This window comes from Bacillus sp. B1-WWTP-T-0.5-Post-4 (assembly GCF_009183795.1).
Classification (GTDB): Bacteria; Bacillota; Bacilli; order Bacillales; family Bacillaceae_G; genus Bacillus_A; species Bacillus_A cereus.
On sequence record NZ_WEIJ01000001.1, the window covers coordinates 633210 to 748552 of the forward strand.

Below are 115343 nucleotides of genomic sequence, written 5' to 3' on the forward strand. Positions count from 1 at the left end.
GTGTTGAGAATGGCCATAACGCTGAACTGAACCATGTATCAAGTACATCGTTATCTTGATTCCAGTTTTCAATATCTGCTGGTGCTTCTGTACCTACGTATACTTCACCAGTTTCTTTATGGTACCAAGCTGGAATACGGTGTCCCCACCATAATTGACGAGAAATACACCAGTCATGAATATTTTCCATCCAACGTAAATATGTGTTTTCAAAACGCTCTGGTACGAACGTTACTTTTTCTTCTTCTTTTTGTTGAAGCGCTACTGCTTTTTCAGCAAGTGGAGCCATTTTTACGAACCACTGTGTTGATAAATAAGGCTCAACAACTGCACCGCTACGCTCACTATGACCTACTGAATGCATATGTGGCTCGATTTCTACTAATACGCCAGCTTCTTGTAAGTCTTTTACTAATTCTTTACGGCATTCGAAACGATCCATACCGTTATACTTACCAGCTTTTTCGTTCATTGTTCCATCTTCGTTCATTACTAAAATGCGTGGTAAGTCATGACGGTTACCTACTTCAAAGTCATTCGGGTCATGAGCTGGTGTAATTTTTACAACGCCCGTTCCGAAATCTTTTTCTACGTACTCATCAGCAATAATCGGAATCTCACGGCCTACGATTGGAAGTGTAACTGTTTTTCCGATTAAATGTTTGTAACGATCGTCTTCTGGATGAACTGCTACTGCTGTATCACCAAGCATCGTTTCTGGACGAGTTGTCGCAAGACGAATATGACCAGAACCATCTGTTAACGGATAGTTCATATGGTAGAATGCACCTTGAACTTCTTTATGAATTACTTCAATATCAGAAAGAGCTGTACGTGTTGCTGGATCCCAGTTGATGATATATTCACCACGGTAAATTAAGCCTTTTTCGTATAATTGAACGAATACTTTATTAACCGCATCTGATAAACCTTTGTCTAATGTGAAACGTTCACGAGAATAGTCTAGTCCTAAACCAACTTTCCCCCATTGTTGACGAATGTGAGAAGCGTACTCTTCTTTCCACTCCCAAGCTTTTTCAAGGAATTTTTCACGGCCAAGATCGTAACGTGAAATACCTTCTTCACGAAGTTTTCCTTCTACTTTCGCTTGTGTTGCGATACCAGCATGGTCCATTCCTGGAAGCCATAGTACATCGTATCCTTGCATACGCTTCGTACGAGTTAAAATATCTTGAAGAGTTGTATCCCAAGCATGACCTAAGTGTAACTTACCAGTTACGTTCGGAGGTGGAATTACAATTGTATACGGTTGTTTCTTCTCGTCTCCTGTTGCTTCAAAATATTTGCCTTCAAGCCACCATTGATAAAGGCCTTCTTCAACGGACATATGATCATATTTAGTTGGTAAATTCTTTTCCGTGTTTGACATTATTTTCCCTCCTTAAAATAAAAAATGTCCCTCATCCAAAAAGGACGAGGGACATCGCGGTACCACCTTTATTTACAAACAAATTCATAATTTGCTTATACTCTTAATTTGATAACGGACAAATCCGTCTTTTCCTAATAAGAACTATTCTGTTCAGAAAAGATGCTCCAGGGCTACCTTCTAACATAACTATCTAGAGAATCTCCCAGCTAATGATTCTCCTCTCTGAAGACGTTTCATGTTATACTCTTCCCCTTCAAGGCATTTATATGATTGTTAATTATTATATACAATAGTGTAAAAAACGAAACCTTATTCGTCAAGATAAATTTAAAACTACAGCTTTTCGTGCCAAAAAGAAGATAAGTAGAATCCTCTACTTATCTTCTTTACCACGCTATTTGTAGGCAGTAAGACCTCCACCTCAAAACTCAGCTGAAGCAAAGAAGTTAGATGGGAGCCCTGCTGCCCGTAAACGCCCAATTGGTGAAGGCTAATCATCAGCGGGGAATGTTTACTTTATCCGTTCCCTTGCTGGGCAGCTTGTAATTGTGACAGGAAATATTCTATATTGCTAACGAGCCAATGCGATTGTTGCAAACTCTTTACTCCGCGCAGTTCATTTTCCTCGTTACGATTATCTCTTCTTTTCTTATAAGACTGGATTTGCCGAATAAATTGTGATGGATACGTCATATACGCAAACATAAGTAGTTGCTCTTCTTTCGTAAAAGGGAAATTTTTTTGATACATTTGAAACCATTCAAACCGATCACTTCTTGCGATTGGATATGTGTTTAAAGACCGTGAATAAAAACCTACTATATCTTGCACAGGCGTTGCAAACTTCGATTTTTCTAAACTAATAAAATAGCCATTCCGCTCATAGTCAAATAAAAAATGATTAAGTGACACATTACCATGCACAAAAGTAATACGCGTTTTCTCTTTTTCTTTCATCGCATCGTTCCACTCATTTAATTGCTTCGTTGCAAATTCACGCGCTCTCATTACATGATGATAGTACGTACAATATTGCAATTCAAACGGGGACATATACCATTTTGATTCAGATTCTACGAGAAACTCTTCTAACATCTCACCATCATTTTCCCAACGATCGGATATACTTGTATAATGTTTTTCTAAATCTTCTTCCGTATACGTTTCTTCCTTCACAGTTTTTTGATGCAACGTTCCAAGTGTCTGAAACATTTTATGGTATTGATCATTGTCCTCACCGTTTCCTTCTGCACGTTCTAACCAAGGCATTAAATAATAATTATACGTCCCGTCACTTAAAATATAACTTCCATCCGTCGCATGATATATAGGTACATAATTTGAAAAACCTTTCTCCTTCAAATATTGAATATGATGCAGAAAGTTATTCCGCTCTAACTTTCTGCCTTCTATTTTCTTGAGTGCATATGGACCTTGATTCGTATAAATTTTCATTACATTTCCGTGCTCTTCCATATGCTGCGTATCCAATCTATATTGCCTCACAATAGGTTCATAGTGATTTCGCAACTCAATATCCATACGAATAACCCTTTCTATTCAAAACATAGCCTCTAAGAAAGGAAGTGAGTGAAAACACTCACTTCCTTATTTCGTCTTTACCCTTGAAACGGGAATATAAATAATTTGCCCCGTATTTAAAAATATATCTTCTGTTTGATTGACACGGTGTAAATTTTGTACAGACGTTTCATAACGGTCTGCAATAGATTCAATTGTATCCCCTTCTTGCACGAAATACATTCTTAACTTTGTAAATTCTTCTTCCGGTTCTTTCGTAAATAGTTTTGTTAAATAAAGCGCATTTTCATCTCGCTGTGAGTACTCTTCTTCTTGTTCTTCCTGCTTTTTCGCTTTTTCTTTCTTGAAATCTTTTCGTCCGAACAGTTCAAATTGTGGCGTTGTTTCTTGCTCCTCTTCACGTTCCACAAATTCATGTTCTTCTATTTTCTCTTCTTCTAATTCCTGCTCTTTTCTTTCCTCTAATTGGAACGGTTCAAATGCGTAATCTTCCCACTCATCTGATTCCTTATATGCTGGTTCTTCTACATGCGGCGCCGGTCTATTTTCATCCTCTTGCGCTGAATCTTCTTCTAACTCAGCATACACCGTTTCTTCCTCTTCCTCTTCCTCTTCAACTTCATCCTCGCTTCTCTCTTCATCACACAAACCGGTAATAGATATATCCGCTAATAATTGTAAGCAACCATTTTCCTTTAATTCATAATCAAATTCCTCGATTGATACATATAGCTCTTCAATTACTTTCACTCGATTTCTCGGAATTGATATTTCAAGTGGAAAGGAATGAACAAGTTCATTAACCCCATCTTCTCTTGTTTCTACATAATCAATTGACTTTGCTGGCGATAGTTCTCTTAATGAATACGCCGAATCATCTTTTCGTGCAACATACTCTCCCGTTAAATCTAATTGTCCTCTCACGATTACTTCATGATCAAGCTCTTCTATCTCAACGTCTGGATCTAACGAAATTGACAAAAGTTCTTCGACTTCCTGTCCTTTTTGGAACCACACAGATTCTTTTAATGAAAATCGTAATGAATGATCTGCAGCCACTTCTTTTCCCCCTCCCAAACTATATGTCATTACAGATTTATGTGCGGAAAGCTTACTTTATGAATAAAAAAAATCGCTCCCCTTACGGAGAGCGATTTTCTCTAATACATTACGCTTTTAATTTTGACATTGCAATTTCAGCTGCTGCAATCGTCGCTTCAATATCTGCATCACTATGTGCTGTCGATAAGAATAAACCTTCGAATTGAGATGGCGGTAAGAATACACCTTGTTCTACCATTTCACGATAGTAAGCCGCAAAGAATTCTAAGTTTGAAGATTTTGCTGCATCGTAATTAATAACGGGTTCATCTGTAAAGAAAATACCAATCATAGAGCCTGCACGGTTAATATGGTGAGGAATGCCATGTTTTTCAGCTGCTTTACGTAATCCAGCTTCTAACATTTCAGCTTTACGCTCAAATTCTACATATGATTCTGGCGTTAACTGTACTAACGTTTCATAACCTGCCGCCATTGCAAGTGGGTTACCTGATAAAGTACCAGCTTGGTAAATCGGTCCGCTTGGCGCAACTTGGCGCATAATTTCCGCTTTACCACCGTATGCTCCTACTGGTAAACCACCACCGATTACTTTACCTAAGCATGTTAAATCAGGCGTTACGCCATAATAACCTTGGCCACAATTATAAGCTACTCGGAACCCTGTCATTACTTCATCAAAAATAAGCAATGCACCGTTTTGTTCTGTTACTTCACGAAGACCTTCTAAAAATCCAGGCTGTGGAGGAACAACCCCCATATTTCCTGCTACTGGTTCTACAATTACACAAGCAATATCATCACCGAATTGTTCAAACGCGTATTTTACGCTTTCTAAATCGTTATAAGCTACTGTAATCGTATTTTTCGCTACACCTTCTGGTACACCAGGACTATCTGGTAAACCTAAAGTCGCCACACCAGAACCAGCTTTAATTAATAGCGAATCACCATGACCGTGGTAACAACCGATAAATTTCAAGATTTTATTACGACCTGTATAACCACGAGCTAAACGTAGTGCACTCATTGTTGCTTCCGTTCCAGAGTTAACCATACGCACAATCTCAATTGATGGCACGCGCTCAATAACAAGTTTTGCTAATTTATTTTCAATTTCTGTTGGTGCACCGAAGCTTGTACCTCTTTCAGCAACAGATTTTAACGCTTCTACAACACGATCATTTGCATGACCATGAATTAAAGGACCCCATGATAATACGTAGTCGATATATTCATTCCCATCGATATCATATACTTTAGAGCCTTTTCCACGCTCCATAAACAACGGATTCATCCCAACAGACTTAAAGGCACGAACCGGGCTATTTACGCCACCAGGCATTAAGTCTTGCGCCTCTTCAAACGCTGCAATTGACTTATCAAACTTTTTCATTATTTAGCGCCTCCTTCTTGTAACCATCTTGCTGCATCTTTTGCATGATACGTAATAATTAAATCTGCTCCTGCACGTTTCATACTAATTAATTTTTCAAGAACAACTTCTTTTTCATTAATCCAACCATTTTGCGCTGCCGCTTTAATCATCGAATATTCACCACTTACATTATAAGCGACAACTGGTAAATTAAAGTTATTTTTCACATCACGAACGATATCTAAGTAAGAAAGAGCTGGTTTTACGATTAAGAAATCTGCACCTTCCATTACATCCGATTCTGCTTCACGGAATGCTTCCATACGGTTTGCCGGATCCATTTGATATGTTTTACGGTCACCAAATTGCGGTGCACCGTGCGCAGCATCACGGAATGGTCCATAAAATGCTGATGAATATTTCACAGCGTACGACATAACTGGCACGTGTCCAAAACCATTTTCGTCTAATGCATGGCGAATTGCTGTTACGAAGCCATCCATCATGTTTGATGGCGCAATAATGTCCGCTCCTGCTTTCGCTTGACTTACAGCTGTTTTCGCAAGAACTGCAAGAGACTCGTCATTTAAAATAATACCATCTTCAATTACACCGCAATGACCATGGCTTGTAAATTGACATAAACATGTGTCTGCAACTACTACTAGCTCAGGGAAATCACCTTTAATTTGCTGAATAGCACGTTGTACAATTCCATGATCACAATATGCTGATGATCCAACTTCATCCTTTTCAGCAGGTAAACCAAATACAATAACAGAACGAATACCTAAATCAACAACTTCTTGCATTTCAGCTTGCAATAAATCTAAAGACATTTGATATACGCCTGGCATAGAAGGAACTTCATTACGAACATTTTCACCTTCTAATACAAAAATAGGGTAAATAAAATCTTCCGTATGTAAAAACGTTTCACGCACAAGCGCACGCATGCCCCCGCTTTGTCTTAAACGACGATGACGATTAAATTGTAAAGAGTTCATAGATTTCTATCCCCATTCTTTCATTTTATAGATTCACAAACACATTGTAGTAATGCTTCTACAGTGTACTCTTTCGGCACAATAACAGACGGAAAATAAAGACTTGCCTCTTTTTCCGTAATAGGTCCTATACAAGCAATTGTACATTTTTTTGTCCATTCTCTCCAGTTTGTACCCTCAAGTAAACGAACAAAACTAGTAACAGTTGAAGGGCTCGTAAATGTAATAATGTCTACTTTCCCTAACTTCAATGCCGCTATAAGCTCTTGCTTTTTTTCTATATTCACTTTCGTACCGTATACGGTTAGCTCATCTAGAGAAATACCAATTTCCCGAAGTGCAACCGGAATTACCTCTCTTGCTAAATTCCCTTTCGGAAATAAAATACGTTCATTTCCACTTAATTCTTTTAGAAACTCTTCTGCAAATGCTTCTGCAACAAATAAAGTCGGAACAAAATGAACTTGATAGCCCCTTTTTTCTAACTCTAATTTTGTTTTCACACCTACCGCAGCGATTTTAATGGTTAGTGGTAGTTTCTTTTTTAAACTATCCAGAAAAAAAGCTACACCATTTCTGCTCGTAAAAATAACCCAGTCGTATGAATGTAGCTGCTCTTCAATATATTGAATTTGCCTATGAGACATACCTTCCATACGCAAAAGCGGAATTTCCAATGGAATTCCGCTCTTTTCTTTCACTGCTACACTCATTTGTTTCGCTTGATGCTGGGCACGTGTAATCAATACCGTTTTTCCAGCGAGAGCGTTCATATTTATTGTTGCTCCTTATTTGCAGCAAGAATGAGTTCTTTGGCGCCTTGCTTAATTAAACGGTCCGCGGCCTCTAATCCTACTTCCTCAGGATTAGTACCCACTACTGTCTCTTTTAATAAAACAGAGCCATCCATAGAGCCGACAAGAGCTGTTAATTCGATTGCATCGTTTTCTGTAAGGGTTGCATATCCAGCAATTGGAACTTGGCATCCACCTTCAAGTTTATGAAGAAATACTCGCTCCGCTGCCACTGTTCTTTCTGTTATCGTATCATTAATATGCGCTAACAATTGCAATAAATCCTTATCATCCTCACGACACTCAATCGCTAATGCACCTTGTCCTACAGCAGGTACACATAACGCTTCATCTAAATGTTCTGTAATAACTTCATCATCCCAGCCCATTCTTTGTAATCCAGCTGTCGCTAAAATAATCGCATCGTAATCTTCTTCTTTTAATTTACGTAAACGTGTATCGATATTCCCGCGAATCCACTTAACTTGTAAATCTGGTCTCGCAGCGAGTAGCTGTGCACTACGTCTTAAACTACTCGTACCTAAAATAGCACCTTCCGCTAACTCTTTAAACGATGCTCCATTTTTTGAGATAAAAGCATCACGAGGGTCAACACGCTTTGGTGTACAGCCAATCATTAAACCTTCTGGAAGTACGGCTGGCATATCTTTCATACTATGTACAGCCATATCGATTTCTTTCGTAAGTAGCGCGTGTTCAATCTCTTTTACAAACAAGCCTTTGCCGCCTACTTTTGAAAGAGTAACATCTAAAATAACATCACCTTTTGTGACAATTTCTTTCACTTCAAATTCATATGGTAGACCTAGGGCTTTTAACTGATCAATAAACCAGTTTGTTTGCGTTAATGCTAGTTTACTCTTTCGTGATCCTACAATAATTTTGCGCATAATTCTCTCTCCTCATTATAAATACCAAAAGTGGAAATTGGATAAACTGCTTAATAGAAAAATGTTTACTAGCATTACGAGAAACGATCCGATATTCCACTGTACAATTTTCTTACCTTGCAACACATCTGCCGCTCGTAAATATAAACCTGTGCAATACACAAATAGAACGACAAAAGATCCGATTACTTTCGTATCATACCAATGGAAATTATCCAATTTTGTATATCCCCATATACATCCTAATAAAATTGCTAGTAAGAAAAATGGAACAGAAAATAAATTTAATCCGTAAGACATAGATTCTAGCTTCGGTAAATTCCCTAACCTTCTTAATCTCGCATTCCATTTTTTCTTTTTTAATAGGCGATATTGCAATAAATACATAATAGAAAAAATGAACGATACAGTAAACGTTGCGTAAGAAATAATTGCCATACCGACATGCACGTATACAAGTTCTGATACTAATTGTTCCGCAAGTACTGGCGACATCTTTCCGAGCGGTGTAAAAATAGAAAAAGCGCTTACGCCAAATGCTACAACATTTGTAAAAAAGACTAAAAAGTCAATTCTCATAAATCGATTAATAACTAACGACATCGTAATCAATAACCAAACATAAAAATAAATCCCTGATAATAAAGTTAAAATAGGATTCGTTTCTGAATCTGTAGCTCTAAGCAACATAAAAATAGACTGCAGGACCCATACAATCGCAAGTAACCAAAAAGCAAATCGGTTCGCCTTTCGGTTACTTTGGAAATAATCTATAAAATATAAACTAATGCTACAAGCATATAAAATAATTGCAATATGATAAATAATACTGTTATTTAAAAAACTCATCCGATCATCCTTCCAAATTATAAAGATGGAACGGATGGTGTCCACACTCTTTTATGTTCTACTTCTTCCGCACGACTCTCTACTTCTTCCGTTTCTAAATCAAAAATCTTTGCAAATAACGCTAATTTTTCGCTCGCTCCCTCTTCAGCAGCTATTTCTTTCGCTACTAAAATTGGGTCTTTTAATAATTGATTAATAATACTTTTCGTATGCTTACTAATAACTTTTTTCTCACGATCACTAAGGTTTGGTATTTTTCGCTCTAGGCTTACCATCGTTTCACTTTGGATTGCAAGTGCCTTATCACGAAGAGCTGATATTAATGGAACAACACCAAGTGTACTTAACCACGTTTTAAATAGAACAATTTCCTCTTCAATCATAAATTGAATTTTCTCTGCCTCTTTCAAACGCTCAGCACGGTTTGCCTCCACTACTCCTTGTAAATCATCAATATCATACAAGAAAGAACCTTCTAGCTCATCAATCGCTGGATCAATATCACGCGGCACTGCAATGTCAACCATAAATAATGGACGACCAGAGCGCATTTTCTCCACCTTTGTCATCATCTCTTTCGTAATGACATACTCAGATGCACCAGTTGAACTAATTAAAATATCTGCTTCTAATAATGCACATTGTAATTCGCTTAACGATTTTGCATGTCCCATATATTTCTCAGCCATTACTTCTGCTTTCGAAAGCGTCCTATTCATAACTGTTACTTTACGAGCACCACTTCCATATAAGTTTTGTAGTGCAAGTTCGCCCATTTTACCAGCACCAAGAATAAGCACATGACAATCTGTTAACTCGCCAAATATTTTCTTTCCAAGCTCAACAGCAGCATAACTAACAGACATTGCACTTTCCCCGATTGTTGTTTCTGAGTGGGCACGTTTTGCTAATGTAATGACTTGCTTAAACAATTCATTAAAAATTGTGCCTGTTGCTTTAACTTGTTGCGCTTCTAAAAAGCTATCTTTTATTTGACCTAAAATCTGCGTTTCTCCGACTACCATTGAATCTAAACCGCACGTTACGCGGAATAAATGATCTATTGCGCCATCTTGTTCAAAAATAGTTAAATATGGCGCGACTTCTTCTATTTCAAGCTGAAACCAATCAGCTAAAAACTTCTTAATATAATACCGTCCCGTGTGTAATTGATCGACAACAGCATAAATCTCAGTGCGATTACAAGTTGACACAATGACATTCTCTAACACGCTCTTTTGATTTTGTAATGTAGTCATCGCTCGCTCTAGTTCTGCTGCCTGAAATGTGAGTTTCTCACGAAATTCTACAGGGGCTGTTCGATAATTTACACTAACAACAAGAATATGCACGCAGCATGTCCCCCTTCACCCGTTTTATCACTTTATCTACTATCATAATACAACTTTCCTCTTATGAATCTGACAATCGTGTGAACAACCGATTATTTTTTAATTATTCTCCGTATGTAATAAAGGAGATTCAGTAACACTAATAAAAAAATTTCTACTTTATAATGATTATAAATTAATAACTCTATTTGTACGTTACCAAAAAAAGCCCTCATAATCAAGTGATGGAAACTATTCCATATAAATTATAACATCATCTTCCCTATCTTCTTTCATCATGAAGGAAAATATGTATGATTGTTCCAAAATGTAACAAAGACTTTCTCAATACAATGTATTTGACATTGCATTTCTTTTTCGTTATATTAGTTTTACAAAATTAAATTGTGCACAACTTAATTAGAAGGGAGTTATTTATGAAAGAAGACTCTTTGCATCTAGATAACCAACTTTGTTTTTCTATTTACGCCTGCTCTAGAGAGGTTACTCGTTTTTATCGACCTTATTTAGAAGAAATGGGTATTACGTATCCCCAGTACATTACTTTACTCGTACTATGGGAGCAAGATGGACTAACAGTAAAAGAAATTGGAGAACGTCTATTTTTAGATTCTGGTACGTTAACACCTATGTTAAAACGTATGGAATCATTAAAACTTGTAAAACGTGTTCGTTCCAAAGAAGACGAGCGAAAAGTTTGTATTGAATTAACAGAACAGGGCAAAGATTTAAAGGAAAAGGCTTGTTCATTACCGACAACGATGGCTACAAACTTAGGAATTACAGAGCAAGAATATCGCTCTTTATTAATTCAACTAAATAAACTGATTGACACAATGAAAACAATTAATGATGGAAAAGGGGAATAAATATGGATAAATTATATACTGCTTCAGTAACAGCAACAGGTGGAAGAAATGGGAAAGTAGTTTCAGATGATGGCATATTAAATCTTGATGTAAAAATGCCGAAAGCACTAGGTGGTGCAGGCGGAGAAGCAACAAATCCAGAACAACTATTTGCAGCTGGTTATGCAGCTTGTTTCGATAGTGCATTACAACTTGTCATTCGTACAAAACGTGTGAAAGTAGAAAGTACAGAAGTAACTGCTCACGTTTCTATCGGAAAAGATACAGATGGTGGTTTCGGCCTATCTGCTGTACTTGATGTACATGTGGCTGGCGTTTCACATAGCGAAGCACAAGAACTTGTGGAAGCGGCTCACGGTGTATGTCCTTACTCGAAAGCAACACGAGGAAATATTGAAGTTACATTAAACGTACGCTAAAAAATTTAGCAAAACAAAAACGCGCGACATTCGTCACGCGTTTTTTGTTTTTGTAAATTTATGAATTGCTTTCCACGCTTCTTCTTTTCCAAGTCCTGTTTCAGAAGAGAATAGAACAATTTCATCGCCAATTTCAACAGCAAGCGTTTCTTTTACAACTTTTAAATGCTTTTGCCATTTCCCTTTCGGAATTTTATCGGCTTTCGTCGCAATAATAATTGTTGGGATTTCATAATGCTTTAAGAAATCATACATCATCACGTCATCACTTGTTGGTTGGTGACGTAAATCAACTACTAATACAGCTGCGTCTAATTGTTCACGCGTTGTAAAGTACGTTTCAATCATTTTCCCCCATGCAGCGCGCTCCGATTTAGATACTTTCGCATATCCATAACCTGGAACGTCAACAAAGTGCATCATCTCATTGATTAAGAAAAAGTTCAGCGTTTGCGTTTTTCCTGGTTTAGAAGAAATACGTACTAACTTTTTACGATTTAAAATTTTATTAATAAAGGAAGACTTCCCCACATTTGAACGACCTGCTAATGCAATTTCTGGTAAATCACTGTCTGGATATTGTTCTGGTTTAACAGCACTAATTACAATATCTGCTTTTGTTACTTTCATTGTTTCACTCCTACTAATGCGTGCTCCAATACTTCATCTAAATGAGATGCAAGCACAAACGTAAGGTTTTCTTTTACGCTCTCTGGAATATCATCTAAATCTTTCTCGTTTTCTGCTGGCAAAATAATTTTTGTTAAGCCTGCGCGGTGAGCACTTAATGTTTTTTCTTTTAAACCACCAATTGGTAATACACGACCACGAAGTGTAATTTCACCTGTCATACCCACTTCTTTACTTACAGGAATACCTGTTAGCGCAGAAATAAGTGCCGTTGCCATCGTAATACCTGCTGACGGTCCGTCTTTTGGAACTGCTCCTTCTGGAACGTGAATATGAATATCATTTTTCTCATGGAAATTCGGATCGATCTGAAGCTCTTCTGCACGAGAACGTATATAACTAAACGCAGCTTGTGCTGATTCTTTCATAACATCCCCAAGTTTCCCTGTTAAAATTAGTTTCCCTTTTCCTGGCGCTACAGAAACTTCAATGGCAAGTGTATCGCCGCCTGCTGCTGTGTAAGCTAGACCTGTTGCCATACCAACTTGGTCTGTTTTTTCAGCTTGCCCATAACGGAATATGTGTTTACCAAGTAAATCAACAATCTTTTTCTCTGTCACAACGATACGTTTACGTTCTGCTGTAACGATAATCTTCGCTACTTTACGGCAAACTTTTGCAATTTGGCGCTCTAGCGTACGAACACCAGCCTCACGTGTATAATAACGAATAATCTCAAGCAGCGCTTCATCACGCACTTGTAAATTACCTTTTCGTAAGCCATGTTCTTTTAATTGTTTCGGCAATAAATGCTCACGAGCAATGTGTACTTTTTCAAGTTCTGTATAGCCAGCAATCGAAATGATTTCCATACGGTCAAGTAATGGACCTGGAATACTTGAAAGTGTATTAGCAGTTGCTACAAACATAACTTTTGATAGATCATATGGCTCTTCAATGTAATGATCACTGAAGTTATGGTTTTGTTCTGGATCTAATACTTCAAGTAATGCCGCTGATGGATCTCCACGGAAATCGTTAGACATTTTATCAATCTCATCTAATAAGAAGACTGGATTAACTGTTTTCGCCTTTTTCATACCTTGAATAATGCGTCCTGGCATTGCTCCAACATATGTACGGCGGTGACCACGAATTTCAGATTCATCACGCACACCACCAAGAGATACACGGACGAAGTTACGATTCAATGATGTTGCAATTGAACGCGCTAACGAAGTTTTGCCGACCCCAGGAGGGCCTACTAAACAAAGGATAGGTCCTTTTAATGAATTCGTTAACTTCTGTACAGCTAAATATTCAAGTACACGCTCTTTCACTTTTTCAAGACCGTAATGATCGTTATTTAAAATCTCTTCCGAATGAGCAAGATCAATTATATCTTCTGTTGCCTCTGTCCACGGAAGCGCTAATAACCAATCAATATAATTGCGAATAACACCACTCTCCGCAGAACTTGCTGGTAACTTTTCATAACGATCTAATTCTTTCAGCGCAGCCTTCATTGTTTCTTCCGGCATTCCTGACTGTTCAATTTTCTCACGAAGTTCTTCTACTTCTCCGCCCTTGCCTTCTTTGTCGCCAAGTTCAGTTTGAATCGCCTTCATTTGCTCACGTAAGAAATATTCTTTTTGCGTGCGCTCCATGGAACGTTTCACTTTTTGCCCAATTTTCTTTTCTAGGCTAAGTAACTCTTGTTCATCTTGAATAATTGAAATAAGTGTTTGTAATCGTTCTTTTACAGATACAATCTCTAGAATCTCTTGTTTCTGCTTCGTTTTAATCGGCAAGTGAGAAGCAATTAAATCAGCTAATCTCCCTGGTTCTTCCACATCAGCTACCGTTGCAAATGTTTCATTTGAAACTTTTTTCGAGACTTTAATATATTGTTCGAAATGCTCCAGTAACGTACGCATAAAAGCTTTCTCTTCTAAATCATCTTCTACTTCTTCAGTTACCGTTTTAATAGACACTTGTACTACATTTTCTTCTTCGATAAACTCTATTACTTCTGCTCTATGTAAACCTTCCACAAGGACACGAAGCGTACCGTTCGGCAATTTTAACATTTGCTTCACTTTCGCCACCGTACCTACACTATATATGTCATCTTCTTTCGGATCATCGATATTCATTTCTTTTTGCATTGCTAAAAAGATGATATTTTCATCCATTGCCGCCTGCTCTAGTGCTTGTATCGATTTATCACGTCCTACATCAAGATGCAAAACCATCGTTGGATATACGAGAACGCCTCTTAATGGTAGGAGGGGCACGATTCTTTCGTTCGTATTCATACTAGACATAGCACCTCCATAATAAATTAAACTCCTGTTCAACTATTTTATATTACAATACACCTAGATGCAATTGCTGAGATTCCGCGCAATTGTAAATAGCTTGTTTTTCTACCTCACGAAAAGAAAAAAGACTCCGATTAAGCATACAAACTTAAACGAAGTCTGGCAAATTTTATTATTGTTTATTTTTACATAGATTGTGCATCTGTTTCGTCTACGTGAGTATGTACATCTAGCTCTCTATGCATATTTTCTTGCATAAACGTTAACTCAAATACTTCTTTTAACTTACGGACAGGAATAATTTCAATTCCCTTGATCGTATACAAAAATGGTTGCATATTTTCAGCAGGAATAATGACTTTCTTAGCTCCCGCTTTTTTCGCAGCTTTTATTTTTGCGTACACGCCACCAATAGGTTTTACTTCTCCGTGTATACTTATTTCCCCTGTCATCGCTACTTCATTATTTACATACGTGCGGTGCACCGCAGAATATACACCTGTTGCCATAGCGATTCCTGCAGAAGGTCCATCAATTGGGATACCACCTGGAAAATTAATATGTATATCATATCCTTCTGGCAACACATCTAAAGAACGAAGTACTGTTAATACATTATCAACAGAGCCTTTCGCCATACTTTTACGACGAATCGATTTCGTTTGACTACCAATACTTTCTTCTTCCACAATTCCGGTAACATTTACCGATCCTTTATCTTTCGCCTTGATTGCTGTTACTTCAATTTCTAATAACGCACCTGTATTTGGTCCGTATACAGCAAGACCATTTACAAGACCAATCCTTGGAATCGGATAAATGTGCTTTTCATATTTCGGTGTAAGCTGACTTGAGTGAACAACCCACTCTATATCTTCATCCTTAATGAAAGAACGTTCTTCATTTATCGCCATACCAGCAGAGATTTGCACGAGATTAATCGCTTCTCGTCCATTCCTTGCATACATCCCGATCATTTCAATACCATTTTCACCTATTTGCATTTCCACTTTTTCCGCGGCATTTTTCGCTACTTTTTGAATTTCTTCCGTATCTAATTCACGGAAAAATACTTCTAAGCAACGTGACCGAATAGCAGGAGGAATTTCCTCTGGCGAACGTGTCGTTGCTCCAACTAAGCGAAAATCTGCCGGTAAGCCTTTTTGGAAAATATCATGTATATATGTTGGGATCATCGTATTTTCTTCACTATAGTACGCACTTTCTAAAAATACTTTTCGATCTTCTAACACCTTTAACATTTTATTCATTTGAATCGGATGGAGCTCGCCAATCTCATCAATAAACAAAATACCACCATGTGCATCTGTTACAGCACCTTTTTTCGGTTGCGGAATACCTGCTTGCCCCATCGCCCCAGCACCTTGATAAATCGGATCATGCACCGAACCTATTAAAGGGTCTGCGATACCACGTTCATCAAACCGAGCTGTTGTCGCATCAAGTTCAATAAATGTTGCATTCGTACGAAATGGAGATTTAGGATTTCGTTTCGCTTCTTCTAATACAAGACGTGCTGCCGCTGTTTTCCCAACACCTGGCGGGCCATATATGATTACATGTTGCGGATTCGGACCACAAAGAGCCGCTTTTAACGACTTAATTCCGTCCTCTTGCCCTACAATATCTAAAAAGGTTGTAGGACGCACCTTTTCTGCTAGCGGTTCTGTTAAAGAAATCTCACGCATTTTACGAAGCTGTTCTAATTCTTTTTTCGATTCTCGATCAATTGAAACTTTTTGTGTTCGTTGATTTCGAAGTAAATGCCAGAAATACAATCCGACAATTACACCAAAAACAAGTTGAACAACTAAAAATATATTTGTCCAGCTCATTATTTATTTCCTCCCGCAATATTTTATCTCTTAGTATTTCCGCGGAGGAACGTAGCTAAACATAAAGAAAAACAGCAATTATAAAAATTGCTGTTTCCCTTTCTCATTATGCAGATGTTTTTGTATCAAGTACAGTACCGTCTTGTAACACCAATTTTGGCGGCTCATTATCAGCTACTGTTTCTTTTGTAAGAATACACTTCTCGATATCTTTACGAGATGGAAGTTCGAACATTACATCAAGCATTAAGCCTTCAATAATAGAACGAAGTCCACGAGCACCCGTTTTACGTTCAATTGCTTTTTTCGCAATTTCGATTAGTGCACCTTCTTCAAACTCTAACTCAACATCGTCAAGCTCCAATAATTTTTGGAATTGCTTAACAAGTGCATTTTTCGGTTTCGTTAAAATATCAACAAGAGCATCTTCATCAAGTGGCTCTAGGTTCGCAATAACTGGAAGACGACCGATAAACTCTGGAATTAAACCAAATCTTAAAAGATCCTCTGGTAATACGTGAGATAAAACATGCTTCTCATTCACATCAGCATTTTTCTTCTCAGAACCAAATCCAATTACTTTTTCACCAAGGCGACGTTTAATAATCGGCTCAATGCCATCAAACGCTCCACCACAAATGAATAAGATGTTCGTTGTATCAATTTGAATAAACTCTTGGTGCGGATGCTTACGACCACCTTGAGGTGGAACGCTTGCTACAGTACCCTCTAAAATTTTCAGAAGTGCCTGCTGCACACCTTCACCAGATACATCACGTGTAATTGATGGATTTTCGGACTTACGTGCCACTTTATCAATCTCATCAATATAAATGATTCCTTTTTCCGCTTTCTCTACATCATAATCAGCTGCTTGAATTAATTTTAGTAAGATATTTTCTACATCTTCCCCAACATATCCAGCTTCTGTTAAAGATGTTGCGTCCGCGATTGCAAATGGAACATTTAAAATACGCGCTAAAGTTTGTGCCAGTAATGTTTTACCACTACCTGTTGGCCCGATAAGTGCGATATTACTCTTCGCTAATTCTACATCATCAATTTTGCTGTTAGAATTAATGCGTTTGTAATGGTTATATACCGCTACCGCTAGTGCTTTTTTCGCGCTATCTTGCCCGATGACATACTCATCTAAGATTTCACGAATTTCTACCGGTTTCGGTACATCTTTGAATTCTACTTCTTCGTCCTTCGCAAGCTCCTCTTGTACAATTTCAGTACAAAGTTCGATACACTCGTCACAAATGTAAACACCTGGACCTGCCACTAACTTTCGAACTTGCGTTTGTGTTTTACCACAGAAAGAACATTTTAATTGCCCTTTTTCATCATTAAATTTAAACATATTTTCACACCCCTTACAAAGTGCTAACCTCTTGCCTTCGTATGTACACGATAAATGTATCGTATGTAAATACATATTATGTCACTACGTGGCGAGAAATACAAATAATATGACTAGTTATGTACAAATAAAAAATTTTTAAAACTTTTGAAATATGTATATTCGACTTGTAAAGGAACTTTTCCTTCTCCATCGAAAAGTTTTATAAATATATTTCTATATTTATAAAACAAGGCACGATTTTAATCGTGCCTTGTTATTTTATTATGCAGCGTTTTCTACTAAGAAGTCTACAGCTTTACGCACTTTAAGATCTTCAGCTAAAGCGTCTACGCTTCCAAGAGCTTGCTTGATAGCGTCTACTGGCATACCGTACATTTCAGCCATTTTTTCAACTTCTGCAGTTACTTCTTCTTCAGTAACTTCGATGTTTTCAGCTTCAATGATAGCTTCAAGAACAAGATTGATTCTTACACGTTTTTGTGCATCTTCTTTCATTTGCTCTTTTAATTTGTCAGCATCAGTACCTGTGAATTGGTAGTAAAGCTCAAGGTTCATACCTTGTTGGCTTAAACGTTGCTCGAATTCACGAACCATACGATCTAACTCAGTGTTGATCATAGCTTCTGGAATTTCGATTTCAGCGTTAGCAGCAGCTAATTCTACTACTTCGTCACGTACTTTGTGCTCAGCTTCGTGCTTTTTGCCTTCTTCTAAGTTTGTGCGAAGTTTTGCTTTTAATTCATCAAGAGTTGCAACCGCTTCGTCTGCTTCTTTAGCGAACTCATCGTTTAACTCAGGAAGTTCTTTTGTTTTGATTTCGTGAATTGTTACTTTGAATGTTGCTGGTTTGCCAGCTAATTCAGCAGCATGGTACTCTTCTGGGAATGATACTTCAACGTCTTTAGACTCACCAGATTTAAGACCGATTACTTGCTCTTCGAAACCTGGGATGAATGTACCAGAACCGATTGCTAGAGAGTAGTTTTCGCCTTTTCCGCCTTCAAATGCTTCGCCATCAACGAAACCTTCGAAGTCGATTACAGCTGTATCACCGTTTTCAACAGTTCCTTCTTCTTTAACAACTAGTTCAGCTTGACGTTCTTGTAAAGATTTTAATTCGTTCTCTACATCTTCGTCAGTTACAGTTGTTTCAACTTTTTCTACTGCTAAACCTTTGTACTCACCTAATTTAACTTCAGGTTTCACTGTAACTTTTGCAGTGAAGATAAGGTTAGCATTTTTTTCGAACTTCTCGATGTCGATTTCAGGATGATCAACTGGGAAGATACCAGCTTCTTCAATCGCTTCACCGTATGCTTTTGGTAAAATGATATCTAAAGCATCTTGGTATAAAGATTCAATACCAAAGCGTTGTTCGAATAATGGACGAGGCATTTTTCCTTTACGGAAACCTGGTACGTTAATTGTTTTTACTACTTTTTTGAACGCAGCGTCGATAGAGTTGTTTACTTCTTTAGCATCAACTTCGATTGTTAAAACGCCAACGTTACCTTCTAATTTTTCCCATTTTGTAGACATTTATTCTTTCCCTCCAACTATAATAATGTATGCACATACCTCTATAGATTAAGATCTTCATTATCTCTTTTTTGAAATAACAAATACACAAATAATCCTCTAGCAAAAGCTTTCAGATATAATGTTCCAATCTACTAATTGCCCAGAAGACAACTACGGTATATTTTGTTCGAGAATAATATGAAACATATTAAGTAAGAGAATTACACTTCTCTTCTCTTACAAACAGGCAGTTTTCTGCCTTTTGCAACCCTTACATTATAACATAGAATATGCTCGTTTCAAGAACTGAACGATTCTTTTTCATAATTATACGGGCAAATATCCTTCTCTTTCAACACGTAATAACCATTGATAGGCAATATGAAACTCTTCCAATTCGATATTGTATGCTGCCATAAGCTCTTCTTCATCAATAGCCAATCCGAAACGCTTTCTTCCAATTCTCTCTAAAACAGCTGACCAAATCTCTTCTTTATCCATTAATAGAGCGAATGGGAAAATGCTAATTTGCAATTCTTTCCAATATGTAACCATCGCTTCAAATATATCGGGATAATTTTGCTCTAATCGACTTGATAATTTATGTATAATGTTATTGGATTGCTCCTCATTATGACCTGTAAATGCTGGAATTACCTTAATCGTATTCCCAAACTTTTCTACCTCTATTTCCTCTTCTACCTGACTTTCTATCATTTTATACAAAATAGAAGTTTTCAAATAGGGGTGTTGCTCTTCATCTATTAAAAATTTCTTTAAAATAGGTAATGCAAGATCTAAGTCTTTTAATGAAAGTCGCTGAATCGCTCTTAGCTTCTGTCCAAAGTTTTCTCCAAAAATTTCATTAGTAAACTCATTCAACTCAAAATTTGAATCCACTAGCGATGCGTCTCCCTCATTTAGCATACCTTCTGCAAATAAAGCAAGCTGCGCTAATTTTTCCTTTTGATCAGGCATTATATCTTTCGTTTGTAAAACCTTTTCAACAGTTTCAATAACACCTTCATAATCATTTGTTTGAACTAAAATAGTCACGTACGTTTCAAGAATATCACCAAATAAGACAACTCCTGTTTTAAGCAACTGTTCACATTTGTCTTTCGCTTCTTCCATACGTTTTAATTCGAGTAAACAAATAACTGAAGCTAATTCCGTTTGTTCCGTTTCCGCATTATACTGACGTAATATTTCAAAGCAGCGCAATGCATCTTCGAACTTCCGCTCTTTCAACGCTAAAAAACCTTCATCAATATAGCGCTCTGATAGCTGCGGAAACAATACGACCGTATTTTCTTTTTTATCCATACGTCCGCCTCTTTTTCTTGATTTTAATTATGTTCAAAGTAAATATATCAAATGCGTAATGAGAACACAACATCCCCAAATTATTTGTTTGAAATATGAAAATATTTAATTTTTACATTCCAATACGAATAAATCTCTACTAAAAATTAAAATTGTACAAATAAAAATCCCCAGCAACAAACGCAGAGGATTCATCATTAATGGAAAGCTTTTATAATTGTGGGGTATATTACAAGGGTAATAATTTGGAGAACAATAATTGCCATAACAATCATGCTAAAATAGAAGATTGGCTTACTTCGCTTCATTAAAAACATAATAATAAGCATCGTACAAGCAAACAAACTTAAGAAGAACAAACTTGTTGTCGAACTAAGTATACCACTTGGGACAAAGAACAATAACACTACACTACAAGTACCTATAATTCCAAATAACCATTCCATTCATTCACTCATTCCCTTTCCCTCTCATGGCTGTTTTCTCTAAGCAATCAAATGTTTCACAACATCAACTACATACGTTAATTTCTCATACGCTACAAATCCAAAAGCAACCGTTAAGCCCGTTACAACTAATCCTTTCATCATTTCTGCCTCCTCGTTTTATCGTTGTTATCTTCATTATAAAAGATTAGCAATTTGTTACCATCGAACTACCTTACAGTTACCTTACAGAATTGTAAGATTTCAAAAAGAGGATAGAAAAACACCTCACATAGCTTGAGGTGCTTTCACGTAATTTCTCTATAATCACTTGAAAAATTAACTTTTTTCTCTTGGTTATTTTTCGGAGAATCCAATCTTAAACTAATAGATTTACTAAATAATTTAGGATCAAAATAATTATTCATTACTTTTCTTAACTTACCTTCAGATATTTTCGTATTACAAGAAAACAAAGGATGAAAATCATGTTAATATATTTTTGTACAATTAAGAATTTAATTTACAAGGGGGATTATATATGTTTAAAAAAATGGCCGCAGATGTATTAGGACTAAGCGATGTAGGTTCTGTTATTACACCTAAAGACTATGATAAGGTCGATGCCGATGATTATGTAATGCATGAAGATGGGGAGAAAATTTACTTTCTAATTAAATCGAAATCAGATGAATATTGCTTCACAAACAAAGGGTTAATTCACTTAGACGGTACAAGCGCAACAAGTAAAAAACGTACACTACGCCGCTTTAGTTATAGCAAATATCAAATTAAAAACGTAGCACTTGAAACTGCAGGAACGATTGATTTAGATGTAGAAATTAAGTTTCAAATGGGCGATGAACATTACTCAATTGATGTTCATAAAAAACATATTGAAGAATTAAAAGATTTATATAAGGCTTTACTTAAAATCGAAGAAATTTCATACGACAACGATATTACATTACAATATGCACATAAAAGTTTAGATATGGCATCTAATGCCTTTAGCCGCATTTCAAACGCACAAGTAAATTTAGCAGAGCAATTTAAAGAAATGAACGAGATTGCCTTTAACTGGCTTGTTGATACGAAGAAACAATATAATGTGAAAGATTATGGTTTTGTATTTGAGAAGTTTATTAATAACTAAACAGAAAACCTTGTTATCAAAAGATAACAAGGTTTTTGTAGCGTACCAGGAGAGATTCGAACTCCCGCTCCGCCCATTTCCGTACTATTTTATATATTTTGATCGCAGTCTTAATATATCTTCTCCTTCGCGAATGCCTGCCGATCCCTTCCTCACATTTTTTACGACAGTCCAATTCGGGTTAGTTTCATCACCGATGTTCTGTACTGTAAAATTGCCATCACCATATTTTCGGTGGCCTTCTGCCAATTTCTCCGTTAAATCATTCTCATTTGATCTCGCCATCTTTGCGCCATCTCCCTTTTTTATACGACCTTCTTAAACCATCTAACCAATCACAGGTCCAGTCAATTGGAGATTCTCGTTTTCCGCTTCTATTAATTGTAACACACTCACAGGGATAAGTTCCGATAACTGCTGCTCAATCGTACTAGAATGGTAAAGAGTTTTATAATATTGTAAGTAAACAATTAAGAGAATCTGGATATGGATTTGAGTTCCATCATAAACCTATTGATTCTTTAAATTAAATAAGAGGAATAGGGCGCATAAATGGTCCTCTTTTTATTTAAGAAAAAGAAGTACATATGCAACTGCTTAATATCAAAGGAAAGGTCGCAAATATTAAGCATGAACTACACTTATAACCCAAACAAAAAACCTTGTTATCAAAAGATAACAAGGTTTTTTTAGCGTCCCAGGAGAGATTCGAACTCCCGACCGTACGCTTAGAAGGCGTATGCTCTATCCGGCTGAGCTACTGGGACATGGAGCGGGTGAAGAGAATCGAACTCTCGACCAGAGCTTGGAAGGCTCTTGTTTTACCACTAAACTACACCCGCATATGTTATTTTCTTTTCTTCGTTAGCGCCGTTGCCCTATCGACAATATTTATTATATGTATAACCACACATAAAGTCAACACCTTTTTTAAAAGAGGATAAATTTTCTTATCCTCTTTTAAAAACTGCCTGTTCAACTAGTTGTCCGTCTAACGTTTCAAAACGAACTTCCATTTGATTTTCATCCATTTCTAATAAAGCAAATGTCTTTTCTACACGCTGACGTGGTAATAAAATACTGCCTGGATTAATAAATAAAACGCCCTCGATTAATTCCGCACCTAATACGTGAGAATGTCCGAAGCATGCAACTTGTGCTCCCACTTCTTCAGCATGGTACGCTAGCGTTTGTAATGTCATTTTCACATTATGGCGATGTCCATGCACAACTAAGAAGCGAATTCCATCTACATCAGTTACAATTTCATCTTGAAAGTTAGCATAATCACAGTTTCCTTTTACAACATGGAAACCTTGCAGTTCTTCATGAGCAGATGTTAGCTCTGAATCACCGCAATGAATCATGATATCTACTTTCCCTTCATACTTCTCTTTCAACTGCTGTAATTCCTTCACAGAGCTATGACTATCGCTTACGATTAAAGCTTTCATCATTCTCTCTCCCTTATTCTCCTAAAAACCATTCCGGGATTTTTTCTTCTAACTTACGAAGAGCACGTCCGCGGTGACTAATAGCATTTTTTTCATCTGAACTTAATTCCGCCATTGCTTTTTTGTACTCTTCCACATAAAAGATCGGATCGTATCCAAAGCCATTTTCTCCGCGGCGTTGTTCTAAAATAAATCCTTCACATGTCCCGTTTACAATGACAGGCTTTTTATCACCTTCAGGGAAAGCTACTGCTAATGCACAGTAGAAGCGAGCTTTACGCTTATCAAACGGTATTTCATTTAATTCTTGTAAAACTTTATCAATATTCGCTTGATCATCTTTTGGCTCTCCAGCAAAACGAGCTGAATACACGCCTGGTTTCCCGTTTAACGCATCTACAATAAGACCTGAATCATCCGCAATTACAATTGCATTCAACTGTCTACTCAAACTATCCGCTTTTAAGATCGCATTTTCTTCAAATGTTTCACCAGTTTCTTCGACTTCTTCAATATGAGGAAAATCGTGTAATGATTTCACTTCTAAATCAAATCGCTCAAATAACTCAGCAAATTCACGTACTTTCCCCATATTTTTTGTCGCTACAACAACTTGTTTCATACTTTCCACCTCTACTCTATATGAGATACGATGTCACCTAACGCTTCTTTTTGCATATCAATCAGTTGGAAAATGCCTTGTTCTGCTGCATCAAGTAATTCATTTAACTGCGCTCTACTAAACGTCGCTTCTTCTCCAGTTCCTTGCACTTCAACGAACTGACCTTTTCCAGTCATAATTACATTCATATCAACGTCTGCTTTAGAATCTTCTGCATAGTTTAAATCTAAAACAACACCTTGCTCTTCAACAATTCCTACTGATGTTGCTGCTAAATAATCTTTTACTGGAATTTTAGATACTTTTTCTGCTTGTAATAATTTCTCGAAAGCTAATACCATCGCTACATATGCACCTGTAATAGAAGCTGTTCTCGTTCCACCATCTGCTTGGATGACATCACAGTCAATCCAAACTGTTCTCTCGCCAAGCGCTTCTAAATCAACTACCGCACGTAATGCTCGTCCTATTAAGCGCTGGATTTCCATTGTACGTCCTGTTACTTTCCCTTTGCTTGACTCCCTAATTGTACGTTGTTCTGTCGCACGTGGAATCATCGCATATTCAGCTGTTACCCAGCCCTTTCCTTCTCCACGCATAAATGGCGGGACACGCTCTTCAATTGTCGCTGAGCAAATTACCTTTGTATCCCCAACCTCAATTAACACTGATCCTTCTGGATGTTTTAAATAATTCGTATGAATATGTATATGGCGTAATTCTGTTTTCTCTCTACCATCTACTCGCATAAAAATAACCTCCTCATAACTACTTGTTAGTATAGCCAAATTTAAATGTATGATATGTATACAATAAAAGAAGAGGAACCCAAAAAGCAATTCCTCTTTCTTACTTAAGTATATCAAATTATTGACGATTAAAAACTACCTGTATTCACGTTTTCTGGACGATCTACAGGTTTTATTAACTTTCCGCCCTTTTCATCTATAAGATTTGCTTTTCCATTCACTTCAATAGAAATATTTTTCACACCTTTCTTTTCTGTTAAAGATAAAACTAACGACTTCAATACGTAATTTGAGATCATATTTTTATCTGGGTTTACAAATATATTTTCATTAAAGTTTAATGTAAGATTTCCGTCTTGTAATTTCGGATTCGTAATAAGCTTAACGCCTGGATTAAAATCATTCAGGAGCGATTGATGGATCGGACCTTTTACAAGTTCATCTATAATTGTTGCATAGTCATTTTCTTTACCTTCCGCAACGCGGCGTGTGACTGGTACGTAGTATTGCTGTTTATTATTATTTTGCGCCATAAAATACAGTGTGACTGGTTTTGTATTTGTTACATCTGCTACTTGTTCATCATCGAAGTTAATACCATTTGCACGGCTCACTCCTTCACCAAGCGGTGTACCACCAACCGGCATCTTTGCCAATTTCTCACCATTTATTTGGAACTGCACTTGTTTTATCTCTGTAAATTGCGTCAACGTCCAAGCTATAGATTCAACGATTTGACGCTCTTCTTCTTTCGCATAGTTTTTCATTTCTTTAGAGAAATCAATAACTGCCGTTCCGTCCTTTTTCAAATCTAAGGTCATCGTTGTATTCGCCGGAATGACTGCACGAAACCCATTCGGTAATAAATTCGTTACCGGTCCATCTTTCACAAGGTATTCTAACGTTTGCTTCACAGTCTCATTTGCTTTCGGAGTAGGTATAGCTAACGTTTGTGGTACAACATAACCATTTTTATCAACAAGGTATAGTTCTCTATTTACCATTTGCCCTTGCTTATCTTTTTTAGCTACTTCTTTCTTCCCACCCTCTGTATACGTAACTTGTTTTGGCGGATCAATTTGTTCAGTTGCTTTCTCTTGATTTATAAAGCCACACCCTGTTAGTAAAACAGCACTCACAGTAGCACCAACAACCCATTTAAAAGTGGATTTAGGCATGCCATTCCCCCCTAAAATCTAAGTTTGTACTATTATGTATACGAGCTGTTTCACGTTTTAGAACAAGCTGCGCCTCTTATAAATTGAAACTTTAATCAACAGGGGTCTTACTCCCCAGCAAATAGCAAGATAAAACAAAAACTCCTGATTTCTCAGGAGCTCACTTATATAAATTCTACTATTATTCTTTTTCTAAATGAATATGCTTCACATTTTCAATCGGTTGACCGAACCATTTTGATGCAATTTCTTTAAACAAGCCTATTTTTCCTGTTGTTAAGAAGAGATGATCGCTTTGTTCTTCTCCTTCATTCAACATTTTACTATGATATAAGATTGTACTTACTTCACGTGCTGTTTCATCACCAGAACTAATTAGTTGCACTTTATCTCCCATTACTTTTTTAATAACTGGTCCTAAAATCGGATAATGTGTACACCCCAATATAAGTGTATCAATATCGGTACTTTTCAGTGGTTGCAACGTTTCTCTTACAACTTCATACGCCATTTCACTTTCGAAATTCCCACTCTCTACAAGTTCAACGAAAGGTGGACAAGCTAAACTTTCTACCATAACACGGTTATTAATAGACTTTAACGCCTCTTCGTATGCACCACTTTTCACCGTTCCAATCGTTCCAATAATCCCAACGTGATACGTGTTTGTCACTTTTAAAGCTGTACGTGATCCTGGGTGAATAACTCCTACTACTGGAATTGGTAATTGTTTTTGCATCTCTTCTAATACAACTGCAGTTGCTGTATTACACGCAATAACTAACATTTTAATATTTAAATCTAGTAAATGCTCTGTCATTTCCCACGTAAATTGACGTACTTCTTCTCGAGAACGTGGACCATAAGGACAACGTGCTGTATCTCCTAAATATATGATACGCTCTTTCGGCAACTGACGAATTAATTCCTTCGCTACTGTTAAACCGCCAACTCCTGAATCGATAACACCGATTGCTCTATTCAACTTCATCACCCGTTTTCTCATTCATCATCTTTTATGTTTATCATTATATTTTACACACTTTAAGTTCGCTCACTTCAAATGCTTCTGTATGAAAATTTTCATTTTCCCATGTATAGACTAGGACCTTTTTTATTTTGCTCCTTTTTTTCGTAATTTGCAAGATAGAAAAATAACCGACCTTCTATAAGAAAGTCGGTTTCTTCTATATAAAGTGCATATTCATTGCTCCATCTTTTTTTGAAAAGAAGACATTCCCATTAATAAGAAGAAATGAGCAGCAATTAAAATGACGATCAAAATAAAATTCAATCGATAACTATTTGTAGATTCCATAATTTTGCTCGCTACAGCTGGTCCAAATGCCATACCGAAAAAGTTAATTAAATTATATAAACCAAGACCGACTCCAACTTTAGCTGGATTTAATGTTTTCGGGATAAATGTGTTTAATGATACTTGAATTGCCGAATAACTCATAAATGTTAAAATAACCGCAAATAAAATAAAGAGTAAGTTCCCGTCCGGAATAATCCCTAAAATTAAAAAGCCAATGATCATAACTACAGAAGCTACATACATCATCTTCACATTCCCAAACGAAGGAATAATCTTTCCGGTAATAAAACTAGATACAATACCAAAGAGAGATGCAATAAACAATACAATTCCAATAACGAATGGAGACAATCCATGTCCTCTTCCTAACAGTAATGGTAATAATAATAAACTAGCACATAACGCCACATTAATGATAAATCCGACCGCTATTAAACGAAGGAATGGTTTATTTGTAAATAACTCAATATCAATAAACGGCGACTCTGTTCTCTTCATATGAGCCTTAAATAAAAATAGAAAAACAACAGATAACACAAAAAGCCCACTATTAATATTAACTCCTAATAAAATGGTCGTAATCAATACAAATAATAAAACTGCTCCAATGAAATCAAAGCGAAACACTTCATCTGTATGTCGCGCCTCTTCTGGCATAAATTTTACGAGTAAGAAAATACCAATCATTGAAATAACCATAAATAAAAATAAATACGGCCACCCTAACGTATTTGTAATTGCCCCACCTACTAAAGGTCCAATACCAACCGCTAATGCAATAGAAGAACTAATCATTGCTAACGCACCTGGTTTTTTAGCTGGAGCAACTAATTTCGCCACCGCAATCATACTAAGCGCAATAAACGCTGCTCCCCCGCTCGCCTGCACTAACCTTGCGAAAATGATAATTTCATAAGATTGATTCACAAATCCAACAATAGAACCAGCTACAAATATGATAATAGAAATAATTAATAGTCTTTTTACACTGTAACGATCAGCCAGCTTTCCATATATTATCGAACCAATACCGACAACTAAGGAATACCCTACTACAACCCAGCTTACTTTCGATTGACTAATTGATAAATCATTGGCAATATCCTCTAGCGCTACATTAAATAACACAGCGTTCATCGGTCCTAACAAAACAATAAAACATAATGTAAAAACAAACCATTTCGAATGGTTTCTTATATCTTTCCCCATGTGTAACACTCTCCTGATTGCAATTTTAAAACTGTCAAACTATAGATAAAAAAATGAAGTTATTTAAATGTTGTATCACCACTAAACAACTTCATTAAATGTGTAAAAGTTGCTAATTTATCGCGCGATAAAGTGAAACTTTAATCAGTGAGGTTTGTATTCATCCCCCACTGATTATTAGCCCTCACCAATCGGGCTTTTACGGGCAGCCCAACCCCCACCTAACTTCTTTGCTTCCGCTGAATTTTGAGATGGGGGTCTTACTGCCCGTTAATGCGGGGTAAATTGAATTCGAAACGAAACACGTATGTTGTTCGATATTCATGGAACTATCATAGTTTCAGCATTACAGTTTGTCAACGAAAAAATATACAAAGTAAACTAATTAAGCCTTTTTAGTTTACTTTGTTCAAAAGTTATTATACACTAATTTCGAAGCCGATATAAGGAGGACTGGCATGATTATTCAAATTTACATTTTTTAACTTAATAAAACGAAACGCATACAGAACTTTTATATAGAAGAGACATTATAGGAGGATTATGATGAAGAGAAAAATGTTAGTTGTATTAACAAGCGTAGAAAAATATCCAAATTTAAATAGGGCTACCGGACTTTGGCTTGGTGAAGCTGTACATTTCGTAAAAAAAGTAGAAGAAGCGGGTTACGAAGTTGATTACGTCAGTCCACAAGGCGGTTATACACCAATTGATCCACATAGTTTAGCAATGGCGGAGAGCATCGATTGGGAATGGTATCAAAAGAAAGAGTTTATGAATCGCCTCGGTTCTACAATGAAACCAAGTGAAGTGAATCCAGAAGACTACGCTGTTATTTATTACGCAGGTGGCCACGGGGTTATTTGGGACTTCCCAGAAAATAAAGAACTTCAAAACATTAGCCGCAATATTTATGAAAACGGCGGAATTGTTTCTTCCGTTTGTCATGGAGCTGCTGGTTTATTTCATATTACATTAAGCAATGGGGATCGTTTAATTAGCGGTAAGAAGGTAACAGGCTTTTCAAATGAAGAAGAAAAATTAGCTGAATTAGATCAATTCGTTCCATTTTTAACAGAAGATGAACTCATTAAAAATGGAGGACTTTACGAAAAAGCCGCGCAACCGTGGGAAGCTTATGCTCTAGAAGATAATCGTGTTATCACTGGTCAAAACCCAGCTTCAGGTGGTCCAGTAGCCGAATTAGTATTAAAGCAGTTGCAAAAATAATATGTACTAAAAAAGCAGATTCTCCTCTATTAAGGGAGATCTGCTTTTTTACGAAATCATTTGCAAAATAGCAATAACTTCTTTTTCAATTTCAGAATCATCAATTGCTTCTATATACTCTGGTTTAAAAAGTTGATACTTCTTTAATTGATAAAAATCAAGTATCGCTTTCTTTAACGTAATATCGTACTGAATACAAAAAGAATGATCTATAATACGTCTTAACATCACATCATCTTGTACCATAAATAATTGTGCATTCATTTTATTAAAATAACCTTGTTCCATACCCGCTTCAAAAAACATTTGCAAATTATGATTACGATTTTGTTGGGCAGCGACTAATTGATCCGACAAATGCGGATATGCTTCTTTCAAATCTTGCAAAAAAACATCCGAAATATATGTCACACATTTTAAAGAATGGATAAACGTCTTTTGGAAACGTTCTGTAAATGACATACTTTCATCTTGATTATCCGCATCACCTTCGAGTAGATAGTTCATGAAATCCTCTACTACCGCCTCAATAATTTCATCTTTCGAAGAAAAACGTTTATATAAAGTAGCTTTACTAATATCCATATATTTCGCAATTTCATCTATTTTCAATTGGCTAAAACTTGTCTTTCTAATAATGGGCTTTATTTTATTAATATAAGTATTTGCACATGCGACTTTTCTCATTTAAAAGAGCCTCCCCTTTTGTCCATACAAAATAGTATAGCAAATTCACGAATGATTATAAATGAAGTTATTATACTCATTATGCCTTTTTAGTTTATTACATTTTCATATACTATACATAAAAAACTATAATCAATTATTACCAACTGGACGGTTACAAACCAATTTTGAGGCGGGAATTTTAGAATAAAGTGAAACTTTAATCAGTGGGAGTTTTGTTCATCCCCCACTGATTATTAGCCCTCACCAATCGCGGTCCTACTACCTGGAAAATAGAGGGATAAAAATACCCACTACCTTTGTTAGTAGCGGGTACTTTTTCTATAATTTATTTACAGCCCTTTTTATAGCCTTACCTATTTCCACGCTAGACTGTGGATTTTGTCCTGTAATTAAATGACCATCTACTACTACATGCGGCGTAAAATTGGGGGCTACATAAAACAAAGCTCCTTCTTCTTTCAACTTACTTTCTAGCAAAAACGGAACGCGCTTTTCTAAATGTACAGCTCTTTCTTCATCGTTTGTATAACCTGTTATACGCTTACCCGCAACAAAAAACGAGCCATCCTTATTTTTCACACCGACTAAAGAGCTTACTCCGTGACAAACAGCCGCTACAATCCGGTTATTGTTATACATATTCTCAATCAAATTTGCTACATATGGATTACCTGGAAAATCTACAATCGCCCCGTGCCCACCACCAAATAAAACCGCATCATAATCCGAAAAATGAACATTTGAAATCGGCCTCGTATTTTGCAATAAAGAAGCTACATGCTTGAATTCGCGAGGTATACCATTCGGAATAGACACTCTATCTATAGGTACTCTCCCGCCTTTTATTGACACAATATCAACATCAAACTTAGCCTTTTTTAATACATGATAAGGAGCTGCGAGCTCTTCAAGCCACAAACCAGTCGGGTGTCCATTCATATCATGAGCACTTGTTGAAACTAACAGTATCCTTTTCAACATATCCCCTCCTTATTACCTATTTATGTATGAAACGTTTTTATCATTCATATAGCAAGTGAAGCAAACAAAAAAATAGCCGACTTTTATATAAAAGTCGGCTGCTTTCTTATAATTCGAGCTCTCCCATACGAAGAAGCTCCACAACTGCTTGTGAACGTCCTTTAACCCCTAGCTTTTGCATTGCGTTTGAGATGTGGTTGCGAACTGTCTTTTCACTTATAAAAAGTTCACCTGCAATTTCCTTCGTTGTTTTATCTTGAACCAGCAATTCAAATACTTCTCTCTCTCTCTTTGTGAGTAAAGGTTTAGATTGATACGCTTTTTCCTTCAACTGGTATAACCCTCCTTGCTTAAGCCAGAGCTGTGTATGTGTAAGTTGGGTGTTTATTTAGTCAAGATATTGTATGAACGAAATGTGCAGGTGGTGAATGAAAATGGGCTTTATTTCCTATGTTATTTTAGACTTTTATACAGTGCGTACACTCTTTTTATCCACTTACTTTCCAACGCGCCATATTTGTTCTAGCAATATACTTACAACCGTACCTACGAATAAACCATTACCGAATATATATTGCATAACAGACGGCAAGGATTGGAGTACTCCAGACGGTAAAAACATAACGCCGCTGCCAAATAATACTGCAACGCCTAAAATCGTCACATTCCTTTCACTCATCGGCACTTGTTTTATATTATTAAATCCAATTCCAATTAACTGTACGAACGAAGCCATTAAAACAGCCGATGCGACAGCTGATGGTAAAGATGCTAAGTAACGAATAATACTTGGAAAAAGAGACATTACGACTAGTAACGCACATGCCATTAAGAACGATCGTATATACTTTTGTTTTGTTAAACGTATAAATCCTGCCGTTGCTGGTAACGGAACGACACCTACAGTTGAAAATACAGAAGAGATGATATGCGAAATCCCTCCAACCCATGTTCCATCTTTCAACTGTTTTTGTTCAATAGTCGCTTTATGAATAGTTGCTTGATTAATTGCTATAATAGCTGCCACCGTATTCGAAACTAAAATACATACCATAACAAAACTTGATACAGCCATACCTGTATTCCATTTTGGAAGTCCCCAAGCAAATATATGTGGAAGTTGCACAAAATGAGTTACTTGAGATGGGATTGTCACTTTTCCTGCAATGAGAAAAATAACCCACCCACTAATTAATCCTATTAAAACTGCATAACTTTTGACAAAGCCTTTTCCAAAATTAGATAGTATAATAACGAACAGAAATATACTAAACGCGATCATTGCTGTAAATCCGTCGATTTGAGAAATAGTAGCTGTAATTCCTAACATTCCTTTTAAAAATACACCACTTAATTGTAAACATAATAAAAGTAAAAACGTCCCTGTCACAAGCGGCGTAAATAAAAATAAAATACGTCCTATAAAACCAGTTACTCCTAATCCTATTAGAATAACACCGGAGATTATCATTCCTAATTCTAAAATTTGCAGTGTACTATGTAATTGATCTTGTCCGGCCGTTGCATAAGCAAGTACGGTAAATACACCAACCCAAGATCCAGCCGGCCCATCCGCAATTGGCAGTCTATGCCCAAGCCATCCTTGTAAAAAAGAAGATATACCAACTACAAAAAACGTACGCTGCATTAAATAAAATATTTCTTCCGTCGTAAGATGAAATAATCCGCCAACGACAATTGGTAGTGCGATTGAATTTGCTAATAAAAATATAAACCATTGTAAAGTTCCCATAATATGATTTTGGTTATGTTGATTGTCCAATTTTTTCATCCCTTCTAGCTTTCCTATAAAAATATATTGTAAGAATAAAAAAGAAGAGTTCTATACTCACCATTAGAACCCTCCTCAAAATATTTAAACGATTCTTCTACACAAGATTATTTAATTCCACCTCATTTAAACTTCCAACAACAATATTTCCTTTATACACGACTAAACGTTTTTCTGTTTGACGTGCTACTGCTTCAGCAGCGCATGTCGCATTCGTCAAAACAAAGCTCGCTTCATCCCCTACATTCGGCCATACTCGTTTCCCTTCCTTATTTAACGTTTCTTTTCCTCCTGTAATAAAGCGGAGTGCTTTTCCTAAAGACCTTTCGTCACTCCACCCAAAACGCTCTGCTAATCGATTCGCCTTTTGAAGCATATCACCTGTTCCAAACGGTGACCAATGATCTGTAATGCTATCATTGCCTAATGAAACCTTAACACCTTTTTTATCTAATAACGGAATTGGGATTACTTGTTTACCAATTGGCACTGTTGAAGTAATATCAATATTTACATTTGCGAGTCTTTCTGCCACTTCTTCAGCCTCTTTATCAGTAACACCACCAAGTCCAAGTGCATGACTGATCGTTACACGGCCTTGCCATCCTGCTTCTTCTGTTAAACTTGCCAATCTCTTCATCGTAAACGTTCCAAGATTATTCGCATCGTGCAAATGAATATCAACATCCGCATTAAATTCGACTGCGATATCCATAATTGTATGTAATGACTTTTCAATGTCATTATCCACTGTAGCTGGATCTACTCCTCCGACTAGATGAGCACCCATACGCATCGCATCTTTCACGAGTTGCACAGAATTACTGCGCAATAATCCATGTTGCGGAAACGCAACAATTCTACTAGATACTCGATTTTTATATGTTTCTAATGCCGCTAACGTCGCCTCCAAATTACCAAGACCAATAATTGGATCAACATTACAATGCGTTCTAATATTCGTTGCACCATTTTGCAGTAGTAACTCTAGCATATTTTCCGCTCTATTTTGGGCAGTCGCTAATTGCTTTGGTAAAATTTTTTCTTCTTCATTAAAACGTGTAAAAATACTTTCTGCTGGCATACAAGCTTTCCATGGGCCACTATAATATGTTTTATCAATGTGAATGTGCATCTCTTTGAAAGCTGGCAACATTAATAAGTTCTTAGCATCAAAAGTTACTATATCTTCCTCTTGAACAATCCCTTTTATAATTTTTTTAATTCGACCATCTTCAATAAGTAAACTGCATAATTCTGTTTCTGTTTGTGAAATTCTCTCTTCTTCATATGTATATCCTGATTCAAGCATTACGTTAGTCAACCAATATACTGTCATCTCTATTTCCCCACCCTTTATTAAAAATCACCTCATAACTACAAGTTTAATATCCACTGAAAATTAAGACAATTAATACGATCACTTCTCACAAAAAAATGTAATACAACCCCATAGTCTTCTCATAAATTTCCATATAGAATAAAAGTATGCAGTTTGATATAAAAAGGAGTTGATTGGAATATGTCAAAAAAGTTATGTAAATCCGAAACTGATAAAATGCTATTTGGTATATGTGGTGGTTTAGGAGAATATTTTGATATTAGCTCTACTCTTATTCGTATCATTTGGATTATTGCTGTTTTATGTTTTGGGACAGGATTTTTAGTTTATTTCATTTGTTTATTACTTATGCCACGTTCGTACTAACGGCATTATTTCACATACTTAAGAAGAGCAAATCACCTATAGAATCCTATAGGTGATTTTTTCATGAAGAATATTTCATCGTTAAATGTAATACCGCCACTTCTTTTTCTTCATTTTTATAAATATGCTTCTTATTCGCTTCAAATTGAATGGAATCAAACTCATTTAATTCGTATACATCATTCTCCACTTGAATAGACACTTTCCCTTTCATTACCGTTACAAGCTCAATCGCACCTTCATGATGAGCTTCTGGCTCATATATACTATTTGATCGTAAACAAGCACGGTGCATTTCCATCCCTGTTTCTTTCGTATAACGGAACATCGTTTCTAAATGCCACGCTTGTCCTTCATCTACTGCAAATCCTTCTCCACAGCGCGCAACAGCTACAGGTTCTCCAACAACCATTAATCTGGATAAAGGAATTGATAACCCTTTCGTTATTTTCCAAATGACAGCTAGTGTCGGATTTGTTTCCCCTCTTTCGATCTTTCCTAATGTTAATTTACTAACTCCTGTTTTATGGGCTAATTCTTCTAAACTTAATTTCTGTTCATTTCGAATTTGTCTCAATAACTGTCCAACTTGTTGAATGACTTCTTTCGTTTGCATATCTTCATTTTCTTTCATATATAAAACCACCTCAAAGCATAAAATAGTTTACTTTTAATAATTAAAAGTATATCATACTATACATAATTATTTATTTTCGAAAGGAGTGCTATACTTCATGCGCGCAATTTTATTAGGTCTTTTATCATCGGCCTTTTTTTCTGCAACCTTTATTATTAATAGAGCAATGAATGTATCTGGAACGAGCTGGGCTTGGACAGCTTCCTTCCGTTTTTTATTTGCTCTTCCTATTTTATTCCTTATCGTTTTATTTCGCAAAAACTTTAGGGAATTATGGGAAGAGTTAAAAAAACATCCATTGGCATGGATCGGATGGGGTTCTGTTGCCGGTATTGGTTTTTATTCTTTATTAAGTTTCGCAGCTGTCTTTTCTCCAGCTTGGCTCGTTGCTGGAACTTGGCAAGTTACGATTTTAGCTGGTTTACTACTATCACCACTATTTTTCGTGAAAATAGAAACAAAATCAGGTACGAAACTTGTACGCGGAAAAATTCCACTTCGTAGCTTATATGTTGCATTATTTATTTTACTTGGTGTAATTTGTATGCAAGCAACTGCCGCAGGCCATATTACAATGACTCAGTTCATTTCAGGTTTTTTACCTGTCGTATTAGCCGCTTTCTTATATCCGTTCGGTAACCGAAAAATGATGGAGCTTGTTGGTGGACGCCTTGATACGTTCCAACGTGTATTAGGAATGGCAATTGGAAGTCTTCCTATAACAATCTTGCTTGGTATATACGGATTTTCTACTACTGGCATTCCAACATCCAACCAAATGCTTCAAGGATTTTTGTTAGCGTTATGTTCCGGCGTTATTGCAACGATGACATTTTTCTTTGCTACTGACTTAGCAAAAGATAACCTCGCTCTACTTGGAGCTGTTGAAGCAACACAAGCTGGAACGATGGTCTTTACCGTAATTGGAGAAATCATTTTCTTAAATGGTTCACTCCCTGAAGGACTTTCTCTCATCGGAATGATTATTATCATGTTAGGAATGGTTGCAAATAGTATTTTAAACCGTTCTGTTCCAGTCGTTAAACAGAAAAAATCGGCATAAAAAAAGGGTATGGTTCTATAGAGATGAACCATACTCTTTTTTATTGTCCCCCTATTTCGCCTTATCAGAATAGTATTTCATTGGCTGTTTATACTAAAACTTATGTTATAATACGTTTCATGCGCATTAATAGGAGGTAAATTATGTTAAAAAAAGCAATCGCTGAATTTATTGGTACATTTGTACTTGTATTATTCGGAACTGGAGTAGCTGTCACTGGCGGCGGAATTGAAGGAATTGGAACATTAGGAATCGCTATGGCTTTCGGTCTATCTATTGTAGCTATGGCATATAGCATCGGAACAATTTCTGGATGTCACATTAACCCAGCAGTATCAGTAGCTATGTTCATCAACAAACGAATGAACGCTATGGAACTTTGTTATTATGTATTAGCTCAAATTTTAGGTGGTTTATTAGGAACTGCAACGTTAGTAACAATTTTAAAATCTGCTAAAACACCTTTAGATAATTTAGGACAAAATGGTTTCGGAACTCTTGGTTTATCTGGAGCATTTTTAGTTGAGTTCATTTTAACTTTCGTATTTATTTTAGTTATCGTTGCTGTAACAGGTAAAAAAGGAAGTTCTTCTTTAGCTGGACTAGTAATTGGTTTCACATTAGTTTTAATTCACTTATTAGGAATTCCGTTAACTGGAACATCTGTTAACCCAGCTCGTAGTATCGCACCAGCTTTATTTGTTGGTGGAGAAGCACTTTCTCAACTATGGGTATTCATCGTAGCACCAATTCTTGGTGGTATCTTCGCAGCTATCGTAGGTAAATTCATTTTAAATACTGAAAAATAGAATTTTCAATATTTCTGAATAAAAAAATGCGAGCCCTCATTATGAGGAAGCTCGCTTTTTTTATTCTTTCATTTTAGACTTTAAATTTGTAACTAATTGATCTACCGTTACATTTGCAAGTACGTTTTCCATCGCTTCTTGCGCTTGCATTAAAATAATTTCTAATACTGATTGAATATTAGCTCCTACTGGACATTCAATGTTGGGATTTTCATGGAAGGAAAATAGTTGTCCTTCTTCTACAACTTCCACTGCTTTATATACATCAAGTAATGTAATTTCTTCTAAATCTCGAGCAAGTGTCGTACCACCTTTACCAGCTTGTACATCAACAAGCCCTGCTCTCTTCAACATTCCTGTAATGCGACGAATCACAACTGGATTTGTATTCACACTACCGGCAATCCATTCAGAGGTACAGCGAGAGTTTCGATCTATCGCAAGTAATGTCAGCATATGAACACCTACTGTAAAACGACTACTAATCCCCATCTGCACACCCTCCTTTTTATTCATTCTATTAAAAGACGACTCTTATTATTATATACTATTTTTAATTTATACATAAAGAAAAAGCATGATTTCAATAGGAAATCATGCTTTTCTCTCATTATTGACGCTTTATAAATTTCGCTAAATCTTTAAATTTCACTTTATCTGAGTAATTCATTACGCCGTTTACGTAAATGCGGCTTGTAACAGCATTTAATACCGCAATTGTCGCCAATAAGACTGCTAATGTTATCGTAATTTCTAGCATACCTGCTTCACCAGCTACAATACGTGAGAAGGTAACCATCGGTGTAAAAAATGGAACGTAAGAACTTACAACAACGATAGTACTATTCGGATCACTTAATGATTTAATACTAATAAAGAATGCAGCCATAATTAAAATCATTACCGGGAAAGATACAGCTTGTAAATCCTCCGTCTTAGACACGACAGCTCCAGCAGCAGCATACATCATCGCATAAAGTAAATATCCCGTAATGAAATAAACAAGAAACATGCTGATAACCTTTGCATCTAATTTCGTAAAGTCAATTGGAATACCAAATAGTGAGGCACTTTCTAAATCGACCCAGCCTAACAAATATGGAATAAGATAACCACACGCCAATATGACAAGTTGCAATAACGCCGTTGAAACAACCGCTAAAATTTTCGCATACATCATCGTAAGAGGCTTCACTTTCGGAAGCATTACTTCCATTACACGTGACGCCTTTTCAGATGCAATATTCATTGCGATTGTATTTCCGAACGCTACAATAAACATATATAAAGCAAATGTAAAGAAATAGGCAATTCCGAAAGAAGATGTACGATCTTTTATCGCTTCTTGCTTTACTTGAATTTCTGTTTGTAATTGCTGTGCAATTTCTGGTGAAACATTATTTTTGGCAATCGTCACCATCGTATATTGTTGCTTTAAATATCCTGCCATAATTGCAGAAGTTGCTTGGCTTGGAAATCCATTATACATATATGTAATCGATGGAGCCCCACCCTTTTCCGTCACATGGAATAGACCATCTAAATCGCCTTCTTCTACTTGCTTATGCAGTTTATCAAAATCATCCTTTGAACCAATTGTTATTTTTGCTGATGGCAATAGCTTATTTAGCTCATCTTTTTGTACTTTATATGTGGAACTCTCTACTACAACTGCAATTTTATCTTTATCCTTATTTTTATCATCGCCTGAAGTAAAATGATTAAATGCAAAAATCCCAAACACAACTAAAAATAAAATCGCACTCGTAATTAATGATTTCTTAGATAAAAACGCTTCCCTAAAATAAAATGAAAATACGTGAGAAAATTTACGCATCGTTATTTCGCCCTCTCTACAAAGATTTCGTTTAACGTCGGCTCTAACATTTTGAATTGTCGTAAGCTAACACCTTGCTCTTGCAACTGTTGCAAAATCTTGAGAGCTTCCGCATCGTCTTGTACTTTCACATAAAGAAGGCCTTGTTGTTTTTCATACGATACATGTATAGCTTCTAATCCCTTTTCATTCTCTACTGTATCTTCAATCGTTAAATTACGGAAACCGTATTCTTTCTTAATATCACTTAGCTGTCCTTTTACGACTGCTTCACCTTTTTTCAAAATACATACATGTTGGCAAAAAGCCTCTACTTGTTCCATACGATGACTTGATAAAATAATCGTCTTTCCGCTCTGTACTTGTTCTTCAATAATACTAGCTAGCATCCCAGCATTAACTGGATCAAGGCCGCTGAATGGTTCATCTAAAATGAGAAGTTCCGGATTATGAAGAAGAGCAGCAATTAATTGTATTTTTTGCTGATTCCCTTTTGAAAGCTCTCCAGCCGTTTTAAATTTATATTCTGGTATCGCTAAACGCTCTAACCAGTGATCAATAGCGTGATCCACTTCTTTCTTCGACATTCCTTCTAATCTACCAAAATATCGCAGCTGATCTATTACTCTACTTTTTGTATATAAACCTCTTTCTTCTGGTAAATACCCAATTGTTACACCACTATTTCCAAATGCTTTTCCATCCCATGTAATCGAACCTTCATTAGGCGTTAATAATCCGAGAAGCATTTTGATTGTTGTTGTTTTCCCTGCACCATTTCGTCCAAGTAACCCTAGTACTTCACCTTTTGGTAACGAAATTTGCAAACCGTTAACTGCTTTTGATTCCCCAAATTGTTTCGTTAAGTTTTGAATTTGTAAACTCAAGTATAAAGCCTCCCCTTTAGTATCATTCGTACTCTCTTTCAAAGACTATGTTTATTCAAGACAAAATATAGCACCACGCTTCATCCTCTTATATGTAAACATCGTCATGAATCCATCATTTGTTCTATTTAGTTAAAATTGTAAATAACAAAGTTCTTTTTGTCAATTATAATTGTCATTACGACAATAAAACTTGTCAAAACAACTATTATTATTTTGCTCATCTTTCTAATATAGGACATACTACTATATATACAAAAGACAATATGCAAATGTTCATATAAAAATATTATATTTTAATATATAATATAAAATGATTTTCTAACATCAAGGAGGATACATATGAAGATGAAGAGGGGCATTACCACTTTATTATCTGTAGCGGTTCTATCTACATCACTTGTAGCATGTTCAGGAACACCAGAGAAAACAGTGGCGAAAGAAGAGAAAGTAAAATTAACAGAACAACAATTAATGGCTGATTTATGGTATCAAACAGCCGGTGAAACGAAAGCACTTTACTACCAAGGGTACAACATTGGTCAATTAAAGCTTGATGCAATTCTTGCAAAAGGGACAGAGAAAAAACCTGCTATCGTGCTTGATTTAGACGAAACTGTTTTAGATAACAGTCCTCATCAGGCAATGAGCGTAAAAACAGGCAAAGGCTATCCTTACAAATGGGATGATTGGATTAACAAAGCTGAAGCTGAAGCCCTTCCAGGCGCAATTGATTTCTTAAAATATACAGAGTCTAAAGGTGTAGATATTTACTACATCTCAAATCGTAAAACGAATCAACTAGATGCAACAATTAAAAATCTTGAGCGTGTAGGTGCTCCTCAAGCAACGAAAGAACATATATTACTACAAGATCCGAAAGAAAAAGGAAAAGAAAAACGCCGTGAACTCGTTTCTCAAACCCATGATATTGTCTTATTCTTCGGTGATAACTTATCTGATTTCACAGGTTTTGATGGAAAATCTGTAAAAGATCGTAACCAAACAGTAGCAGATTCAAAAGCACAATTTGGTGAGAAATTCATTATTTTCCCGAATCCAATGTATGGCGATTGGGAAGGCGCTTTATATGATTATGATTTCAAAAAATCAGATGCAGAAAAAGATAAAATCCGTCGCGACAACTTAAAATCATTTGATGTAAAATAAAAGAGGATGGCATTCGCCATCCTCTTTTATTTTACTTTCTCTGTTAAAGGCAAGATAAATACTTCCACACGTCTATTCTTTGCCTTTCCTTCTTGTGTATCGTTTGGAGCAATTGAACGATATTCTCCGTATCCAATCGCACTAAATTTTTCTGGTTGTAATTCTTTATTTTGCAGTAATACTTGCATAAAATTAACTGCCCGCTGCGTACTTAATTCCCAATTCGACGCAAACTGCGCATTGGCAATAGGGACATTATCCGTATGACCCGATACTGTAATTTCACGAGGTGACGCTGAAACAAGTAAGCTAGACATCTCTTTTGCAATCCCTAAAGATTCTAATTTCACATCTGCTTTCCCCGAATCAAACAGTATATTTTCTAATATTGTCACCATTAATCCCTTTTCAGTTAATTTAGTTTGAAAAGAAGAAGATAATTGTTTTTCATTAATATATTGATCAATCTTTTTTTGTAATGCTTTCAATTCATCCATCTCTTTTTTTTCTTTAGCTCTAGCTTCTTCTTGTTTTTTTGCTTGTTCTGCCTCAAGGCTACTTGCTGATAATTCTTTTTCATCATTTGGCTTTTGATCACTTAAAAATTCTTTGTTACCTGTTCCCCCAGCTAATTCACTTCGAAAAGCAACTGCCATCTGTTTAAACTTCGCAGCATCTATACTACTCATTGCGAATAAAACGATAAACAATGCAAATAACAACGTTAACATATCAGAATATGGGATTAACCACGTTTCATCGATATGCTCATCATGTTTTTTCTTTTTGCCTCTTCTATTTTTCTTACTCCGCATTTTTTTCTGCTCCTTTTTCTAGCTTTTTACGCTCAGTTGCAGAAAGTGCACCTAAAATGCGGTTCTTCATAATAAACGGATATGTACCTTCTTGTAACATTAATAAACAATCAATGATTAAACGTTTTTTCTCAATTTCAGCTGAAGATTTTTGCTTTAACTTATTTGCAAATGGATGCCATAATACGTAACCTGAAAAAATACCAAAAATCGTTGCAATAAACGCACCAGAAATAGCATGACCTAACTTTTCAATATCAGTTAAATTACCAAGCGCAGCTACAAGACCGATAACAGCACCTAAAACTCCTAATGTCGGTGCATACGTACCAGCTTGTGAAAAAATAGCAGCTCCCTTTGCATGTCTTTCTTCAATTGCCTCTAATTCAGATTCCAAAATCTGCTCTAAATCTTCTGCGGATACGCCATCAATCACAAATTTCATACCGCGCAAAAGAAATTCATCTTGAATTTTGTCTAATTGTTGCTCTAAAGACAAAATACCGTATTTTCTACTTTCAGATGTCCAATGAACAAATAATTCTAGCAACTGTTCATAACTTAAATCCTTTTTATTTGAACCAAAAAGAACTTTAAATAGTTTTGGAACCCTTTTTAGTTGATTCATCGGAAATGCAATACATACTGCAGCAAATGTACCGATAAAAATAATTAATGCTGCTGCAGGATTTAATAAGGCTGTTATGTCAGCGCCCTTGACGACCATCCCTACTACCACTGCTACAAATCCTAAAATAAGTCCAATAATTGTTGCAAAATCCATTCCCATTCACTCCTAGTCTATACAAGAAGTTCTTTATTCTCGATAATCGCTACATCTTCTTATGTATATATATTACATAAAAAATGCAAATCATGAAAGATAAGAAATGAATTATATAAAAAAATACTACAAATTCACACATTTTCTGACATTTTCTTTGCATTTCTATTACGTTATGACTCTTATATTCCTTTTCCAACAAACTAGATTTATAATAAAAAAACAATACACATTTTATGAAGAAGGGACTGTGATTACAAGGCATCATGAAAAAGATAATAATTATTTCTGCCACTACTATTGTAATCGGGATCACATCTTTCGCTTACTTTGGTTCTAAAACACCACTACATAATGAAGCAAAAGCTGTCGAAAGTCAAAAGCATAATAACCATAAAAAAGAAGAGATTCCTGCTTTTCCAAAAGCTGATCATAATGCAAAGAAAATAGACAATGACTTTTCAGTTGTAACAAATCCAAAATCTAATCTTGTCTTAATTAATAAACATCGAAAACTACCAGATGGATACATTCCTGAAGACTTAACGAGACCAAATGTACCATTTATTAGTCCAAAAGATAAAGAAAAAACATTGCTGCGCAAAGATGCTGCCGAGGCACTTGAAAACATGTTCAAAGCTGCGAAAAAAGAAGGGCTTGATCTTACAGCTGTATCTGGTTATCGTTCATACAAACGCCAAAAATCGTTGCATGATACATACGTTAGACGTCAAGGAAAAGCCGAAGCTAATTCGGTAAGCGCAATTCCTGGTACAAGTGAACACCAAACGGGTTTAGCAATGGATATTAGTTCAAAATCAGCTAAATTTCAATTAGAGCCTATCTTCGGAGAGACAGCAGAAGGAAAATGGGTCGCGGAACATGCTCATGAATTCGGTTTTGTCATTCGTTACTTAGAAGATAAAACAGATACAACAGAATATGCCTATGAACCATGGCACTTACGCTACGTTGGTAATCCATACGCTACATACCTATATAAACATCACTTAACATTAGAAGAAGCGATGGAAGACAAAAAATAAGAGAGCAAATTGCTCTCTTATTTTTCTTTCACTCTATTATTGTAGTAATTTCTTCTTCCATTCTTCAGGCCATGGTTCGCCTCTTCCTGTTTTTTTCGAAGCTTGAACCATCATTCCACGACCTACTAAACAAACCTCTCCTGCTGCATTCTTCACCATATAATGTAAATCTAAAGAAGAATTCCCGACCGATCCTGCCTTTACATACACCTTCAGCTGTTCATCAAAATATATTTGCTTAATAAAATTACATTGTAAATCCGCAACAACGATCATCGTTTCTGATGATGCATGTGTCCACTCTTGCATAAATCCAAGTTCTTTAAACAACGCAATACGAGCTTCTTCAAAATAAGTAAAAGCAACGACATTATTTACATGTCCAAACATATCTACTTCACCAAAACGAACCTTTACAGGGTTGTAAAACGAAAAACCACTTTCCCATTGCTCAAAGTCTTCAATATAAGAAATCCTCTTCATTGTTATCTCTCCTTTTCACCTTGAAATAAACAGAATAAACAGAAAAATGCAGTTATAAATATTGCCTCTTCGATATGAAGAGGCAATATTTATTAATAGTTATTATCGCTACCAAAGAAATCTTTGAACGATTGAATTGTTGTATCACGGTTTAATGCCGCAATTGAAGTTGTTAAAGGAATACCCTTCGGACATGATTGCACACAGTTTTGAGAGTTACCACAGTTTGCTAGTCCTCCATCTCCCATAATTGCACGTAAGCGATCTGCTTTATGCATTTCACCCGTTGGATGTGAGTTGAATAAGCGAGCTTGTGATAACGGTGCTGGTCCAATAAAGTCAGACTTACTGTTTACGTTTGGACATGATTCTAAGCAAACACCACATGTCATACATTTTGAAAGCTCATAAGCCCATTGACGCTTTTTCTCAGGCATTCTTGGTCCTGGACCTAGGTCATACGTACCATCAATTGGAATCCACGCTTTAACGCGTTTTAGAGCATTAAACATGCGACTACGATCAACTTGTAAGTCACGTACAACCGGGAATGTCTTCATCGGTTTTAAGCGAATTGGTTGCTCTAATTGATCAATAAGTGCCGTACATGATTGACGTGGTTTTCCGTTAATCACCATCGAACATGCACCACATACTTCCTCTAAGCAGTTCATATCCCATGCAATCGGAGTTGTTTGGTTCCCTTTTGAATCAACAGGATTACGACGGATTTCCATAAGTGCTGAGATAATATTCATATTCGGACGATATGGAATTTCAAACTCTTGGTCAAACGCTTGCGCATCTGGCCCGTCTTGTCTCGTAATGATGAGGCGGATTGTTTTCTCAGACATGTTGTTTATCCCCCTTCTCTTCACCCTTAGCAGCTACATCGTGTTTTGAAGAATAATCACGTTTACGCGGTTTAATTAACGAAATATCAACGTCCTCGTAATGGAATGCTGGTGCATTTCCTTCTCCCTCAAATTTTGCCATCGTAGTTTTTAAGAAGTTTGCATCATCACGATTTGGGAATTCAGGTTTGTAATGCGCCCCACGGCTCTCATTACGGTTATATGCGCCAATTGTAATAACACGTGCTAACTCAAACATATTTGCAAGTTGGCGTGTAAATGAAGCACCTTGGTTACTCCATCTTGCTGTATCGTTAATGTTAATACGTTTGTAACGAGCCATTAATTCTTCAATTTTCGCATCTGTTTCTAATAATTTTTTATTTTCACGAACTACTGTAACGTTATCTGTCATCCATTCTCCAAGCTCTTTATGAAGAACATACGCATTTTCGTTACCATCCATCGTTAAAATATTGTTAAATTTCTCTGTTTCGATTAATTCATTTTGCTCATATACAGTAGATGAAACAGCATCAGATGATTTAGAAAGACCTTTCATATACTCAATTGCGTTTGGTCCTGCTACCATACCACCATAAATTGCTGATAATAGTGAGTTCGCACCAAGACGGTTACCACCGTGCATAGAATAATCACACTCACCTGCTGCAAATAAACCTGGAATATTTGTCATCTGTTTATAATCAACCCATAGTCCGCCCATTGAATAGTGAACAGCTGGGAAGATTTTCATCGGTAGTTTACGAGGATCATCCCCTGTAAATTTCTCATAGATTTCAATAATTCCACCTAGTTTAATATCTAGTTCTTTTGGATCTTTATGAGAAAGATCTAAGTACACCATGTTTTCACCGTTAATACCTAGTTTTTGCTCTACGCAAACATCAAAGATTTCACGCGTTGCGATGTCACGAGGTACAAGGTTTCCGTAAGCCGGATATTTTTCTTCTAAGAAGTACCATGGTTTACCATCTTTATATGTCCAAACACGTCCACCTTCACCACGTGCAGATTCACTCATAAGACGTAATTTATCGTCTCCAGGAATTGCCGTTGGGTGAATTTGAATGAACTCACCGTTTGCATAATATGCGCCTTGTTGATATACAGCAGAAGCTGCTGTACCTGTATTGATAATGGAGTTTGTTGATTTTCCGAAAATGATACCAGGGCCCCCTGTTGCCATAATCACGGCATCTGCTCCGAAACTTCTAATCTCCATAGTTTGTAAGTCTTGTGCAACGATTCCTCGGCACACACCTTCATCATCAACAACAGCTCGTAAGAAATCCCAACCTTCATATTTCGTTACAAGTCCTGCTACTTCGTGACGACGTACTTGCTCATCTAATGCGTAAAGTAATTGCTGTCCAGTTGTTGCACCAGCAAATGCTGTACGGTGATGTTGCGTTCCACCAAATCGACGGAAATCAAGAAGTCCTTCTTCCGTACGGTTGAACATAACACCCATACGGTCCATTAAATGAATGATACCAGGTGCTGCTTCACACATTGCTTTAACTGGTGGTTGGTTCGCTAAGAAGTCCCCACCATAAATTGTATCGTCAAAGTGGATCCATGGAGAATCCCCTTCACCTTTCGTATTTACGGCACCGTTAATTCCGCCCTGAGCACATACAGAATGTGAACGTTTTACTGGTACTAAAGAAAACAGTTCAACATTTACTCCTGCTTCTGCCGCTTTAATCGTTGCCATTAAGCCAGCCAAGCCACCGCCGACTACTATAAGTTTCCCTTTCATGCTCTCCCACTCCTTACTGGTTTGCTAGCTGTGGATCGATGAACGCTAATAATGCACTCACACCTACATAAGATAAACCTAAGAAAATAGCTAATGTTACATAAGTAGAGATTCTTTGTGAACGTGGAGATACTGTAATTCCCCAGCTGATGCAGAATGTCCATAGTCCATTTGCAAAGTGGAAAATTGTTGAAACAACACCAACTAAGTAGAATGTAAACATAGCTGGATTGTTTAAAATATCTGCCATCATATCATAGTTTACCTCTTTACCTAACATTGCTTGAATACGAGTTTCCCAGACGTGCCAAGAAATGAAGATCAGCGTAACGATACCTGAAATTCTTTGGAAGACGAACATCCAGTTACGGAAATAACCGTAAGAAACCGCATTGTTCTTAGCTGTAAATGCAATATATAAGCCATATATAGCATGGTACAGTATCGGTAAAAAGATGATGAAAATTTCTAGCGCATACCGGAATGGAAGGAGCTCCATAAAGCCTGCAGCTTTGTTAAAAGCCTCTGCTCCTCGTGTTGCAAAGTTGTTTACAATTAAATGTTGCGTCAAAAAGACACCAACCGGGATGACCCCCATTAATGAGTGCCACTTACGAAACGTATACTCGCGGCCTTTCATGTCCCCATTACCCCCCTTGAATGTTTGACTGCTGTTTTCAGATTAGTTTATGACAATAATGTTTTTTCACTATTGGCATAAGAAAAACTGAAAAAATTATTCGAAATATTTCAGCATAATTTGATACCAAGTTCATTTTACTCCTATTTTTGTCGAAGCGTCAAGAAAACGTATACATAATTTGCATATAATTTGCCAATTCTTTTTTTTTCTTATATATTCAGATTTTCCTAAAGAAAAATCTGTTTTTATAAATGTGAAATGTTATATAATAATCCCTATAGAAAGAGGGGAATATTGTGAGTAAAAATACAATCGATACAACATCTTTAGAAGATGTTTCATTGAACGCCTTCGCTTATGAATTGCTACGTGAAGAATTACTACCTGATTTAATCGGCAACGATTTAGATGGTATTTTATACTGGTCTGGTAGAAACCTTGCAAGAAAATATCCGCTAGAAACAATTGAAGAAATCATTCAGTTCTTTGAAAAGGCTGGCTGGGGCACTTTAAGCATTGTTGAACATAAGCGTCGTGAAATGCAGTTCCAACTTAAAGGCACACTCATCGCAGAACGTCAAAAACAAAAACGACATTCTTCTTATCAACTAGAAGCCGGATTCATCGCTGAACAAATTCAAAAGCAACGGAACGTCGTTGCAGAGTCATACGAAGAAAAGAAAAAACGTTCTGACTCTATTACATTTCTTGTAAAATGGGATATAAAAGATCTCATTGAAGTGTAAGCATTACCTACAGTCAACTAGACATATCAGTTTAGTTGACTTTTTTGTATTTTCATTCAGATGAGTTTATTTTAAATCTTCAGAAATTATACCAAAAAACAGAAGACGTTGTAAACTACAACGTCTTCTTATCTGTTAAATACGTATAAATCGTCTCCGCGACATTTTTCGGCATACCCGCTTCGACAAATTCCTCTATAGAAGCTTCTTTCATCTTCTTTAATGAACCAAAATGTTTTAACAATACCTTTTTCCGTTTATCACCGATTCCTGGAATATCATCCAATGCTGATTGAATGACAGATTTCCCATGTAATTGACGATGGAATGTAATCGCAAATCGATGCACCTCATCTTGAATACGCTGCAATAAATAAAATTCTTGGCTATTTCTCTCAAGCATCACAGGTTCCGGTGGATCCCCAATAATTAAATGGGAGGTTTTATGTTTATCATCTTTTACAAGACCTGCCATCGGAATATATAATCCGAGCTCATTCTCTAAAATATCACTTGCAGCCGCTAGATGGCCTTTTCCTCCATCAATAATAATCAAATCAGGTAAAGGTGAATTTTCTTTAAGTGCCCTTGTATAACGGCGCCTCACAACTTCTCTCATAGACTCATAATCATCTGGCCCTTGAACCGTTTTAATTTTATATTTTCGATACTCTTTCTTCGCCGGTTTCCCATCAATAAAAGCAATCATTGCAGAAACGGGATTTGTTCCTTGAATATTTGAGTTATCAAACGCTTCAATACGATACGGCGTTTCAATCCCAAGCTGCTTCCCTAAATGATCTACCGCTTTAATCGTTCGTTCTTCATCACGTTCAATTAAGTAAAACTTCTCTTCAAGAGCAATCTTCGCATTTTTACTTGCCAATTCTACAAGGTCTTTTTTCTTACCACGTTTCGGCTGCGTCGCTTCCACTTCTAAAAAGCGCTCTACTAATTCCGAGTCTATACTTCCTGGAACGACAATTTCCTTCGGCTTAAAATGACTACTGTTTTCATAAAATTGGCCGATAAACGTTAAAAAACCCTCTTCTGGTTCATCGTAAATTGGAAACATAGAAACATCACGTTCAATTAGCTTTCCTTTTCGAACGAAGAAAACTTGAACACACATCCATCCTTTATCCACTGCATATCCAAACACATCACGATCCACTAAGTCACTCATAATCATCTTTTGTTTTTCCATAATCGCATCAATATGAGCAATTTGATCACGCAACTCTTTTGCACGTTCAAACTCTAGTTTCTCTGAGGCCTCATACATTTTTATTTCTAGTTCTGAACGAACTTCTTTATGTCCACCATTTAAAAACTTAATAATTTCATCTACAATTTCTTTATTTTGTTCTTCCGTCACTTCTTTCACACAAGGCGCTAAACATTGACCCATATGATAATACAAACACACTTTATCTGGCATATTCGTGCATTTCCGAAGTGGATACATACGATCTAGCAGTTTTTTCGTTTCATGAGCAGATTGTGCATTTGGATAAGGACCAAAATATTTCCCTTTATCCTTTTTTACGTTTCGAGTAATGAGTAAGCGCGGTTGCTTCTCCGCCGTAATTTTAATAAAAGGATATGTTTTATCATCTTTTAATTGAATATTATATTTCGGATCATATTTTTTAATTAGATTTAACTCTAAAATAAGTGCTTCTAAATTCGAAGAGGTTACAATATATTCAAAATCAACAATTTCTCCTACAAGCCGCAGTGTTTTCCCATCATGTGAACCAGTAAAGTACGAGCGCACACGATTTTTAAGCACTTTTGCCTTTCCGACATATATAACCGTTCCTTGCTTATCTTTCATCAAATAACAACCAGGTTGATCTGGTAAAATAGCCAACTTCTCTTTCAAATGTTCGTGCACTCGTCTCCCTCCATTTCTACATACTTAGCATTTTTATTTTCCCTTGAAAACATACTATGCCCAAACACCCAACATACGTTCTTTTATTGTAACGGAAAGACTGTAAAAAAGAAAATAAAAAAAGCTACCAAATGGTAGCTTTTTTTATTTTAGAAGTGTTTAGAAACTAATTCTACTAACGCTTCTTTCGGTTTGTAACCTAACGCTTGATCAACTACTTTACCGTCTTTTAATACGAAAAGAGCTGGAATGCTCATTACTTCGAATTGACGAGCAGTTTCTTGGTTTTCATCAACGTCTACTTTTACTACTTTTACTTTTTCGCCTAGTTCTGCATCAATTTCCTCTAATACAGGAGCGATCATTTTACAAGGTCCACACCAAGGTGCCCAGAAATCTAATAATACAACACCTTCGCTAGTTTCTGCTGCGAAGCTTTGGTCATTTGCGTTTACAATTGCCATTTTATTTCCTCCTTCAAGTATATTCTACCAAGAGTATATCATTAACTTATATACGTGGCGAATAATATGTATCGTTATGTATTGTAACAAAAAAATGTTCCTTTATACTATATAAAAATACGGATTAAATACTAAAAAGATGAGAGACAGGGGATCTCTCACCTTTTTCTATATATAGGGGTACTTCACTTGGAACTCAAGGGTACTTAAATCATGAATGTACTTTTAACTTTTTAAACTCTTCTGTTAAAAGAGGTACAACTTCGAATAAGTCACCGACAATACCATAGTCAGCTACTTTAAAGATACTTGCTTCTGGATCTTTATTGATCGCAACGATTATTTTTGAGTTTGACATACCTGCTAAATGCTGAATCGCACCAGAAATACCACATGCAATGTATAAGTCTGGCGTAACAACTTTACCAGTTTGACCAATTTGTAATGAGTAATCACAGTATTCAGCGTCACAAGCACCACGAGATGCCCCAACAGCGCCGCCTAGTACGTCTGCTAACTCTTTTAATGGCTTAAAGCCTTCTTCACTCTTCACACCACGTCCGCCAGCGATAATAACTTTTGCTTCAGAAAGATCCACACCTTCTGCTGTTTTACGGACAACATCTTGAATGATTGTACGTAAATCTTTCACATCAACTGTAATAGAAGATACGTCACCGCTGCGAGACTCATCTTTTTCCAGAGTTGCAATGTTATTTGGACGCACTGTCGCAAATAAGATGCCGTCTGTTACAATCTTCTTCTCGAATGCTTTACCAGAGTAAATTGGACGAGTGAAGATAACATTTCCACCTTCAACCTCTAAAGCAGTTACGTCAGAAACTAAACCAGCTTCAAGCTTCGCTGCTAATTTTGGTGATAAATCTTTACCAAGTGCTGTATGTCCAAAAACGATACCTTCTGGATTTTCTTCAGCATGTACAGCTAAAAACGCTTGTGCATAACCATCAGATGTATATGATTTTAATTTATCATTTTCAACTGTCACAACGCGATCTGCACCGTAATGAATCAATTCATTTGCAAAAGAGGCAACGCTGTCTCCAATTAGAAGACCTACTACTTCACCGCCTTCTGCAATTGTTTTTGCTGCTGCTACCGCTTCAAAAGAAACGTTACGTAGCGATCCATCACGAACTTCACCCATTACTAATACTTTACGAGCCATAGATTTTCCCTCCTGCATATATAATTTCGTATTTTATTAGATTACTTTCGCTTCTGTATGGAGCAACGATACAAGTTCTTTTACTTGATCTTGCAGCTCGCCTTGTAACACTTTTCCTGCATCTTTCTTAGGAGGCAAATAGATTTCAATTGTTTTTGTCTTTGCTTCCACATCATCTTCTTCTAAATCTAAATCATCTAATTCTAATTCTTCTAGCGGCTTTTTCTTCGCTTTCATAATACCTGGAAGCGATGGATAACGCGGTTCATTTAAACCTTGCTGTGCTGTTACTAAAACTGGTAATGAAGTTGCAATCACTTCTGTATCACCTTCAACATCACGCTCAATCTTCACATTTGTACCGTCAATTTCAAGTTTTGTAATTGTCGTTACATACGGAATATTTAACGCTTCAGCTACGCGTGGTCCTACTTGTCCAGATGCACCATCAATTGCAACGTTTCCGCCTAAAATTAAATCTGCATCTTTATCTTTTAAATATTCAGCAAGCACTTTTGCTGTCGTGAACTGGTCACCATTTTCTACATCATCTTCAATATTAATTAATACAGCTTTATCACAGCCCATTGCTAATGCAGTACGAAGTTCTTTCTCACTATCTTCGCCACCAACTGTTACAACTGTAACTTCTCCACCTTGTGCGTCTCTTACTTGAATTGCTTCTTCAATTGCATATTCATCGTAAGGGTTGATGATGAATTCCGCTTCGCCATCGTAAATTGCACCGTTTTTAATTACGATTTTTTCTTCTGTATCAAATGTTCGTTTCATGAGTACGTAGATGTTCATTCCATTTACCCCCTTGTTTTCCAGAAAGATTCTATCAATTTTAATTTTCTGTTAATTTATATTAAAAAAATAATTGAACTACCTGCCACTAAATGAAGGTTTACGCTTTTCTAAAAATGCAGCTACACCTTCTCTTCCATCTTCACTCGTAAATACTTCACCAAAAATCTGTGATTCACGTTGTACACCTTCATAGTAATGAGACGATTTTGTCGTTTGCAATAACTCTAGTACAGCACGAGTTGTTGCTGGACTTTTTCCAGCAATTTGTTTTGCAACTTTAAGCGTATCATCTAAAAGAGATTCTTCAGAGAACAATCCGTTAACAAGTCCCCACTTTAATGCTTCTGCACCAGTAATTGGTGTACTTGTTAACATCATTTCACAAGCTTTCGCTTTCCCAACATAACGTGGTAAGCGCTGTGTACCTGCAAAGCCAGGAATTAATCCAAGTGTTAATTCAGGTAAACCAAGTTTTGCACTTTCAGTTGCAAAGCGCATGTGGCAAGACATAGCAAACTCAAGGCCGCCGCCCAGTGCCGCTCCATGAATTGCCGCAATAACTGGTTTTGAACATTTTTCAACACGCTCAAACGTAACTTGTCCAAGCTGTGCTAATTCTGTTGCTTGCTTCGCTTCAGTAACAGATGTAAATTCTTTAATATCTGCTCCCGCTGAGAAGAAACGTCCTTCACCGTGAATAACAACAACACGAATGTTATCATCCTTTTCCACTTGATCAATTAATTCAGTAACGTCATGCATAACTTGTGAAGACATCGCATTCGCTGGTGCGTGATTTAATGTCGCCACCGCGATATGATCTTCAACTCTTACAGATAGGAATTTCAACATGATCCCTCCCATTATTGACGATAACCACAAGCTGCAATAAGTAGCCCGTGTACCGTTTTTGAAAGTGCGACCAGATCATACTTATGATCGCTCATTACCCAATTGGTCACTACTTCATCTACTGTTCCAAAGATCATTTGTCTTGCCACGCGAACATTTAAATCTGCTTGAAATTCACCTTGTTTTATACCAGTCTCTAAAATCTCATCCATAACTTGTAAGTAGCCTTTTAATACTTCATTTATTTTAAGGCGCAAGTCTTGATTGGACTGCCTCAGCTCTAATTGCGTAACGATAGCAAGAGGATCATTTTGCGACAACAGCAAGAAGTGCGTTTCTACCAACATGAATAACTTCGATACAGCGCTTTCAATTCCTGCTGTTTTTTGACGAATTGTTTCGACAAATTCTCCCATCTTCTCTTGGAATAAGGATATTAATATATCTTCTTTATTTTTAAAATATAAATAAATCGTGCCATCAGCTACCCCAGCTTGCTTTGCGATTTTAGAAACTTGCGCTTGGTGGTACCCATTCTCCGCAATCACAATGACTGCCGCATCAATAATTTGATTGTATTTCGGTCTATTTTTCTTCACTTTACTGTCCCCTTCAAGAAGATGACTGAATGAATAGTCATTCATATTCTTATAATACTGACTATTTAGAAAAGTGTCAATCCTATTTTTTCAAAAAGAAAGGGCCTTAGCCCGTTTGCTCATCCTCATTCTTTCTCTTCTCTTCATCTATTAGAACACGGCGTAAAATTTTCCCTACTGTCGTTTTTGGCAATTCATCTCTAAACTCATATACTTTCGGCACTTTATAAGCCGCTAAATATTTACGTGCAAACTGATTTAATTCTTCCTCAGAGCACTCCGTACCTTCTTTTAACACAACAAATGCTTTAACTGTCTCTCCTCGGTACGGATCTGGAACTCCAATTGTCACTACTTCTTGCACTTTTTCATGCTCATATAATACTTCTTCAACTTCACGAGGATACACATTAAATCCACTCGCGACAATCATATCTTTCTTGCGATCTTTTACATAGAAGAATCCATCTTCATCCATGTAGCCAACATCCCCTGTATGGAGCCAGCCATCTTGCAATACAGCCGCTGTTTCCTCTGGCTTATTCCAGTATCCTTTCATAATTTGAGGACCTTTCACTACAATTTCCCCTATTTCTCCTGGCGGTAATGCCTCACCAGTTTCAAGTGACATAATGATTGCTTCTGTATCTGGCCACGGAACTCCAATGCTACCTGGCACCCGCTTTTCCCATAAAAAATTACTATGTGTAACCGGAGAGGATTCTGTTAAACCATATCCCTCTACTAGTTTACCACCTGTAACTGTTTCGAACTTTTCCTGTACTTCTACTGGTAGTGGTGCTGACCCACTAATACAAGCACGAATAGAAGAAATATCGTATTCTTTTAAAAGTGGGCTATTTAAAAGAGCGATATAAATAGTTGGTGCCCCTGGAAATAGTGTCACTTTATGCTTCTTAATCGCTTCAAAAACCATTTTCATATCAAACTTTGGAATAAGGACCATTTTGTATCCTTGCATAACACTCAAATTCATAACAGCCGTCATACCGTACACGTGGAAAAATGGAAGAACCCCAAGAATGACTTCTTCTCCTTCTTTGCAATTATATAACCATTGAACTCCCATTAACGTGTTAGAGACGAGGTTTTTATGCGTTAACATAACGCCTTTCGGAAATCCGGTTGTTCCTCCTGTGTACTGTAAAAGAGCTAGATCATTTTCAGGATCACAAGGCACCTCAACATCCGTATTCACTTCTTTTTCTACTGAATTCCAAAGATGAATCGTTTCACTCTCTGATACTTTCACAACTAAATTTGACTGTTTTTTCTGCACAAATGGATACAATAGATTTTTAGGGAATGGTAAAAAGTCCGCAATACGAGTTACGATAATATGCTCAATTTTTGTAGCAGATTGAACATTCGTTACTCTTGGAAACACTAAATCGAGACAAAGAATTACTTTTGCTCCCGAGTCATGAAGCTGATATTCTAATTCTCTTTCTGTATACAGTGGGTTTGTTTGTACTACGATACCTCCCGCAAGTAATGTGCCGTAATAACCAATTACAGCTTGCGGACAATTCGGCAACATAATAGCAACTCGATCACCCTTTTCCACACCGAGCTTTTGAAGATAATTTGCAAACCTCTTCACCTTATCATGGAAGTCCGAAAACGTAATATCCTTCCCTAAAAAGTGAAGCGCTTTCTTTTCTGGGTAGCGAGATGCCATCTGTTCTACATATCTATGAAGCGGCTGAATATCATAAGAAATCGTACTAGGAATTTCCTCTGGATAACTTTTCAACCATGGTTTTTCCACCTTCATTCCCCCTTCAAATACATAAAAAATAAATGAATGTTCATTCATGATGGTTATTTTCATTATATTATAGTCACCATAACGTTACAATCATAATATTCTGACTTTTATATAACTATGCTTTACTTCATTAACTTCTTATTATATGTAGAAACTCTCCTAATCTTAAAAGAGTAAGAGAGTTATGGCTTAGCTCAATCTTATTATCGTTAACACTGCTCCTGGAGTAGTTGTTGATAATGTTGCGACAGCTAACAAACCAAATAATTGCAAGCTAATAGCATCTCCTGCTGCAAGAGTTGTAATGATTGTTGCGCTAAATGATGTGGTCGCTACAGCAGGAGAATTGATTGTTCCGGCAAGTGGTGCTCCATTGATTGTAATCCGTGAACTAACTAATAATGAAGCCGTTATATTAATCGAATATGAAATATAGTAATTCCCAGCATTTGCAACCGTAAATACTGTATTTCCCCCGGAAACCGTAATACCTGGACCAATATTTTGATTATTCGGAAGCGGGACATTCGTTCCACCTAGAAGTACTGATATCGCTGTTCCTGAGGTATTATTTGCAAATGCATATGTCGCCGTGATACTTGTACCTGTAGCCCCGGTTGAGCCTATTGCTCCTGTTATTCCCGTCGCTCCCGTTGGACCTGTTGAGCCTGTTGCTCCTGTTATTCCTGTCGCTCCCGTTGGACCTGTTGAGCCCGTTGCTCCTGTTATTCCTGTCGCTCCCGTTGGACCTGTTGAACCCGTTGCTCCTGTTATTCCCGTCGCTCCCGTTGGACCTGTTGAACCCGTTGCTCCTGTTATTCCTGTCGCTCCTGTTGGACCCGTTGCTCCCGTTGGACCTGTTGAGCCTGTCGCTCCTGTTGGGCCTGTTGAACCTGTCGCTCCCGTTGGACCTGTCGCTCCCGTTGAACCTGTCGCTCCTGTTGAACCCGTTGCTCCTGTTATTCCCGTTGCTCCCGTTGGACCTGTGTCGCCTGTCGCTCCCGTTGGACCTGTTGAACCTGTCGGACCAACCTTAGGAACTGTCCCATCGCAACTAAAACAGCATGAATCAACATGTACACCATTTTGATTATTACACCCACAATATCCATTTATGTTATTGCTCCATGAAGACATGTTGATCACTTCCTTTACATTCGATCTTTTTAGCGCAATCACCGAATTAAAAAACACCTATCTAAATAACAAAGAAATACTTTGCCTAGTCGGGGATAAAACACAGATTTCCTCCATACATTCTAGTAATTATTACATGCGATTCTCACTCCTTTTGCTTGTACTTTCGCCCCCTCTCCACAGATTATTAACCATACACATTACACTTTCGTACACAGCCAAGTTCCCATTTAAACTTTTCACATTCGCCAATATTTTTAGTAAAGAGACTTACTCTCCATAAAGTGAAACTTTAATCAGCCCGACTCCCACCTAACTTCTTTGCTCCATCCAAATTTTGAGATGTGAATCTTACAGCCGGACAAATAGCGGGATAAATAACGACTATAATATATAAAAATTCATATAATTTGTTATTTTTCGTCAAAATTTTAAAAATATATTGACACTTAAAATACCCTCATAGTATGATTTGGGTGTTGTAATTGATAACTATTTTCACTTATGGTGCTAGTTATAAAAAACACTTAATTTGGGGGCAAAAGATGAAGAAAATTCTCAGTATTTTCATAGTAGTTCTTCTATTCGCTGTTGGATGCGGACAGCAAAAAGAGGAGAAAAAAGAAACAAAAGCGGACAATAAAAATCAAGCTATAACAATTAAACACGCTGAAGGGGAAACGAAGTTAGATAAACCAGCGAAAAAAGTAGTTGTACTTGAGTGGGTATATTCAGAAGACTTATTAACACTTGGTGTTCAGCCAGTAGGGATGGCAGACATTAAGAATTATAATAAATGGGTAAATACAAAAACAAAACCAAGTAAAGATGTTGTAGATGTAGGGACACGTCAACAACCAAACTTAGAAGAAATTAGCCGTTTAAAACCAGACTTAATTATCACAGCTTCATTCCGTGGTAAAGCAATTAAAAATGAATTAGAGCAAATTGCACCAACAGTTATGTTTGATCCATCAACAAGCAATAACGATCACTTTGCTGAAATGACAGAAACATTTAAACAAATTGCAAAAGCAGTTGGAAAAGAAGAAGAAGGTAAAAAAGTATTAGCTGATATGGATAAAGCATTCGCTGATGCAAAAGCAAAAATTGAGAAAGCAGACTTAAAAGATAAAAACATCGCAATGGCACAAGCATTTACTGCTAAAAACGTACCAACATTCCGTATCTTAACTGACAATTCTTTAGCTTTACAAGTTACAAAAAAATTAGGTTTAACAAATACTTTTGAAGCAGGAAAATCTGAGCCAGATGGTTTTAAACAAACAACTGTAGAATCATTACAAAGTGTACAAGATTCAAACTTCATTTACATTGTAGCGGATGAAGATAACATTTTTGACACGCAACTAAAAGGCAACCCTGCTTGGGAAGAATTAAAGTTCAAAAAAGAAAACAAAATGTATAAATTAAAAGGCGACACTTGGATTTTCGGTGGTCCTGAGTCTGCAACATCTTTAGCAACACAAGTAGCAGATGTAATGACAGCGAAGAAGTGATTACACAATGAATAGCTTACAACGTACACTTCGAGCAAGTCTTGTATTCGGAGGAGGAGCAGCTCTCTTGCTCCTCCTTTTCTTTATTCATATCGGACAAGGTCAAGCAAACATTTCCTATAGTATGATTATTGATGCTCTTATCTCACCGAACCAATCGCTAGAACATCAAACTTTAATCATGCTTCGATTACCTAGAGCTGTAATTGCCATTTTAGCTGGAGGCGCTCTTGCTGCATCAGGGGTTATTTTACAAACGTTAACGAAAAATCCACTTGCTGAATCCAGTACAATGGGTATTCACTCTGGCGCATATTTCTTTCTAGTAGCGGCTACAATTTTCTTACCGAAAGATTTACAAATTAATTCTCTTCTGTTCACATTTATCGGTGGTGCTATTACTGCTTTATTTGTATACCGTATTTCTGGTGGAAAAAAGGGAACCCCACTTAGAATGGCATTAGCTGGTATGGTCGTTACATTAATGCTCTCTGCCTTTACCGGAACGATGCAGCTTTTCTATGAAAATGAAACAGCTGGTTTATTTTTATGGGGAGCTGGCTCTCTTATTCAAAATAACTGGGATGGCGTTCAATTTGCTTTTCCATTTATCATTATTTCTTTCCTAGTTTTACTATTTATGTCTCGTAAACTCAACATTCTCTTACTTGGTGATGATGTTGCTATTTCTCTTGGTGAAAAAACAGCAGTAACACGTCTTATCGCCTTCATTGCTGCAATCTTTTTAACAGCAGTAATTGTTACTGTTGTTGGACCAATTGGCTTTGTCGGCTTAGTTGCACCTCATTTAATGCGCCTTATCGGATACCGTCAACACTTTACTCTTCTTCTCTCTTCTTTCTTATGGGGGGCAGTATTATTGCTTGGAGCAGATGTTGTCGGTAGATTAATAGATCCAACCGGTGCAGAACTTCCTGTTGGGGCAGTCACAGCAATGATTGGATCTCCTTGGCTTATTTACTTAGTGTATCGAATGATGAAGTCGAAACAATATATGAATGATAACGGTGCGAATGCAGCTGGAGCTAGTTCCCGCTATTACTCTTATAAAAAGGTAATCATTATATCTATCACACTTTGTATTGTGACGATTGCTCTTGGTGTTACAATCGGTAGTAACGCTTATATCGAAAGCATTACTAATGTTATATCAGGTCAATTAACACAATTTGACAAAAATATGATGATGAATCTTCGTTTACCAAGAATGCTCGTTGCTGCTATTGCTGGCGCATGCCTTGCAATAAGTGGGCTTGTTTTCCAAAGTATATTACGAAACCCACTTGCCGATCCTTCTATTATTGGTATTTCATCGGGAGCTGGTGTCGGTGCTTTAACGATTATGTATGTCTTTCCTGCACTTCCTGGTTTCTTCCTACCAATTGGTGCATTTATTGGCGGACTACTTGCAGTTGGAATTGTCCTCTTCTTCTCTTGGAAATCAGGATTTAGTCCAACAGCTCTCGCTTTAATAGGGATTGGTATTTCTGCACTTGGCTCAGCAATTATTCAAATCTTTATCGTTAGAGCCAATTTGAATGTTGCCGCTGCTTTAACATGGTTATCTGGCAGTACGTATGCAAGAGGGTGGAATCACTTAGAAAATATCATTCTATATCCATCTCTAATTCTTGTATTCATTATCTTTTTCTTAATAAAACAACTTGACGTTCTCGTACTGGGAGACGATTTAGCAACTGGACTTGGGCAACCAGTAAATAAAACACGTCTTGCTCTAATTGTGCTAGCGACACTACTTGCATCAGTAAATATCGCTGCTGTCGGTACAATTGCCTTTTTAGGCCTTGTCGCACCTCACTTAGCAAGAATTGTTGTTGGTATGAACCATCAAAGACTATTCGTTTGCTCAGCACTGTTTGGAGCAATTCTTCTTTCTGTTGCTGACTTACTTGGACGTACAATCGCATATCCGAAAGAAATTCCTTCTGGCCTTGTCGTTGCTGTACTTGGAGCACCTTATTTCTTATGGTTGATGAGGAAGAGTGGGAAGAAAGTTAATTAAAAGACGGCTTCATATATGTGAAGCCGTCTTTTCCTATTATGGCATAAAATTAATATAGGCTTTGTACATAATATATATAACAAGTGAATACATGATTATATTGAACACACTTCGTTTTAAAGTTAACTTTCTCTTTAATTTCTTATCTTGTAATCTCAATTCTATTCCATTCGCTATTTTCAACCTACCTACTATTTGAAATAACTCTCTGTAATCATCAGCATTTCCCAATAATACGTATTCCTTATCATTTTTATACTTTATATGCAGAAACTCACTTCCACCTTTACGGTCTAATATTGTTTTCATATAAGCTACTTCATTCCATACACATACTTTTAAATCAACTTCATTATAATAACGATCCATAAAAACACATACAACCGTTAACACCTTACTCTGTGCCGTATCTAAAATACTATGAACTACCTTATAAATTAAATCTCCATATCGATCAATTGCTGTATGTAATGCTAACATATCTTGTTTTCGAAGACCTTCTACTATTTCTATATCCTTCACCCTTATCACCACTCTTTATCCCATTCTTTATTCATTATATATACGAATGAGCACATTCGTTTCCTGACACTTTTACAAATATTTTCTAATTGTTTTCATATTGTAGCAATGCTTAATTAATTATTTCTTGTGGAACAGGGATTATATTATCTCTCACGAATTTAATCTATGAACAAAAATAGGAGGGATAACTATGTACCAAACCATTGACGGCTTCTTGCAATCATGGACATACGAAGCAGAGTCTACTCAGAAAATGCTTGATTCATTAACCGATGCATCTTTATCACAAGAAATTGCACCTGGACATTGGACGTTAGGAAGAGTCGCTTGGCATATCGTGACGGCAATTCCTGTTATACTATCTGGCACAGGGCTAAAGTTTGAAGGAGAAACGAAAGATTATCCTGTTCCAACTTCTGCAAAAACAATTGCAGATGAGTACCGTAAAGTGAATGCGGCTTTTGTTGAAGCACTTCAAAGCGAATGGACTAATAAAGATTTAGCAACTATTAATGACTTCTTTGGTCGCCCTATGCCGAATTCTATATTTTTAATGACACTTATTAATCATCAAAATCATCACCGCGGGCAAATGACGGTTTTAATGCGACAAGCCGGCTTAACAGTTCCTGGCGTATATGGCCCCGCAAAAGAAGAATGGGCTGCGGCTGGAATGGAAGCTCCTAAAATGTAACGACAAAAAAGACAAGGTGTTTACACATCTTGTCTTTTTCTGTAACTTGTTTCATGTGAAACTATTTTTTCTAAATGGTTGTTTTATGGAATATATAGGTTAAAATGAATACATATTAAGAAGAGGGGTAACCAAATTGAATACAAAAAATAAAAAAATAGCTATGGGAACTATTTTACTAACTTCTATTATTGGAGTTATTAGTGTATCTCTTTATTTCACCTATTATGGTACCCCTTGGGGAAAACAAACAGCAATTACGGAATCAAAAGAATATATTACAAAATACTTCGATTTAGATGCGGCAGTCAAAAATACTTCTTACGATGCTAAAATGAATAGCTATGCGATCTCCTTTAAAACAAGTACCGACGGAGAGTTTACTATCGAATATAAAAGTCCAAATAACTTTAACATTTCTCCAGGAGTACAAGATTATTTAAGTAAACACTCTAAATTTACAGAGTAGTAACGAAGCATATATATACAAAAAAGGAGTTAGTATAACACCAACTCCTTTTACGTATTCTTATCATACTGCTATATCTTCCTTCTCTATATTTTTAATGCCGTAATACGCAATCACAACTCCAATTGCTGCGAGTGCTAGTTGAAGGGGAAGAAAAGTTGCTGTAGAAAACTCTGGGTTGCCATTCATTGCAATTGTGACAACGATAAGAGATGAAACAATTGTAGTTGGCACGGAACGTTTACGCATTCCGAAATATAATGGGATTAAACTCATCCCCGCAGTTGCAATGGCCAAAGGAACTAGTTTTATTCCTTCTTGCATCAATTGATCTACTGTAAATGAATTAGGAAGAATTGAAAAATAGCTATCTATACCAAAGAAAACTCCTACTACTAAAATGTTAGATACAATAACTGTTATAAATGTTACTATTGCTGCAATAGCCAACTTACTAGCCATCATTTTCTTCCGATTAATAGGGTAAGAAAACATAAGTAGTATTGTTTTATTTTTATATTCACCAATTATTAGCCTTGCGATTAATACACTACCAAAAACAATAAACGTTGCTCTTACTATTGTGCTAGCCATTAACAATATCGTCTCTGGATTCCTTATTTCTGCATCACCTTCTACTTGAGCAATGATGCTCACAAAGATCATTAATGCCAGTATAACAATATTTGCAATAATTGCTCTCTTCACGTACCAACCAAGCTTAAACTTTTTCAATTCTAGCTTCATTAAATGTAGCATGATAGTGTCCTCCTTCCTCCTAAGATTTAATCAATATAAATGACTCCTGTTTCACTTAAAATCTTCGCTTCATTTTTTGCATCACCAATCGTTCCTACTTTTATTTTTTCTGTATTTTTATCTTTCTTAAGTCCTTTTAAATCTACTATTACGTCAGCCGAATTACTTTTAGCCATAAGCTTCAATGATGCCGGGACACCTTTATACCGTACGCCAATATCCCCTGATTTTGTTTCTATAAATAATGATTTTCCTTCTGTCATATCTTTCAGCAATACTTCCCCAGATGTTGAAGTGATGTTCATATTTGAGTTACTTACATTTGTTATATAGTTATCACCAGTCGTAGACTTTATATTTAATTCTTGTACTGAACTATCTTTTACAACTAACTCTCCACTTTGCGATATGAATTCACCTTTCTCGGCTGATAGTCCTACAATCATTCCATCCCCAGATTTGCCTTTCGTCATGATACTTTTTACTACTAGATCTCTTATTTTCACATCACCCGATTTATTATTTACTATAATTTTATCTATCTCTTTCTTCGGAATAGCTATACATATACTATTCTTCTTCCTAAACGTAAAACCATTAAAAAATTTGTTCGCCTCTTGTTTTTGCTTAACCATAATTTTATTTTCATCATTTTCTATTTTGACGGGATCTATCTCTTTATCTGCTTGTTCACCTTGAGCGGAAATTACTATTTTATTAGCGTCTGTACTTTTAAATTCAAGATTCCAGTTTTCATTGTCTACTTGTATTTCTTTTATATTATTTATCTCAAAAGACTTTTCTTTCTTAAAATCTTTCCCCTGAAACACCTTAATACCAAAAACTACACTAGCAATTGTAATGAATAATATTGCAATTACTATTATTTTTTTCACCAGTCATACCCCAGTTCGTTGTTGTTTTAGGCTTGCTTCACGCCACATCGATCTTGTCGATTTTACGAAACGATAGATAACTAATGAAAATTCCTAATAAACAGAGCACGATTGGGATAGCTATAAAATCAAACATACTTACTTGACCGTTTCCAGGACCATAGTTACCACTAATCAGCAAGCCAATTATTACTGCTGAAGTAATCGTTGTCGGTGTCGATTTCTTTCTCATTCCAAAAAATAAAGGAATTAAACTTATACCAGATATCATAAATGCACTTATAATAGTACCTGGAACGATAGCTATTATTTCACCTATCGTAGCAGGTGTTTCAATCAGTCCCATCATTGGACTCACAAAATATACGAGCAAGCTAATAATGAAAGTCGCGATAATCGTGCTCACAAAACAAAAACAGAAAACAATTGTTAATTTCGCACTCATTAGCATTTTCCTTTGTAGCGGATACATAAATGATAGTTGTATCGTTTTGTTCTTATACTCATCAATTACTAAACGTGATAAAATGACTGAACTAAAAATAATGAATGTTATCCTAATAAAAATATTTACTAAAGCCATGTTCTGTGTGAAGTCAAAGAAGAGCACGTCTCCCTCGGCTTTCATTCCCCATGCCATAAGGCTTACTGCAGCGAAAATTGCTATAATACAAATTGCTACACTTTTAAAGTAACTAGATAATTGATGTTTCTTCCATTCGAGCTTCATTAATTTAAACATATAAACCACGCCTCCATTCTTTATATACCTGTCTCTACGCTGCTAACATTCTAATTCCAGCAGTAACGAAGCTTAACATTCCTATCACTAGTACAATGAACAACCATTTCCGCTCTGGTTTTCTATAATATAAAATTCCACTTATTAGCATTACGATAAATCCACTTACCAGGTTCAGCCACAGTCCATTAAGCATGAATACCTTCTCCATCCATTACATTTAAGAAATATTCCTCTAAAGAACTATGTTTCTTATTAATACTTTCAATTTCCACATCGTTCATAATAAGTGCTTTTGAAATGGCTTGCTGTGTCACCGCCACTTCATAAACCCGAATCATGTTTCCACTCATTATTTTGTAGTTTTTTATACCAAGTTTATCTTCTAAAATATAAGCTGCACGCTTCACATCAGGAACAGTAATTTCAATGTACTCTGTTTGTTTTCCGTTAATACTCTTCATTGAAACTTCTTTTATTAGTTTTCCATTTTGAATGACACCAATTGTATCCGCCATTAATTCCATCTCACCTAAAATATGGCTAGAAACTAATAATGTAATGCCATATTCTTTGCAGAGCATTTTAAATAAGTCTCTTAATTCTTTAATACCAATTGGATCTAAACCGTTAATGGGTTCATCTAAAATGAGTAATTCTGGCTTTGTTACGATTGCCCTTGCAATACCGAGTCGTTGTTTCATTCCTAATGAAAAATCTTTTACTTTTTTATTATCTATACCTTGCAGCTTCACTAAATGTAAAGCATGGTCAATTTCATTTCTATCGTAATAGCCCATATATTCACAATGTAATTCTAAGTTTTCTTTCGCCGTTAATTTATCATAAAAGATTGGATATTCAATAATCGTCCCCATTCTCTTTAATACTTCATAAGATGTATCTGTTAACTTCTCACCGAAAATTTCAATCTCACCGCTCGTCGGTTTTATTAAATTTGTAATCATTTTCATAATCGTTGTTTTACCAGCACCGTTTGGTCCTAAAAAACCGTAAATTTCTCCTTTTTTCACATGCATGTTAACACCGGAAATAACTTCTTTCCCTTTAAACACTTTCGTTAACTGATTTGTTTTTAATATATATGTCATGTTACTTTCCCCTTTCGCAATACTCTATATTTCTATAATAGACAACGGAAATCTCTTTTTTCTTACCCGTTTCTTACAAATTCCTTACGCTGAAAAAAAGCTTGTAGAATCTACTTCTCTACAAGCTAAAACTGCATCTTTTTTAATGCAACTGTAAAAATTGTTTTTTCATACGGCTTACTAGAAAGATGAATTTTTCCATCCATCGCTTCCACAAGCCTTTTCGTAATCGTTAACCCTAAACCGCTCCCTTGGTACAATCTATTTCTTGAATCTTCAAGTGTGTACATACGCTCGAACACTTTATCAATATGCGATTCATCAATTCCTTTTCCTGTATCCCATACGTCTATATACACATTCGTTTCATCATCTCTTAACGTCATACCAAGTGTCTTTCCATCGTCTCCATATGTAATCGCATTTGATATTAAATTGTTCAATACCCTGCCTAATACTTCTACATTTCCAAGTGCATATATATTTCTTTCCGGTATATCAATATGAACATGAAAACCTTTCGATGTTACTAAATCATAAAAAGATAAAATCTTCTCACGACAAACCTCATTCATATTTACTTTTGTCATCTCGATTGCCTTGTCACCAGATTCTAGTTTTGCTAAATCAAAAAACTTATGAATCAGTTCCATTACTTCTAGTGTTTTCACATGCACCTTTTCAAGTAATATTTGCTGTTCTTCTTTATTCATCGTTTTGTCCTTATTTAACATTTCTGTATATCCAAGAATAACTGTTAGTGGCGTCTTTAAATCATGTGAAATATTTGAAAGCATTTTTCTCATCGAAATTTCTACTTTTGCATGATCTGCATTCGTTTTCTGTTTTGCATCTAATAATTGATTAATTGCCACTAATAATTTTTGCAATTCTAGATCATCTGTCATAACGAGTAACTTCTCGCCCGTTTGTACATTTACAATATTTTCTAACTTTTCATATGTGTATCGTAAATTTTTACTACTATTTTTTCTCATTTTATATTGTATGTAAATGACACATAACAATATAAAAATAATACTTATTAACAAATTGACCATATTACATCACTTCCAACTTATAGCCGATACCCCATAACGTTTTAATATATTCTGGATTAGATGGATCACTTTCGATTTTCTCACGCAACCTTCTCATATGAACATTAATAACGTTATCGTCACCGTAATACTCTTCGTTCCAAATTAGTGTATATATTTGTGCTTTTGTAAATACACGATTTTGATTCTTTACAAACAATTTTAGAATCTCAAATTCTTTTAAAGTAAGTTTGAGAGGCTTCCCGTTTTTTTCTACAGTAAAATTAATTGGATCAATCGTTAAATCACCAATTTGAATCATCTTTTCTGTTGTTTCTGTAGCCGAATATTTCGTAGATCTTCGAATACCTGCCTTTACACGTGCAGCTAATTCAATCATAGAAAATGGCTTACAAATGTAATCATCTGCTCCAAGTCCTAATCCAACAGCTTTATCAACATCTGTATCTTTTGCCGACATCATTAAAATCGGAACAGCACTTTTTTCTCGAATGATTCGTACAACCTCTAAGCCATCTAGCTTCGGCATCATAATGTCGAGGATAATCAAATCAAATGAACCTTTTAAATATGTGTTCACGCCTTCTTCTCCATCAGACGCAATTGTTACTTGAAAGCCCTCTTTTATCAAATACTTTTCCACCATCTCTTGAATTGAGAGATCATCTTCAACTAATAAAATATGATGTGACATATGTCTATCCCCTTTTTACAAACGTTAACAACTCAATTGTATCGTAACTACTACAGACTGGAAACAAATATATGAATTTTCAAACCAACTTCCCTTCCTTCCTTAACAATGATATGATGAAATTCACTATGATTGTTCATAATTAACTTTATATAAAGGAGACTTATCATGTCAGAAAACAAAAAAGTAAGCTTAGCTGATTTAATGCGTGAACAACTTGCTAAGAAAAAGCAAGGAAATGGAAATGGTCAAAATGCAAAAAATCAAAGCCAAGAAACAAAAAAACTACAAAATCAACAAACGAAAAAGACAAACAACCAACGTAGACGTACAGGTGTGTAAATGAACGGACAAAAACGTTCTAATATCGCACCCGGTCTTGAAGTTGATATTGTATTAAAACAAGATCAACGAACAGGTAAATTAACACGTGGCATTGTAAAAGATATTTTAACAAACTCCCCTTCCCATCCGCATGGCATTAAAGTGCGATTGCAGGACGGACAAGTCGGTAGAGTACAAAATATCGTTCAATAAGAAAAGGAGCTCAAGTAAACTCGAGCTCCTTTTCTTTATTAACCTTTAATTTTCTCGATGAAAACTACTTTTAAATAGTCTCCTTCTTTAAATTGATCAATGGTACGGAAATCTTCTGGTAAAGAATGTTCTTCTAATATTTTATATTTGCCATTCATTTCTTTAAAGGCTGTATCGATAAAGCCTTTAAACTTTTTCATATCGAATGCGCTACAATTTGTAGAAGCAACGATAATTCCGTTATTTTCTGTAATGGCAATTGTTTCTTTTAATAAGTTTTTATAATCTTTCGCTGCACTAAATGTATATTTTTTTGATCGGGCGAAGCTTGGAGGATCAAGTACGACCATATCAAATTTCATCTTTTTCTTAGCTGCATATTTGAAGTAAAGAAATACATCTTCTACAATAATATCTTGTGCTTCATAATCAACTTCATTTACACTAAACTGCTCAATCGTTTTACTTAAACTACGATTTGCAAGGTCGACACTCGTCGTTTTACTCGCTCCACCAAGCGCTGCAAATACAGAGAAAGCACCTGTATAAGAGAACATATTTAACACAGTTCTTCCCTTCGCATATTTATCACGAATTTGTTTTCGCACGTTACGTTGATCTAAAAATACGCCAACCATCGCTCCGTCATTTAAATAAACAGCGAAGTTCACACCATTCTCTTTTACGATAAGCGGGAACTCACCGCGCTCTCCTGCTACGAAATCATCGCCTTCAATGTATTTCCCTTTCGTATCAAAACGCTTTTTCTCATAAATACCTTTAAAGTTTGCTACTTTTTGAAGAGCGGCTATAATCTCATCTCTGAAAGTGTAAATCCCTTCACTATACCAACTTACTACGTAGTAGCCATCATAATAATCGATAATTAGTCCTCCAAGACCATCACCTTCACCATTCACCACACGGAATGCTGTCGTATCACTTGATTTGTAAAATTGCTTTCGTTTATGTAAGGCAGATTTGATTTTACTTTCAAAGAAAGATTGATTAATTTGTTCACTCTCTTTTCTCGTTAAAATCCAGCCATATCCTTTATTTTGTTTTCCATAATAACCTTTTCCGACAAAGTTGTTCTTCTCATCTACTACTTTAATGATTGTTCCTTCTTCCTGAACATCATTTAAATTTTGAATCGCATCTTTTAAAATAAGCGGATATCCACTTTTAATTTCTTTTATAAATTTCGGTTTTATTTTTACTGTTACTTCTGATCGCATATAATAACTTCCTTTCCATTTGCATGCTTTCTCTACAGGAAGCATTTAAAAAACGAGACTGAAAAAACAGCCTCGTTTCACTATACCATATTATTGCTTTGCTAGTACAACTAGCTCATTCTCGCACTTAATCGCCACATATTTACTACGTTTTGAAATGAAAATCTCACTGTCCAAAATAATAGAAAAAAACTTATATATTTCACATTTATCATTGACAATGATAATGATTTTCATTATCATTTAATGTATATGAGTTCTTGAAAATATAGCTACATTTATAGGAGGAATAAACATGATTATTGTTACAAATACAGCTAAAATTACAAAGGGAAATGGACATAAATTAATTGAGCGTTTTAATAAAGTAGGTAAAGTTGAAACGATGCCAGGCTTTTTAGGTCTAGAAGTTCTTTTAACGCAAAATACAGTTGATTATGATGAAGTAACAATTAGCACTCGCTGGAATGCAAAAGAAGATTTCCAAGGTTGGACAAAGAGCGCTGCATTTAAAGATGCTCACTCACATCAAGGCGGAATGCCAGAATATATTCTTGATAATAAAATTGCTTACTATGATGTAAAAGTTGTACGTATGCCAATGGCTGCAGCACAGTAAAAACAGTCCTTTTTTAAAGTATAGAATATGAGAAGCGTTACCTATCACTTCTCATATTCTATACTTTTTTCTTTAATTTCTTTTTACTAATTTTGCGTGTACAACTAGCCTTCCAGCCTCTGGATCAAGCGCATAATCACAAGTAGAAAGTGTTACGATTTCATCATTAGCCGTCAATTCCGTATCCGTTTTGTACAGTGATTTTTCTTGAATTTCCTTTAAGAACGATGTATATGCTGCATCATTTTCAAAATCCGTTTCAATGTAATAAAAGTCCGTTGTTGTCGTGTATACTGAAAAAACTTCCACGTCGTATCCTTCAAATAATGTATCGTAATATAATTTACGATGAGACATAAAAAAGTCTTCATCCAACATCTTTTTTAAACTACCAAACATAGAACCGTCTTTCATACGATGGCCATATAAAATCGTATTTCGATTTTGAGATTTCACATCATTACGATGGTCCATAAAAATGCTTCCCGCTCTCATATCTTCACCTTTATAATTACGAAATAAATAGTAATCATTATCTTTTGCTTGAACGATTGGATAATTAATTTGTGTATCATCCATCGTAATCCATCCGACTATCTCTGGATTAATTTTCTGGAGATCCTGAAACTGTTTACGTACCTCTCCATCTTCTGATTTTTCTTCCATTGGACTTCTTTTATAAATATGTTGTGCCTCAGCCATTACTTTACGATTTTCATAATAATCCATGAAAATCCCGCCCAACTCATAAATTGAATAGAAAAAGATTCCTAAAAACACAATTGTAAGTATGCGTTGAAAAAAAGAATTCTTTTTCCGTCCTTTCTTACTATTCAAATTATCACCTCAAAACGGATTATGCTCAGCCTTTAGATTCCCATAGGTACCATGTACAATCCGGTATCTTCATCCTGCTTTACAATGACATCTACACCATATATTGCTTTAACCATTTCTTCTGTTATTACATCATTAGGAATACCTTTCGTAATGATTTCTCCATCTTTCATAACGATAATATGGTCGCTATAACGAATGGCTTGATTAATATCATGTAATACCATTACAATCGTTAGTCCATGCACTTCATTTAACTCTTTCACTAACTCTAATATTTCTAACTGATAGTAAATATCTAAATATGTGGTCGGTTCATCTAAGAAGAGCATTGGTGTATTTTGAGCTAATGTCATCGCGATCCAAACTCGCTGCCTCTCTCCACCAGATAAAGCATAAATTGGCTTATCACGCTTACTTTGTAAACTCGTACATACTAGTGCACGCTCAATCGCTTCTCTATCTTCATCTGTTTGCGGAGAGAATATATTTTTATATGGCATACGCCCGAAGCTTATTAGCTTTTCCACTGTAATATCTGCTGGAGCCTCATTTTGTTGATGGACAACCGCTAGCTTTCTAGCAAACTCTTTCGGTTTATATTCACCAATCGCTTTCCCATCAAGTATTACTTCTCCACTGCTAGGAGCGTGGTTTCTAGACATGACACTAAGTAATGTTGATTTCCCACATCCATTCGGTCCAATGATTGTTGTAATTTTCCCAATTTCTATTTCACTACTAACAGACTTTAAACGATTTGTTACGTTATCGTATGAAAAGGTTACATTTTTAATTTCCATGAACTTTATCACTCTTTCTAAGCAAAAATATTAAGAATGGACCACCAATAACCGCCATAATTGTTGCTGCTGGAATTTCGTTAGGTGGCACAATTAACCTTCCAATTGTATCTGCCGTCAAAATTAATAACGCCCCTGCAAGAGCAGAAAATGGAATTAATACTTTATGGTCTGAACCGACTAATTGTCTTGAAATATGCGGAACTAGTAATCCTACAAAAGCAATAACACCTGCAATCGCTGTTGATACTGCCGCTAAGAGTACTGCAATGGCAGAAATAATAAGACGAACTCTCGTCACGTGCAAGCCTAAGTTTTTCGCAGTCTTATCTTGTAGCGATAATAAGTTACACCAAGCTCCTACGAACAGAGCAAGAATAAGACCAATCGTTCCATAAGTCACCATTATTTCTACATCGCCCCACGTCTTCATTGTTATGTTAGAAGTCGTCGTTTGCTTAATACTCTTAATAAAATACCCACAAATCGTAACGAATGATTCATTTAATCCAGTAAACATTGCATTAATGGCAATACCAATTAAAATAATGCGAAGCGGGCTTAATCCTGATTTCCATGAAAACGAATAAACGAGATAACATGCAAGCGCACCACCTAAAAAGGCGAATACGGGTGTCCAGAAAAAGAATTGCGGGAACAACGTAATAATAACGAGTGTCATAAAACTTGCTCCTGAAGATATACCGATTACCCCAGCATCGGCGAGTGGATTTTTCATAACAGCTTGAAAAAGCACACCTGAAACAGCGAGAGCCGCTCCAGTGAACAACGCAATAATAATACGCGGGAAACGTAAATCTTTAATGACTTCAACATCTTCATTTCCACCTGTAAATATCCCTTGTACAAGTTCAACAATACCTACTTCTAAACTCCCTTTCATCGCTGACAATGATGTCATAACAATAAGCAATGCAGTAACAATGAGGAAACTCCAAGTTTTTTTATTCATTCTACTCTTCCTTTATATTAAAATGCATCACGGATACATCATTTTTTTCAATTCATCTAACGCTTCAATTGCTGCTAAATTGCCTGTCGTTCCAAATAAACGCTCTTCTAAATCGTAAACACGGTTATTTTTAACCGCAGCAAAGTGTTTCCAAATATCATTTGTTTTAAATTCTTTATCAAACATTTTTACAACTTCATCAGGCATACCATGAGCTGCTCGTAAAATAATATCTGGATCAGCTTTCTTTAAATACTCTGTATTAGAAGCTAAATATTCTACTTGTTCACCTTGCACAATATTTTTACCACCTAGTTGTTTCACTAAATCTCCAATATAAGAATGCTCTGTTGCTACTAAATAACTTCCCGGCACACCTAATAAAATAAGCACTGTCGGTTCTTTCTTTCCTTTTACTTCTTTTTGAATGCTAGTAACCTTTTTATCTAATTTAGTTACTACTGCTTCGGCCTGTTTTTCACGCCCATATTTCTTACCTAAATCGCTAATAGAACTTTGCATATTTTTCAAACTCGTTAAATCTAAAAAGTTTGCTTTCATACCCACACCATCAAAAACTGGCTTTAATTCATATTCAAGTGTTGTCACAGATAACACTTCTGAAGGCTTTAATGACTTTACCTTTTCCATATCTGGACTCATTGGATTCCCAACTTCAGGTAAACCTTTATATCGCTTCGGTAAAGTTTTAGAGCTTGTTGGAACGCCAACTAAATCTACTTCTAACGCATCCATAATTTCAGTAACAGCCACTGTTGTTGCAACAACGCGCTCTTTACTCTCACTCTTTACCTGCTTTGCTGTTTCTTTTTTTGGTGATGAGCACCCAGCTATACTCATTAACAAAATGATAGCCATTAGTACACTTGCAATTTTCTTCACTCTCAATCACCACTCCTTTCCATACAATATGAAACAAGTCTTGATGCACGCGAATATGCATCAAGACTCCAAAAATTACAATCTACCTGCTCTATATTTACGAACTAGTAAAGCAAGTGAACCTAGCAGTAACACCATATATAAACCAAGTTGTGCTGTATCTGCAGTTTTTGAGTTTTTCTCTTTTTTCGAATCATTTTTTGTATCTTCTTTTTTCTTCTGACCATCTGCATTTCGGTTAAAATCAGGAGTACCTACTGTTTTTACATTATCTACTTTCGGTGTAGTCACTGGATTTTTCGGTTCATTTTTCGGTTCCTCTTTAAGAGTTCCTAACGCGCCGATATTATTTGTATCAAATTGAATTTGCACATCGTAGAAATGATGGTAGTTCATCTCATCGATGTCTACCTTTACTTTTGCGTTTAATTTTTTAAATAGATCTTCTACTTCAAACTGTACTACTCGCGTATTTACATTTTTATCTTCGCTTACTACTTTCGCATCAGCGAATAGTTCATTGTTTTCCGTTTGGAATTTCGTAATCCACGCACTATTTTTCAGCGTCATCTCAATATATTTTTTACCATCTTTTACGATTAATTTCGCTGGATTTACAACATAGTCATTCATCTTTGAAATCTCATCTGTTTTATCTTTTAATACTTTAAATGTAATATCATATTGGCCATCTACTAAATTTTTCGGATCAACTATTACTCTCGGTTTATTATTTTCACCTTGGTTATTGTTTCCACCTTGGTTGTCGTTTCCACCTTGGTTGTTGTTTCCGCCTTGGTTGTCGTTTCCGCCTTGGTTGTCGTTTCCGTCTTGGTTGTTGTTTTCGCCTTGGTTGTTGTTTCCGCCTTGGTTGTTGTTTCCGCCTGGGGTCCCTAAAGCTTTAATACTGTCTTGATCAAATACAAATTGAACATCATAGACATGGTGATAATTCATTGAATCAATATCTACTTTTACTTTTGCATTTAATTTTTTAGACAAATCGTTTACTTCTACTTCTACTACTCTTGTATTTTGTTCTTTATTTTCACTTAACACTTTTGCATTAACGAAAGAACCATTTTTCTCAAATTCAAATTTCGTAATCCATGTACTATTTGTTAATGTAAACGATACGTATTTCTTACCATCTTTTACTTTTAATACACCTGGGCTTTTTGTGTATGTGTTCATCATTGAGATTTCATCTGTTTGATCTTTTAACACTTTAAAGCCAATGCTGTATTCACCATCTTTAAGAGCTTTTGGATCAATTGTTGTGTTATTATCTTGGTTGTTGTTTTCACCTTGGTTGGTGTTTCCACCTTGGTTGGTGTTTTCACCTTGGTTGGTGTTTCCACCTTGGTTGGTGTTTTCACCTTGGTTGGTGTTTCCACCTTGGTTGGTGTTTTCACCTTGGTTGGTGTTTCCACCTTGGTTGGTGTTTCCACCTTGGTTGGTGTTTCCACCTTGGTTGGTGTTTCCACCTTGGTTGGTGTTTTCACCTTGGTTATCTAACGGCTTAATGCTACCTTTATCAAATGCAAATTGAATATCGTAAAAATGGTGATAATTCATTGAATCGATATCTACTTTTACTTTTGCATTTAACTTTTTCGATAAATCTGGTACTTCTACTTCCACTACGCGTGTATCAGTTTTTTTATCTTCACTTATTACATTTGCATCAACAAACGAACTATTTTTCTCAAATTCAAATTTTGTAATCCAAGAACTGTTCGTTAACGTAAATGATACATACTTCTTACCATCTTTTACTTTTAGCACACCTGGACTTTTTGTATATGTGTTCATCATTGAAATTTCGTCTGTTTGATCTTTTAATGCCTTAAAATTGATGCTGTATTCACCATCTTTAATTGTTTCAGCATCTGGTTTTTCTACTTCTGGTTTTTCTGCTTCCGGTTTTTCTGCTTCCGGTTTTTCTGCTTCCGGTTTTTCTGCTTCCGGTTGTTTCTCTTCATTTTTAATTTGTTCAAGTTTATCTTGTTCAAATAAAAGTTGTACATCATGCATTTGCTTATAATTTCTTGATGCCATTTCGATAAATACTTTTGTATTTAGTTTTTTAGATAAATCGTTTACTTCAAACTCTACTACTCTTGTATCTTTTTCCTTATCCTCACTCACTACTTTTGCATCAACAAATGCGCCATCTTTTTCCGTTTGGAAATTTTTAATTAATGAGCTACTTTTTAGTGTTACAATTGCTTTTTTCTTACCGTTTTCTACTTTTAATACTCCTGGATTTACCATGTAACTATTCATCTTAGATTCTTCATCTGTTTGATCTTTTAACACTTTAAATGGAATGCTGTACGCACCATCTGTAATTGTGTTAGAATTTGGTTGTTGATCTGGGTCAGGCTTTTGGTCGGGCTTCTGACCTGGATCGGTAGTTTCATTTGGATCTGGCTTATTAGCTGGGTCCTCTTTTTCATTTGGTTTTTCTACATGAATTGGTGTAATGCTATTTTGATCAAATGCAATACGAACGTCGTACTCATGATGATAATTTAAAAAATCAATATCTACTTTTACTTTTGCATTTAATACCTTCTCTACATCTTCTACATCAAATTCTACTACTCTTGTATCTTTTTCTTTATCTTCACTAATTACATTTGTCGCAACTAGCTTACCTGCTTTTTCTGTTTCAAATTTCGTAATCCATGAACTATTTGTTAATGTAAAGGATACTTTCTTTTTCCCATCCTTCACTTTTAAAGTTCCCGGACTTACTGAATATTGATTCATCATCGATTCTTCATCTGATGTATCTTTTAAAACTTTGAAGCCAATTGAATATTCACCGTCAGCCAACTTGGTAGCTGCTTGAACTGCAAGTGGTTGTAATGTTGATACGAATGTAAATATCATTAAAAACATAGCAACAATAATTTTTGTATACCTGTTCAATGGAACGACTCTCCCTTTTGAAAATTATTTAATACTGTTCCCATCAAATACAAAGCGAATATCATACGAAGCATTATAATTAATAATTGGAATATTAATTTTCACCTTGCCATTTAGTTTTTTTGACAAGTCAGCAACTTCAAATTCTACAACTCTAGTATTATCTTTTTTGTTTTCACTTAACACGGTTGTTTCTACAAATTGACCATCTTTTTCTACTTGGAAACTTTTAATAGAAGCACTATCTTTCACTTTAAATGAAACATATTGTTTTCCATTTTTAACTGTTAATGTTGCTGGGCTTTCAAAATAACTATTCATTCTAGACGATTCATCTTTATCGCCTTTCCATACAGTAAAAGCAATATTATATTTTCCATCAGCTAGTTTTGTAGCAGCCTTTGCATCTTGTAAACCTAGTGTTGCGATAAATGTAAATAAAACAGCAAATACGGCAATAATCATTTTAAATTGTTTAAACATATATTCATCACCCTTCAAAAGATTTATTTACTCAATTTCACTTTACGAATTAAGAAAGCACCTGAAATAAGAATTAACGCTGCAAACAATCCAATACGTGCTTCATCGCCTGTTTTTGGGTTATCTGTTTTTTCAGCTTTTCCATTTTCATTTTTTGTTTCTTTATTCACTTCTTTAGCTGTTTCCTTACTCTCTACTTTTGTTTTCTCTTCTTTTACTTGTGTATCTGTTTTCGCTTGATCATTATTTTTTGTTGTAGCAGCTACGCCATTATCGCCACCTACAGCTTTTACATTTGCATCAAAAGCAAAACGAATTGTGTAGTGGTGGTCATAGTTTGCACTTGGTACAACAACATGAATTTTTACAGCTGCCGGTTTGGATAAATCATCTACTTTAAACTCTACTGTTCTTTTATCTGCCGATTCATCTTTACTAACAACTTTCGCATCAACAAAATTTCCGTTCTCTGGTGCTTTAAATTCTGTAATCCAAGCACTATGATTCATCGGAACTTGTACTCTCATCTCACCGTTTTTCACTATTAATTTTGCCGGCTTTTCAAAATAGTCATTTGCCATTGAAGCTGAATCATTTTCCGCTTTTTGAATTACGTAATTAATATCGTAAGTACCATCAGCTAGTTTTGCTGAAGCATTCCCGTATGGCATTACAAGAAAAGCTAGCATACATACGAACGTTATAATAAAAGCGGGTAATACAGAAACCTTTTTCATTTTTCTTGTTTCCTCCTTGGTTATCTTTCATTTCACTTTTTCCGAAAATGATAATTATTCTCAATTCATAAGAAAAAAATAATCTCTTCTACCTATTATTTAATTAGCATTCTTTTATGTAACATAAGCGTTATTGATTATCATTCTCATTTAATGTTAAAAATAATATCTCACCCTATTCCTTATACGAAGGCATAGAAACTGAGAAAAAATTATAAAACGTATTTATTGATTATCATTCTCAATGTAAGTCAAAAAAAATAAACTTTCTCTTCTCCTCTTCTTTCACCTCTTCCCATAACAACACTATAGTTATAGAAACCCCGTTTCCCTCACTTCCCTTCCAATATTTCCACAACTAAGTCAATCTTAGCCTACTCATAAATTTTTTGTCAACTATATTACGTATAAAATTTTTAATATCTAAATTTCTCTATATGCAGCTTTTTTTACAAAAAAAGAGACTTTCTATTATAGAAAGCCTCTTTTCTCTATTTTTCTACAGCAATTTCCTGCTTTTGAAACTTAGAAACTATATAACCAAATCCTATACCGATTATGCCTGGAACTAACCAACCAATTCCTACACTATATAATGGAATCTTATCTAAAATAGGTGCTAGCGCTGCAATTTGAAGGTTTGCATTGTGTAACCCATCAAAGAAACTTATTGCAAATGCTCCTACAATCCCGCCCACATACATCGCTAATGGAAGACGAACGTAGTTTTCAACAAGTGATAATACGATAAGTACGATTCCAATTGGATAAATTGCGATTAAGATTGGTAATGCTAATGCATTTAACTGAGTTAACCCAAGGTTTGCTACCATAAATGCTAATACACAGAAAATGAAAATGACTTTTTGATAAGAAAGCTTTGGTAATAAAGAAGAGAAGTAATCACCACAAGCTGCAACAATACCTACAGAAGTTGTTAAACATGCTGCTGTAATTGCGATCCCTAGTAATAAAGTTCCGTAGCTACCAAATAAATGATTCACGACATTTGTTAAAATAATTCCTCCGTTTGCGCCCATTCCAAGTGACACACTAGAAGCTCCAAGATAAGCAAGTGCTAAATACACAAGTAGTAGACCAAGCGCTGCAATAAATCCTGCAAAGATTGTTACTTTTGCAATACTGTTTTTATTTGTAATTCCTTTTTCTTTTAACGCATGAATTACAACATTTCCGAATACCAGTGCTGCAAGTCCATCTAAAGTTAAATATCCATCAATAAATCCTTTAAAGAGAGGAGCACTATACGCTTCTGTCGGTGCACCAAATTCTCCAATTGGTGTAATAAGTGCTTTACCTACGATAATTGCAATAACAGCTAATAATATTGGAGTTAGCACCTTACCAATACGACCCACTAATTTCGAAGGATTTAAAGCTAAATAGAAAGTGACTGCAAAGAAAATAAGTGTAAAGATAACAAGTGGATATGACTGACCAGCTATCTCACTTGGTAAAAACGGTGCAACACTCATCTCATAAGCTACTGTTCCTGTACGCGGTACACTTACGAATACGCCTAAACATAAATAAATTGCAGTGATAAAAACAAGTGCGAATATAGGATGTACACGTCCTGCTAGCTCATTAATATCTCCCTTTAAAGCTATAACAATTACTCCTAATAAAGGTAGTCCAACGCCTGTTACGATAAAACCAAACAGCGCGATCCATACGTCCGTTCCAGCACCTTGCCCTAACGCTGGTGGAAAAATCATATTACCTGCACCAAAAAACAGTGCAAATAACATTAAACTTATTGCAAACATCTCCGAAAACTTTAAAGATGATTTCATTTCTACTAACCTCCTAAAATAATAAATTAACAAAATATTCTGAATTAAAATCCGTCACATATCCTCTTTCAAGCATACTTCCCCGTAAAAGAACGCAAAAAACACCCGTCCCTAACAAAGGGACGAGTGTTGAAATCGTGGTTCCACCCTTATTCTAATAAAATGAATTCATAACGAAATAAGCTCATTTTATAGCTCGTGTAAATTGATAACGGTTTTATCCGCCAAGAATTACAATGCATCATGTATGCAGTTCACTCTTGAAGTTTAGAGGTGGTAAGCTTGTCTTTTCGTATTAGGAAGCTCACAGCCTAAGGCTTCCCTCTCTGAGAATCGTAAAATACAACTCATGTCCTCATCATTACTTTTATAAAATATCTTGTCGAAACTTGTTGTTTTTTATTATATGGGCTATTTTTTAAAAAATCAATAGTTTTATTTTTTCTGACAAAAAATATAGGGAGAAAATTTTTCCTCCCTATAACTGCCCTATTAAAATTTCTAACTCTTCAGCTGTAACGCTCCGCCACTTTCCAACTTCAAGCTCATTTAGCTCTATATTCATAATGCGTACTCGCTTTAGCTTTATTACAGTAAATCCGAAAGCACGACTCATTCTACGAATTTGCCTGTTCATTCCTTGCGTTAAAACGATACGAAATGTTGATTGATCGACTCTTGTCACTTTGCACGGCTTCGTCATTCCATCTTTAATCTTTACACCGCTGGACATCTCATTAATAAACCAGTCCGTAAAAGGTTTATCGACTGTGACAACATATTCTTTCTCGTGCTCATGATCACCGTGTAAAATTTGATTCGCAATGCCGCCGTCATTCGTTAATAAGATAAGTCCTTCCGATGCTTTATCTAATCGCCCAACTGGAAAGATTCGCTCTGGGTAATTGATATAATCAATAATATTATCTTCAATATGATCGGCTGCTGTACAAGTAATTCCGACTGGTTTATGGAATGCGATATACACCTTTTCTTTCTCTTCTTTCGCAATAACCTGTCCATCAATCGTTACAACATCACCATCGCTCACAAGTGCACCGTGCGTACATATTTCGCCATTAATAGCCACGCGTCCAGCTTTAATAAGGCGGTCTGTTTCACGTCTTGAGCATGATTTTGCTTCGCTTATGTATTGGTTGATTTTCATGTTCTATTCCTTTTCACATATATTAAAAGCGTCAATCTATGGCAATATCATTCTGCCACGATTGACGCTTTTTCACTTCGCAAAAACAACTAAATAAATAACCCCAATCACCAAAAATATTCCACAACAAGCTAACAATACTTTTGCAAGTTTGTCCATAAACATATAATGGTTTCCCCTTTGTTTCGTTGTTTTCTATTTTAATTCGACAACTGTTACGCCTAGGCCTCCCTCGCCCATGTCACCGTAACGGAAGGTTTTTACACCGCGATGCTTCTTCAAGTAATCTTGTACACCTTGGCGAAGTGCTCCTGTCCCTTTACCGTGAATGATTGATACGCGAGGATAGCTTGCAAGCTGGGCATCGTCTAAGTATTTCTCAACGCGCGCCATTGCATTTTCAAATCGTTCACCACGAAGGTCAAGTTCTAATGAAACATGATAGTCTCTACCTTTTACCGTTGCAACTGCTTTTTTCTCTGTTTGCTTCGGTGTGTTAATGTATTCCATATTAGATTCTTTCACTTTCATCTTCAGAATACCGATTTGTACGCTCCACTCTGTATCGCTTACTTTTTCAAGTAGTTGACCTTTTTGACCGAACGTTAATACTTTCACTTCATCACCTGCACGTAACTGTTGTTTCGGTGCAGTATTTTTCACATTTACTTTTTGTTTCTTAACAAGCTCTGGCGCTGCGCCTTCTAGACGACTCTTCGCTTCAATTAGCTCGTGGTCTTTCACATTTGCAAGCTGTGCTTTACGCAATTGACGAAGTTCTTGAATAATGCCTTCTGCTTCTTTCTTTGCAGCTTCGACTTTTTCTTCCCCTTCTTTTTGCGCTTTTAATAATCGTTCGTCGCGATCTTCGTTAAATTCAATAATTTGACGTTGCAACTCACGATGAAGTTTCTCAGATTGTTTGCGAAGCGCTTCTGCTTCGTTCCAGTCACGCTCTGCGTTCTTCTGGCTTTCTTCTAACTTCGCAATCATATTTTCAATTTTATTCGTATCTGTACTAATGTGGTTACGTGCTTGGTCAATGACGCGATCAGATAATCCAAGACGTTTCGAAATTTCAAAGGCATTACTACGTCCTGGTACACCGATTAATAATTTATACGTTGGGCTTAACGTGTTCACATCAAACTCAACACTCGCATTAATAACTTGTTCACGGTTATATCCGTATGCTTTTAATTCTGGATAATGCGTCGTTGCAACAACGCGAGCACCGCGATTACATACTTCATCTAAAATTGAAATGGCAAGTGCAGCCCCTTCTTGTGGGTCTGTTCCAGCACCTAATTCATCGAATAAAACTAAGCTTTCAAAATCAGCTTTTTCTAAAATATCAACGATGTTCACCATATGTGAGGAGAACGTACTTAAACTCTGTTCAATCGATTGCTCATCACCGATATCAGCAAAGATATTTTTGAATACACAAATCTCTGACTCATCCATTACTGGAATGTGAAGGCCAGATTGCGCCATTAACACACAAATACCAACTGTTTTCAGCGTAACTGTTTTACCACCTGTATTCGGTCCTGTAATAACAATTGTCGTGAAATCTTTCCCTAACATAATGTTATTTGGCACGATTATTTCTGGATCGATTAGCGGATGTCGAGCTTGTCTTAAATCCATATAACGCTCGTTATTTACGATTGGTTTCGTTGCTTTAATTCGTTTCGCATAAAAAGCTTTCGCAAAGATAAAATCAAGATTTGCAACTACTTCTACGTTTGATAAAACGATATCCGCTTCTACTGCCACTTCTTCTGTTAACATTAATAAGATGCGTTCGATTTCTTGTTTTTCTTTCACACGTGCTTCTTGCAGTGCATTATTTAATTCTACAATGACTTGTGGCTCAATAAATAACGTTTGTCCAGAAGCCGATTGATCGTGAACAATACCACCATATACGCCGCGATATTCTTGTTTTACTGGGATTACGTAACGTTCGTTACGAATCGTTACAATCGAATCAGACAGCATCTTTTGCGCGTTTGAAGAGCGCGTCATATTTTCTAACTTTTCACGAATACGACTTTCCGCAGTACGAATTTGAGTACGAATACCACGCAGTTTATCACTTGCGCTATCGACTACTTCACCGCCGTCACCGATGCAATTTGTAATTTTCTTTTCTAAATCATATAAAGATACAATTTGAGCGACGTGAGTTTCTAAAATCGGAAGCTCGACACCGTTATCAGCCATATCTTCAATGAAGCGTTTCATATTACGACTACCATACATCGTATTTGCAATATCAAGTAATTCATTTGGACTTAACATACTCCCAATTTTTGCACGCTTCACATTTGAGCGAATATCCGTAATACCACCTAATGGTGCACTACCTTTTAAACGAATAACTTTCGCTGCTTCATCCGTTGTATCTTGCATTTCTACAATTTCTTCAAAATCAGTGCTCGGCACTAAATGCTTCACTTTGTCACGACCAAGTGAAGATGCTGTATGTTCAAGTAATTGTTCTTTTACTTTATTGTATTCTAATACACGCAACGTTCTTTCTAACATGTTGCAGGTCCCCCTTGTATTACTTATTACGTTTAATATAGTCTAATAAACGTTCAATATCCCACGTGTTAATCACGTTATCTTTTTGAATCCAACCTTTACGTGCTGCTGCTACACCTGTTTCCATATCTTCTAACATTTCAAGCGTATGAGCATCCGTATTAATCGCTACTTTCACACCAGCATCTTGTGCTTGTTTTAATAATTTCGCGCTTAAATCTAGACGGTTCGGATTCGCATTTAATTCTAAAACTGTATTTGTCTCTTTTGCTAGTTCAATTAATAAATCTGTATCTACATCATAACCCTCACGACGCCCGAGAAGACGTCCTGTAGGATGGGCAATCATTGTGACATGTTTATTCTCAAGTGCAGTACGTAGACGCTTCATAATCGTTTCACGGTCTTGTGAGAAGCTAGAGTGAATCGCTCCAATGACATAATCTAATTCTGCTAATACTTCATCATCAAAATCAAGCGAGGCATCTGGTAAAATGTCCATTTCAATTCCGCGTAAAATTGTAATGTCTGGATACTTTTCATTCATACGTTCAATTTCTTTCGCTTGCTCACGAAGACGCTCTTTCGTTAAACCGTTCGCCACTTTCAAATATTGCGAGTGATCAGTAATCGCCATAAACTTATATCCACGAGCACGGCACGCTTGTACCATTTCTTCAATAGAAAAAGCACCGTCACTCCAAGTTGTATGCATATGTAAATCACCTTGTATATCGGAAAACTGAATTAAGTTCGGATACTCTTTAATTAATTCAATTTCTTTTCCATCTTCACGCACTTCTGGCGGAATAAATGGCAAACCGAAATGAGCAAAGAAGTCTTCTTCAGTCTCAAATGTTTTCACTTCACCTGTTTCCAAGTTCTCTACACCGTACTCACTAATTTTCTCGCCTTTATCTTTTGCGATTTGACGCATTTTTACATTATGGTCTTTTGATCCTGTGAAATGGTGAAGAGTTGTAATAAACTCTTCTGGTTTTACTAAACGGAAATCAATTGAAATATCATATTCATATTGAAGACGGACAGAAACTTTCGTATCTCCACTTGCTATTACTTCAATCATATTATCAAATTGTAGTAAATGCTCACGTACCGCTGCTGGTTCTGTCGTTGCAATGATAAAATCTAAATCTTTCACTGTTTCACGAACACGGCGCAAACTACCAGCGCGAGAGAAACGAATTACTTCAGCAATATTCGACAATTTCTCCTCTATTTCCCCGGCAATAGGCAATACCATCGCAATTGGTAAACGCTCTGGACGAGAGCCTACTTGATCGATTGCTTCTAATATTTTCTCTTCTGTCTTCTTACCGAAACCTGCTAAAGCTTGTACTTTATTTTCCTCACAAACAGCTTTTAGCGATTCCATATCAACAACACCAAGTTCTTTATATAACTTAGCTACCTTCTTACCACCAAGTCCTGGTAGTTTTAATAACGGCAATAAGCTACTTGGTACTTCTTTTTCAAGTTCTTGTAATACTTCAGATGTTCCCGATTCTATATATTCTTGAATAACGGCTGCTGTTCCTTTTCCGATGCCTGGAATCTTTGTGAAATCTTCAATTTCAGAAAGACTACGATCATCACTTTCTAACGCTGCTGCCGCTTTACGAAATGCAGATATTTTAAATGGATTCGCGCCCTTTAATTCCATAAAAAGCCCGATTGTCTCTAATAATTTGATCACTTGTTTTTTATTTACTTTCATCATTGTCCCGCCTTTCTTTCATAGAAAAAAACTTCTCTTTCCGAAAAAAGAGAAGTTATACTCTGCTACCTGTCTGCCATAGTTCCTTCACCTTTTCAGAGAGAATCGGTGTATCGTCTACAATTATTTTGCTAATTGATGATTGTTGTAATGGTGTTTGTAATTGTTCAATCGGAAGAATGTTCCCAATGATAATTAAGACAAACAAAATAATATATACTTCTAAAAATCCGAGGATTGCCCCCGCAAACGCATTTACTTGCTTTAAAACCGGTATTTCTGCAAACATATTTAACAAATTACCAAGTAATGAAAGTGCAATTTTAGTGATAATAAACAATATGATAAACGCAAGCGCTTGATAAAATACTGTCTCAATATTATTTGCATCAATCCATTCTGGAACAGATACGTTTTTATCAAATGGATACGGAATAAATTTCGCAAGTGCTGGCGCTAAATCTTTACAGTACCAGTATGCAACAAGGTATGCGATAATAAAGCTTGTTAACTTTACAAGTTGCAGAATAAACCCTCTGCGTAAGCCGAGGAAAAATCCCATAACAAGCAGTAAAATGATAATAATATCAATCATGTTATTCCATTCCTTTTTTTGTCATACTTTCTTTCAATTTCTCATGTTCTTCTTTTAATTTTATGTAATCGTGTATGACGTTTACCGCCGTCAATACCGCTAGTCTACTCGTGTCAAGCGAAGGATTCTTGGCATTGAGTTCGCGCATTTTATCATCCACAATCGCTGCTACCATGCGGATATGACTTGTACTTTCATCGCCAACAACTGAATATTGCTGACCATAGATTTCTACATTAATTCGACTTTTCTTTCCCTTTTGTTGTGACAACTCACCGGCCTCCAATCACGTACAGAATCCTAAAGTTTATCATACCATGAACCTTCATAATATGGAAACAGAAAGAACAATCCGATATGATAAAAATAACAATATAAAAAAAGGGGCGACCATTATGTCAAATTCTATCGTAATTCAAACAAATTCTACAGTAATTGAAGACATGAAACAACAATATAAACATTCGCTTAGCTCAAAAACTCCGCAAGGCGGAATCTTCATGGCAAAGGTACCATCTTGCACGATTACAGCGTATAAATCTGGAAAAGTAATGTTCCAAGGAGGCCGCGCTGAAGCAGAAGCTTCTCGTTGGCAAACTGTCTCTCAAACACCGAAAACAGCTGTAACAAAATCTGTCGATTCCCATCGTTATGCGCCTCCTGCTTCCATCGGTACAATGTCTATTGTAGGGTCTGATGAAGTTGGTACGGGAGATTTCTTTGGACCGATGACAGTCGTTGCTGTATATGTGGATGCAAAGCAAATTCCACTACTAAAAGAACTTGGTGTAAAAGACTCTAAAAACTTAAATGACGATCAAATTACTGCCATTGCGAAACAACTTCTACACGTTGTTCCTTACAGCTCCCTTGTCCTTCATAATGAAAAGTATAACGAGCTATTTGATAAAGGAAACAACCAAGGTAAGTTAAAAGCTTTACTACACAATAAAGCTATTACAAACTTATTAGCTAAAATGGCACCTACAAAACCTGAAGGCGTCTTAATCGATCAATTCACACAACCTGATACATACTATAAATATTTAGCAAAACAAAAACAGGTACAGCGTGAAAATGTTTATTTCGCTACGAAAGGTGAAAGCGTCCATTTAGCAGTAGCCGCTGCTTCTATTTTAGCTCGCTACTCATTCGTAAAACAATTTGACGAACTAAGTAAAAAAGCTGGTATGCCACTTCCAAAAGGTGCTGGTAAACAAGTTGATATCGCCGCTGCTAAATTAATTCAAAAAGTAGGTAAAGAAAGATTACCTGAGTTTGTAAAACTGCATTTTGCTAATACAGAGAAAGCGTTTCGCTTATTGAAATAGTATCGACAAAAACAGGGGCTTACAAACTCCTGTTTTTTGTTTCATGTGTTCTCGATTCAATGTAATTGCATTTACTATTTTCCTCTTCTAACTATATCGCTAAATTAACTCATTTTTAGTAATTCCCCTATAAAAAAGGAGAGCCGCCAAGACTCTCCCTTTTTTATATTAGCTTCGTTTCTGCTTCTTATTTGATGAAGATACTTTATGAGAACCCGTTTCATGTGTTGTTGTCCCTTGTCCTTCCACTTCTGGAGAACCTAGGATTGATCTTGAATGGTCTTTTTTCACTTTTTTACTCATTGCACTCACCCCCAAGGTTACTTTTTACTTAAGGGTAAAAAACTATTCAACATAATAATCTGAACATATACTCGCTACTCTTTTACTCTCGTGTTTGGTTTTCGCTTATGTCCCATAGACGCTTTGCTGCATCCTTATCCAAGGCAGCTTCAGACATTTCCCCTACTTGTTTATCGGCATAGTAATAACCACTCTGATTAGTAAATCCAGTTGATTCTGCTAGCCATACTAAAGTTTCAGCACCTTTCTCCGGCGTACGGGAGAAAGGTTTCATTGCTGCCATAGTTAAGCGAGCAGCTAGACCATTATCCTGGTTAAAATTTGTATTCACTAGCCCCGGGTCAAAGCTATAAGCACTAACACCCGTTCCCTCCAACCGCTGTGCCAATTCAGAGGTGAATAAAATGTTAGCTAGTTTTGTTTGTGCATAACGCATTGTAGGACCGCCCATGAACTTCTTAATACCGCGATACAGTTGTTCTGCATCTAGATCATCGAAATCAATTCCCTTTTTAGCCATTTTATGACCGTGAGATGCAGTGGTAATGACGCGGCAGGAGCACTTTTTTTTAAACGCTCCAACAACAAATCTGTAAGTAAGAATGGACCTAAATGGTTTACCGCCCAGGTCATCTCCAAACCGTCCTCTGTAATTTGTCTTGTTTGAAATAAAGCACCCGCATTATTTACTAATATATCAATTCTCGGACATCTTTCTAAAATATTGGTAGCTACCTGGCGTATAGATTGTTGGGAAGACATATCAGCGAAAAATATATCTACCACTGCATTCCCATCCGTTATATTTTCAAGTTGAGTCATAACATCATTCGCTTTTGCTTCATTACGTGCAATGATTCCTAGCTTAGCACCGCTTTTTGCAAACACCTTAGCTGCCGCTAATCCAATACCACTTGTTGCACCAGTGATTACTATATACTTGTCACGCAATGTCCACTTTGTATGACTTGGAATTTCCCCCATTGTATAAAAACCCCTTCCCTATATAAATGTCGCATTCATTTTACTTATATATGAAGTGGGAATTGAACTATGAACAACATCTTTTCTAGTCGTGAAATACTTTATAAAGTTCAGGTTGCAATTACAACCTTTCTCAATAAAAAAAGCGAGAGCAGTTGCTCTCGCTTTTTTTATATCTTAAAACTCAGAAGAACCTGGAGTTCTTGGGAATGGAATTACGTCACGGATGTTAGCCATACCAGTGATGTACATTAGGAAGCGCTCGAAACCTAGACCGAATCCAGCGTGTTTTGTACCGCCGTATTTTCTAAGTTCTAAGTACCACCAGTAGTCCTCTTCGTTCATACCTAATTCTTTAATTCTGTCTACTAAAACGTCCATTCTTTCTTCACGTTGGCTTCCGCCGATTAATTCGCCGATGCCAGGAACTAGAAGGTCAGTAGCAGCTACTGTTTTACCGTCTTCATTTAAACGCATGTAGAATGCTTTAATGTCTTTCGGATAGTCAGTTACGAATACAGGGCGTTTGAAGATTTCTTCTGATAAGTATCTTTCGTGCTCTGTTTGTAAGTCAATTCCCCATTCTACTGGGTATTTGAAATCAGCACCTGATTCTTGAAGCACTTTAATTGCTTCTGTATAAGTGATGCGACCAAAGTCAGAGTTAATTACGTTGTTCATGCGCTCAAGAACTGTTTTATCAACGAAGCTGTTGAAGAATTCCATTTCTTCTGGTGCATGCTCTAATACGTATTTCATTGCATATTTCAGCATATCTTCTGTAAGATTCATTACGTCCCCTAGTTCAGCGAATGCAATCTCAGGCTCAACCATCCAGAACTCAGCAGCGTGGCGAGTTGTGTTTGAGTTTTCCGCACGGAATGTAGGTCCGAATGTATATACATCACGGAATGCTAATGCATAAGCTTCAGCGTTCAGCTGTCCACTTACTGTTAAGTTTGTTTCTTTACCGAAGAAGTCTTTTGACTCATCAACTTTTCCGTCTTCACCTTTTGGTAGGTTATTTAAATCTTGCGTTGTTACGCGGAACATTTCGCCAGCACCTTCTGTATCACTACCAGTGATGATAGGTGTATGAACATGTACGAATCCACGCTCTTGGAAGAATTGGTGAATCGCAAATGCTGCGATAGAACGTACGCGGAACGTTGCAGAGAATGCATTTGTTCTTGGACGTAAGTGAGCGATTGTACGTAAGTATTCAAATGTATGACGTTTCTTTTGAAGTGGGTAATCAGAATCTGATAAGCCCTCGATATCAATTTTTTCTGCTTTAATTTCAAATGGTTGCTTCGCTCCAGGCGTTGCAATTACTTTACCTTCTACTTTAACTGAAGAGCTAAGTGGAAGTTTTGCAATTTCTTTGAAGTTATCTAATTCTGTATCGAAAACGATTTGAACGCTTTTGAAGAAGCTACCGTCGTTTAATTCGATGAAACCAAATGCTTTTGAATCACGTAAGTTACGAATCCACCCTGATACTTGTACTGTTTGACCTGCGTATTTATCTGTATCTCTATACAGACTTTTTACTAATGTGTTTTCCATAGTGAAATTCTCCTTTGCTGATATATTTAAATACAAAAAAACCTTTCATCCATAAAGGGACGAAAGGTTAAACTTCGCGGTACCACCCAATTTGTCATAAAGACCAACTTTAACTCGTATGTAATACATACTTCCCGGTTTGTAACAGGCCGGATTCCCGTCTAAGTCTACTCTTGAATACAAGATTCAATTTCGGTTAGCAACTCCAAGGTGTTCTTCACATATACCGCCTCATCAGGCTCTCACCGTCCCTGACTCGCTTTGGATTATAGTATATACTACTTTTCCTTATCATCGTCTTTCATTTTGTTAAACTAAAATTAATGTACTACATTCGAGAGAAAGATGCAAGGTGTCGGAAAATATATGAGCGATTTTTGTAATATATCGACTTACCGACAGTGTCCGACAACTAACCCAATAAAAAAATTGCCGGAATATATCCGGCAATTTTCTAATTACTTACGTAACTCCGCACCGAATTTCTCTTCTACCGTTGTTAGTACACGGTTATGTGCTTCTGTTACTTCTTCGTCTGTTAATGTACGTTCTGCATCGAAGTAAGTCATAGAGAATGCAAGTGATTTCTTGCCTTCTTCCATTTTTTCACCTTCGTATAAGTCGAATAGTGTTACGTCTTTCAGAAGTTCTCCGCCAGCTTCAGCAATGACTTGCTTCATTTCGCCAGCTTTTGTTTCTTTCGTTACGACAACAGCCATATCACGTGTCATAGATGGGAAACGTGGAATTGCTGCGTAGTAAGTTTCTTCAGCGTCTGCACCGAATACTTTTACAAGAGATAATTCAAATACGAATGTATTTTTCACATCTAATTGTTTTTCTGCTTCTGGGTGCAATTGACCGATGAAACCAATTACTTCGCCATCTAATACGATGTCAGCTGTACGGCCTGGGTGCATACCTTCACGTTTTGCTGGTGCATATGTGATTTGGTTTGCAACGCCAAGTACGTCGAATAGTCCTTCTAGTACACCTTTCACAACGAAGAAATCTACTACTTTCTTCTCACCTTGCCATGCATGGTGAAGAGCAAGACCTGTCATAACACCTGCAAGATGTTGTTCTTCTTTCGGAAGTTCTCCTTCTTCTGTCGGTAAGAAGATAGAACCTACTTCGTATAAAGCAACGCTGTCGTTTTTACGAGCGACATTGTATGAAACTGCTTCTAGTAATTGCGGTACTAAGCTTAAACGAAGTTGGCTACGTTCTTCACTCATTGGAAGCGCAAGACCTACAGGCGCCTTTTCGTTTGGCTCAACCATATATTGTTTCGCTTTGTCAGCGCTTGTTAATGAATACGTGATTGCTTCATATAAACCAGCACCCTCTAAGAAGCGGCGTACTTTACGACGTTTCGTTTGTGCTGATGTTAATTTACCACGAGTCATCGTTCCAGAAGGTAATGTAACTGGAATGTGGTCATAACCGTATAGACGGCCCACTTCTTCTACTAAGTCTTCTGAAATTGTAATATCAGGACGACGTGCTGGTACATTTACATGGAATGTTCCTTCTACTTCTGTGAATGGGAATTTCAAGTTTGTGAACATTGTACCCATTTCACTCGCAGAAATATTTGTACCTAATACACGGTTTACTTTTTCAGCAGTAACAGATACTGTACGCTCTTGTACTTGTAAGTTGTCAGCTTCTACTACACCTTCAAGTGCTTCACCGCCAGCATATTTCGCCATTAAAGCAGCTGCGTGTTGAATTGCTTCAAATGTACGTGTTGGGTCGATTCCTTTTTCGAAACGTGCACTTGATTCACTACGAAGACCTAAGTCTTTTGATGTACGACGTACTGTTTGACCTGCAAAGTATGCAGACTCAATTAGAACGTTTACTGTCTCATTTGTAACTTCAGAATCCGCCCCGCCCATTACACCAGCAACAGCTAAAGCTTTCGTGCCGTTTGTAATTACAAGGTGGTGGCTTTGTAATGTACGCTCTTGATCATCTAACGTTTCAATTTTTTCGCCTTCTTTTGCAAGACGAACAACGATTTCTTTTGAACCTAATTTATCGTAATCGAATGCATGTAACGGTTGACCGTATTCCATTAAAATGTAGTTTGTAATATCAACTACGTTGCTAATTGGACGAATGCCAGCTGCCATAAGACGAGTTTGCATCCACATTGGTGATGGACCAATCTTTACGTTTTTAACCATTTTTGCAATGTATAATGGGTTTTCTTCTTTCGCTTCTACACTTACAGAAATATAATCAGAAGTTTTTTCTGCTGTTTCTTGTAAGTCGATAGCTGGAAGTTTTACTTCGCGGCCATAAATAGCAGCTACTTCATATGCAACACCTAACATGTTTAAGCAATCTGCACGGTTTGGTGTTAAGCCAAGCTCAAGTACTTCATCGTGTAAGTTTAAAATTTCAAGTGCATCTGCACCAACTTCAGCGTCACTTGGGAAGATAAAGATACCATCTGCGTATTCTTTTGAAACTAACTTTCCATCAATACCAAGCTCTTGAAGAGCACAAACCATACCGTGAGAAGCTTCACCGCGTAGTTTTGCTTTTTTGATTTTGAAGTTACCAGGAAGTACAGCTCCAACTTTTGCAACTGGTACTTTTAAACCTTTTGCAATGTTAGCAGCTCCACAAATAATTTGAACTGGCTCTTCTTCACCGATATCGATTAAGCATTTGCTTAATTTATCAGCTTCTGGGTGTTTTTCACATTCTAATACGTGACCAACTACAACACCTTTTACACCTTTATTTAATACTTCAACGCCTTCTACTTCAATACCACTTTTCGTGATTTTGTCTGCTAGTTCTTGTGCTGTTACATCTTTAATATCTACATACTCTTGTAACCAACGATATGATACGAACATACTTATCCTCTCCTTCCCTTACGCTCGTTTGAATTGTTGTAAGAAACGTACATCATTTGTATAGAAATGACGAATGTCATCTACTCCGTATTTCAACATTGCGATACGCTCTGCGCCCATACCGAATGCGAAACCTTGATATTCTTTTGAATCATAACCAGCCATTTCAAGTACGTTCGGGTGAACCATACCTGCGCCTAGAATTTCAATCCAGCCAGTTCCTTTACAAGTGCCGCAACCTTTGCCATGACACATCATACAAGAAATATCCATCTCTACAGATGGCTCTGTGAATGGGAAGAAACTTGGACGAAGACGGATTTCACGATCTTCACCGAACATCTTTTTCACGAATACTTGCAGTGTACCTTTTAAGTCACTCATACGAATGTTTTTATCAATTACAAGACCTTCAATTTGCATGAACTGATGTGAATGCGTCGCATCGTCGTCATCACGGCGATACACTTTACCAGGACAAATAATTTTGATTGGGCCTTTTTCTTTATTATTTTCCATCGTACGTGCTTGCACAGAAGATGTATGTGTACGTAGTAACGTTTCTTCTGTAATGTAGAATGTATCTTGCATATCACGCGCTGGGTGATCTTTCGGTAAGTTTAGTGCTTCGAAGTTGTAGTAGTCTTTTTCTACTTCTGTTCCTTCAGCTACTTCATAACCCATACCGATGAATACATCTTCAATTTGTTCAACAACAGCTGTTAACGGATGGTGGCAACCTGTTTCAACAGGACGACCTGGCAATGTAACATCAATTGTTTCAGTAGCTAGTTTCGCTTCGATTACTGCTTTTTCTAAGTTACTAATTTTGTCTTCTAGACGCGTTTGAATCGCTTCACGTACTTCATTTACTAATGCTCCCATACGTGGACGCTCTTCTGCTGATAATTTTCCCATGCCGCGTAATACTTCTGTAATTGGGCCTTTTTTTCCTAAATACGCTACGCGTACGTCGTTTAAGCCCTTTAGCTCTTTCGCTTCTTCAATAAGCTCTAACGCTTTTTGCTTTAGCTCTTTTAAACGTGCTTCCATTTTGGAACCCTCCTAATTTTAAAAATAAAAAAACCTCGCTCCCAAAAAGGGACGAGGTAAATTCGCGGTACCACCCTAAATTGACAGAACAAGTCTGCCCACTCATTAGTTATAACGATCAATTCTGACCGGAACGCCTTTACATATACATGGTCCTGGCGTCAACTCCAGAGGTGAATTCACTTCCGTCTACCATAAGAATGCTTTCAGTCTACGGCACTCTCTCCCTATATGGCGATTTTGTAAGTTACTCTTCTCTATCAACGTTTTTCGTTATTTAACTTTTAATATAATGTACTTCAACTTATTATAAGAAGTTTTTTATTTGTTCGCAACCGGGCTTTGCAAATAATACGTTAAAATCCCTGCTGCAACCGCAACATTTAATGATTCTGCCCCGCCGTAAATCGGAATATACAAGTTTTGATCCGTTTTTGCAAGAATTTCTTGGCGTACGCCATTTCCTTCATTTCCTACAATTAATGCAAAACTGCCGGCCGGCGTTACTTCACCATACGGAACTCCATTTTCAAGAGCTGTTCCATATACAGGAACGTTATTTTCTTTTAACTTGTCTACCCATTCTTCTAAGTTCCCTTTTACAATTGGCAAGTGGAAAATAGAGCCTTGTGTAGAGCGGAGTACTTTACTATTGTAAACATCAACACAACCTTCTCCAAGCACAACGGCGTGAATACCAGCTGCATCAGCTGTACGAATAATTGTTCCTAAATTACCTGGGTCTTGCAGGCCATCTAATAAAAGGAATTTCCCATCAGTAAGAGCTACTTCTTTCTCATGCTTCTCACAAACAGCAAATACACCTTGCGTCGTTTCTGTTTCACGAAGTATTTTTACAATCGCCTCAGGTACGATGTACATTTCCACATCATTAACTGTCCAATCTTTCGGAAGGTCTGTCTGATCTGAAACGATAAGTTCTGTTACAATCCCTGTCTTCAAAGCTTCCTCGACTAAGTGGAATCCTTCTACAAAAAATAAACCTTTTTTATCGCGTTCTTTTTTCGTTTGCAGCTTTTTCCACTGCTTTACACGCGGATTTTGTACTGAATCAATGTTTTTCATAATATGTATTTCCCTCTCTTCTTGTCTTATCATTATAGCCTATTTTTCATACATATTTACATAAAAAAGAACAAAAACTAACGTCAGTTTCAATTCTGAAGAAGAGGTGAAAGCAATGAGTTTTAATTTACGCGGTGCCGTATTAGCGAATGTATCTGGAAATTCACAAGATCAATTACAAGAAACAATCGTCGATGCAATTCAAAGCGGTGAAGAAAAAATGCTTCCAGGTCTTGGCGTTTTATTTGAAGTCATTTGGAAAAACGCTGATGAAAATGAAAAGCACGAAATGTTAGAAACACTAGAGCAAGGATTAAAAAAATAAGCAATTTGAAAATCACCTTTGCATAAGCTAAGGTGATTTTTTTGCAGAAAATTTTTTTCTTCTCCTAAACATTTCTACTTTACTAACGAACTATGATGGAGTACAATGTTCAAAATACATTTAAACCGATCGATTTTTCTTCATATACACCATAAGATAAAAGGAGTGAATGTTTTATGCACCGTATTACGCTTGAACAAATTTTTAAACACCACATTACACAAAAATACGTAAACCGTTCTGGAATGGTCCACGCGATCGCTGTCGCTTACCATGCGTTTCACCTAGCCAAAAAGCATCACGCCTCAGTCGATGCTGCCACAAAAGCTGGCTTCCTTCATGATATCGGACATCATACGTGGTACACAGGCGGCGAATGGGATTATGACTTATATAAAAAGAATGATATCCATGCAATTAAAGGCGCTGAAAGAGCACATAAATTACTTATTAGATTGGGAGAACATCCAAAACTAGCAAAAGAAATTTCTATTGCAATTCTTCTTCATACAGATTCTTTCTTAGTGGAACAAGAAATTGAAAGAACATCTCTTCAAAATATTATTAAATGGGCAGACGAAGCAGATGAAGAACCGGGCGGAGCGCATCATTATCGAACAATTTCTTATGAAAAAGCACTTAAAGCAATTCAGCAATTAGATCGATTGGTAGAGCGTGAATTGCAAATAGAGCAAGCAAAATTGAATAACAAGACAGAACATAGTTATCAATGAGAAAGAGGCATCACTACAGGGTGATACCTCTTTTATTATTTTATGGAAAATACACCTTTATATGTAATATTTAAATATTACGCCTGAAAACAAAATCCATTATTCCAGCTATGTTATTTCATATTATGAATAATATGTTAGCATTCTTAGGATAAAGAGAGGTATCATGATGATACCTCTCTTTACTCTTTTTATAACAACTTCTTTATACTAATTTTAATTTCTTTAATTGTCTTATTAGCGAGGATAAGTGGATTACAAGCACAATGTAAAAGTATACACAACATAGGGGACTACTGGGGGGTATTTTCTGGGTTCTCATGTCTGCAGGTGATTCATTCTATATCTAATTGAATCCTTGTATAAGAAAACAAAAAAGCAGGGAAATTAATTCCCTGCTTTTCTATTTGGTTTATTGCCTGATTGTAAGAAGAACGATAACACCCAAGCGATACCTGCTAGTATCGTTGCGATTAAGAAGGCATCGTTAATACCGTTAATTGCAGATAGCTTTGAAATTTGTCCATATAATAGTTGTGCACTCATCGCGTCTCCTGCTTGAGCTGATCCAGCTAAGGCCGCTAAGCTTTGACCCATGCCGTGTACTTTATCAACTAAAATTGGGTTTGATGTTGTTAACATGTTGCCGTAATCTGCTACGTGAGCAGTCGTTTGTTGCGTCATAAGTGTAATTAAAATCGCTGTTCCGATTGAACCCGCTACTTGTCTTGACGTATTTTGCGTTGCTGTACCGTGAGAAATTAATTTCATCGGCAGCGCGTTCATACCAGCTGTCATAATTGGCATCATAATGAATGACATACCAATTGAACGTATAATGTAATCCGTCATAATAACGCTATACGGCGTATCCATCGATAATTTTGTAAATTCATATGTCGCATACGTCGTAATCGCCAATCCAATTATCGCTAATGGACGAATGCCATATTTATCGAATAATTTACCCGCTACTGGTCCCATGATCCCCATAATTAATGATCCTGGAAGAAGTAGTAAACCAGATTCAATTGGCGTAAAGCCACGAATGTTTTGCAGATATACTGGAAGCAATAACATACCTCCGAATAATGCCATCGTAACGATTGCGTTAATTACTAAAGTAAAAGTAAATACTGGATATTTAAATACTTGTAAATCAAGCATTTTATTGTCCGTTGTTAACTCTCTCCAAATAAATAACGCTAAACCAATTACACCGATAACAAGTGAAATAATGACTTCTGCACTAGTCCAACTATTATTTCCAGCTTCACTAAATCCGTACAATAAGCTTCCTAGTCCAATACTTGAACTAACCACACCGAATATATCTAATTTCGTTTTAGACACTGGCTGAGCTAGTGTAAAGAATTTTAAAGATAGGAACGTAATAATTAAACCAATAATAAACATCGCATAGAACATTAAGTTCCAGCTATAGTTTTCAATCACCCAACCTGTTACAGTTGGTCCGATAGCTGGTGCTAAAATCATCGCTACACCTAGTAATCCCATCGCCGCTCCGCGTTTATGAGGCGGGAATAACGTCATGAAGATATTCATACCAACCGGCATTAAAATACCCGCACCAACAGCTTGAATTACGCGACCTGTCATCATCATTGTAAAGTTTCCTGAAGTAGCACAAATGATAGATCCTACCGTGAAGAATAACATTGCTGCTACGAATAATTTACGATACGTAAATCGTGAAACTAAAAAGGCACTAATCGGTACTAAAATACCATTTACAAGCATGAAGCCTGTAATTAACCATTGTGCTGTTGAAGTTGATACATTAAATTCATTCATTAACGGAGGTAATGCAACATTAATGATTGTTTGGTTTAAAATAGAAACGAACATGCCTAGAATTAATACAGCTACAACTGCTTTTACGTTCACATTCTCTACAGGCATAGACATTTGTTTTTTCGGCACTTCTTTTTCTTGTTTTACTTCTTCTTGCTTTCCTGTTTCTAACTCAACTACATTAGAAATTTCCGATTCTTGCTTTCGTTCAATTTCTTTCTCTTCTGTTTCAACTTTACTTACTTCTATTTTACTTACGGCTGGGACTTGTTCTTCTCCCATTTTCGTTTTTTTCTTTCGTAAAAGACGATTTACAAGGAAGAAGACGATTATACAAAATAGTGCATATCCTGCAATTACAATTGAGGACATCTCATCTCCCCCTTACTTATGAATACGAACTGTCACATTCATGCCAGGAACAATATTTACTGATTTGCTATGATCTAAAGAAATTTTAACTGGTACTACTTGTGTTACTTTCGTATAGTTCGCTGTTGCGTTGCTTGATGGCAACATAGAGAATGTATTCGCTGTTGTTAAGCCAACTTGTTCTACTTTTCCTGTTAACGTTGTATCTGGGTATGCATCTACATACACATCTACATCTTGACCTTTTTGAACATCATCAACATCTGTTTCTTCAATGTTTGCTGTTACCCATAAATTGTTCATATCAAATGCATAAGCAATCGGGCTACCTGCTCCAACGAAAGCATTTGTTGTCGCGTTTGATTGTACAACTGTTGCATTTTGTGGAATTGTTACATCTACTGTTTGTTCTCCATTAGCTGCCGCTACAGTAACAGTACCTAATTTATCGTTCTCATTATAATTTTTTCCTACTTCAGCTTTCCAGTCAGTTAGTTTACCTGCTACTGGTGAAGCAACCGGAATTACCTTTCCATCAATCTTTGCATTGTCTGTTTTTAAGTAATTTTCCGTTTGATTGTAATAGTAATAACCGCCAATACCGCCGCCAACTAGTACAATTAATGTGATAATGTTGATAATTACCATTCTTCGAAACTGATTCATTGCATTCCTCTCCTTATATCGCATATAATTTTTTTCTAAACTATTTATGTCCTTATTGTTTAGATTGTTTAATTGTTAATTATATTAACCTTTTAACAAAAAAATCACACCATCTGCAGCGTAAATCGAAACTTCTCTACCTGCGAGCGGTGCTGATTTCTGAAGGACTATCGTTTATAATTATAAATAATTATTTTGAATCTACAACCGACAATTTACGTATGAAATGTCGTTTAAACAACAATATAATACCAATATGTTGTTTAAGTATAGAAAATTAAACGAGGGGAAATAAAAATGTCTATTAAAAATACAAATGATCCACGTGTAAAACGGACGAGACAACTCATACAGGATGCTTTTGTCGCTTTAGTAGGCGAAAAAGGTTTTGAAAATGTTACTGTTCAACATATTGCAGAACGCGCTCCTGTAAACCGCGCTACATTTTATAGCCATTACCACGATAAATATGACCTATTAGACAAAAGCATTGAAGAAATGTTAGAAAAGCTAACTGAAGTAATTAAACCGAGAAATAGAAATAAAGAAGATTTCCAACTAACATTTGATTCGCCACATCCAAGTTTTTTGGCCTTGTTCGAACATATTGCAGAAAACACTAACTTCTATAACGTCATGCTTGGTGATAAAGCTGCTGGAAACTATACGTATAAGATGATGAAAGCAATTCAAACGCATTTAACATTAAGCCTCTCTATTTCACAACCTAACGATGAAAAACTAATGGTTCCACGCGATATTCTCATTAGTTATGTTACTGGTGCCCACCTAGGAATGATTATGTCATGGCTAAAAAGAGGGATGATATATACCCCGCATTTTATGGCGATGCAATTAACTCGTTTAATTATTTTAGGGGCTCATACTGCTGCAGGATTAGAAAGGCCTTTTTAAAACATAAAAAAGCGAAGGAGAAGCTCCTTCGCTTTTTCTATTAATTAAATGTAATGTTATGTACAGCCTCTTTATCAAGACGTTTAATAACTTCTACAATTAACTTCACTGCATTTTCATAATCATCACGATGTAACATTGCCGCATGAGAATGGATATAGCGCGTTGCAATTGTAATTGCCATAGAAGGAATACCATTTACAGCAATGTGAATCGCACCCGCATCCGTTCCTCCGCCTGCTACTGAATCATATTGATACGGGATTTGTAATTCATCAGCAACATCAACTACGAAATCACGTAAACCTGTATGTCCAATAACAGAAGCATCATATAAAATGATTTGTGGTCCATCGCCCATTTTACTTTGTGCTTCTTTTGACGTTACACCCGGTGTATCTCCAGCGATACCAACATCTACTGCGAACGCGATATCTGGTTTAATATAATTCGCAGATGTTTTTGCGCCACGAAGACCAACTTCTTCTTGTACAGTTCCAACGCCATATACAACGTTTGGATGCTTTTCATCTTTTAATTGTTTTAATACGTCAATTGCAATTGCACAACCGATTCGGTTATCCCATGCTTTTGCAAGTAACATTTTTTCATTCTTCATCACTTGGAATTCAAAGTAAGGTACAACTTGATCTCCTGGTCGTACGCCCCACTCCATCGCTTCTTCTTGGCTAGAAGCACCGATATCGATGAACATGTCTTTAATTTCAACTGGCTTTTTACGAGCTTCTGGAGGTAAAATGTGCGGTGGTTTTGAACCAATTACACCTGTTACATCTCCTTTACGCGTTACAATCGTCACGCGTTGCGCAAGCATAACTTGTGACCACCAGCCACCAACCGTTTGGAAGCGAAGGAAACCTTTGTCATCGATTTGTGTAATCATAAATCCAACTTCATCTAAATGACCTGCAACCATAATTTTCGGGCCGTTTTCTTCCCCTACTTTTTTCGCAACTAAACTCCCTAAATTATCAGTAGAAAGTTCGTCCGCAAACGGCTCGATATATTTCTTCATTACTTCACGTGGTTCACGCTCGTTACCAGCAATACCACGTGCATCTGTTAATTCTTTTAGCATTGTCAATGTCGCGTCTAATTTTGTCATTGCCAACACCCTCCTTTTTCTTCAGTCAATTCATTATACAATAATTAAATTGAAATATTCAAAAATTAAATTAGTATCCTTGTGTTTGACGCTGATGATTTACTTCATTTTTATCTAAATATGCTTTTTCAATCTCTTCTTGTTCAAATTCAAGTGCTTGTCCAAGTCGAAGATAGCTCGTAAATAATTCAATATAATTTGTAATAGATGGTTGATCTGTAAAACGAATTACTTTCGCATATGTGTCTAAGAAAATTTCCACTTGTGTTTTATTCGTCTGTGCACATTTATAGAATAGGAAGTTTTTATCAATACCTAAATCAATTCCGATTGATAAAATAAAATGCAAACCATCTACGTATTCTTCTAATATTACTTCACGTTCTGATGCTGGTTTGTTGCTCCAATATTTAAAACAACGTGTTTCATTTGCAAGTTCTCCAATTTCTACAAGAAGAGCTAACATTTTTTCTTTTAATAATTTTTTCGGTTGTAAGTCATGTTCTTTTGCAATACGGTCATCTAATTCTTTTTGTAATTTAAATAGTTGTAGTAAGTCCATTCTATTGTCCTCCTCCAACATCGCATTTTACGCAACAATGTTGTTTCATCTCAAAGTTCATTATTATGTTTCAGTTCTTATGAATAAGTCAGCTATCTAACTCTTTATAAAATAGCTTGTCCTTAATTTACAAATACGTTTCAGTCATCGCTCTTAAATTGTTCATCTGATGAAAGTTCCATATCATCTTTCCATTATAGCAGTGTCGTTTCAGCTAGGAAAGATACTCTTCTTTCCAAACGGGCAGAATTGAAAAAAGCCAGGAGTATTCTCCTGACTTCATATGTATATTCTTCTATACTGCTATAACTTTTATATTGATTTTGTCATATTGATAACAACATAGCCGTTAATCTTTATAATTTCTTTCACTTCTAACTTCTATTTGAATACAAATAAAAAAACCTTAGAAGAAAATTCTTCTAAGGTTTCAACTAATTAATTAGTTAATGTTGTTTTTTGCAACTGTTGCTAATTCAGCGAAAGCTTTTTCGTCATGAACAGCTAAGTCAGCAAGCATCTTGCGGTTAACTTCGATGCCAGCATTTTTAAGACCGTGCATTAAGCGGCTGTAAGAAAGACCATTCATACGAGCTGCTGCGTTGATACGTGTAATCCATAATTTACGGAAGTCACGTTTCTTTTGACGGCGGTCACGGAATGCATACATTAGAGATTTCATAACCTGTTGGTTAGCAACCTTGAATAATGTATTTTTTGAACCGTAGTAACCTTTTGCTAATTTAATTACTTTTTTACGACGTTGACGAGTAACTGTACCACCTTTTACTCTTGGCATAATATTACCTCCTAATTGTTCTATATATCAGCCGAACTTATTTTAAGTTGTCAAGCATTTGACGAATGCGTTTGAAGTCACCAGCGCTTACTACACCAGCTTTACGTAGTTTACGTTTAGCTTTTGTAGATTTGTTAGCGAATAAATGGCTTGTGTAAGCGTGAGAACGTTTCAGTTTACCTGATCCAGTCTTTTTGAAACGCTTTGCAGCGCCGCGATGAGTTTTTTGTTTAGGCATAGGTATTTCCTCCTCTATCTATTACTTATCGTTTTTCGGTGCTAAAACTAAGAACATACTGCGTCCTTCCATTTTAGGCTTAGATTCAACTGTACTAACTTCAGCACAAGCTTCTGAGAAGCGATCTAAAACACGTTGACCGATTTCTTTATGAGTAATGGCACGTCCTTTAAAGCGAATTGACGCTTTAACCTTGTCGCCTTTCTCTAAAAACTTGATAGCATTACGAAGTTTTGTGTTAAAGTCGTGTTCATCAATTGTTGGACTTAAACGAACTTCTTTCATGCTAATTACTTTTTGATTTTTGCGCTGCTCTTTTTCTTTCTTCTGTTGCTCAAAGCGGAATTTACCGTAGTCCATAATGCGGCATACTGGCGGTTTCGCATTTGGAGCAACTAATACTAAATCAAGATTAAGATTTGCAGCTAAGTCTAAAGCGTCATTACGAGACTTGATTCCAAGTTGATCGCCATTTGCGCCAACTAAACGTACTTCACGTGCACGAATTTGCTCGTTAATCATCATATCCTTGCTAATAGTAAGCCACCTCCAAGGTTTTCTCAGAACATATTTTGTAGTCATAGAACCCGAACAAAAAAAGTGCGGGCATACGACACCCACACTTGTAAAATCTTAAGTAAGAAATACATTTACCTGTTAACTGCGAATGCGTCCATCAGGTGAGAAGCGGGTGCTTCTACTTGTTCCACAAAACAATATTCTATTATCCTTGATGAGTTTATCATAGGACATGACGTCTGTCAAGAAGACGCGATGTGTTTTACTAACAACAAGAAATATTGTAACAAACAACTAACATACTTGCAATACTTTTTTATGATAAGTGTTACATGGTTATTTTTTCTAATTTTTCTCAAGTATATTACATAAAAAAGCCGCGGTATACCGCGGCTTTTTCTTATCGTTTTCCTTCTACTTTAATCATGTCAACAAAAGCATCTAATGCGATTGTTTCTGATTTTTGTTCACCATATTTACGTACGTTTACGCCGTTTTCAGTTACTTCATTGTCACCTACTACAAGCATGTACGGAATTTTTTGCATTTGTGCTTCACGGATTTTGTAACCGATTTTCTCTTCACGAGTGTCTAATTCAACACGGATACCAGCACGACGCAATTCGTCTTGTACTTTCTTCGCATAGTCTAAATGTACTTGCGGAGAAACTGGAATTACTTGTACTTGAACTGGAGCTAACCATGTTGGGAATGCACCTTTGTATTCTTCAATTAAGAAGGCTACAAAACGTTCCATAGTTGATACAACACCACGGTGAATTACAACTGGACGATGTTGTTTACCGTCTTCACCAACGTATGATAATTCAAAGCGTTCTGGAAGCAAGAAGTCTAATTGTACAGTTGAAAGTGTTTCGTCTTTTCCAAGAGCAGTACGAACTTGAACGTCAAGTTTTGGACCGTAGAATGCCGCTTCACCTTCAGCTTCATAGTAATCAAGACCCATTTCATCCATAGCTTCTTTTAACATACCTTGTGCTTTTTCCCACATCTCATCATCCGCATAATACTTTTTAGTATCTGCTGGGTCGCGGTAAGATAGACGGAATGAGTAGTTCTCTAAACCGAAATCTTTGTACACTTCTAGAGTTAAGTTTACAACACGTTTTAACTCTTCTTTAATTTGATCTGGACGAACGAAAATATGCGCATCGTTTAAAGTCATTCCGCGTACACGTTGTAATCCAGATAACGCACCTGACATTTCATAACGGTGCATTGTTCCAAGTTCCGCAATACGGATTGGTAATTCACGGTAGCTGTGAATATCATTTTTATAAACCATCATATGATGAGGACAGTTCATTGGACGAAGAACTAATTCTTCGTTATCCATTTCCATTGATGGGAACATGCCATCACGGTAGTGGTTCCAGTGACCAGAAGTTTCATAAAGCTCTCTGCTTCCTAGTACTGGAGTATATACGTGATCATAGCCTAAGCTTGCTTCTTTATCAACGATATAACGCTCGATAATACGACGAATTGTTGCACCCTTTGGTAACCAAAGTGGTAAACCTTGTCCTACTTTTTGGCTATTAGTAAATAGTTTTAATTCTTTACCTAATTTACGGTGATCGCGCTCTTTCGCTTCTTCAAGCATACGTAAGTGCTCATCTAATTCCGCTTTCTTAACAAATGCAGTACCGTAAATACGTTGTAGCATTTTATTATTGCTATCGCCGCGCCAGTAAGCACCCGCAACGCTTAATAATTTAAATACTTTAATTTTCCCTGTAGATGGAAGGTGAACACCACGGCAAAGGTCGAAGAATTCGCCTTGCTCATAGATTGAAATAACTGCATCTTCTGGAAGATCGTTAATTAAATCTAATTTTAACTCATCGCCGATTTCTTCAAAGCGACGAATTGCTTCTGCACGTGGTACTTCATGACGAACGATTTCTAAGTTCTCGTTCACAATTTTTTGCATTTCTTTTTCGATTTTCTTGAAGTCTTCAACTGTAATTGCTTCTTCCATATCAATATCGTAGTAGAAGCCATTTTCAATTACTGGACCAATGCCGAGCTCAACCTTAACATCTTTATATAAACGTTTTAACGCTTGTGCTAAAAGGTGGGCTGTTGAATGGCGTAAAATATATAGGCCATCTTCAGAATCTAATGTAATGATAGAAACTGCACCATCTTCTTCGATTGGTGTAACAAGATCGATCATCTCATCGTTTAATTTTCCAGCTACAGCTTTTTTCTTTAAGCCTGGGCTAATAGAAGCTGCGATTTCTTCAGTTGTTACGCCTTTTGGAAACTCCTTCACAGCTCCATCAGGGAAAGTAATTTTAACTACATCTGCCATCACTGGTCACTCCTCTTTTTCTCAAAATAAAAAACACTCATCCCGTAAAAAGGGACGAGTGTTGAATTCGTGGTTCCACCCTTGTTCCAATTAACATAATTGTTAATTGCTCAAGTTCAACATAACGGTGTTGTCCGTTAGCAATTACTAGAAAACCGTTCACTGCTAAAGTTTAGAGGTGGTAAGTAATAATCCCGTACTAGGAAGCTCACACCCTAAGGCTTCCCTCTCTGAAAATCGTAGAAAACTACTCATGTCCTCATCATGACATTTCAATATATTTCATTTATGTAGGTAATTATATGCTCAAAAACTTAGAAAATCAAGGGCGTTACCTTTATTTTTTAAATTTTTCACATTGCGCTCAAAATCATGTAATCCATGTAATTGGACCCGTTCTTGGAACACATTTCGCAAAGTAATTATCATATTATGGTCTTGTTCTTTCGTATATAAATAAATCTTTTTGGGCGAAATAGAAAGAAGCGGCGCAATTACTTTCGTATCAATATATACATCATTTTGCTTTAATAATTCCTCATCTATATATTGGACCAACTTCTCCTGTTTTAAACGTCTACCTTTATCATCATAAAAGATAAAGCTTTCATCAAAAATAAGATGCACGCAAGACAAACGTGATTTACGGCTACTTACTTGTTGCCGAAGCGTCTCAATGAACATTTGGTATTCTTGCTCCATCTTATATTCATCAATTGCCACTTCCGCAAGTTTAGCCACCATTTCCCTATATGTACGAAGACGAAAACGGATATATGATGAAAACGAGAATGAGAGCGGATCACAAAGCCAATTATTTAAAGAAGACTTAATATATGACTCAAATGCGTTACGCGTTAAATCCTGAGCTACACCTTTTCTTTTTCCCTTTAAAATCTCATGTGCCATGTGCAATATTTGATGACACTCTTCTTGTTCTTCATAAAAAAACTTTTCTTTTAAAATCGTATAAATCCACTCATTTTGTTTCACATTCACAATGAAATACACCATTACTGGCAATAAGATCTTTTCAATATAATTCGATTCACGTACTGGTATGTGAATCACCACTTTTTGTTCCTGTAAATACACACTCGTTTCCTTATATAACACTTCCGCTCTTTTCAGCAATTGTCTATATACGTGCATAGCATCATTTTTTTCTTCGAAGCAAATTTCAATCACTTTTGTCCCCCCTTTTATCCCCGCTCTAAAGGACTGTATCTATACGTTACAAATCCTATAAGAGTCCGTTCCACGTGAAGTTCACTCTTAGTAGAATTACATTTCCTATCGTTAGAAAATCCACTCAATATGGCTTGCTAATTTTATATATATTAAGGGAGGGAGAAAAAAATGATACAAGCTACTATGAATTTTTATTGTATACTTTACTTATCAATAACAGGGGTTATCCGAATGTTTGAATATAAATTCGTAAAAGTCGAACCACATTGGGGGTTCACTCGCTCAAAACCAGCTGAAGACTACCAAGAAATTATTCAAGAACATGCTAGAAATGGCTGGAGGTTCGTACAGATTGTTGCCCCTACGATTGGCAGTTCTGGACAACCTGAATATTTCGACCTCATATTTGAAAAGAAAATATCACTATAATACAAAAGAGCAAGCTTCTCAGCTTGCTCTTTTACTTATGACGACGGTTTTTCCCACCAATCGGAATTGGTTTCGCTAAATATTTAATTCGTTCCATAATACGTGCTGCCTTCATTTCTTCAGCCTCGCCACGCTGCGTATACGTTAAATGGTGTTCCAGTTGTTTAAAATCAAAATTAGACGTAAAGAACGTCGGTAAGTTTTCTAACATACGGAATTGTAAGATTGCACCGAGTACATCGTCACGGACAAAGCTTGACATCGCTTCTGCCCCGATATCATCTAACATTAAAACTTGTACGCGTTTAACCGCATCAATCTTCTCACCAATCGAATTATCTTGAATTGAACTTTTAATTTCACGTAAAAATTCCGGGAAGTATACGAGCATCGAACTTATTTTCTTTCGAGCAAGCTCGTTCGCTATTGCTCCTAACAAATACGTTTTTCCTACACCAAATTTACCGTACAAATATAAACCTTGTGCTTTTTTACCTGGTTCATATGTACTTAAAAATTCATTCGCTGCACCAATCGCATCGATACGTGCATTTAAATCAGAAGGATCTAAGTTTTCCATAGTTGCCTGTAAAATATCCGTTGGCATATATACACTTTGAACAAGTTTTTCATATTTCTTTCTCTCGTCATACGCTACTTTTCTAACGCAGCGATCGTATTGAATATCAATCATCTTCCCTTGAATAACAAGCTTTGGCTCGTACCCTTGTAGCATATTTTTACATGAGCCTAAATCCGGACAATCCACGCAACCTACACTTTGTCCAATATATTCATATAACTTAACAAGACTGCGCTCAATCATAGAAGTCGTTACTTCACCCTTATGTTCGTCTATAAATTCTTTCACACGCGGATGCGCCATTACTTCTGCCTTTAATACTTCATATCTATTTTTAAAGTTTTCATTTTCCATTAATTTTGCAAATGAATTTTGAATATGCTCCATTTTCTCACCTCAAAGAGCGTTCATTCTCTTCTATTAATCACGCTTATATTTTTTTAACACTTCTTCTAGTCGTTTTCTTTCATCTTCTAGCGTACTTGCATCTTTTTCTACACTTACATCTTTCTTCTCTGTTTCTTTCTCTTGTTCTTTCGGCTCTTCTTCCTTAAGCCAATCTGGCACCATTTCTTTCCGCACCGTTTTCTTCGCCGTACGGCCTTTTTTCTTCGTCTCAGCCCACTCTTGATACTGACGGTTCTCTTCTTTCGCTAACGCCATCGCGTCCGCTACTGTACCGACCTTTTTACGTGCCCAATGCCCAGCAATCTTCTCGACATACGTTTTCGCAAGTTTCATATCTGAGCGTAGCATAACGTAATAAATAAGTACATTCACAACTCCTGGTGTCAATTTTTGATTAATCATGACATCTTCAACGATCTGCAAGTCCGCTTTCGTTGCCTCTGCACCACCAGAAATCTCTTTCAATAGTTGTTTTGGTGAGATTTCCTCTAGTTGCTTTATTAGCATCTCCTCTTGCGATGAAGGCTCTTTCTCTTTCATCGTACGTGCAGCATGAGGCTGTACTCTTTCACTTAATACCGGTAATGCTTGACCATTTTCAAATTGATACCAATCGCGCGCTCCTTTTCTAAGCCTCTCCATATCAATTGTTTGCATCTCTGTCACTGCACCAAGAACGATATTTTGCATCGATAACACATCTACACCATACACGTAAGCAAGTGTTATAACGCAGTCTCTCACTTGATCTGTAATCGCCTTTTTAGGAACAAGAGCGGACAATCCATCTATAAATAAAGAGAAATCAAAGAAATCATTCCAAACTTTCGGAGCGTCTCCCTTCTCGTTACTTGGCATAGTTGTCGTTTTTGGAATACGAAGGTCTTCTTGCGCATGCTCAAGCTGTCCTGGATTAAACGAACCAAACACATCATTGAAAGAACGCGTAACATTTTCATAAGAAGCAAAATCAAATTCTTCTTCTAAGAAATATTGCTTTACTTGATTATATTTTGTCCTGCTCAATCGATTGTATAAAAAGATACTTAAAACAATATCATCAAAAAACTGCTTCGGAGATAAAGGTGGTTGCAACTCATATATGAACATTCGAATATCTTTTTCTTTCTTAATATATACCTTCAAAAGCCCAATTGCCTCTAACTTTACTCGTTCCTCATATACTTCAGGAAGTTGCATTTGCATAGTCACCATAAGGGAATGATGCGTATTCTCTTTTCCAAATACACGATCTTGCTCAAGCTCTCCCCATAGTGTCATGTATAAGCTAAAAGCTCTACTACCTATTAACGGCTGATACAACATCGTTAACACTTTTCGGTCGTAATTGTGCAGTAGTCCTTTCGCACTTACTTTATAACGATCAATCGGCAATAGCTCCATCCATGACTGTTTTTCCATTCTTGCTTTTCCTTTCTCTCATCCAATCTATCCTCTACTTCATTCGTTCTATCTTCATTATATAAATTCTTAGTGAAAAAGAGCTATTAGCTTGCGCTTCTAGCTCTCTTATCCTATTACTTACGGTATGTAAAGAGAATAAAATACAACTTCTACTCTCTTTCTTTTTGCAGTATATCTTTTAATTCTTCAATAAATACATTTAAATCTTTAAATTGACGATATACAGAAGCAAAACGTACGTAAGCAACATCATCAATATCGCGAAGTTCTTCCATAACAATTTCACCAATCATATCACTTTTCACTTCTGATATACCTAAATTACGCAGTTCACGTTCCACGCTTTGTGTTACTTCTTCTAATTGTCTTAAAGATACTGGTCTTTTTTCACACGCTTTAATTAAACCGCGTAAAATCTTTTCTTTATTAAACTCTTCTCGTGTGCCTTCTTTTTTTACAACGATAAGAGGTGACTCTTCTACCCTTTCAAAGGTCGTAAAGCGACTTAAGCAGCTTTCACACTCTCTCCTTCTTCGAATAGAGCGCCCCTCGTCTACCGGACGCGAATCTAACACTCTTGTACCATTATGAGAACAGGATGGACAACGCAATTCATTCACTCCTTTACACTATACTCTTTATTTTTCTCTACTCACTTCACCTAAAATATATATACAATATTATATAACTCATTCTAACTCTCTTACCACTTTAAGTTCCAGCGCATCACTTTATCATCTCATCCTTAAAAATAAGATGGTATATAGGGCACTACCTCATTTGCAAGAGTCCAATTTATTCAACTAACGAGTACGTTATATTTTCCCTTTTTTATAAACTAAAAAAGAGGTGCATTATACACCTCTTTACATTTTAAATCAATTATGTTCTTTTTTAAAGAGCTTTTGTTTCTCTCTGCTTAATTTCGAAGCTACCAGTGCCTCGAGGAAGCTCGATGCTCTCACGCGTTTTCGCGTTTAAACCCTCTGCAATATATTCTGCAGCAACATTTGGATCAATACGATCCCCACAAGTATAAACATCAATACTTGCGTAACCGTGCTCCGGAAAGCTATGAATTGTTAAATGTGATTCTGAGATAATTACTACTCCACTTACACCTTGTGGTGCAAATTTATGGAAAGCAACCTCACGCACTTCAGCACCAGCTCTTAGTGCTGCATCCACAAATAATTGTTCAATATACGGCATGTCATTAAGCTTGTCGAAATCGCAATCCCAAAGTTCAGCGATCACGTGACGACCCATCGTATCCATAGTATCCATTCTACAGTTCCCCCTTGTAAATTTATTCTAACTGTTCGAATTGAAAACTAATTTGCAATTTGGCTTGCTCCACTACCACGGGGGAAAGTTAGTCCAGAGAGGTCCTAACCCTTTAAGTAGTGACTACGTACCTCAGCTCTTAAGTTTACGAGTGTTAGTATACTTTGTTTATTTTCATTTTGCAACAACAGTTTTTTCGATTTTCTGTCATATTTTCCTCTTTACTTTTCCCTAAAAAAAATAAACGATTCACAAATGCAGTAATCACAACGTTTCGTGGTATGTCCACTTTTTAAAATATACTTATATAATTTTTTTCCTTTTCAGAAAAAATTAAAAAAAGAGGGCAATTATTGCCTTGCCCTCTCCTCCCTTATTCACTTAAATGTGTTGCACATTTTCTTGTTTCGCTAACTCTTGAACAACTAACGTTACAAGATCTACAACACGACGAGAGTAGCCCCACTCGTTATCATACCAAGCAAGTACTTTCACTTTACGATCACCCATTACCATTGTAGATAAACCATCGATAATAGCTGAGTGTGTATTTGTATTAAAGTCGATAGATACTAAAGGCTCTTCGCTGAATTCTACAATACCTTTTAACGCACCGTTTGCAACAGTTTTGAATGCATCGTTAATAGCTTCAACTGTCACATCGCGTTTTACATCTACTACTAAATCAACAAGAGACACGTTTGGTGTTGGTACACGAAGTGCCATACCATGAAGTTTTCCGTTTAAATGTGGAAGAACTTTTGCTAGCGCTTTCGCAGCACCTGTCGTTGTCGGAATGATTGATTGTCCGCAAGCACGTGCTCTTCTTAAATCTTTATGTGGGTTATCAATATTTTTTTGGTCATTTGTATAAGCGTGAACTGTCGTCATTAAACCGTTTTCAATTCCAAACTGCTCATCTAACACCTTCACAACAGGCGCTAAACAATTTGTTGTACAAGATGCATTTGAAATAACAGTATGTTTTGTAATATCTAATTGGTCTTCGTTCACACCAACTACAATTGTTACATCTTCATTTTTACCAGGCGCTGTTAAAATAACTTTTTTCGCTCCAGCTTCAACGTGAAGAATTGCTTTTTCTTTCGAATTAAATTTACCAGTTGCTTCAATTACAACTTCAACACCTAAATCTGTCCAAGGCAATTCCTTTGGATCGCGGTTGTTTAAAAGGCGAATCATTTTTCCATCAACTAATAAGTGATCTTCAAATGCTTCTACTGTTCCGTCAAACTTGCCATGAACTGTATCATATTTAATTAAGTGTGCTAACGTTTCAGATGGATAGCTTGCATTGATTGCTACAATTTCGAATGCGCTTTCTTTTATTGCTTGACGAAATACCATTCTCCCAATACGTCCAAATCCATTAATTGCCACACGAGTCATAATATGTTATCCCCCTTGAATGCGTTATACTATTTATCTCCAATCCCAATAATAGTATAACACAAAAAGGGGATATGTCACTAAGCATTTTCATTAATTTCACAATTTTTTAGTCAATAATGTTCCACTTTTTTAAAATTACCTGCAATTGTGTTTTCGTTCCCATAATTGTGCCATCATTATTTATCACTTCATCTGCATTTTTCATTTTTTCTTCTAACGGCATTTGAGATTGAATACGAGCTGTTGCTTCTTCTTCTGAAAAGTTATTTCGCTTCATTAAACGTTCTAATTGCGTATGCGGCTTAACCGCTACAACTAAAATGCGGTCAACGAGACTTGTTAATTTGCTTTCAAATAAGAGAGGAATATCTAACACAACCGCTTGCATACCTTCTTTTATGTACATTTCCTTTTGCCTATTCATTTCCTCACGCACTGCAGGATGAACAATTTTATTTAACTGCAATCGTTTTTCTTCATTATAGAAAACGACACTTCCTAGTTTTGGACGATCTAATTCTCCATCTTCTTGTAACACTTCCGTTCCAAATACTTCTACTATTTTGTTATATGCTGGTTTTCCTCGCTCTACAACTTCTCTTGCGATAATATCTGCATCAATAACTGGTATGCTCAGTTCACGAAACATTTCTGATACCGTACTTTTTCCGCTTGCAATGCCTCCCGTTAATCCAATTACTACTGTCATAATAATCCTCCTCATAATAAAAGGCGCGAAACTAATGTTCCACGCCCATACTTACATTTTCCAAATTCCAATAATGATGAGTAATACTCCAGGCAGGAATGTAAATTTTTGTAACCACTTCATATTTGATAAAACCGTTCCAAGTTTCATTCCAATAAATAAAAACAAAGAACTCATAACTGCAACTAATATCGCCATCATAGCGGGTGCATACCCTAATAAAGATGCACCAATTCCGGCACCAAATGAATCTACAGAAAGAGCTATACCAAGAAGTAATGCTTCTCCTGCAGAAATGGTGCCTGATTTATCAAAATCTGCAACAGTCGGTTTCCGTAAAATTTGAATCACTAGGCCTAGCGAGGCAATCTCTAATTTCCAGACCTTCTCCTCTTGCTTCGGTTCTTCTTTTTTCTCACTTCGAAAAAATTGATATAATACCCAAATCCCTATTCCAATAAGAACAAGCCCACCGATACGCGTTGCGATAACAGGTGAAAATACTTTCGCGATCATATGTCCAATTCCCATTGAAACAAGCATAACAGCCGCTGAACACATTCCGATAATTATAATTGATCTTAGTGGAATTCTTACGCTTCTTAAACCATATGTTAGCCCTACACTACAGCTATCTAAGCTTAATGTAAAAGCTAATAAAATAAGAGATAAATAAAGGTACATCGGTAAGCTCCTCCCTTATACATAGCTCTGCTGTATGTATATGACAAATGCCTATCCGATGTTATCTCTTTTCTATATTCTAGGCTGACAAATTGGGCAGTAATGCGTTCCTCGCCCGCCAACAACTGTTTTTTCTAATATCGTGCCACAAGTTACGCACGGCTCTCCCTTTTTCCCATATACATTTAGGAGTTCTTGGAACGAACCAATTTGCCCCTGTGAGTTGATATACGTCCGAATTGTACTTCCGCCACGCTTTACTGCTTCGCCTAACGTTGTAACGGTAGCCTCATAAATTCGCTCAATTTCTTCTACTGTTAAAGACGAAGCTTCTCGTTCTGGATGAATTTGAGAACGGAATAAAACTTCATCTACATATATATTTCCAAGCCCTACTAAAAGACGCTGGTCCAGTAGCACAACTTTTATTTTACGATTTGTCTTTTGTAATCTTTCTTGTAAATACTGCGGTGTCATTTCAGCATCAAATGGCTCCGGACCTAAGTCAGCAAGAGGCATTTGGTTCATTTCTTCACCTTTCTTAAAGAGATGCATCGTACCAAACTTTCTCACATCTTTATAATGTAATTCCGTTCCATCTGTAAATAAGAAACGGACGTGCGTATGTTTATCAATCGGCTCATCCTCTTGATGTAATAAAAACTTACCTTCCATACGCAAATGTGAAACAATGACATAATTCGTTACATATAAAAGCAAAAACTTTCCTCTTCGCTTTATATTTTCAATCTTCTCGCCTTTTAGCATTTCTTTAAAGATTTCTGCATCATCCGGTCGTTTCACTATTTTTGGATAAGTAACAATAACATCTTCAATCGTTTTTCCTGTTACAAGATTTTCAAGTGTCCGTCTGACGTTTTCAACCTCTGGTAATTCAGGCATTTCATCACTTCCTTATTTTGCGTCGTACCAAGTTGGACCGTAAGAATAATCAACTTTCAGCGGAACTGCAAGTTCAATCGCATGTTCCATTACTTCAGGTACAAGCTGCTCTAATTTTTCGATTTCTTCTTTTGGTGCTTCAAATATTAATTCATCGTGTACTTGCAGAAGAAGACGCGCTTGTAATCCTTCTTCTTCTAAACGATCTGCCATAATAATCATCGCTTTTTTAATAATATCTGCTGCAGTACCTTGAATTGGTGTATTCATCGCTGTACGCTCAGCGAAGCTACGCAAGTTAAAATTACGACTCGTAATTTCTGGAATATAACGGCGACGATTTAATAATGTAGCTACATATCCTTTTTGTTTCGCATCTTTTACGATGTCCTCCATGTATTCTTGTACACCAGGGAAACTTTCTAAATACTTTTCAATAAATTCCGCTGCTGCTTTTCTTGTAATTCCTAAGTTTTGTGAAAGACCATAATCACTAATACCATACACAATTCCGAAGTTAACAGCTTTCGCTTGTCGTCTCATATTTGAAGTTACTTCATCTTTTTCAACGCCAAATACATCCATAGCTGTTTTCGTATGAATATCCATGTCATGTTGGAACGCTTCAACTAGCCCTTTATCATTTGCAATATGAGCTAATACACGCAGTTCGATTTGTGAATAATCAGCCGCATACATAATCCATCCTTCTTGTGATGGAACAAATGCCTGACGAATCTTTCTTCCTTCTTCTAATCGAATCGGGATATTTTGCAAGTTCGGATCCGTTGAACTTAATCGACCTGTTTGCGTT

113 protein-coding genes, 2 tRNA genes, 4 pseudogenes and 6 other annotated features (2 of these 125 cut by a window edge) are annotated in these 115343 nt (G+C 36.4%); of the genes and pseudogenes, 25 read left to right on the forward strand and 94 right to left on the reverse strand.

Annotated features, from left to right (window positions below; genetic code table 11):
- From GBN91_RS03450 to hemA, 9 genes are all read right to left on the reverse strand, one after another.
- Positions 1-1390 carry the 5' portion of a valine--tRNA ligase gene (locus GBN91_RS03450; protein ID WP_000072250.1) on the reverse strand. It extends 1256 nt beyond the left edge of the window, so only the first 1390 of its 2646 coding nucleotides appear in the window; it begins with the start codon at positions 1388-1390; the stop codon falls past the left edge of the window.
- A 37-nt stretch (positions 1391-1427) separates the two neighbouring features.
- Positions 1428-1659: a binding site (T-box leader), on the reverse strand.
- A 250-nt stretch (positions 1660-1909) separates the two neighbouring features.
- Positions 1910-2935, reverse strand: coding sequence for a spore coat protein YsxE (gene ysxE / locus GBN91_RS03455; protein WP_000350658.1), 1026 nt, complete (start codon positions 2933-2935; stop codon positions 1910-1912).
- Between the two features lie 66 nt (positions 2936-3001).
- On the reverse strand, positions 3002-4024 hold the full coding sequence (gene spoVID, locus GBN91_RS03460) for a stage VI sporulation protein D (protein ID WP_141403608.1): 1023 nt from the start codon (positions 4022-4024) through the stop codon (positions 3002-3004).
- A 79-nt stretch (positions 4025-4103) separates the two neighbouring features.
- Positions 4104-5393: a glutamate-1-semialdehyde 2,1-aminomutase gene (gene hemL, locus GBN91_RS03465; RefSeq protein ID WP_000712943.1), complete on the reverse strand. Its 1290-nt coding sequence runs from the start codon at positions 5391-5393 to the stop codon at positions 4104-4106.
- Entirely contained in the window at positions 5393-6382 is a 990-nt protein-coding gene (hemB, locus tag GBN91_RS03470; RefSeq protein ID WP_001087065.1) for a porphobilinogen synthase, read from the reverse strand. The genes hemL and hemB overlap by 1 nt, the downstream gene beginning before the upstream one ends.
- A 20-nt stretch (positions 6383-6402) precedes the next feature.
- The gene (gene hemD / locus GBN91_RS03475) at positions 6403-7155 is read right to left on the reverse strand and encodes a uroporphyrinogen-III synthase (RefSeq protein ID WP_058839830.1); all 753 of its coding nucleotides are present in this window, start codon (positions 7153-7155) and stop codon (positions 6403-6405) included.
- 2 nt (positions 7156-7157) lie between these two features.
- Positions 7158-8087: a hydroxymethylbilane synthase gene (gene hemC / locus GBN91_RS03480; RefSeq protein ID WP_001226396.1), complete on the reverse strand. Its 930-nt coding sequence runs from the start codon at positions 8085-8087 to the stop codon at positions 7158-7160.
- Between the two features lie 15 nt (positions 8088-8102).
- Positions 8103-8936, reverse strand: coding sequence for a cytochrome c biogenesis protein (locus GBN91_RS03485; protein ID WP_000008991.1), 834 nt, complete (start codon positions 8934-8936; stop codon positions 8103-8105).
- Positions 8937-8953: 17 nt separating this feature from the next.
- A complete protein-coding gene (hemA, locus tag GBN91_RS03490) occupies positions 8954-10288 on the reverse strand; it encodes a glutamyl-tRNA reductase (protein ID WP_000547868.1) in 1335 nt (444 codons plus the stop codon).
- Positions 10289-10704: 416 nt separating this feature from the next.
- Here hemA and GBN91_RS03495 point away from each other — a divergent pair, with 416 nt between their 5' ends.
- Together GBN91_RS03495 and GBN91_RS03500 are read left to right on the forward strand one after the other, a co-directional pair.
- The gene (locus GBN91_RS03495) at positions 10705-11157 is read left to right on the forward strand and encodes a MarR family winged helix-turn-helix transcriptional regulator (RefSeq protein ID WP_152121256.1); all 453 of its coding nucleotides are present in this window, start codon (positions 10705-10707) and stop codon (positions 11155-11157) included.
- 2 nt (positions 11158-11159) lie between these two features.
- Entirely contained in the window at positions 11160-11576 is a 417-nt protein-coding gene (locus GBN91_RS03500; RefSeq protein ID WP_000359781.1) for an organic hydroperoxide resistance protein, read from the forward strand.
- 33 nt (positions 11577-11609) lie between these two features.
- Here GBN91_RS03500 and ysxC read toward each other — a convergent pair whose 3' ends face one another.
- From ysxC to GBN91_RS03535, 7 genes are all read right to left on the reverse strand, one after another.
- Positions 11610-12206: a ribosome biogenesis GTP-binding protein YsxC gene (ysxC, locus tag GBN91_RS03505; protein WP_000869116.1), complete on the reverse strand. Its 597-nt coding sequence runs from the start codon at positions 12204-12206 to the stop codon at positions 11610-11612.
- The gene (gene lon / locus GBN91_RS03510) at positions 12203-14533 is read right to left on the reverse strand and encodes an endopeptidase La (protein ID WP_000097285.1); all 2331 of its coding nucleotides are present in this window, start codon (positions 14531-14533) and stop codon (positions 12203-12205) included. The genes ysxC and lon overlap by 4 nt, the downstream gene beginning before the upstream one ends.
- 182 nt (positions 14534-14715) lie before the next feature.
- A complete protein-coding gene (lonB, locus tag GBN91_RS03515; protein ID WP_000119170.1) occupies positions 14716-16386 on the reverse strand; it encodes an ATP-dependent protease LonB in 1671 nt (556 codons plus the stop codon).
- Positions 16387-16492: 106 nt separating this feature from the next.
- Positions 16493-17752 (reverse strand): ATP-dependent protease ATP-binding subunit ClpX, encoded by a 1260-nt coding sequence (gene clpX, locus GBN91_RS03520; RefSeq protein WP_000472289.1) that lies wholly within the window; start codon positions 17750-17752, stop codon positions 16493-16495.
- Between the two features lie 264 nt (positions 17753-18016).
- Entirely contained in the window at positions 18017-19294 is a 1278-nt protein-coding gene (gene tig / locus GBN91_RS03525; RefSeq protein ID WP_000105215.1) for a trigger factor, read from the reverse strand.
- Positions 19295-19603: 309 nt separating this feature from the next.
- Complete coding sequence (locus tag GBN91_RS03530) at positions 19604-20602, reverse strand: hypothetical protein (RefSeq protein WP_006921228.1); 999 nt, start codon at positions 20600-20602, stop codon at positions 19604-19606.
- Positions 20603-20799: 197 nt separating this feature from the next.
- Entirely contained in the window at positions 20800-21048 is a 249-nt protein-coding gene (locus GBN91_RS03535; protein ID WP_001983650.1) for a hypothetical protein, read from the reverse strand.
- Positions 21049-21568: 520 nt separating this feature from the next.
- Between GBN91_RS03535 and GBN91_RS03540 the strand changes: the two genes are divergently transcribed.
- Positions 21569-22183, forward strand: a complete 615-nt coding sequence (locus GBN91_RS03540; protein ID WP_000473869.1) for a PH domain-containing protein — start codon at positions 21569-21571, stop codon at positions 22181-22183.
- 84 nt (positions 22184-22267) lie between these two features.
- Here GBN91_RS03540 and GBN91_RS03545 read toward each other — a convergent pair whose 3' ends face one another.
- The gene (locus tag GBN91_RS03545) at positions 22268-22468 is read right to left on the reverse strand and encodes a hypothetical protein (protein WP_000124460.1); all 201 of its coding nucleotides are present in this window, start codon (positions 22466-22468) and stop codon (positions 22268-22270) included.
- Between the two features lie 152 nt (positions 22469-22620).
- On the opposite strand from GBN91_RS03545, the pseudogene GBN91_RS29655 reads away from it, so the two are divergent.
- Positions 22621-22713, forward strand: a pseudogene (locus GBN91_RS29655) (DUF6572 domain-containing protein); the annotation flags it as partial.
- Positions 22714-22876: 163 nt separating this feature from the next.
- On the opposite strand, the gene GBN91_RS03550 reads toward GBN91_RS29655, so the two are convergent.
- From GBN91_RS03550 to GBN91_RS03585, 8 genes are all read right to left on the reverse strand, one after another.
- Positions 22877-22950: transfer RNA gene (locus GBN91_RS03550), tRNA-Arg, on the reverse strand.
- 1 nt (position 22951) lies between these two features.
- Positions 22952-23025: transfer RNA gene (locus GBN91_RS03555), tRNA-Gly, on the reverse strand.
- Between the two features lie 108 nt (positions 23026-23133).
- Positions 23134-23637: a metallophosphoesterase gene (locus GBN91_RS03560; RefSeq protein ID WP_000645511.1), complete on the reverse strand. Its 504-nt coding sequence runs from the start codon at positions 23635-23637 to the stop codon at positions 23134-23136.
- 13 nt (positions 23638-23650) lie between these two features.
- Entirely contained in the window at positions 23651-24259 is a 609-nt protein-coding gene (locus tag GBN91_RS03565; protein ID WP_000815939.1) for an XTP/dITP diphosphatase, read from the reverse strand.
- An 11-nt stretch (positions 24260-24270) separates the two neighbouring features.
- Positions 24271-25008: a ribonuclease PH gene (gene rph / locus GBN91_RS03570; RefSeq protein WP_001261765.1), complete on the reverse strand. Its 738-nt coding sequence runs from the start codon at positions 25006-25008 to the stop codon at positions 24271-24273.
- A gap of 128 nt (positions 25009-25136) precedes the next feature.
- On the reverse strand, positions 25137-26186 hold the full coding sequence (gerM, locus tag GBN91_RS03575; protein WP_001126748.1) for a spore germination protein GerM: 1050 nt from the start codon (positions 26184-26186) through the stop codon (positions 25137-25139).
- A 181-nt stretch (positions 26187-26367) separates the two neighbouring features.
- Positions 26368-27177 (reverse strand): glutamate racemase, encoded by an 810-nt coding sequence (racE, locus tag GBN91_RS03580; RefSeq protein ID WP_000774005.1) that lies wholly within the window; start codon positions 27175-27177, stop codon positions 26368-26370.
- A gap of 213 nt (positions 27178-27390) precedes the next feature.
- Positions 27391-28716 carry an MFS transporter gene (locus GBN91_RS03585; RefSeq protein WP_152121257.1) on the reverse strand — a complete coding sequence of 442 codons (1326 nt, stop codon included), beginning with the start codon at positions 28714-28716 and terminating at the stop codon, positions 27391-27393.
- A 546-nt stretch (positions 28717-29262) separates the two neighbouring features.
- Here GBN91_RS03585 and GBN91_RS03590 point away from each other — a divergent pair.
- A complete protein-coding gene (locus tag GBN91_RS03590; RefSeq protein WP_000823848.1) occupies positions 29263-29946 on the forward strand; it encodes a type 1 glutamine amidotransferase domain-containing protein in 684 nt (227 codons plus the stop codon).
- A 48-nt stretch (positions 29947-29994) separates the two neighbouring features.
- Here the strand turns inward: GBN91_RS03590 and GBN91_RS03595 are convergent, their stop codons facing one another.
- From GBN91_RS03595 to GBN91_RS03615, 5 genes are all read right to left on the reverse strand, one after another.
- Entirely contained in the window at positions 29995-30633 is a 639-nt protein-coding gene (locus GBN91_RS03595) for a TetR/AcrR family transcriptional regulator (protein WP_001233006.1), read from the reverse strand.
- A gap of 321 nt (positions 30634-30954) precedes the next feature.
- Positions 30955-31617, reverse strand: a complete 663-nt coding sequence (locus tag GBN91_RS03600) for a type 1 glutamine amidotransferase domain-containing protein (RefSeq protein ID WP_000919610.1) — start codon at positions 31615-31617, stop codon at positions 30955-30957.
- A 106-nt stretch (positions 31618-31723) separates the two neighbouring features.
- A complete protein-coding gene (gene gerE / locus GBN91_RS03605; protein ID WP_000659484.1) occupies positions 31724-31948 on the reverse strand; it encodes a spore germination transcription factor GerE in 225 nt (74 codons plus the stop codon).
- Positions 31949-32113: 165 nt separating this feature from the next.
- The gene (locus GBN91_RS03610) at positions 32114-33409 is read right to left on the reverse strand and encodes a purine/pyrimidine permease (protein WP_025710198.1); all 1296 of its coding nucleotides are present in this window, start codon (positions 33407-33409) and stop codon (positions 32114-32116) included.
- 97 nt (positions 33410-33506) lie between these two features.
- Complete coding sequence (locus GBN91_RS03615) at positions 33507-34748, reverse strand: amidohydrolase family protein (protein ID WP_000219564.1); 1242 nt, start codon at positions 34746-34748, stop codon at positions 33507-33509.
- Positions 34749-34931: 183 nt separating this feature from the next.
- Here GBN91_RS03615 and GBN91_RS03620 point away from each other — a divergent pair, with 183 nt between their 5' ends.
- A complete protein-coding gene (locus tag GBN91_RS03620) occupies positions 34932-35117 on the forward strand; it encodes a PspC domain-containing protein (protein WP_000038409.1) in 186 nt (61 codons plus the stop codon).
- A 61-nt stretch (positions 35118-35178) separates the two neighbouring features.
- On the opposite strand, the gene GBN91_RS03625 is transcribed toward GBN91_RS03620, so the two are convergent.
- On the reverse strand, positions 35179-35751 hold the full coding sequence (locus GBN91_RS03625; protein WP_065703107.1) for a helix-turn-helix domain-containing protein: 573 nt from the start codon (positions 35749-35751) through the stop codon (positions 35179-35181).
- A 100-nt stretch (positions 35752-35851) separates the two neighbouring features.
- Between GBN91_RS03625 and GBN91_RS03630 the strand changes: the two genes are divergently transcribed.
- Positions 35852-36817, forward strand: a complete 966-nt coding sequence (locus GBN91_RS03630; protein WP_152121258.1) for a DMT family transporter — start codon at positions 35852-35854, stop codon at positions 36815-36817.
- A gap of 143 nt (positions 36818-36960) precedes the next feature.
- Positions 36961-37626: an aquaporin gene (locus GBN91_RS03635; protein ID WP_000913213.1), complete on the forward strand. Its 666-nt coding sequence runs from the start codon at positions 36961-36963 to the stop codon at positions 37624-37626.
- 60 nt (positions 37627-37686) lie between these two features.
- Here the strand turns inward: GBN91_RS03635 and GBN91_RS03640 are convergent, their stop codons facing one another.
- From GBN91_RS03640 to GBN91_RS03650, 3 genes are all read right to left on the reverse strand, one after another.
- Positions 37687-38118 carry an Rrf2 family transcriptional regulator gene (locus GBN91_RS03640; RefSeq protein ID WP_000512998.1) on the reverse strand — a complete coding sequence of 144 codons (432 nt, stop codon included), beginning with the start codon at positions 38116-38118 and terminating at the stop codon, positions 37687-37689.
- Between the two features lie 118 nt (positions 38119-38236).
- Positions 38237-39463, reverse strand: a complete 1227-nt coding sequence (locus tag GBN91_RS03645) for an ABC transporter permease (RefSeq protein WP_001224980.1) — start codon at positions 39461-39463, stop codon at positions 38237-38239.
- A gap of 2 nt (positions 39464-39465) precedes the next feature.
- Positions 39466-40350: an ABC transporter ATP-binding protein gene (locus tag GBN91_RS03650; RefSeq protein ID WP_000058117.1), complete on the reverse strand. Its 885-nt coding sequence runs from the start codon at positions 40348-40350 to the stop codon at positions 39466-39468.
- A gap of 342 nt (positions 40351-40692) precedes the next feature.
- Here GBN91_RS03650 and GBN91_RS03655 point away from each other — a divergent pair, with 342 nt between their 5' ends.
- Complete coding sequence (locus tag GBN91_RS03655; RefSeq protein ID WP_000782767.1) at positions 40693-41520, forward strand: 5'-nucleotidase, lipoprotein e(P4) family; 828 nt, start codon at positions 40693-40695, stop codon at positions 41518-41520.
- Between the two features lie 26 nt (positions 41521-41546).
- Here GBN91_RS03655 and motB read toward each other — a convergent pair whose 3' ends face one another.
- Positions 41547-42335, reverse strand: coding sequence for a flagellar motor protein MotB (motB, locus tag GBN91_RS03660; RefSeq protein ID WP_001256734.1), 789 nt, complete (start codon positions 42333-42335; stop codon positions 41547-41549).
- Positions 42325-43119, reverse strand: coding sequence for a flagellar motor stator protein MotA (gene motA, locus GBN91_RS03665; RefSeq protein WP_000344853.1), 795 nt, complete (start codon positions 43117-43119; stop codon positions 42325-42327). The genes motB and motA overlap by 11 nt, the downstream gene beginning before the upstream one ends.
- A 266-nt stretch (positions 43120-43385) precedes the next feature.
- On the opposite strand from motA, the gene GBN91_RS03670 reads away from it, so the two are divergent.
- Positions 43386-44165, forward strand: a complete 780-nt coding sequence (locus tag GBN91_RS03670; protein WP_000720201.1) for a M15 family metallopeptidase — start codon at positions 43386-43388, stop codon at positions 44163-44165.
- Between the two features lie 36 nt (positions 44166-44201).
- On the opposite strand, the gene GBN91_RS03675 is transcribed toward GBN91_RS03670, so the two are convergent.
- The 4 genes from GBN91_RS03675 to sdhC all read right to left on the reverse strand — a co-directional run bounded on the left by GBN91_RS03675 (position 44202) and on the right by sdhC (position 47928).
- Positions 44202-44648 (reverse strand): acyl-CoA thioesterase, encoded by a 447-nt coding sequence (locus GBN91_RS03675; protein WP_000822734.1) that lies wholly within the window; start codon positions 44646-44648, stop codon positions 44202-44204.
- Positions 44649-44740: 92 nt separating this feature from the next.
- Positions 44741-45502 carry a succinate dehydrogenase iron-sulfur subunit gene (gene sdhB, locus GBN91_RS03680; RefSeq protein WP_001291827.1) on the reverse strand — a complete coding sequence of 254 codons (762 nt, stop codon included), beginning with the start codon at positions 45500-45502 and terminating at the stop codon, positions 44741-44743.
- Positions 45495-47288 (reverse strand): succinate dehydrogenase flavoprotein subunit, encoded by a 1794-nt coding sequence (gene sdhA, locus GBN91_RS03685; protein ID WP_000676750.1) that lies wholly within the window; start codon positions 47286-47288, stop codon positions 45495-45497. Before sdhA ends, sdhB begins: the two co-directional genes overlap by 8 nt.
- A gap of 13 nt (positions 47289-47301) precedes the next feature.
- On the reverse strand, positions 47302-47928 hold the full coding sequence (gene sdhC, locus GBN91_RS03690) for a succinate dehydrogenase cytochrome B558 (RefSeq protein WP_000678355.1): 627 nt from the start codon (positions 47926-47928) through the stop codon (positions 47302-47304).
- Between the two features lie 299 nt (positions 47929-48227).
- Here sdhC and GBN91_RS03695 point away from each other — a divergent pair, with 299 nt between their 5' ends.
- Positions 48228-48677: a YslB family protein gene (locus GBN91_RS03695; protein ID WP_000042221.1), complete on the forward strand. Its 450-nt coding sequence runs from the start codon at positions 48228-48230 to the stop codon at positions 48675-48677.
- Positions 48678-48792: 115 nt separating this feature from the next.
- Here GBN91_RS03695 and uvrC read toward each other — a convergent pair whose 3' ends face one another.
- The 8 genes from uvrC to GBN91_RS03735 form a co-directional block, all read right to left on the reverse strand.
- Entirely contained in the window at positions 48793-50577 is a 1785-nt protein-coding gene (gene uvrC, locus GBN91_RS03700) for an excinuclease ABC subunit C (RefSeq protein ID WP_025690695.1), read from the reverse strand.
- 149 nt (positions 50578-50726) lie between these two features.
- Complete coding sequence (gene trxA, locus GBN91_RS03705) at positions 50727-51041, reverse strand: thioredoxin (protein WP_001018943.1); 315 nt, start codon at positions 51039-51041, stop codon at positions 50727-50729.
- A gap of 211 nt (positions 51042-51252) precedes the next feature.
- Positions 51253-52230, reverse strand: coding sequence for an electron transfer flavoprotein subunit alpha (gene etfA / locus GBN91_RS03710; RefSeq protein ID WP_000101945.1), 978 nt, complete (start codon positions 52228-52230; stop codon positions 51253-51255).
- Positions 52231-52266: 36 nt separating this feature from the next.
- The gene (etfB, locus tag GBN91_RS03715) at positions 52267-53040 is read right to left on the reverse strand and encodes an electron transfer flavoprotein subunit beta (protein WP_001029028.1); all 774 of its coding nucleotides are present in this window, start codon (positions 53038-53040) and stop codon (positions 52267-52269) included.
- A gap of 78 nt (positions 53041-53118) precedes the next feature.
- Complete coding sequence (locus tag GBN91_RS03720) at positions 53119-53895, reverse strand: enoyl-CoA hydratase (RefSeq protein WP_000911292.1); 777 nt, start codon at positions 53893-53895, stop codon at positions 53119-53121.
- Between the two features lie 11 nt (positions 53896-53906).
- On the reverse strand, positions 53907-54494 hold the full coding sequence (locus GBN91_RS03725) for a TetR/AcrR family transcriptional regulator (protein ID WP_000742223.1): 588 nt from the start codon (positions 54492-54494) through the stop codon (positions 53907-53909).
- Positions 54495-54600: 106 nt separating this feature from the next.
- Complete coding sequence (locus GBN91_RS03730) at positions 54601-56286, reverse strand: long-chain-fatty-acid--CoA ligase (RefSeq protein ID WP_000414743.1); 1686 nt, start codon at positions 56284-56286, stop codon at positions 54601-54603.
- 189 nt (positions 56287-56475) lie between these two features.
- A complete protein-coding gene (locus GBN91_RS03735) occupies positions 56476-57423 on the reverse strand; it encodes a BclA C-terminal domain-containing protein (RefSeq protein ID WP_152121259.1) in 948 nt (315 codons plus the stop codon).
- Positions 57424-57968: 545 nt separating this feature from the next.
- On the opposite strand from GBN91_RS03735, the gene GBN91_RS03740 reads away from it, so the two are divergent.
- Together GBN91_RS03740 and fhuB are read left to right on the forward strand one after the other, a co-directional pair.
- Complete coding sequence (locus GBN91_RS03740; protein WP_025709894.1) at positions 57969-58943, forward strand: ABC transporter substrate-binding protein; 975 nt, start codon at positions 57969-57971, stop codon at positions 58941-58943.
- Positions 58944-58950: 7 nt separating this feature from the next.
- The gene (fhuB, locus tag GBN91_RS03745) at positions 58951-60987 is read left to right on the forward strand and encodes a Fe(3+)-hydroxamate ABC transporter permease FhuB (RefSeq protein ID WP_152121260.1); all 2037 of its coding nucleotides are present in this window, start codon (positions 58951-58953) and stop codon (positions 60985-60987) included.
- Positions 60988-61023: 36 nt separating this feature from the next.
- On the opposite strand, the gene GBN91_RS03750 is transcribed toward fhuB, so the two are convergent.
- Positions 61024-61518 (reverse strand): hypothetical protein, encoded by a 495-nt coding sequence (locus tag GBN91_RS03750; RefSeq protein WP_002179947.1) that lies wholly within the window; start codon positions 61516-61518, stop codon positions 61024-61026.
- A gap of 184 nt (positions 61519-61702) precedes the next feature.
- Here GBN91_RS03750 and GBN91_RS03755 point away from each other — a divergent pair, with 184 nt between their 5' ends.
- Both GBN91_RS03755 and GBN91_RS03760 read left to right on the forward strand, forming a co-directional pair.
- Positions 61703-62206 carry a DinB family protein gene (locus GBN91_RS03755; protein WP_000284954.1) on the forward strand — a complete coding sequence of 168 codons (504 nt, stop codon included), beginning with the start codon at positions 61703-61705 and terminating at the stop codon, positions 62204-62206.
- Positions 62207-62342: 136 nt separating this feature from the next.
- Positions 62343-62675, forward strand: a complete 333-nt coding sequence (locus GBN91_RS03760; RefSeq protein WP_001093295.1) for a YfjL-like protein — start codon at positions 62343-62345, stop codon at positions 62673-62675.
- 63 nt (positions 62676-62738) lie between these two features.
- Here GBN91_RS03760 and GBN91_RS03765 read toward each other — a convergent pair whose 3' ends face one another.
- From GBN91_RS03765 to GBN91_RS03790, 7 genes are all read right to left on the reverse strand, one after another.
- Complete coding sequence (locus tag GBN91_RS03765; protein ID WP_006917761.1) at positions 62739-63434, reverse strand: ABC transporter permease; 696 nt, start codon at positions 63432-63434, stop codon at positions 62739-62741.
- Between the two features lie 26 nt (positions 63435-63460).
- The gene (locus GBN91_RS03770; protein WP_000721005.1) at positions 63461-64330 is read right to left on the reverse strand and encodes a DUF4097 family beta strand repeat-containing protein; all 870 of its coding nucleotides are present in this window, start codon (positions 64328-64330) and stop codon (positions 63461-63463) included.
- Between the two features lie 37 nt (positions 64331-64367).
- Positions 64368-65072 (reverse strand): ABC transporter permease, encoded by a 705-nt coding sequence (locus GBN91_RS03775; protein ID WP_000475549.1) that lies wholly within the window; start codon positions 65070-65072, stop codon positions 64368-64370.
- Between the two features lie 34 nt (positions 65073-65106).
- Positions 65107-65268: a hypothetical protein gene (locus GBN91_RS28725; RefSeq protein WP_000931813.1), complete on the reverse strand. Its 162-nt coding sequence runs from the start codon at positions 65266-65268 to the stop codon at positions 65107-65109.
- Entirely contained in the window at positions 65261-66184 is a 924-nt protein-coding gene (locus GBN91_RS03780) for an ABC transporter ATP-binding protein (protein WP_000221071.1), read from the reverse strand. The genes GBN91_RS28725 and GBN91_RS03780 overlap by 8 nt, the downstream gene beginning before the upstream one ends.
- 125 nt (positions 66185-66309) lie before the next feature.
- The gene (locus GBN91_RS03785) at positions 66310-67245 is read right to left on the reverse strand and encodes a HAMP domain-containing histidine kinase (RefSeq protein WP_016125943.1); all 936 of its coding nucleotides are present in this window, start codon (positions 67243-67245) and stop codon (positions 66310-66312) included.
- Position 67246: 1 nt separating this feature from the next.
- Positions 67247-67939 (reverse strand): response regulator transcription factor, encoded by a 693-nt coding sequence (locus GBN91_RS03790; RefSeq protein ID WP_000018056.1) that lies wholly within the window; start codon positions 67937-67939, stop codon positions 67247-67249.
- Between the two features lie 168 nt (positions 67940-68107).
- Between GBN91_RS03790 and GBN91_RS28730 the strand changes: the two genes are divergently transcribed.
- On the forward strand, positions 68108-68281 hold the full coding sequence (locus GBN91_RS28730; RefSeq protein ID WP_001293578.1) for a hypothetical protein: 174 nt from the start codon (positions 68108-68110) through the stop codon (positions 68279-68281).
- Positions 68282-68476, forward strand: a complete 195-nt coding sequence (locus GBN91_RS03795; protein WP_001014310.1) for a YwbE family protein — start codon at positions 68282-68284, stop codon at positions 68474-68476.
- Positions 68477-68514: 38 nt separating this feature from the next.
- On the opposite strand, the gene GBN91_RS03800 is transcribed toward GBN91_RS03795, so the two are convergent.
- A complete protein-coding gene (locus tag GBN91_RS03800; RefSeq protein WP_006916399.1) occupies positions 68515-69714 on the reverse strand; it encodes a class I SAM-dependent rRNA methyltransferase in 1200 nt (399 codons plus the stop codon).
- Between the two features lie 295 nt (positions 69715-70009).
- On the opposite strand from GBN91_RS03800, the gene isdG reads away from it, so the two are divergent.
- Entirely contained in the window at positions 70010-70333 is a 324-nt protein-coding gene (gene isdG / locus GBN91_RS03805; RefSeq protein ID WP_000587818.1) for a heme oxygenase, read from the forward strand.
- Positions 70334-70405: 72 nt separating this feature from the next.
- Here the strand turns inward: isdG and srtB are convergent, their stop codons facing one another.
- The 13 genes from srtB to zapA form a co-directional block, all read right to left on the reverse strand.
- Positions 70406-71170 carry a class B sortase gene (gene srtB / locus GBN91_RS03810; RefSeq protein ID WP_001086120.1) on the reverse strand — a complete coding sequence of 255 codons (765 nt, stop codon included), beginning with the start codon at positions 71168-71170 and terminating at the stop codon, positions 70406-70408.
- 32 nt (positions 71171-71202) lie between these two features.
- Complete coding sequence (locus tag GBN91_RS03815) at positions 71203-71973, reverse strand: ABC transporter ATP-binding protein (RefSeq protein WP_152121261.1); 771 nt, start codon at positions 71971-71973, stop codon at positions 71203-71205.
- Complete coding sequence (locus GBN91_RS03820) at positions 71963-72946, reverse strand: FecCD family ABC transporter permease (protein WP_001036848.1); 984 nt, start codon at positions 72944-72946, stop codon at positions 71963-71965. Before GBN91_RS03820 ends, GBN91_RS03815 begins: the two co-directional genes overlap by 11 nt.
- A gap of 27 nt (positions 72947-72973) precedes the next feature.
- Positions 72974-73855 carry a heme ABC transporter substrate-binding protein IsdE gene (gene isdE / locus GBN91_RS03825; protein ID WP_152121262.1) on the reverse strand — a complete coding sequence of 294 codons (882 nt, stop codon included), beginning with the start codon at positions 73853-73855 and terminating at the stop codon, positions 72974-72976.
- 69 nt (positions 73856-73924) lie between these two features.
- Positions 73925-76789, reverse strand: coding sequence for an NEAT domain-containing protein (locus GBN91_RS03830; RefSeq protein ID WP_152121263.1), 2865 nt, complete (start codon positions 76787-76789; stop codon positions 73925-73927).
- A gap of 24 nt (positions 76790-76813) precedes the next feature.
- Positions 76814-77272: an NEAT domain-containing protein gene (locus GBN91_RS03835; protein WP_000476164.1), complete on the reverse strand. Its 459-nt coding sequence runs from the start codon at positions 77270-77272 to the stop codon at positions 76814-76816.
- A 23-nt stretch (positions 77273-77295) separates the two neighbouring features.
- Positions 77296-78009: a heme uptake protein IsdC gene (gene isdC / locus GBN91_RS03840; protein WP_000757953.1), complete on the reverse strand. Its 714-nt coding sequence runs from the start codon at positions 78007-78009 to the stop codon at positions 77296-77298.
- A gap of 491 nt (positions 78010-78500) precedes the next feature.
- Positions 78501-79826 (reverse strand): branched-chain amino acid transport system II carrier protein BrnQ6, encoded by a 1326-nt coding sequence (brnQ6, locus tag GBN91_RS03845; protein ID WP_152121264.1) that lies wholly within the window; start codon positions 79824-79826, stop codon positions 78501-78503.
- Between the two features lie 115 nt (positions 79827-79941).
- Positions 79942-80197: a binding site (T-box leader), on the reverse strand.
- Positions 80198-80304: 107 nt separating this feature from the next.
- Complete coding sequence (locus tag GBN91_RS03850; protein ID WP_102956010.1) at positions 80305-80994, reverse strand: 23S rRNA pseudouridine(2604) synthase RluF; 690 nt, start codon at positions 80992-80994, stop codon at positions 80305-80307.
- A gap of 195 nt (positions 80995-81189) precedes the next feature.
- Positions 81190-83550 (reverse strand): endonuclease MutS2, encoded by a 2361-nt coding sequence (locus tag GBN91_RS03855; RefSeq protein WP_000893713.1) that lies wholly within the window; start codon positions 83548-83550, stop codon positions 81190-81192.
- A 19-nt stretch (positions 83551-83569) separates the two neighbouring features.
- On the reverse strand, positions 83570-85288 hold the full coding sequence (polX, locus tag GBN91_RS03860; protein WP_000867532.1) for a DNA polymerase/3'-5' exonuclease PolX: 1719 nt from the start codon (positions 85286-85288) through the stop codon (positions 83570-83572).
- 55 nt (positions 85289-85343) lie between these two features.
- Entirely contained in the window at positions 85344-85883 is a 540-nt protein-coding gene (locus GBN91_RS03865) for a CvpA family protein (protein WP_000565408.1), read from the reverse strand.
- Position 85884: 1 nt separating this feature from the next.
- Positions 85885-86154, reverse strand: a complete 270-nt coding sequence (zapA, locus tag GBN91_RS03870; RefSeq protein WP_000082701.1) for a cell division protein ZapA — start codon at positions 86152-86154, stop codon at positions 85885-85887.
- A 124-nt stretch (positions 86155-86278) separates the two neighbouring features.
- Here zapA and rnhC point away from each other — a divergent pair, with 124 nt between their 5' ends.
- Complete coding sequence (gene rnhC, locus GBN91_RS03875; protein ID WP_000071601.1) at positions 86279-87214, forward strand: ribonuclease HIII; 936 nt, start codon at positions 86279-86281, stop codon at positions 87212-87214.
- Between the two features lie 168 nt (positions 87215-87382).
- On the opposite strand, the gene GBN91_RS03880 is transcribed toward rnhC, so the two are convergent.
- The 6 genes and pseudogenes from GBN91_RS03880 to GBN91_RS03905 form a co-directional block, all read right to left on the reverse strand.
- Entirely contained in the window at positions 87383-87517 is a 135-nt protein-coding gene (locus GBN91_RS03880) for a YuzL family protein (protein ID WP_000039591.1), read from the reverse strand.
- Between the two features lie 82 nt (positions 87518-87599).
- Positions 87600-88501, reverse strand: a pseudogene (locus GBN91_RS03885) (SDR family oxidoreductase).
- 177 nt (positions 88502-88678) lie between these two features.
- Positions 88679-90070, reverse strand: a complete 1392-nt coding sequence (gene asnS / locus GBN91_RS03890) for an asparagine--tRNA ligase (RefSeq protein ID WP_000432160.1) — start codon at positions 90068-90070, stop codon at positions 88679-88681.
- Positions 90071-90122: 52 nt separating this feature from the next.
- Positions 90123-90374, reverse strand: a binding site (T-box leader).
- 154 nt (positions 90375-90528) lie between these two features.
- Positions 90529-92949, reverse strand: coding sequence for a phenylalanine--tRNA ligase subunit beta (gene pheT / locus GBN91_RS03895; protein WP_000498186.1), 2421 nt, complete (start codon positions 92947-92949; stop codon positions 90529-90531).
- 18 nt (positions 92950-92967) lie between these two features.
- Complete coding sequence (gene pheS / locus GBN91_RS03900; protein ID WP_000388222.1) at positions 92968-94002, reverse strand: phenylalanine--tRNA ligase subunit alpha; 1035 nt, start codon at positions 94000-94002, stop codon at positions 92968-92970.
- A 44-nt stretch (positions 94003-94046) separates the two neighbouring features.
- Positions 94047-94275: a binding site (T-box leader), on the reverse strand.
- A 48-nt stretch (positions 94276-94323) separates the two neighbouring features.
- The gene (locus tag GBN91_RS03905) at positions 94324-95121 is read right to left on the reverse strand and encodes a TrmH family RNA methyltransferase (RefSeq protein WP_002026395.1); all 798 of its coding nucleotides are present in this window, start codon (positions 95119-95121) and stop codon (positions 94324-94326) included.
- 82 nt (positions 95122-95203) lie between these two features.
- Between GBN91_RS03905 and sspI the strand changes: the two genes are divergently transcribed.
- The 4 genes and pseudogenes from sspI to GBN91_RS29175 all read left to right on the forward strand — a co-directional run.
- Complete coding sequence (sspI, locus tag GBN91_RS03910) at positions 95204-95413, forward strand: small acid-soluble spore protein SspI (protein WP_000009509.1); 210 nt, start codon at positions 95204-95206, stop codon at positions 95411-95413.
- Between the two features lie 176 nt (positions 95414-95589).
- Positions 95590-96147: an HD domain-containing protein gene (locus GBN91_RS03915; RefSeq protein WP_000554786.1), complete on the forward strand. Its 558-nt coding sequence runs from the start codon at positions 95590-95592 to the stop codon at positions 96145-96147.
- A 74-nt stretch (positions 96148-96221) separates the two neighbouring features.
- Positions 96222-96302 (forward strand): annotated as a pseudogene (locus tag GBN91_RS03920) (CPBP family intramembrane glutamic endopeptidase); the annotation flags it as partial.
- A 58-nt stretch (positions 96303-96360) separates the two neighbouring features.
- Positions 96361-96497, forward strand: a pseudogene (locus GBN91_RS29175) (DNA-binding protein); the annotation flags it as partial.
- Positions 96498-96534: 37 nt separating this feature from the next.
- On the opposite strand, the gene GBN91_RS03925 reads toward GBN91_RS29175, so the two are convergent.
- Both GBN91_RS03925 and GBN91_RS03930 read right to left on the reverse strand, forming a co-directional pair.
- The gene (locus tag GBN91_RS03925) at positions 96535-98334 is read right to left on the reverse strand and encodes a DHA2 family efflux MFS transporter permease subunit (protein ID WP_152121265.1); all 1800 of its coding nucleotides are present in this window, start codon (positions 98332-98334) and stop codon (positions 96535-96537) included.
- A 12-nt stretch (positions 98335-98346) separates the two neighbouring features.
- A complete protein-coding gene (locus GBN91_RS03930; protein ID WP_001071419.1) occupies positions 98347-99000 on the reverse strand; it encodes an HlyD family secretion protein in 654 nt (217 codons plus the stop codon).
- A gap of 297 nt (positions 99001-99297) precedes the next feature.
- Here GBN91_RS03930 and GBN91_RS03935 point away from each other — a divergent pair, with 297 nt between their 5' ends.
- Positions 99298-99915, forward strand: coding sequence for a TetR/AcrR family transcriptional regulator (locus tag GBN91_RS03935; protein WP_000023672.1), 618 nt, complete (start codon positions 99298-99300; stop codon positions 99913-99915).
- Positions 99916-99955: 40 nt separating this feature from the next.
- Here the strand turns inward: GBN91_RS03935 and GBN91_RS03940 are convergent, their stop codons facing one another.
- The 7 genes from GBN91_RS03940 to ytxC form a co-directional block, all read right to left on the reverse strand.
- Entirely contained in the window at positions 99956-101041 is a 1086-nt protein-coding gene (locus GBN91_RS03940; RefSeq protein ID WP_000163555.1) for a M42 family metallopeptidase, read from the reverse strand.
- A gap of 70 nt (positions 101042-101111) precedes the next feature.
- Positions 101112-101603 (reverse strand): dUTP diphosphatase, encoded by a 492-nt coding sequence (locus tag GBN91_RS03945; protein WP_000365050.1) that lies wholly within the window; start codon positions 101601-101603, stop codon positions 101112-101114.
- Between the two features lie 442 nt (positions 101604-102045).
- A complete protein-coding gene (rplT, locus tag GBN91_RS03950; protein ID WP_001138362.1) occupies positions 102046-102402 on the reverse strand; it encodes a 50S ribosomal protein L20 in 357 nt (118 codons plus the stop codon).
- Positions 102403-102439: 37 nt separating this feature from the next.
- Positions 102440-102640 (reverse strand): 50S ribosomal protein L35, encoded by a 201-nt coding sequence (gene rpmI / locus GBN91_RS03955; protein WP_001125945.1) that lies wholly within the window; start codon positions 102638-102640, stop codon positions 102440-102442.
- A 21-nt stretch (positions 102641-102661) separates the two neighbouring features.
- Entirely contained in the window at positions 102662-103165 is a 504-nt protein-coding gene (gene infC / locus GBN91_RS03960; protein WP_000973215.1) for a translation initiation factor IF-3, read from the reverse strand.
- A 63-nt stretch (positions 103166-103228) separates the two neighbouring features.
- Positions 103229-103349, reverse strand: a sequence feature (ribosomal protein L20 leader region).
- Positions 103350-103559: 210 nt separating this feature from the next.
- Complete coding sequence (gene thrS / locus GBN91_RS03965; RefSeq protein WP_000786083.1) at positions 103560-105497, reverse strand: threonine--tRNA ligase; 1938 nt, start codon at positions 105495-105497, stop codon at positions 103560-103562.
- A gap of 47 nt (positions 105498-105544) precedes the next feature.
- Positions 105545-105772, reverse strand: a binding site (T-box leader).
- A gap of 31 nt (positions 105773-105803) precedes the next feature.
- Entirely contained in the window at positions 105804-106685 is an 882-nt protein-coding gene (ytxC, locus tag GBN91_RS03970; protein WP_000569625.1) for a putative sporulation protein YtxC, read from the reverse strand.
- Between the two features lie 234 nt (positions 106686-106919).
- Here ytxC and GBN91_RS03975 point away from each other — a divergent pair, with 234 nt between their 5' ends.
- Positions 106920-107117, forward strand: coding sequence for a DUF4177 domain-containing protein (locus GBN91_RS03975; protein ID WP_002024924.1), 198 nt, complete (start codon positions 106920-106922; stop codon positions 107115-107117).
- A 31-nt stretch (positions 107118-107148) separates the two neighbouring features.
- On the opposite strand, the gene dnaI is transcribed toward GBN91_RS03975, so the two are convergent.
- The 9 genes from dnaI to polA all read right to left on the reverse strand — a co-directional run.
- The gene (gene dnaI, locus GBN91_RS03980; RefSeq protein ID WP_000400106.1) at positions 107149-108087 is read right to left on the reverse strand and encodes a primosomal protein DnaI; all 939 of its coding nucleotides are present in this window, start codon (positions 108085-108087) and stop codon (positions 107149-107151) included.
- A 33-nt stretch (positions 108088-108120) separates the two neighbouring features.
- Entirely contained in the window at positions 108121-109530 is a 1410-nt protein-coding gene (locus GBN91_RS03985; protein ID WP_000415048.1) for a replication initiation and membrane attachment family protein, read from the reverse strand.
- A gap of 152 nt (positions 109531-109682) precedes the next feature.
- Entirely contained in the window at positions 109683-110144 is a 462-nt protein-coding gene (gene nrdR / locus GBN91_RS03990; RefSeq protein WP_001203687.1) for a transcriptional regulator NrdR, read from the reverse strand.
- Positions 110145-110427: 283 nt separating this feature from the next.
- A complete protein-coding gene (gene speD / locus GBN91_RS03995) occupies positions 110428-110811 on the reverse strand; it encodes an adenosylmethionine decarboxylase (protein WP_002003660.1) in 384 nt (127 codons plus the stop codon).
- 390 nt (positions 110812-111201) lie between these two features.
- Positions 111202-112230, reverse strand: coding sequence for a glyceraldehyde-3-phosphate dehydrogenase (locus GBN91_RS04000; RefSeq protein WP_000198975.1), 1029 nt, complete (start codon positions 112228-112230; stop codon positions 111202-111204).
- 109 nt (positions 112231-112339) lie between these two features.
- Positions 112340-112942: a dephospho-CoA kinase gene (coaE, locus tag GBN91_RS04005; RefSeq protein WP_000219283.1), complete on the reverse strand. Its 603-nt coding sequence runs from the start codon at positions 112940-112942 to the stop codon at positions 112340-112342.
- 51 nt (positions 112943-112993) lie between these two features.
- Positions 112994-113626: a sporulation membrane protein YtaF gene (gene ytaF, locus GBN91_RS04010; RefSeq protein WP_000281744.1), complete on the reverse strand. Its 633-nt coding sequence runs from the start codon at positions 113624-113626 to the stop codon at positions 112994-112996.
- 72 nt (positions 113627-113698) lie between these two features.
- Positions 113699-114529 (reverse strand): DNA-formamidopyrimidine glycosylase, encoded by an 831-nt coding sequence (gene mutM, locus GBN91_RS04015; RefSeq protein WP_001114478.1) that lies wholly within the window; start codon positions 114527-114529, stop codon positions 113699-113701.
- Positions 114530-114541: 12 nt separating this feature from the next.
- Positions 114542-115343, reverse strand: the 3' portion of a protein-coding gene (gene polA, locus GBN91_RS04020; protein WP_006926494.1) for a DNA polymerase I. 1832 nt of this gene lie beyond the right edge of the window; 802 of the gene's 2634 nt are visible here — the last part of the coding sequence; the start codon falls outside the window, past its right edge — the gene reads right to left on this strand; it ends in the stop codon at positions 114542-114544.

Coding starts and splice junctions, on each gene's coding strand:
- ysxE (WP_000350658.1), bottom strand. CDS start 2,935: ATGGATATTGAGTTGCGAAATCACTATGAACCTATTGTGAGGCAATAT.
- spoVID (WP_141403608.1), bottom strand. CDS start 4,024: ATGACATATAGTTTGGGAGGGGGAAAAGAAGTGGCTGCAGATCATTCA.
- hemL (WP_000712943.1), bottom strand. CDS start 5,393: ATGAAAAAGTTTGATAAGTCAATTGCAGCGTTTGAAGAGGCGCAAGAC.
- hemB (WP_001087065.1), bottom strand. CDS start 6,382: ATGAACTCTTTACAATTTAATCGTCATCGTCGTTTAAGACAAAGCGGG.
- hemD (WP_058839830.1), bottom strand. CDS start 7,155: ATGAACGCTCTCGCTGGAAAAACGGTATTGATTACACGTGCCCAGCAT.
- hemC (WP_001226396.1), bottom strand. CDS start 8,087: ATGCGCAAAATTATTGTAGGATCACGAAAGAGTAAACTAGCATTAACG.
- GBN91_RS03485 (WP_000008991.1), bottom strand. CDS start 8,936: ATGAGTTTTTTAAATAACAGTATTATTTATCATATTGCAATTATTTTA.
- GBN91_RS03495 (WP_152121256.1), top strand. CDS start 10,705: ATGAAAGAAGACTCTTTGCATCTAGATAACCAACTTTGTTTTTCTATT.
- GBN91_RS03500 (WP_000359781.1), top strand. CDS start 11,160: ATGGATAAATTATATACTGCTTCAGTAACAGCAACAGGTGGAAGAAAT.
- ysxC (WP_000869116.1), bottom strand. CDS start 12,206: ATGAAAGTAACAAAAGCAGATATTGTAATTAGTGCTGTTAAACCAGAA.
- lon (WP_000097285.1), bottom strand. CDS start 14,533: ATGTCTAGTATGAATACGAACGAAAGAATCGTGCCCCTCCTACCATTA.
- lonB (WP_000119170.1), bottom strand. CDS start 16,386: ATGAGCTGGACAAATATATTTTTAGTTGTTCAACTTGTTTTTGGTGTA.
- clpX (WP_000472289.1), bottom strand. CDS start 17,752: ATGTTTAAATTTAATGATGAAAAAGGGCAATTAAAATGTTCTTTCTGT.
- tig (WP_000105215.1), bottom strand. CDS start 19,294: ATGTCTACAAAATGGGAAAAATTAGAAGGTAACGTTGGCGTTTTAACA.
- GBN91_RS03530 (WP_006921228.1), bottom strand. CDS start 20,602: ATGGATAAAAAAGAAAATACGGTCGTATTGTTTCCGCAGCTATCAGAG.
- GBN91_RS03535 (WP_001983650.1), bottom strand. CDS start 21,048: ATGGAATGGTTATTTGGAATTATAGGTACTTGTAGTGTAGTGTTATTG.
- GBN91_RS03540 (WP_000473869.1), top strand. CDS start 21,569: ATGTTTAAAAAAATGGCCGCAGATGTATTAGGACTAAGCGATGTAGGT.
- GBN91_RS03545 (WP_000124460.1), bottom strand. CDS start 22,468: ATGGCGAGATCAAATGAGAATGATTTAACGGAGAAATTGGCAGAAGGC.
- GBN91_RS03560 (WP_000645511.1), bottom strand. CDS start 23,637: ATGAAAGCTTTAATCGTAAGCGATAGTCATAGCTCTGTGAAGGAATTA.
- GBN91_RS03565 (WP_000815939.1), bottom strand. CDS start 24,259: ATGAAACAAGTTGTTGTAGCGACAAAAAATATGGGGAAAGTACGTGAA.
- rph (WP_001261765.1), bottom strand. CDS start 25,008: ATGCGAGTAGATGGTAGAGAGAAAACAGAATTACGCCATATACATATT.
- gerM (WP_001126748.1), bottom strand. CDS start 26,186: ATGCCTAAATCCACTTTTAAATGGGTTGTTGGTGCTACTGTGAGTGCT.
- racE (WP_000774005.1), bottom strand. CDS start 27,177: ATGAAGTTGAATAGAGCAATCGGTGTTATCGATTCAGGAGTTGGCGGT.
- GBN91_RS03585 (WP_152121257.1), bottom strand. CDS start 28,716: ATGGGGAAAGATATAAGAAACCATTCGAAATGGTTTGTTTTTACATTA.
- GBN91_RS03590 (WP_000823848.1), top strand. CDS start 29,263: ATGAAGAGAAAAATGTTAGTTGTATTAACAAGCGTAGAAAAATATCCA.
- GBN91_RS03595 (WP_001233006.1), bottom strand. CDS start 30,633: ATGAGAAAAGTCGCATGTGCAAATACTTATATTAATAAAATAAAGCCC.
- GBN91_RS03600 (WP_000919610.1), bottom strand. CDS start 31,617: ATGTTGAAAAGGATACTGTTAGTTTCAACAAGTGCTCATGATATGAAT.
- GBN91_RS03610 (WP_025710198.1), bottom strand. CDS start 33,409: ATGAAAAAATTGGACAATCAACATAACCAAAATCATATTATGGGAACT.
- GBN91_RS03615 (WP_000219564.1), bottom strand. CDS start 34,748: ATGACAGTATATTGGTTGACTAACGTAATGCTTGAATCAGGATATACA.
- GBN91_RS03620 (WP_000038409.1), top strand. CDS start 34,932: ATGTCAAAAAAGTTATGTAAATCCGAAACTGATAAAATGCTATTTGGT.
- GBN91_RS03625 (WP_065703107.1), bottom strand. CDS start 35,751: ATGAAAGAAAATGAAGATATGCAAACGAAAGAAGTCATTCAACAAGTT.
- GBN91_RS03630 (WP_152121258.1), top strand. CDS start 35,852: ATGCGCGCAATTTTATTAGGTCTTTTATCATCGGCCTTTTTTTCTGCA.
- GBN91_RS03635 (WP_000913213.1), top strand. CDS start 36,961: ATGTTAAAAAAAGCAATCGCTGAATTTATTGGTACATTTGTACTTGTA.
- GBN91_RS03640 (WP_000512998.1), bottom strand. CDS start 38,118: ATGGGGATTAGTAGTCGTTTTACAGTAGGTGTTCATATGCTGACATTA.
- GBN91_RS03645 (WP_001224980.1), bottom strand. CDS start 39,463: ATGCGTAAATTTTCTCACGTATTTTCATTTTATTTTAGGGAAGCGTTT.
- GBN91_RS03655 (WP_000782767.1), top strand. CDS start 40,693: ATGAAGATGAAGAGGGGCATTACCACTTTATTATCTGTAGCGGTTCTA.
- motB (WP_001256734.1), bottom strand. CDS start 42,335: ATGCGGAGTAAGAAAAATAGAAGAGGCAAAAAGAAAAAACATGATGAG.
- motA (WP_000344853.1), bottom strand. CDS start 43,119: ATGGATTTTGCAACAATTATTGGACTTATTTTAGGATTTGTAGCAGTG.
- GBN91_RS03670 (WP_000720201.1), top strand. CDS start 43,386: ATGAAAAAGATAATAATTATTTCTGCCACTACTATTGTAATCGGGATC.
- GBN91_RS03675 (WP_000822734.1), bottom strand. CDS start 44,648: ATGAAGAGGATTTCTTATATTGAAGACTTTGAGCAATGGGAAAGTGGT.
- sdhB (WP_001291827.1), bottom strand. CDS start 45,502: ATGTCTGAGAAAACAATCCGCCTCATCATTACGAGACAAGACGGGCCA.
- sdhA (WP_000676750.1), bottom strand. CDS start 47,288: ATGAAAGGGAAACTTATAGTAGTCGGCGGTGGCTTGGCTGGCTTAATG.
- sdhC (WP_000678355.1), bottom strand. CDS start 47,928: ATGAAAGGCCGCGAGTATACGTTTCGTAAGTGGCACTCATTAATGGGG.
- trxA (WP_001018943.1), bottom strand. CDS start 51,041: ATGGCAATTGTAAACGCAAATGACCAAAGCTTCGCAGCAGAAACTAGC.
- etfA (WP_000101945.1), bottom strand. CDS start 52,230: ATGGCTCGTAAAGTATTAGTAATGGGTGAAGTTCGTGATGGATCGCTA.
- etfB (WP_001029028.1), bottom strand. CDS start 53,040: ATGAACATCTACGTACTCATGAAACGAACATTTGATACAGAAGAAAAA.
- GBN91_RS03720 (WP_000911292.1), bottom strand. CDS start 53,895: ATGTTGAAATTCCTATCTGTAAGAGTTGAAGATCATATCGCGGTGGCG.
- GBN91_RS03735 (WP_152121259.1), bottom strand. CDS start 57,423: ATGTCTTCATGGAGCAATAACATAAATGGATATTGTGGGTGTAATAAT.
- GBN91_RS03740 (WP_025709894.1), top strand. CDS start 57,969: ATGAAGAAAATTCTCAGTATTTTCATAGTAGTTCTTCTATTCGCTGTT.
- fhuB (WP_152121260.1), top strand. CDS start 58,951: ATGAATAGCTTACAACGTACACTTCGAGCAAGTCTTGTATTCGGAGGA.
- GBN91_RS03755 (WP_000284954.1), top strand. CDS start 61,703: ATGTACCAAACCATTGACGGCTTCTTGCAATCATGGACATACGAAGCA.
- GBN91_RS03765 (WP_006917761.1), bottom strand. CDS start 63,434: ATGCTACATTTAATGAAGCTAGAATTGAAAAAGTTTAAGCTTGGTTGG.
- GBN91_RS03775 (WP_000475549.1), bottom strand. CDS start 65,072: ATGTTTAAATTAATGAAGCTCGAATGGAAGAAACATCAATTATCTAGT.
- GBN91_RS28725 (WP_000931813.1), bottom strand. CDS start 65,268: ATGCTTAATGGACTGTGGCTGAACCTGGTAAGTGGATTTATCGTAATG.
- GBN91_RS03780 (WP_000221071.1), bottom strand. CDS start 66,184: ATGACATATATATTAAAAACAAATCAGTTAACGAAAGTGTTTAAAGGG.
- GBN91_RS03785 (WP_016125943.1), bottom strand. CDS start 67,245: ATGGTCAATTTGTTAATAAGTATTATTTTTATATTGTTATGTGTCATT.
- GBN91_RS03790 (WP_000018056.1), bottom strand. CDS start 67,939: ATGTCACATCATATTTTATTAGTTGAAGATGATCTCTCAATTCAAGAG.
- GBN91_RS28730 (WP_001293578.1), top strand. CDS start 68,108: ATGTCAGAAAACAAAAAAGTAAGCTTAGCTGATTTAATGCGTGAACAA.
- GBN91_RS03795 (WP_001014310.1), top strand. CDS start 68,282: ATGAACGGACAAAAACGTTCTAATATCGCACCCGGTCTTGAAGTTGAT.
- GBN91_RS03800 (WP_006916399.1), bottom strand. CDS start 69,714: ATGCGATCAGAAGTAACAGTAAAAATAAAACCGAAATTTATAAAAGAA.
- isdG (WP_000587818.1), top strand. CDS start 70,010: ATGATTATTGTTACAAATACAGCTAAAATTACAAAGGGAAATGGACAT.
- GBN91_RS03815 (WP_152121261.1), bottom strand. CDS start 71,973: ATGGAAATTAAAAATGTAACCTTTTCATACGATAACGTAACAAATCGT.
- GBN91_RS03820 (WP_001036848.1), bottom strand. CDS start 72,946: ATGAATAAAAAAACTTGGAGTTTCCTCATTGTTACTGCATTGCTTATT.
- GBN91_RS03835 (WP_000476164.1), bottom strand. CDS start 77,272: ATGTTTAAACAATTTAAAATGATTATTGCCGTATTTGCTGTTTTATTT.
- isdC (WP_000757953.1), bottom strand. CDS start 78,009: ATGAAAAAGGTTTCTGTATTACCCGCTTTTATTATAACGTTCGTATGT.
- brnQ6 (WP_152121264.1), bottom strand. CDS start 79,826: ATGAAATCATCTTTAAAGTTTTCGGAGATGTTTGCAATAAGTTTAATG.
- GBN91_RS03850 (WP_102956010.1), bottom strand. CDS start 80,994: ATGAAAATCAACCAATACATAAGCGAAGCAAAATCATGCTCAAGACGT.
- GBN91_RS03855 (WP_000893713.1), bottom strand. CDS start 83,550: ATGTTAGAAAGAACGTTGCGTGTATTAGAATACAATAAAGTAAAAGAA.
- polX (WP_000867532.1), bottom strand. CDS start 85,288: ATGAAAGTAAATAAAAAACAAGTGATCAAATTATTAGAGACAATCGGG.
- GBN91_RS03865 (WP_000565408.1), bottom strand. CDS start 85,883: ATGATTGATATTATTATCATTTTACTGCTTGTTATGGGATTTTTCCTC.
- rnhC (WP_000071601.1), top strand. CDS start 86,279: ATGTCAAATTCTATCGTAATTCAAACAAATTCTACAGTAATTGAAGAC.
- GBN91_RS03880 (WP_000039591.1), bottom strand. CDS start 87,517: ATGAGTAAAAAAGTGAAAAAAGACCATTCAAGATCAATCCTAGGTTCT.
- asnS (WP_000432160.1), bottom strand. CDS start 90,070: ATGGAAAACACATTAGTAAAAAGTCTGTATAGAGATACAGATAAATAC.
- pheT (WP_000498186.1), bottom strand. CDS start 92,949: ATGTTCGTATCATATCGTTGGTTACAAGAGTATGTAGATATTAAAGAT.
- pheS (WP_000388222.1), bottom strand. CDS start 94,002: ATGGAAGCACGTTTAAAAGAGCTAAAGCAAAAAGCGTTAGAGCTTATT.
- GBN91_RS03905 (WP_002026395.1), bottom strand. CDS start 95,121: ATGATAAGACAAGAAGAGAGGGAAATACATATTATGAAAAACATTGAT.
- sspI (WP_000009509.1), top strand. CDS start 95,204: ATGAGTTTTAATTTACGCGGTGCCGTATTAGCGAATGTATCTGGAAAT.
- GBN91_RS03915 (WP_000554786.1), top strand. CDS start 95,590: ATGCACCGTATTACGCTTGAACAAATTTTTAAACACCACATTACACAA.
- GBN91_RS03925 (WP_152121265.1), bottom strand. CDS start 98,334: ATGTCCTCAATTGTAATTGCAGGATATGCACTATTTTGTATAATCGTC.
- GBN91_RS03930 (WP_001071419.1), bottom strand. CDS start 99,000: ATGAATCAGTTTCGAAGAATGGTAATTATCAACATTATCACATTAATT.
- GBN91_RS03935 (WP_000023672.1), top strand. CDS start 99,298: ATGTCTATTAAAAATACAAATGATCCACGTGTAAAACGGACGAGACAA.
- GBN91_RS03940 (WP_000163555.1), bottom strand. CDS start 101,041: ATGACAAAATTAGACGCGACATTGACAATGCTAAAAGAATTAACAGAT.
- GBN91_RS03945 (WP_000365050.1), bottom strand. CDS start 101,603: ATGGACTTACTACAACTATTTAAATTACAAAAAGAATTAGATGACCGT.
- rplT (WP_001138362.1), bottom strand. CDS start 102,402: ATGCCAAGAGTAAAAGGTGGTACAGTTACTCGTCAACGTCGTAAAAAA.
- rpmI (WP_001125945.1), bottom strand. CDS start 102,640: ATGCCTAAACAAAAAACTCATCGCGGCGCTGCAAAGCGTTTCAAAAAG.
- infC (WP_000973215.1), bottom strand. CDS start 103,165: ATGATGATTAACGAGCAAATTCGTGCACGTGAAGTACGTTTAGTTGGC.
- thrS (WP_000786083.1), bottom strand. CDS start 105,497: ATGGCAGATGTAGTTAAAATTACTTTCCCTGATGGAGCTGTGAAGGAG.
- GBN91_RS03975 (WP_002024924.1), top strand. CDS start 106,920: ATGTTTGAATATAAATTCGTAAAAGTCGAACCACATTGGGGGTTCACT.
- dnaI (WP_000400106.1), bottom strand. CDS start 108,087: ATGGAGCATATTCAAAATTCATTTGCAAAATTAATGGAAAATGAAAAC.
- GBN91_RS03985 (WP_000415048.1), bottom strand. CDS start 109,530: ATGGAAAAACAGTCATGGATGGAGCTATTGCCGATTGATCGTTATAAA.
- speD (WP_002003660.1), bottom strand. CDS start 110,811: ATGGATACGATGGGTCGTCACGTGATCGCTGAACTTTGGGATTGCGAT.
- GBN91_RS04000 (WP_000198975.1), bottom strand. CDS start 112,230: ATGACTCGTGTGGCAATTAATGGATTTGGACGTATTGGGAGAATGGTA.
- coaE (WP_000219283.1), bottom strand. CDS start 112,942: ATGACAGTAGTAATTGGATTAACGGGAGGCATTGCAAGCGGAAAAAGT.
- ytaF (WP_000281744.1), bottom strand. CDS start 113,626: ATGTACCTTTATTTATCTCTTATTTTATTAGCTTTTACATTAAGCTTA.
- mutM (WP_001114478.1), bottom strand. CDS start 114,529: ATGCCTGAATTACCAGAGGTTGAAAACGTCAGACGGACACTTGAAAAT.